Below are 115,343 nucleotides of genomic sequence, written 5' to 3'. Positions count from 1 at the left end.
GATTTTATTTCTCTAAAACTGTTAACATTCTGTCTACGACTTTGCCGATAGCCCTTTATAACTCCAACGATTGTAATAATACCACCTATTACAAACAGCGGCATATAGAATGTATTAAGGATTAAGAGAAGCATTCCCTTTGGAGACATACCACGACAGTATTGTGTAAATACCTCAGCTTCTTTATCTGTAAAACTTTGCCCAACAAAAAAAGAATTGGGCAAAAAAGAAAAAATATAATTCACAATTTGATGTATTAAGTTTACTCCAAATGTAAAAATCGCATTTACCAAAACAACTATTTTTACGTCAGCAAATAAACTTAATACTAGCCAAACTCCTAACAATACAATGCTGACAACAATTACCGAAACAAGTAAAGCGCCAAAACCATCTAGGTATTTTCCAGTCATATCAACAACATACTGATTCAGATTAGCAATGTTCTCATAAAACGAACGGTTTTCAAAGGCAAGCATACCGAATATTAAAACTGCTAATCCAGAAAGTTGTAGCCCAAACCATAGGTAGCCGCGTATTGAAGTACGAAATTTACTGATGCTTTTTGCTAGGTCACATTTTATTTCAAATGAAACTAATAAGGCTAAAATGGAGTAAATTATTACATATCCTATACTTACACCATTTGTAAAAGGGAATATTCCAATAAGCAGCAAAGGAATGAAGACAGAAATTACGATGTACCGCATATTAGTTTTCCACCATTTTAACACTTTCTTTATCGTCTCCACAATAATCACTCCATTCTTATATTCAAAAATAAATAATCTACAAAAGGATGATAATTGAAATGTTTTCCGACTTTTATACAAAGTTTGTTACCATCGGGGTAACGACGGGAGTATTTTTACTTTTTAGTGTAATTATTCTAGGTATCATTGTGGTAGTGGTTCTTGTTAGGACGGAGAATACCTCATCTACGAACACTCTACCACATACCGAAAGGAATGTAAATATTATGCTGAAAGACGTTATAAAGGAAGAACGGGAAGAACAAGACTTATCGCTGTCAGAACTTGCGCGGCGCTGTGGCCACGCTGTTTCCACCCTACACGCGATTGAAAATGGTGATAACACTAACCCCAGTTATCGGACGATTGCAGACATTTGCGCTGCCCTCGGTTTGTCGTTGGACGAGCTGGAACAGCGCATACAGAAAAATAAGTCCGACAAATTGTCGCAGTAAAACAGCGGTTGACATTCCCAAAATAAGGATATACAATAAATTTGACAAACCGAACATTATTAGCCACAATCTAACCATAGAAAAGGAGTCGAGAGTTATGAAAAAAGCAAGAAAAGCCATATCTGTACTGATGGCAGCAGTATTGACAGCAGGTGTGTCCGCCCCGGCAGCGTTCGCGGCTGCCCCGCACGTCCAGAGCGATACAACGATGGATTTCACCGTTGACAGAGGCAACACCTACGCTTTTAAGTTTACCGTGATTGGCAGCCACTCGAACCCGCAAATTGCAGCTGGCAACGGTGCGGTACTGCGCACGGAAAACACGGTTAAAAAGGTGGAAAACGGCAACGACACCTATTATTTTAAAGTCCGCGCTATTGGCAGTTGTGGGCAGGAGTCTGCTGTTTACACCACCCTGCCTGGGCAGAGCGCTGTGCGGCACTGTAAAATTAAAGTTGGCGTGCAGCACCATAAAGATGATTACAAAGATGGTGCGCCTATCTATTATTATGGCGGCGAAGTACAAGATAAATATGGTTGGTATAACGAGGATGGGCAGCTCGCTGCAAACCGCAAAAAGCAGTATCTCATTGATTACATGAGCTATATGGGCTACACACACAATGCCAGTTTGGACAGCGCCAACGTTTGGACAACTCCAACTGCTAAACAGTATAGTGGTAACGCTTTTGACTCCGCTGCAAACGTTGAAAAAGCTTTGGATGCTACTGCAAAAGACCTTGTGGAAGAACTTAAAAAACATAAAGCTACGGAATACGGTATCAATGCAGTTCCTGACAACACAAACTTAGACTACAACACGGAGCAGATTATTCCCACCTTTAAGTCAAACCTGACCTATGACACCAACCCTGACCCAGTGTTTACAAGCAAGTATTATCAGGGCTTCTATAATTTACACGCTACCACGGATGGCGGGAACATGGGCTGCAGCTCTTATGTTATTGGTAGGACAAAAGAAATCACCAGCAAAACACTTGACAATTTCATTTGTAGCTTGATTCCAGCAGCTTTAACCACAGAAGAAGTCGATAAAATTAAAGCTGCTGGCTATACGATTGGCACGGAACCCAAAAAAGATTCTATTGCCATTGAACCAGGCATTGGCTCATATCTCGGTCACTTTGAGTATGTGGAAAATGTGAATGGCGATGACGTAACGCTTTCCGGTGCAAACACAAATGACGATTACAAATATTATGGCCGCGTAATCCGCACCAAAAAGGAATTGGCGAACTGGAACACCGTGTATATCTACCTGAAATAAGCTTACAAGTTTAGTACATCTTCTTTTTAAGCTGCCGCCATTGGCTTTTGCCGTTGGCGGCAGTTCTTTATGCCCGCCTGCAGGTGCGTAAACCGAGGTGGGCTTTAATTCTGTGACAAAAATTCACAGCCTTTACGCAAGGCGTTCCCTTTTGGGAGCGCCTTTTCTTATGACGAAAATACATCAAGCGAAAGCAGGAAAAAAATGTGCATACATCCTTTCATCAGACCGCCGCCGGACGGCTTTCTTGCTGTCATGGCCATGACAACAGATAAGACGTCTATTAATAAAATTGGAGGAACAAGCGAAATGCGAAAAATATTCCGGCGCTGCCTGGCGGCTGCAATGTCTGTTATTGTTGCTGCCAGCAGTGCCTTGAGCGTAAACGCTGCTGGCGGGGTGCAGCAGGAGGGTTCCATTGGCAGCCTGCGCAAGTCTGGCAATTTGTCCATGACCTGTGAGGAAACCGGTTTAAAGTTTACTTCCGGCACCTACGCAGGCGAACCTATCTGGTTCATGCGGGCATCCGGTGACTACGTGTTTTGTATGAACAAGGGTGCAAGGATGCACACGGGCGCTTCATATAAAGTAGACAATAGTTACTGGAACACGGTGGATGCCAATACGAGAGAACTGATTGGCCGAGCCTTTGCCATCAGCTATGACCCCACCTATGGCGGTGGCCCAGATATTTATCCATGTTATTTTTATACCCGCCAGCTGCTTTTGTGGGAAATGATGGCGAAGCCAAGTAAATGGAATACCAGCGCGGGTAAACTTAAAGGCAACGCGACCAGTATGATTAATGAAATCACGGCTCCTGCCAGTCTGCTATCGCAAATTAAAACATGCTACAACAAGGTAAGTGCCCAACTGGCGTATTACTACAAGGAAACCGGCTTTACAAGTACGTCTTCCAACGGCGGCAATACCGCAAGTAAGAACGTCATGACAAAAAACAATTCCAATAAAACACTGGAATTAACGATGGTCGGTTACAAATCCGAAATTGATGATATGTTTGTTTCTGACCTACAGAATCAGGCAAACGCCAAAGGCTTGCCTTTGACATTTGTTAAAAAAGACGACACGCACATTTATGTTTCGATGCCGCAGACAGATAATCAATCCATTACGCAGAAAGTTAGCAATGCAGTTTTTGAAGTGAAGCGTCGCAGTGACTCCAGCATCAGCACATATGGAAAAGGCGCGCTTACTATGTACAAAGGTACTGCAAACGGCTACCAGGTTCTGCTGGGACAGGCACCCGCAACACCGAAAAAACTGTATTTTAAACTCAAAGCAGACCCAACAACTCCGACCCCCGGCCCCGTAACCGTAAAAAAGGTAGATGCCATCACCGGCAAAGCCCTGTCCGGCGCAACATTTGGCTTGTACGATGCAGACCACAATCTGATCACCGATACCAGCATTACCGACAGCAACACCGCTATTTCCGGTGATGATGGTATTGCGGGCTTCACCGTCAAAAAAGATGGCACCTACTATGTGCATGAGATCACACCGCCGTCCGAATACAACGCCGACAGCGGCTATTATGCGCTTGTGGTTAAGGACGGCAAAGCCTCATCCACACAAATCGTCGTTAGGAATACACAGAATGTACAAACTCCCATCGGCGGTCACAAGTACGGCGAGTTTGACGATGAGGCAGGTCTTGGCGGCTGCCAAATCCATGTCAACGTTACTTATCAGGTAATTGACACGGAAGCATTGGCTGCAATGACCGCGGGCGGGCAGACCGTTACCGACCCGCCGATGAAGGACGTAACGGATGATATGTACACCACCAGCCAGTCTGATGGTTCCTACTCCGTGACCGTGCCGGGCAAAGACCCGGTTATCAACTATGTGGACGAGGTACCGAATACCACTACCACTCAGGGCGGGTACACCTGGGCGGGAAGCCGCACCAGCAACTACGTTTACAGCAATGACGGCGGCTGCACAGTCAGCGGCACAGACCTCTATAACTATCAGCAAAAGTCCGTGATTACGGTACATAAACGCGACAAAGGCACCGGCAGTGTGCTGGTTGCGGGTGGAACATGGGAACCCGCCACCGGCAACAAGCCGCAGGGCGACTCCACGTTTGCAGGTGCAAAATATCAAATCATCCGCGTGGATGGTCATGACGACAGTGGCCGCCCTATCGGTGAGATCTTACAAACGCTCACCACGGACAATTCAGGCAGTGCCAGCAGTTCTCCTTTACGGCAAGGTGTGAGATATGCCATCATTGAAACCAATGCCCCGAAGGGCTACTTGCTCTATGATAACGATGATTACGCAAAGTATCACGGCAGCTGGTACCAAGAGTTTGTTTGCCTGTTCAACGGCAATCACGCCGACCTGACTTCCTCGCAGATCACGCTGCTGGATAACCCCAGTTCCATGACCGGCACAACCGTCACTGATGGCGTTGTTACAAATTGCGATAAAGTGAAATCTGGTTATTTGCACGGCTACAAGTTTCTCGAAAAAGACCCCAACGGCAATGTGGACGGCGACGATAACCAGGGCAAGACTCCTGCACCCGGTATTGTGTTTGACATTTATATGCTCTCCGCAACGCCGCAAATGAACCCAACCGGCGCGCTGCACAACGATACCTCGGTGCTTTATAATTTCGGTATCAGCAAAAAGGACGGCCACAAAATGACCTCCGCTGAAATTGCTGCAAATCCTTATAATGTAAAAGGTTTGATGGACACACAGACCACCGACAAAACCGGGGAATGGACAAGCCGCCTGCTGCCCTACGGTCAGTACATTGTAGTGGAACGCGACCCCATTACCGGTTATGATAAGGCCGCACCGGTGTTCCAGTGGGTGGATACACAGGTAAACTGGAATGCTACTATCAAGGACTGGACAGTCGTGCGGGGCGGCGACGGCCTTGGCAACGACAACGGCCTTGGCATTGAGCACAACCCGCCGCTGTCTGGCTCCGTTGGCGGCAAAACCCGCATGGATCTGTATACCGACAAAGTGCTGCGCGATGTTGTAAACAACGCCGCATATGACGCAGACAGCTACAATGATTTTCTTACGCTGAGTGATTACGACCTGTGCCGCACGCAGTACGCGGCGCTTGCAAATGCAGATTATTATTTCGGGCCGGATGGCAGCCAGTATGACAACACTGGCACGCTCAACACGGCAGCAGTGCTCTCTAAAACCGGTGCACGCAAGGCAACGGCAGCGGAAGCTGCCAGCTTCGCGGCAACCATCATTAGCAACAAAATTGTGATGATGGCCGGTGCGGACATCCCGGTCATTGCTAATAAAGATATGACCGATCAGGATTTGTGGAGCTATTGGAACGAAATTGACAACTCTGACCCGTTTTCCACACATCTGTCCGAGTACGAAGCCGCGCATCCCACCGCCGAAGTCAAGACGGTGGATAACCTGACCGCACCTTTGTATATTGAAAATCAGGTTACCGCGCGGCACGTCCGCATCCAGAAAACGGATTCCATTTCCGGCAAAATCGTTCCGTATAGCAATTTCTACTTTAAAGTTTGGGACTGCACAAGAAAGTGCTGGGTTACAGATAATCAAACCGTTTCCGCCGCACTTAACAAAGCGACCGTTTGGAAAACAGATGAAAAAGGCAACGTCACCGGCAACGACAAGGGCGGCGCTGCAAACCTCGCTGATCTGCTGGAATGGGGAAGCGCAGGTTATGATGTATACGAGGTGCACGTCGGTGAGGGCTATTACCTGACTGACAAGCCGGTGCATTTTACACTGGACGGCGCAGTTGACCCGCTCGATCAGACGCTAGTTGTCAACTTCGCGGATGCTCCGATTCTCGGCAACGCAACCCTCGTCAAGACCGGCGACGGCGCAACTGCCGTGACCGGCAGTGACGGAAGCAAGCAGTTTACCTACACCAATGTGCCACTGCCCGGCGCTGTCTATGGTGTGTATGCCGCTGAGGACATTACTGCCCGCGACATTGACAGTACCGTTCGCAGTAACCGAAATACCACACTCAACCGGACATACAGTGTAGACGATAAATACGGTATGCACCGTGAAATCAGTTTCACCTTTGCCGATACCCTTAAAAAAGACGCGCTTGTGGAAACGGCCATGACTGACAGCAAAGGCCAGATTACCACCAGCAATCTTTACGAGGGCAAGTATTACTTTAAAGAACTGTACAGCCCGGTTGGCTACACGCTTTCAGATGATAGGGTTGCGTTTGAAATCAAGGACACGCACAACGCTGCCTTTGATTTGAACGACACCAAACTCAATCCGCAGGAACCGCACTACATCGGTTCCAATACGCAGAACAACAGCAGTGACAAAACGATTACTAAAGAAAATCTCGACTACACAGCCGAGGAAAAGCGGCTGGCCGATATCAAGACAGGCATTGCAACATCTGACCCACTTGCTCCGCTAGAGCATGTTGACTGCGCAGCCAACGACACCCGGCAGCAGGCGCACATTAACCTGCTCAAACGGTTTGTGGAGCTGCCTATTGCAAAAAATCTTGACTATACCGGCGCGACTGTTGCAATTAAGGCCGCGCAGAACATTCCTGCTGTCAAGGACAAAGACGGCAAAGAAGTTCTGCCCGCTGCGAAGCTTGGTGACACCATTCAAACCATTGTTCTTAAAAAAGGGGATAACGCGCAGAAGGTTGCAACCAAGCTGCTGGCAGTCGGCGGCAAGTATACCGCGACTATGACCGTTACACCGGAGCCGGATAAAATCGACCTACGTATGACGACTCCGTATACCTTTATAGTGGAACTGCCGAAACAGGACGATAAGGACAAAACCGGCACCGGTTCCGCTTCCAAAGAAACGGAAAAGCCGGTTGTACTATCGCAGACACTTGATCTCACGACCAATTTCCTTTACAAATGGAATACGGCAAATGAGCAGAAACACCTGAAAACCACGCCGGATAAGGCACTGAAAGATTGCGTGTTCGGTCTGTATGCAGCGGAAGATCTCACTTCTGCAAAGGACGGCAGCGTGATTGCAAAAAAAGACACGCTGCTTTCCAAATTCAGCTTCGACGAAAACGGCAAGGCAACAAACATCACATACGATAAAAACGGGAAACCCACAGGATTGTCCATTGATATTCCGGTCGGTGATTTTTATGTCAAGGAGTTGAAAACAGCAGACGGTTATACGCTCAACAGTGAAAAGTACGATTTGCTGTTCTACCCGTGCGGCGTTGGAACGGATGTGAATGGTGCACCCGACCAAAAACACAGTCAGACAATTGAAGTCACAACAACCAAAACGCCGCTGCTCAACCGGCCATATGATGTACCAGAACCGACGCCGCCGTACTATCCACCGACTGGCCCGTCTACTGGTGATTTTACGCTTACCAAGATTGATAAGCTGACCGGCAGCTTCCTGCCGGGCGCTGAAATTTCTCTCAAAGACAGCACTGGCACGATGCATACCGCCAAAACTGACGCAACCGGCAAGCTGAAATTTACCAGTTTGCCGACCGGCGCTGCAAGTTGGTGGGAGTCCAAAGCACCGGACGGCTACACGCTGGACAGCACGATACATACCATCTTTATTGCGGCGTGGCAGACAATTGCTGCAGAACTGGCTGATAAGCCGAGTACCGGCTCGTTTGATTTTACCAAAACCGATATTGCAGATGACAAGCCGCTGCCGGACTGCGTGATTGAAATCAAAAATGCAAAAACCGGAAAAGTCGTTTTCACCGGCAAGACGGACAACACCGGCAAACTGGTGATTAAGGACATCCCGGTAGGTGATTACACATATCAGGAGGTTTCCGCACCGCCGAAGTACAAGCTGGATACAAAAGCTTATCCGTTCAGCATCAAAACGGATGGACAGGTTGTGAAAGCCGCGATGAAAGACCAGATTCTGACCGGCACCTTTACTTTTACAAAGACCGATTTTGTAACGGCAAAGGCGCTGCCGAACACTGAAATTTCCATTAAGGACGCTTCTACCGGCAAAGTCGTTTTCTCCGGCAAGACCGATAAGGATGGCAAGCTGGTTATCACGCTGCCGGTCGGTAAGTATACCTATCAAGAGGTCAAGGCCCCGGCAAACTACACCATTGACAAAAAAGCTTATCCGTTTGAAATCAAAGCGGATGGCGAAATCGTCAAGGCCGTTATGAAAGACCAACTGCAAACCGGCACGCTGGAAATCGTAAAGACGATGGACGGTGTTACTGACGGTCAGCTTGACGGCATTCAGTTCCGTGTGACCGGAACCGCTGCCAATGGTCAAAAGTACGACAAAACCTTTGCCACTGACAGTCACGGCATGATTGAAATCAAGGGTCTGCCGGTCGGTACATACACCATTCACGAACTGGCTGGTGCGAAAAATAAGGGCTATGTGCTGGCAGCTGATAAGACCGTATCTGTAAAAGCCAATCTGGTTGCAAGCGTCAAAATCAATAACCAAAAAGTCAAGACTGCTGTTACGCAACAGAAACCATCTGTACCTGCTGCACCAAAGACAGGACAGGACTCCACTCTCCCCTACCTTGTGAGCTTCGTACTTCTCGGCGCAGCCGATGCCATGATACTGATTACACGCAAGCGTTCTAAATCAAATACGAAATAATTTCCGCAGTGCATTTATGTACCTGCGGATTTTTTATTGATGGGGGTGGTTCCAATGGACTGATTCAGTCCGACGTGAATATTGGTGCGACAATTTGTCGCAGAAAGGGGATAAAAGATGTTAAGCATTTGTACACTAAATGGCCGCATGGTAGACGAACCACGGCTCAACGAAAAGGGAAAAACCACTTCTGTTCAGTTTGCACTGGCCGTTGACAGGCCGTGGATTGGCGGCAAAAAATCCGGCTGTGATTTTTTCAAATGCGTTGCCTTCGGACGCACTGCACAGTTCATCTGCAGCAATTTTGTTAAAGGCCAGCTCGTAGCAATCAGCGGACGGCTGCAAAACAGCAGTTACGAAACCGCTGCAGGAGAGAAACGCTACAAGACAGAAATACTTGTCAACAACGCTGACTTTGCCGGTGGAAAGCCTGCCACACAATACGCAGACACTGATGATTCTGGTTTGCCGCCATACGACGAAAGGATGTGATTTTCGTGGAAGCAGATGAAAGAAAAGCACAAAAAGATGAACTGATGAAAAAGCTGGAAAGTGGAATTCAGGTAACTTTCACGAGTGAGCATTTTCAAAAATATTTGAGAATGGCCTCTTTGTTCCACGGCTATTCTTTCAGAAATACGCTGCTCATACTGATGCAAAAACCTGACGCTTCGCAGGTGGCCGGATTTGGCGTCTGGAAAAAACTAAACCGCCATGTGCTGCGCGGCGAGAAAGGAATTGAAATTTTCGCGCCGGTCACGGTGAAAGCAAAAGTAGAAACAACTCAGCATAATGAAGATGGCACAATCAAGGTTGATGGTCAGGGCAACCCTGTGACTACAATCGAAACCAAGCCGCTGCTCCGCTTCAAAGTAACGCACGTCTTTGATGTTTCACAAACGAATGGAGAACCGCTTCCAGAAATCTGCCCGCTGCTGCAGGGCAGCGTTGACAACTATGCTGATGTATTTCAGGCATTGAAAGAGGTCTCCCCTTTCCCGGTTGTCTTTGAGCATCTGCATGACGGTTCGCATGGTTACTGTGATTTTTCCAACGAAAAAATTGCATTGGACTATGGAATGTCAGATGCACAAACCATCAAAACGCTGATTCATGAAATTGGTCATGCAACACTGCAGCACGCTGTCAGCGGCAAGCCCCGAAAGCAGGCCGAAGTAGAAGCGGAAGCGACTGCCTTCATCGTTGCTGACCACCTGGGCCTGGACACTTCCGAGTACAGCTTCGATTATATTGCAGCATGGGCGACTGGTATGGACTTTGAAAAGCTCTCCGAAGTTCTTGCCAACATTCAAGCAAATGCACACCAGCTGATCAGCGAGGTAGACAGTACCGTTGAAGAGATTCAGAAAAGTCGTGAGCAGGAAAAAAGCGCACAGCCGCTTTCCCTCGACCAGCAACTACACACCGCACAGCAGAAAGCACAGGCAGTCAACGCAGAACGATTTCCAAAAATTCAGGAGGTAAAAGAAAATGAAAAAAATGTTCTGCAAGGATGAGAAAAGAATTGATTCCTCTAAATTTTCAAGCCCTCAAGAATATTGGGTTAGTGTGTACGGTAAGGATTTTTTCAAGCACTTAAGTCCACAGGGCTTTTTCTTCGGTGTATCCGGTAAGGGCATTGAAATTCACAAAAACTCAAGGATGTCTTCAAAATTCACAGTTGAGTGATTCAAATTATCACAACCTATCGTCAAACATTGTAACATGAATTCAGGAGGTAATGCAAAATGAAAAAAGTGTTTTACACGGATGAGGAACAGGCCATTTTGGCAGAGCTTTCCTCCTATCCGGCAGCACAGCAAATGCAAATTCTCGAAGATTCCGTTGTGGCGGCCGAGAACGAAAGTGACCGCAGCGCCCTGAAAGTCCTTCTCCTTAAAGTGAAAGCGCCGCAGGCGAAGTGAATCGCATTCCATGACTGGCAAGCACTGCATTTGGATATCCAAATGCCACTTTTCGCAAGAACCGGTTTCCACCGGTTTTGTGAAATTTCTTTAGGGGCGCTGCCCCTAATACCCTTTGCTACCGCAAAAAAATCAATTACAAGCAAACTTCAAATTATAAAATGGAGGTAACCATAATGGAAAGGAGAACTCGCAATCGAGAAATTATAGTCCGCTTCTCAGACGGAGAACTTCAACTTTTGAAGTTGAAGATGGACATGGTCGGCATCAAAAATCGTGAAGCGTACATTCGCAAAATGGCGCTTGATGGGTTCATCATCAAAAAAGATTACGCGCTGCTTAAACAGATTTTGCATGAGCTGCACAAACTCGGCACCAACGTTAACCAGCTGGCACGCGCTGCCAATACTTTTGGTGATGTACGTGCCAAGGATATTGCAGAAGTGCGGAAAGGAGTGGATGAAATATTGCTACAACTTTCATCGAAGGAATAGGCATCCGCCCAGGGCGCACTGCTCAAATAACAATTCGGGATTCTATCAATTACATTACGAATCCTGAAAAAACAGAAGGAGGGAAATATGTTACGTATCAAAATTGTGAAAGTCAGACCGCCGTAGCAGAAATGGCACTGCTGCAAAAACAGTATGAGGATGTAAAAGGTCGGGCGACTGTGGACAACCGTTCAAAGTATATTCTCATGACAATGCGGCAGTCATTTAAACCTCATGAAGTAGATGCACAAACCGCACATACGCTGGCCTGTCAGCTTGCTGAAGAGTTTCTGGAACAGTACGGAAACAAAAATAATAATGGAAGTCCGGTCAAGTATCAATACGTTGTAGCGACCCATGTGAATTCACACTGTATCCACAATCACATCACTTTTAATATTATCGGTGATGATCTCACCCGCTTCCGTCAAAACAAGTTTACACCGAAGCGGCTGGCAGAAGTCAGTGACAAGCTTTGCGAAGAATATGGACTTTCGATTGTTACGCCAAATCGAAACCGTGACCGGCGGCATAAGTACACTTGGATAAACCCCACATCCTATCGCACTTACATTAAAAACGATATTGACCGCTGCATTGAAAAAGCAAAAGACTATAACGAATTCCTCGCTCTCATGGGCGAGGATTATTTTTGCAAAGCTTCTGGAAAGTATCTGGCTTTTCGACATCGGACAAATGGTCAGAAACGCAACATTCGTACCTACACACTTGGGGACGCTTACAGAGAATCCGCAATACGCCAGCGCATTGCGACCGGCGTTTACATTTCTGTGCCGGAAGAAGAACAGTCCCTCTCCTACTCACAGAAGCTGCACCAAATTGAATCCATGTTTCGCACGAAAGGAGTGCTGCGGGAAAACAATATTCAAAATTACGAAGACTTCACTGCTATCATTACAAGAATCGCCGGACAGTCTGCTGAGCTGCAAACCACCATGCGTGAACTTGAAAACCGCATTGACGATTTGCAGGCAGTGACTGACAGCTTTGACGCCATTCAAAAGTACCAACCTATTATGGATGGTTTAGATGCTGTTCTGCTGAAAGATCGATACCGTCTGCAAAATCATGAGGGTATCAATGCTTATCAATCTGCTGCCGCTGTATTAAGTGAAAGGGGGCTTAGTCCAAAGGATACTGCGGCAAAAGAACAGTATCAAAATCTGTACAGCAGTGCTTCTGCAAAATTAGAAAAGCTATGGCGGCAATATGACGGCCTGCAGGCTGACCTAGAAAAAATCAGTGAAGCAAAACGAACAATGGAGCGTGTGTACGCAGAAGCTCCAACCAAAAAAGGAGATGCTTATCATGATTGGGGAAAAAGAAGTCGATAAAATAGAATCTTATTCAGTCCATGCAACCGAACACCTTACTGCAGCCACACTACGCGGCATCATTCATGCTATTCAAAAGCATTATCATAAAAATAAAGCAGAAAAAGAATATGCACCTGGGGAAAAGTCAATGAATGAATTGACTAAATCTTCTTCAAAAGAACAGTCAGGCATCGAGTGCACAGCCGTTACAAAACAAGAATTGCACGGTTTTGATCAATATGCTAAAAAATATGGTCTGCGCTTCTCTCTGGTGCGGGAAAAGAATGATCCGTCTCACTATATTTTTTCGTATATGCAAAAAGATATGAGTAAACTAGGCCATGCTATGGAAGATTTTCTGAAGGACGGTCAGGAACATGGTGACCTCGCGCAGAAAATACAAGAAGCACAAAAGGAAGCGTTCAAGGTTAATCAGTCACGTGCTCAAGAAAATGTTAAATCCAAAAGCCATAAACGTGAAAAGAGTGAGCCTACTTTATGAAAAAGCCAAAACGTATTATGGCCCTCATAATTCCAAGTTGTATCACATTGGTATGCAGCTATCTCTTTTTTCAATATCTGCGCAATTTTGATCCGTCAATATTATCTTATTCCGATAAGACTGCCATACTGCTTACTATTGGTACGACTGCATTTCTTACTCTGTCATTTTATGCGAAGTATCGAAAATACGCCGGAATTGAACACGGTTCTTCACATTGGAGTAAACGGTCAGATTTGAAACCATTCCGAGACAAAAAGTTTCAAAATACAATTATTTTGTCTCAGACCGAACAAATTTCTATAGATCAAAAAAAGACCAGACTCGCGGATCATGTGCTTGTTTTAGGTGACACTGGTGCAGGCAAGTCCCGCTTCTATGCTAAGCCTAATATTATGCAAATGAACGGAAGCTATGTGATTACCGACCCAAGCGGAGAACACTTATACAGTGAAGGCGCAATGCTGGCCGCCGCTGGATATAAGATCAAAGTTTTTGATGTCATCAGTCCCAGCAACAGTCTGCATTTCAATCCATTTCATTATTATAAAACACCTGTTGATGTTCAGAAGTTCATCGAAATGCTGATTCTCAACACCTCCGGCGATAAATCGAACCCACAATCAATGGAAGACTTTTGGGTGAAATCAGAACGGCTTTGGCTGTCAGCCCATATTAACTACATACTTGAAACGTGCCCGCCGGAGGAACAAAATATTGAATCAGTTATGAAGTTGCTTCACGCTTCTGAGGTTAAGGATGAAGACGAAGACTTTGTTTCTGCAGTTGACATCCTTTTCCATAAACTCGAAGAACAGAATCCGCAAAGCTTTGCTTGCAAGCAATACAAGGGCTTTAAACTGGCAGCTGGAAAAACAGCAAAATCCATTCTCATCAGTGTCGATATTCGCTTACAGCATTTCGATATACAGGAGTATTCAGATTTATTTTCTGAAGATGAACTTGGATTGGAGAAAATCGGTCAGGAAAAGACCGCCTTGTTCTTGGTTATGGATGAAACTGACCGTACATTCAATTACATGATTGCAATTTTATTCAGTGTGCTTTTCAACACGCAGGCCAAAGTAGCTAAAACATTACCTGGCCGCGAACTTCCTTTACATCTACACTGCATTATCGATGAAATTGCAAATATCGGCAAGTTCCCGAATTTGGAAAACTTACTGGCCACCATGAGAAAGTATAATGTTGGTCTGGAACTTCTGTATCAAGATCTTGGACAAATCAAGCATATCTACAAAGAAGACTACGACACAATTTTGTCGAACTGTCCAATTAAGTTATTTCTCGGTGGAACCGGTGAAACGACAACAAAATATGTTTCAGAACAAATGCTTGGCGATACTACGATTACTACAAAAAGTACCGGCGACAGTGGTGCAGGGATGTCTGGAAAAGGCAATCACAGTATTAACGAGCAAAGTGCTGGCCGTAAATTGCTGGATGCAACTGAAATATCAAAATTGTCTATGGATGAATGCATTGTAAGTATCAAGGGGCTTTCTCCTTTCCATTCCCGAAAATATGATATTAAGTCACATCCAAACTACTCCCAATTGGCTGACGGGCAAAAACAAGGTTATCTATTTTACCGCTCTCCGCCAAGTAAAGAAGTAACCATACAAACAAAATATATAACTGAAATTAAATTGGAGGAAAATTAAATGGATTCTGTAGTTATTATGAAAATTTTGCAAATCTTCTTGACCGTATTCGGTGCAATTATTGCAATTTGGGGCATTTATGACATGTACGGTGATGGTCAGCAGAACAGCACCGGCATCAAAAAAATTCTTGGTGGTGCATCTGGTGCTGCGATTGCTTTCTTTTTAATGCAGTGGGCAATTCAGCAAGTTCAGACTGCACAGTCTATGGCCGGTATTAAATAAGGAGGACTCTGATGTTTGAAAATGCTATTCGCGACAACTTGACAGATTTCTATTCTGTCATCAATGGTCAACTTTCAACTTCCGGAGACAACATCGCACAAACCCCTGCATCTTATTTTGGTGCAGATCGCTGGCATACGTTATTACAAGCGTGTACTGTCGCTATTGTTCCTTTGGCTTTTACAATTCTTGCATTTTGCCTGGCGATTGACTTACTTCAGGTATACGAAAAAAACGGAAGCAATCTTGATGCTGAACTGATTACAATTACCAGCATTAAGTATATCCTCCCGTTTTTAATTATCTCCAATACTTATTCGTTGTTGGAAGCCTTCACAACAATAATTAACAGCTACCTCAAACAATTGATTGCAGCGTTACATTATACGCCCGCACAAACAAATTCCATTGTCGATTCCATAATGGCTTCTGTTAATCAAGCTGATTTTGGCCGTCAATTTGGATTGTGGGTACAAACAGGTACAATCTCCTTGATTTCACACATCATTGGAATCTTTATTTTTGTAATCGTCATTGGGCGACTGTTTGAAATGGCGTTGTTATGGGTGATTTCACCTGTTCCAATGGCCTTCTTGGTAAATACACAGGAACGGCAGCTGGCCTTCAACTTTTTCAAACAGTTTTTCGCTCTCCTTCTGCAAGGCTTTCTCATGATCATATGCCTATACCTGTATAGCATTGTGGCAACCAGAGCCGTAGCAAATTATGCAAGTGCGGGCAATGCGAGTCTCGCAGATTTCGGCACACAAATGGGTAGTTTCTGGGGATTGATAGGCTTATCTGTAGTACTGGTCGCTGCACTAAAATCTACTGACAAACTTTCCAAACGAATTCTGAACACATTTTAAGGAGGGTTTCAATTGATTGTACAAATTCCGGATGACATAAGTGCATATGAGCCAAAGCTCTTCGGCAACTTCACTGTGAGGCAAGTTGTATGTGCTGTAATTTCATTTATCGTTGTTGCGGCTGTCTTTATCCCATTGTTTTTGCTAACCGGTGACGTAACTTCTGCCGGATTTGCAGCATGTATGATTGGTGTTCCAATCATTTTTTTCAGTGTAATTAAAAAGGATGGACTGCATTTTGAACACATCCTGCTACTAAAATTGCAAGATGCCAAATATGCTAAACACCGTCCGTTCCGTATGAGAAACTACTATGAGGATTTTGCTATTCTCAACAACGAAATAAAGGAGATTGAAGAAACTTATGACCTTGACAGCAAATAAAGTCCATAAAAAGAAGCCCTCTCCTCCCCCAGAGCATATCATTAACAAGCGAATCAGCAATGTGCATTTTCCGTGGAAAAAGCGTTCTACGGCACAGAGCAGCATTCCGTATGATGTTTTGTATGAAGATGGAATCGCATATTTGGGAAACCACCAATACAGCATCACATACAATTTTGATGATATTAACTACACGAATACCGATGATCAGACACGGACTGCTGCCTTTGAGGATTACTGCTACCTCATAAATTCCTTTGATGATACAATTGGTATTCAAATGCATATTGTCAATATGCAGCTTGCCCGGACTGCCGTAAATGTTCTTGTATCGTGTCCACAAACTTCCAGCGAGCACTTGGAAACTGTTGTCAACGACTTGAACAATACAGCTAACCAGCGTCTTACTGGCTCTGATTCTTATATCAAAAAGAAATATATTACGTTGACAATTCTCGAAAATAGTTATGAGGCAGCCCAACAGCGGTTTAATAGAATTGATTCTGACATTTTATCACAGCTTCGCTCGATGGGATGTGCCACACACAAGCTTAACAAATATGGACGGTTGGTTCTGTTACGCGAATACTATCGTCCAGATGATCTCTCACCTATAAGTAGAGAAGAAACACTACGGAACGGCATATATGACAAAGATCTAATCGCACCCTTTGGCATTGATAAAGTTCCGGGAGACCGCTACATTAAACTCGGTGATGATTACGTTCAGTGCCTCTTCTTCTCAGCATTTCCGCATGACCTATCTGACGAATTGATTCACGATCTGACCGATAAAGTCGACCGCGATATGTTTATTACAATCAACATACAACCAACCGACCCGGATATTGCTATTAAAGATGTTGAAAAGAAATTAAAACGGCTCGATACCGAAAAATACAATATCATTGCACGCCAGTGCAAAGCGGGTATTCCAATACCTGAAATTCCTCGTGAGTTGGAAGGGGAAATTAAAAACACAACGCGCTTTTTGGAAGATCTTCGCACACGCAATGAAAAAATGTTTATGGCAAATGTTTTAATCATGGTTCGCGGTAAAACCAAAGATGAAGTTGACCTCATTGCCGAAGAAGTTATGTCTCCTGCCAAAAAACATGGCTGTACAATTCACCCATTTACATTTGACCATGAAAATGCCCTAAATTCTGTAGTTCCACTCGGCCGGAATGATACTTTTGTAAAACGAAGTTTTAAAACAACTTCCATCGCTGTATTTACTCCATTTAACGTAACAGAAATTGTACAACCTACTGGCTTTTGTTATGGCAAGAATGCTTTGTCTCACAACATTTTGATGCTGGACAGAAAAACACTAATGAATCCGCACGGGTTTTACTTTGGAGCCTCCGGTTCCGGCAAAAGCATGGGTGCAAAGCTTGAAATCATTGAGTGTTTTCTCCGCACACACGATGATATGATTATCATTGATCCAGACGGTGAATTTACAAAGGTTGTTGAACTGCTAGGTGGTCAGGTAATCAAAGTTTCAAATGGTTCGCAAACCAATTTTAATCCTTTCGACATTAATGAGTATTACGGTGGTGAAGAAGAACCCGATCCAATTCCATTCAAATCAGATTTTATTATCTCATTGCTGGAAATCACTTTAAACTACCGTTATGGTATTGATGCCATAACCCGTTCCGTAATTGACCATTGCGTAAGAGAAATATACGCGAAATATATAAAACACCCATACAAAGCAAATATTCCAACTTTTCAGGACTTCTATGAAGTGCTTGGAAATCAGGACAAACCGGAAGCAAAAGCTCTCAAAGGTGCTTTGGAAATCTATGTAGAAGGCTCGCTTAATATTTTTGCCAAAAAAACAAACATAGATATCAACAACCGGTTAGTTTGCTTCAACACTCGTGATTTGGGTAAACAGCTCAAATTAATGGGTATGTCAATTATCCAGGACTGGTGTTGGAACCATATTTCTGAAAATCAGGCCAAATTAAAAACTACATGGTTGTGGAATGATGAAATTCATCACTCATTGCGCAATGCCAATACAGGTTCGTGGCTGATTGACAGCTGGAAGCGTGGCCGTAAGTATGGCTTAATTGCAACTGGTATGACCCAGGAAGTACGGGATGTCCTGAAAAATGAAGATTCAAAATCCCTTCTTTCCAATTCTGAATTCATTATGCTTTACAGGCAGAAACCTGATATGATTGAAGATTTGGCTCAGGTCATGGATCTCTCCGGACGCCAGGTGAAAAAGCTGCAGCACAGTGACAGCGGTTGTGGGCTGTTTAAAGCCGGAAACAGTATTGTTGAATTTGATAATCGTTACCCGGATGACACGGAATTGTTTAAGGTCGTTATGTCTGATGTAAACAAACGCCGTCGTGAAGGAACGTGATTTTATGCTTGACAAAGAGGTTGTTCAGTTCACGAAAAATGGAATGATTCAACATGACCTGGCAACTGGAGAGAAAAAGCAGCTTACTCTGAGTGACTATGGAAAACAGCTGCGCTATGAAAACCACGAAAGCACATATAAGCATCAATCAACCGCTTTCACTCCTTCTTCACATCAAAAACGATTTTATCTTCGTGCCTCTACTCGGGGTGAGAAGCATTATGGTGACAGCAAGGATACCATAATGAACGAAGATCAGACAATCCCATTTAGAAAGGCTGCCATACGTCCCTATTTATACAAACGTGCGAAAAATGCTCAAGAAAAAGCAGTACAATCACGTTCATCCGAAAACATACCATCATTTACGGATACACTGCCTCCTGAGCATATAAACAGTACACAACAGTACACGATTGAACAGGAACAGACCGGTGGCTATGATGTTGACCAACATTTACAGGTAAAGGATACGTCAATATACTTTGCCGATGCAGCGTCTACACAAAAAATCCGTTCTGCGAAAGCAAGTGTTGCCGCACACATACTGAATAAAGCTACGCGATCTGCCGAAGCAGCTGCAAAAGCTGCCTCTGCCAATTATGATGAAAGCAGTAATCCTGCACTGCATGCAGGTGCTGCCGGATTGTCCGCTGCACAACAGGCAGCATCCGTCATCACGCCTGTAAAACTTTCAAAAAGTCAAAAAGAAAGACTTGGTGCAGCGGCTCTGGTGCGAAGGAAAAAAGCATCCAATAGTAGTGTGGCACTTTCAGAAGAAACCGAGCAGCAGGCTGCTTCCAGTGGAAAGACAGCATTGAAAGCGTTTGGCCGTGAAATAATTGCATCTTCATCAAAAAAAAGCGTACTTTCTATAATTTGTGTGATTATGCTGCCGCTTTTAGTATTGCTGATGATTTCATCTGCATTTGGCGCCTTATCAGGCAGCAATGCTTCTTCCGTTCCTCTCCCCGCCGCCGTACAAAATTACCGCCCTATCGTTTCTGTCTATGCAGCTCAGTTTGGCATGACAGATTACGTTGACCTGATTCTCGCCGTGATGGCGCAGGAAAGTGGTGGTGAAGGGCTTGACCCGATGCAGGCTGCTGAAAATACAGCCTACAATAAAAAGTACCCGGCTGTACAAAACGGCATTCAAGACCCGCAGTATTCCATCTGGTGCGGTGTACAGGAATTAAAAGAAGCACTGCGTTTGGCTAGCTGTACTTCTCCTTACGATATGGAACATATCAAGTTGGCACTGCAGGCATACAATTACGGCACCGGCTTTATTATAGGTGCCACATCTCCCTCCTGGCCAGGCACACACGTCTGGACACAAGCACTGGCTGATGACTTTCATAACAGAGGTGGGGGCGGCGATCCGCAGTACATTGAACACGTCCTGCGCTACTATTCCGGTATTGGAGGAGGTCTCGGCTATGCCGATGTATCATTCCAGAATGTGAAAAAGGTTGGTGAAAGCCTGCTCGGCACGCCTTATGTGCTTGGCGGCAATTCGCCGGGTGTAGCAATGGACTGCTCCAGCTTTGTGTGTTACGTTTACACAAAGGCCGGGAAAAATATGCCGCGTACAACTGCACAAGGCATCTATGACCAATACTGCACACCTGTTTCCCCCAGCGAAGCCAAAGCTGGTGACCTGATTTTCTTCAAAAACACTTACGACTGTGGCGAAACCATTACCCACGTTGGAATTTACTGCGGCAATGGTGTAATGCTGGAAGAAGGCGGCTCTCATGTACAATATGCAAACTGCAGCTCCAGCTACTGGCAGTCCCATTTCTATGCTTATGGACGTGTAAAATAACAGCAGAAAGGATTTCATATGACAAATAAAAAGAAACGCATCGTTTTAATATGTTTTCGGTAAAATGAAAGTATCGCAAAAGGTCTCGAAAAAGTTAGCACCCCAAATGGCATAAAAAGTGAGCCATTGTCAGCACCTGAAATAACAGCTACCCTTAGAATTGTCAAGAGACTAAGGAGGTAGCAGAAAGGTGTTAAGAATGGCTCAAGTAAATAATATCAAGGATCTGTACGAAAATGAAGACCTGAGTTTGCGAGAAATTTCCCGTCAAACAGGTCACAGCTTCAAGACCGTCCAAAAGTACGCCTACCAGCTCGACTGGAGCGAGGACAATCTGCCGGATACCGAGCCAACGAGCTATCCGGTGTTGGGAGATTTCATTCCCGTAATTGATGAATGGCTGGAAGCCGACCATAAGATCCCGCGCAAGCAGAGGCACACCGTTTGGAGGATTTTCTGCCGTTTGCGGGATGAGCACGGTTTCGGTGGCAGCTATTCCAGCGTAAAAAAGTACGTCCGCAAAAAGCGGTTTGTGATGAATTCCAAGAACAGTGGTTATTTGCCTCTGGAGCATACGCTGGGCAGTGGGCAAGTAGATTTCGGAAAGCATCTCTACTACGATGGTGCAGGGCAGGAGCAGGACGGCTATGCACTAACCATTTCCTTCCCGAATTCCAACAAAGGGTACACCCAAACTTTCCCCTCTCAGAACCAGGAATGCCTGCTTACCGGTATGAAACGTATCTTTGAGCATATTGGCGGCGTTCCGCCGGTGCTGCGCTTTGACAATATGTCCACCGCCGTTGTGCAGGTACTCAAGGGTACAGACCGAATTCTCACAGACGGCTTTACCCGCTTCATGATGCATTACCGTTTCCGTGCAGAATTCTGCAATCCAGCATCCGGCAACGAAAAAGGCAACGTGGAAAACAAGGTGGGTTACAGCCGCAGAAATGCCTTTGTGCCGGTTCCGACCATTACGTCCTTTGACGATTTTAATGAGTCCCTGTGGGATTGGTGCGAGAAAGATGCACAGCGCCCGCACTACAAGAAGAAGCTTCTGATTGAAGAGCTTTGGAAAGAGGATGAGGCAAGCCTGCTGCGGCTTCCGGAATACCCGTTCTCGGTGTTTCGCTATGCTTCGCTGACGGTAAACAAAAACGGCTTTGTAACCATTGAGACAAACAAGTACGGCCTTTCTCCCATGCTTTCCGGTGAAACGGTACAGGCAAAGATTTTCTTTGACCATGTGGAGTTTTTCCATGACCACCACCCGGTTGGACACTACCGCAGGAGCTACAAAGCCAATGATGAGGTGTTTGACTGGACGCAGTATGTGTCTGTGCTCTGCAAAAAGCCTGGTGCGATTGAACACACTCGCTTCTTCCGGCAGATGCCCCAGCAGTGGCAGGCTTTCCTGGAACAGACCAGCGGCAGGGAACGCAAGAACGCTCTCCAACTGCTCAGCGAAATTGTCTCCGACGGCAATGCTACTCTGTGCAACGATGCGCTGGAGCTTGCCGGGGAAAATGGCCGCACGGATGCGGACAGCCTCCGGCAGTGCTATTACATGATTGCAAAGAAGGAATACCGTCCTGATCCACTCAAGCTGCTCGGTTCCCCGGCACTGCATTACAATCCCAATCTTTCCGCCTACGACGGGCTGATGGGAGGTGACGCAAATGTATGAGGAAATTGAGCTGATGATGCGACAGGTGAAGTTGGGCGGCATGGCCAAGGAATGGCGCTCCGTCCAGTTTGAAAGTACAGAGCAATATGTGACCGACCTGCTGAAGCTGGAGATGAAAGAGCGTGAAGCCAACAGGATTAACCGCATGGTGAAAACCGCCGGTTTCCGTGTTCTGAAAACGCTGGATGACTTTGTGTGGACTCCCGCCATTGAGCTGCCCAGCGGCTTGACTGCCGAGTACATGGAGGAACTGCAATTTCTTACGCCCAAGGAGAATCTCATTTTTATGGGCACTGTTGGTACCGGCAAAACACATCTTGCCACAGCCATTGCCTTGAAAGCTTGCCAGGAAGGGCGGCGTGTCCGCTTTTATACGGCGGCGTCCCTTGCCAATATCCTGCTGGAGAAAAACAACAAAGGTACGCTGAACAACTATCTCAGCACACTGAAAAAAGTGGAGCTCATTGTGATTGACGAAATTGGTTTCGTGCCGCTGCACAAGGATGCCGCCGAGCTACTGTTTCAGGTAATCTCCGACTGCTACGAGCGAAAGAGCCTCATTATTACATCCAATCTGGAGTTCTCGCAGTGGAACACTGTCTTTGGCGACAACCGCCTGACGGCAGCGCTGGTTGACCGGCTGATCCACCATTCCCACATTGTAATCTTCTCCGGCGAGAGCTACCGGCTGACCCAGTCCATGCAACGCCAGCGTACCCACTGAAAAAGCGCTCCAAAAAGTGAGCATTGGGCCCCGACCTGTTTGGCCCCGTGGGTCTCCAAAATGTGAGCGTTGGGTCTCGCCCTGTTTTGCCCCGAAAAAGGCCTCGATGCTACATGCACGAACAACAAATTAGGTGCTCCAAGGTGCTAACCTTTTTGGGGACCTTTTGCTAACATTTTTACTTGACGAACACATTTTAATATGCGCTGTTGCTGGCATAATCTGCGCAACAGTTCTTATATCCAGTATGATGAACAAAAAATCTGAACCGGCAGTACCAGTCGTATCCTCCAATATAGCATCTGCTTCTTCCCCGTCGAGCAGTGCTGATATGGGAGGATTTTTTAATGCGCAATCCAATACTGTCAGCAGTGCTGCCGACACCGACTATACTTCAACGCTATCAGCAGACGCGCAAAAAGTGCTACACCTCCGCTATGACCTATCCGACACATCCGTATCACCTGACGTTTTAAAGCAGTACCTGCGGGATTATATGACGGACGATGCATTGAAGCAAATGTTCAGCAATACCAGTTCTGAGCAGTCAAAAGCATCTGCTGCCCCAGTCAGCAGCGCTGCACCAATCAGTTCTGCACCTGCACAGCAAAGACCGGCAAGTTCAGCGCCTGCCAAAGCAGCCGCTTCCTCTGCTCCGAGCACATCAAGCAAACCTGCTGCCAGTTCCGCGCCGGATGTAACCTACCGGCCAATTCAAGGTGCAGTCACTCCTCGCCTAGCGTCTTTTCAGCCGGTGACAAAGACCTATTCCTATGCCACTGTAAGCCGCCTGTACACCAAGGCGCTACAGGGTACACAGGAAAACGTACTGATTTACTACACCCTATCCGTTGCCGGTGATAATATGCCGTCCAACACTTCTAATCGTGTTATGAGTTTGAACATGAAATACAGCAAGAGCGCTGGGCATTGGATAGTCACAAAAATGGAACTGGATGCAAAAGTGGACTTTTCCCTTGCTCCATTTCAGAAATAAGGTGCTTCTATGAAAAAGGAAAGACCGCCCCCAGCGGGAAGTCGGACAAATTGTCGTACCTACTTTAAGGAAGGAGTATGTTTCATGAACAGCAATATTGATCGCCTTGAACAATCCATTCAGGCAAAAATCAAGAAACGGGATGCTTTGACAGAACAAATCAAATCCGATGAAGCACGTCTTAAAAAAATGAAAAATGCTGAAATTGTCAACCAGGTCAATGCGCTTGCCGATGGTGGCGTTGATATGCCCAAAGTGATGGAGGCAATCCGCGAGAAAGACTTGGATGCACTACTCACACTGATTACCGAGAAAGGAGCTGCAAATGATTAGCCTTTTTGACCTTATTACAAAATCCGGCTATGAGATTCAGACTATTGGAAACGGTACATTCCCCTGCACACTTATGAAAAACGGCGACCCTACCGCAATTCTGATGCCGGATTTTTCTCTCCGCATGGTCAGCGGACTGGAACAAATAAAGCCGGAATTGGACAGCATGGTACAGTTTTCATTGGACAATCAGGGCATGGAAAGCCTTGGCGACGGTTTTAAGCTCTCACAGTACAAAAGTGTTTATCTGACAACTACATACGATTTTGAAAATCACAGGCCGCTTTTCAATGTGTATCGGCAAAACGGTGAATCAATGGATCTGTTGTTTTCCTCAGCTGAACAGGAACAAGCGACAGCAGCATATGCACAACAGTCTGGACTTGTACAAGGCGATGTGTTGAAAGAACACCAACAGTCAAAGGAAAGCCGAATTCAAGACTTTCTGCGCCAGCTGCAAACGCACGGCTTTCATGTACAGCGTTCACAAGAAAAAGAACACCGATACGAAATTACCGATAAGAATGGAAAAAGTGTTGGCTTTATCGGATCTGACAACCGTGCGGTCATTACATCCGACGATGCACATGTCCGGCAGCGCCTGTCTGGACTGTATCAGAAAGCAGCTGCACCGGAGGTTGCCGCAGAACCGCAGCGCCTTTCCCGTTGGCGACAGTTGCTGCAGAATATCGGTTACTCTGTACGCACGTTTTTCAGCCGTACCGGCGAACAGATAGACATCCAGGATGCACAGCACCACGCTGTTGCATCCATTGGAGAAAATCAGGATATTCACTTTACCGAGCAGGCTACCACCGGTGACCGTCAACATCTTTCACAGGTGCAAGAACAATTCCGTTCTGCATTTCAGACTGAAGTGCAGCGTTCCGCAGAAACACAGCAGGTGGAGCAGCCAACAGTGCAGCAGGCAGTCCAACAGTCTGAACAAACAGTTGAAAGAGTGCAGGAAAACCAGCAGGACATCACTTCTGCGCGCAAGGTTGAAGAAGCACAGGAAACTCGGCAGGTACAACAGACAACAGTTGAAGAACCTGTGGCTGAAATTTCTGCCGCAGATGCAGTTGTTTTGACTGCTGCCGAAGCACAGACTTTGGCTGCAATGCTGTACGAAAACCGTGATGTGCTTGAAAATCTGGATACCGGACTGGTCGAAAAGCTGAGTCAGAAAGAACCTTTGCAGCCGCAAAAATCTGAGCTGCCAGAAAACCAGCAGCTTACACCGCAACAGCCTATGCATGCTGCAGCACAGCCACAGGCACGGCAATTAACTGCGCAGGAACAGCAAATACAAGCAGATTTCCAAAAAGCGTATACCCTGCTGCAAACAATGGCCGGTTTTGAATCGCCTCAATCGGCCAGTCTGACACAAACCATGGTTGAGAACTACGGCACTGCGTCCCCGCAGAAATTCCAACAGAAGCTGCTGCACGGTGACTATGCAAAGCAACCTTCGCTTGACCAGCAGTTGCACTCTGCAAAACGGGAAGCGCAGCAGGTAAACAGCAGCCGCAATCAGCCACAGCAAGTACAATCACAGGAAAGGGGCGTTTAACGATGGATCAAATTGCTGTTTATCTTGAAAAGTTAGGATACGAAGTAGAAGACCAGGGCAAAATCAAGCGTTTTCTGCTTGTACTCAAAGATGGTTTACCGATTGGTTTTATTTTGCAGGATTTCACAGTCAAAATGATTTCCGGTGAGGATACGCAAAAGTATGATATGCTCCAGCGAATCGTTTCCTTTGTCCGTACAAATCAACATTTGCAGACTGCTGGTCAGGGAAACGCAGAATACATTGTCATTACCTATCGCGGTAATCAGCTTACTACATTCTTTGACCTAAAAACTGGTCAGGAACGCTACGCAGTGTATGTCATAAACGATTCAGGCGAAGTATCCAGTACCATACCGACTTTTGATACATACGACGCTGCCATCCGTGAATTCATTTCACAGACCGGCATGATTGACTTAAAAGCCGCTGCTGCAAAAGAACCCCTTCATATCCGTTGGCGGCGGCAGCTGGTCAAACATCTTATGAAAGGGATGTAAAGCGCTTCTTTTATGCCCAGGTGCGACAATTTGTCGTACCTGAATTTACTGAAAGGTGGTATCAAGTAGAAATTTGCAAAGATTTTTACAAAAAATCATTCCATTCATTTTAGTGGGAAGCATTTTCTCATTATCTCTCCCCTGTTTCGCTGCATCAGCCGTCACAGCTCCATACGAACCACAAGCAAGCGGTATCGACCCCGGCTTTGTGCAGGAACAGTACAATTATGATGCTTCGGCACAGTCTGCGCCAGCGCTCCGTAAAAGTGCTGGTATGCTGCCGGAAAAATACAGCCTTGCAGACAGCAAACTGGACAGTCCCCTGAAAGATCAGGGCAATGTTCCATCCTGCTGGGCATTTGCGTCCACTGCCGGATTGGAAACAAATATCCTGCGACAGACAGGCGGCAAGCAGCGGCAAACTTATTCTGTCCGACACCTCGCCTGGTTCGGGATGAACCTGGATGCACGCGGAAATGGCTGTTATCTGCCGGGTTCATCTGGCCTGCAGGCAGGAACGCTCAATAAAGGTATCAATGCCTTTTCCAGTTGGAACGGTGCCTGCATTGACGCAAAGTTTCCGCTAACAGACAGTAATTTTATCGCCGAACGGGAGCGGCAGGATTCCGACATTCATTTACAGAATGCAGACATCCTGCCCGCACCGCTGCAGTCGGACGGTACGCTGAATCAAGACGCAGTGCAGGCAATCAAAGAAAAAATCATGCAGACCAGTGCGGTCGGTGTGGAACTATGCAGTGCATTTCAAGGAAACCGCCAGTATCTCAATGTAAAACGGCCTGTTACACACGCTGTTACCATTGTCGGCTGGGATGACAATTACAACAAAAATGCATTTCCGACGCAGGCACCCGGTGATGGTGCTTGGCTCATTCACAACAGTTGGGGAACATCCTTTGGCGGCGGCGGATATGGCTATGTGTCATATTATGACGCATCCCTTATCTGCTACGCAAGTTATGCCGCGGATCTTCCGAATCAGCAGGGACAGTACAAGTACGATAATCTTTATCAGTACGACGCGCTCGGTCTGGATGATGTATCAGATTACAAACCACTAAGTTCTCCAACCACCGTCGCCAATGTTTTTACAGCCCACAGTGCAGAGTCACTGCGGGCTGTTTCTGTAACGTCTGCTCGACCGAACTCCACCGTTACGGTTGATGTTCTGCTGCTGGATAATGGCAGTGACTTGGGAAATGGCAAACTTGTTTTTACCCAGCAGGTGAAACTGCCGTTTGGCGGCTTTCATACGGTTGATTTAGACAAACCAATTCTGCTTTCTGCCGGGCAGCGGTTCGCAGTCCGCGAAACAATTCGGGAGCCGAATGGTGAGTATTATCTTCCCGTTGAGATTACAGGGCTGTACCAAAATGGACAGCAGCAGGAACTTTCGTCCCACTTCGTTTATAAAGAACACGTTCCGGCCGGTGTCAGCTTTGCACAAATCAATGGCCGGTGGTTTGACCTCAGTGAAGTAAAGGCTGGTGACTATCCATTTGAAACAACGCAGCCAGGCGCGGCCACCATTAAGGCTTACACTGTTTCGGATGTGCGCCCTGCTTGCTCCGTAAACAGCAGTATAGCGTTTTACAAAGGACAAATTAAGCAGTTTACTGTTACCAGTGCCGCCGCACCATCTGTACACACTACAAATGAAGCGGGGGGGAAAGTTGCACCCCTTGTACCGTGGAACTCAAAAACGAAGCAATCCACTTGGCAAATTAGCGGGTTAGGTGCTTCTGGCACAGTCGGCACCTATGCAAATATCAGCGGCACCACACATCATTTATTTGACGCTGTACTGGATAATTCCCCTGTCGAATCCGATACCACCGCTGACCTGCGAAAACATGTTGGGGAGTCCTATGTTACGCGGCTGTACGCGCCGCGTGGGGCGAGAATCAACTTCTACGGTGGCACAGGCGGCATAATCGGCACAAAGCTAGTTTCCGTGTCACCAATAGGTGGCGGAGCTTTTTACTATTTCAAAACAACTGCAATAAAAACCGGCAGCGTTGGCATTTACGCAACTGTAAATGACAGCGCTTTTTTACTGTACAAGGAGCTGATTAACCCATGAAGAAAGGCAAGCGCCGCACGGTCTTAATTGCGCTTGGGCTGGTGGTTGCCCTGTGCGCCGGGTATCTGCTCAACGTATTTGTTGCACAGCCCGCACAGGTGCAGGCTGATGTACAGGAACTGAAAAGTATCAAGACGGAACCAGTTCCGGTCAGCAGTTCCGCATCTGCAGCAATCAAAAAGGAAGACCAAGCATCATCATTCCAACGTATTCAGTCGGTGAACGCAGATATTAAAGGCTGGCTGACCGTACCCGGCACCAACATTGATTACCCGGTGCTGCAGAGCAGCAAGTCCGACCCGGATTATTACCTGCACCGCAGTTACAAAAAGCAGTACGCGGAAGCGGGCAGCATTTATCTGCAGTATGACTGCAGCCCCGAAACGTCACGGAACACCGTGGTGTATGGGCATCACATGCTGTATGACGCTATGTTCACAGAACTCACCAAATACAACTACTTTAGCTTTTGGAAAGCACATCAAACTTTTTCCTACGAAAATGCTTCCGGCAAACGCAGCTATGAGATCTTCGCGGTGCTGCACGTTTCACCGGAAAGCTTTTCTTTTAACCGGACACAGTTTGCAGACGATGCGGACTTTGCCCGGTTTTTATCTGCCCTGCAGGGCAAGGCAATCTACAACACGGGGGTGACCGTCACAGAAGAAGACAAAATCATGATGCTCGTTACCTGCTCTTATGAGCAGAGGAACGGACGAACAATCGTTATTGGCAAACAACAAACTTGAACGGAGGTTAAAAACATGAAAAAGAAAATCTGGCAGCGTGTTGCGGCGGTATCTATGTCGGCACTGATTGCTGTCAGCAGTATTCCACTGTCCGGCAGCACTGCATATGCTGCGGACAATATAAATAATCTCACACTTTCTGACGTTGGCACCAATATTGTCATTAACAGTGATGGAAACTATTATATTACCGGCACAACAAACAGGCACACTATAACGGTGAATGACGGCGTAACAGCAACAATTACACTGGATGGTGTGGGCATATCTAGCAGTGCTTCTGCACCAATAGACATCGGAAAATCTGCCAACGTTACCATAAAGCTTTTGGAAAAAAATCAGCTAACAGTTGAAAGAGAATCTGGTAACTATAATCGGCTGGCCGCTCTACAAATTTCTCCAAATGCTGATGTAACGATTACCAGTTATGCCGGTGATAATTCAACAGAAGGTGAATTGATTGCTGATGCGTCGGTAAGTTTCGCTCCAGCCATTGGAAGTAATGCATCGTCCGATTATGGCAATATCACAATTAATGGAGGAACGATTACAGCAATTGGTAATGAGGGACCCGGTATTGGAGGAAGTTATTATATAAACACATACTATACAAGCCACACATTGAATCGTGGAAAAATTTATATTAACGGAGGCAGCGTTACGGCAAAGAGTCAAGAATCAGCCGCAATTGGTGGAACTGTTTTTGATTACAATGACCCCGGAAAACTGAATGAAATGGGCATCGGCTGCGGATTGATACAGATAAATGGAGGTACAATCCATGCCACAGGGGCTACCGGAATTGGCGCACCCTATCAAGCTGGTGGAATATACACATCAGCCAGTGACATCATTAACATTTCCGGCGGCAACATAATCGCATCTGGTAGGAATATCGGAATTGGCGGAAATTATGGCGGTTACATTAACATTTCTGGCGGTAATATCAACGCAGCAACAAGTAATAATAATGATGGAGGACGACATTATTGTGCAATAGGTCAAGTCTTACGTTGTGACAGTGATTCTTTATCTGCTACAAATAAAACTGCACCAATTTCGATTAACATAACAGGTGGAAGTATTGTTGCGGCGGCCAGTAATTACGCATATGGCATTGGTTCAGCGACAGGTTCCAGTAAACTTACGTTACAAAATTGTGCTTTGTTCTCTGGGCCATTAGCAGATACGGAGTACAATAAAATTGGTTCTAAAACTTCTGGGCTTATTTTTGATAACTGCACATTTGATTCTGACGGAAACATCACCGGAGGCACTGGGCAGACTTTCGGTTCGCCAATCATCGGGACGAATTTTACAATCCCAACTGCCTGTACGCTCTCAAATCCGGCGACTGGTAAAGTTGTCACACTCTCGTCAGGCGTTACGATGACAAATAACGGAACTCTCAAAAATAACGGCACAATTTACAACTATGGCACCATCCTCAACAACGGCAGAATCAACAATCTGCGTAATGATGATGGTACGGTCGGCAGAATTATCAACAAGGACAACGGCAAAGTGCAATCTATACTAACTCTTCATCGCAATGACGGGACAAGCACTATTTTGACCGGAACTTATACGGCAACAAGTGGACAAAAATACGATTCTGCTCTCCCAATGGATCTCACTCGCTCCGGTTGGGTTCTGGTCGGATGGAATACGGCGGCAGATGGCAGTGGGAATGCGGCAACTGCTGATTCTGTGTTTGATGGAAACAATACCGAACTATACGCCCAGTGGGAGCAGGTTGGTAAAATCAATGCAAAGGTAACCGACAGTGACAACGGCCAGCCAGTTTCCGGTGCGGTCATTGCCACAACAAATGAATCCAGTACAGAAATTGGACAGGCAACAACCGGTGCAGACGGTACCGCGCTTTTGACGTTGAAACCCGGTATTTACACCGCCACGGTTAAAACACCGGCGACTGGTTATGCTGCATCGGCCTCGGTAACCGGTCTTTCCGTTGAAATTGGCAAGACCATCAGTGCAAACTTTACCGCACGTCCCTTCAAGGGTAGTGCAGCAATTACACATCTGGACACCAAACGAAACAAGTTGGTTGCCATTGCACCAATCTCCATTACTGATAAAAACGGCAAGGTTGTGTACACCGGCAGCTCTACCAGCACTTCTTTGACTGTGCCGAGTCTGCGTATTCCAGATGCACCTTTTACGGTCAAAGAAACCTCAGCACTTGCCGCCTACCGTTCTGATGCAGCAGCGTATACCGCAAATCTAACGGCTGATGGCCAGACCTCAAGCGTGGAAATGCACAGTGTTCCCATGATGGGCGATATTACATATACCGCTACTGACAAGGACGGCAAGCCCATTGTCGGTGCAACTGTTAATTTAGTTGATAAGGACGGAAATGTCGTTGCCACAGGCACCACAGATTCCAACGGCAAAGTCACTTTTAAGGATGTCTTCGCCGGCGACTACACCGTGCAGCTTCCTGGATATGAAAACGGTAATGTGGCCGTAACTGTAAAAGACCAGCAGAATACCGCCCCGGCTCCGGTGAAAGCAGCTATGTTGATTGGAGCACTGGAAATCACCCATGTTGATGCGCAGTCCAACAAAGCACTGCCGGTTGCAAAGGTACAGCTCAAAGATAAATCCGGTAAAGTAGTTTTCAGCGGCGCACCTGCAGATAACGGCACGTCCCTGACAATTCCAAACCTGACCGGCCCAGCCAGCCCTTACACACTGACCGAAGAAACACCGATTGCAAACTATCACGCAAATACAACACAGTATCCGGTTTCTATTACCACGCAGGGACAGGCAGTGAAAGTTGTCATGAAGTCCAGCCAGTATGCGGGTGATGTTACCTTGCACATCACTGACCCGACAACCGGCAAACCTGCCGCCAACGTCAAGGTGAATCTGATTGACAAGGACGGCAACGTTGCTGCCACCGGTAAGACGGATAAAGACGGCAATGTGACGTTTACCAATATCCCAATCGGCACATACACCTATGCAGTCGATGATCCGCGCTTCAAGCTGGACAGCGACAAGACCAAGCCTGTTACGATTACAGATGGCAGCAAGCAGACTGCTTCCATTCCTGTCATTTCGCTCGGTAATGTTACGCTGCACATTACCGACCCGGCTACCGGCAAGCCTGCTTCCGGTGTCACGGTCAATCTGATTGACAAGGATGGCAACATTGCCGCCACAGGAAAGACGGATAAAGACGGCAATGTGATTTTCAGCGGCATCCCTGCGGGCGATTATACCTACAAAGTAGATGACCCGCGCTTTGTTAGCGTTACCGGCAAAGTCACGATCGGCACTGGCAACACTGCCGGAACAATCGACATTGAGGTAAAACATCCCGCATCCAGCCCCACTGTGAGTACAGGTAGCGCCAACATTACCGCCACAGACAACAGCGGCAAGCCGCTTGCAAATGTGCCGGTTATCATCAAAGACAGCACCGGCAAGACCGTCGGTACTGGCACAACGGACAGTAATGGTAAAGTGACTGTGCCTAATCTGCCGGACGGCACTTACACCGTATCATCCAGCGATTCCAGTGTTACGCTGGAGGGCAGCATTACCATCACAAACGGTCAGACATCCAGCGTTGCACTGAAAGGCGCGCGTCGTGTGCCGACCGGCAACGCAAAGCTGCTGGTTGTGGATACCCATCAGCAGCCGCTGAAAAATTTCGCTTTGCTTGTGTTGCGTGTTGATTCTTCCGCCCCAAGCAGCTCTGCGATTTCGTTACGTAAATCCGGTACGATAGCTAATAGCGCCTCTTCTGGAAATAACCAGGTTGTTGCAGAAGTCACCACAGATGCAAACGGCTATGTAACTCTGCCGCAGTTGGATGCTGGCCAATATATCCTGATTGCGAAAGATTCAACGGAATATAAGGTAGACTCTCCCCTTGCAATCGTGCCAAGTACAACTGTTTCTGCAACGGTCACCGCTACACCAATTAGCACCAGCAGTTCTAAAAAGCCGAATGCCTCCGCTTCTACTTCAAACAGTAGTGGTACGGAAGCACCTGCTGCCAGCGATAATAATCAGCCAACAGAGACACCCGCGGAAAGTTCTGTACCAGTAAGTAACATGTATGCAGCACCAAAAACCGGCCAGAGCGGTATCATTCCCGTGATTGCACTTGTTCTGATGGCAGTCTGCGGCACTGCCGGTGTTCTGTTCAGGCGCAAAAAGAACAAATAAGGGTTTCCTACTTTTTTATAGGAGATGGTTCCAATGGACTAATCCAGTCCGTTTTTCAGCATGAATAAGCTTTAGGTGCGACAATTTGTCGCACTACATCGAAAGGAGGCCACGGCTATGGCTGTCAGCCGAAAGACTGGAAAATTGTATTACACAGACGAAGAAAGGGAAACTGCACTGCGAAACAACAGTGCGCTGGAATATGCGCTTGCACATAACTATAACCTGGTTCGGCTTGGGAACTCCTATCACCTGAAAGAGCACGACAGTATGGTGTTTAAGCCTGATGGTACCTGGTTCTGGAATTCACAGGGGAAAAAAGGCCGTGCAATTGACTTTTTAATGGCATATGAAGGCTATTCCTACACAGACGCAATTTTGGAGCTTGCCGGTGCGCAGGAGGTGCCCGCACCAAAGCGTCAGGAAATTGCACAGTCAATGAAAGACCTAGAAAAGCCGAAGCCTTTTATTTTGCCGGAAAAAGCAGCAAACTACCGCCGAATGTTCGCCTATTTAGTGAAATCGCGGGGAATCGACCATGAGCTGGTCAGTCATCTGGAAAAAGAAAATAAAATCTATCAAGGCATTACATACGCTCATTTTGACATTGCAGGTTATGACGGACACGGACAAGCCTGGTACACCGTTAAGGAACGCTTTGCAGACAAGTTCAAAGATGTACCGCTACAGAAAATAACGCTGTACAACCGCAATCTGGAGGGTGCACACATTGTTTCTGCTATCCCAGCCCACATTGTGCATGATTTTGTACGTTCCAAGCAGACACTTGCTTATCAGAATGTAGTTATGGTTGGGTACACCCCGCAAAAGCAGCCTTATTATGCTTCCCTGCGCGCCATGGCCGGCAAGTATAAAGTGGACGTAACCGGTTCACACAAAGAATACGGCTTTACGATAAACGAAAACGCAGACAGTAATACTGTCTGCGTTTTTGAAAGTCCGATTGAAGCCATGAGTTATTGGTCAATGTGCAAGGAACTGCACAGTCCGCACGTCAGCTGCCCGATGATTTCCCTCGGTGGGGTCAGTACATCATATGCGCTCAAGCAATTTCTGCAAGACCACCCACAAATACAAAGCATCATCACAGGATTGAATATGGACACTGCTGAAAATGGCCACAATGTTGCAGCCGGACAGCTTGCAACCGACCGTATTCGTCAGGAATTTGGAAGCAAGTATCACATATCCGTCCACAAGCCCAACCTAAATGACTGGAACGATGTTCTGGTCAACTATCGAAATAATCTTGCTGCCATTACACAGCAGCTACAGCCCGCCCGCTCTGCACCGGTGATTCATCACACACAGCAGCGTGGCGGGCCGTCTTTATAATACGAAAGGAATTGCAACATGGAAAGCACAGAAATTGGAGGAATCATTCACGTAAAAGTGGTTGGTGTCGCTCGATGCCTGGACAGCGAAAGTCGCTTGGTAATACCATCCGAATTTCGTCAACAGTTCAATCTTAGAAAAAATGCACTGATTGAAATTATCGGCACCAGTGAAGGGCTGCTGCTTCGACCTATGCAACCAAAGGAGTAAAACGCATGATTTTTTATTACCAGGCAAGAGCAGCACCGGGGGCTAAAATCATTTACGCAAACATTTATCAAAGAAGGTTCGGTCTAAAACGACAATATCATCTGAATGTCGTCTAAGCTTAAAGAGATTCTGACCCTTTACCCCTACAGATATAGTAGTTTTTCCCATTGTATTTAATATATCCAATACAGGAATATAATCGCTGTCACCGCTAACTATTACTGCCGTATCAAAAGAATTATGAAACGCCTTTGTAATCAGATGAGCACTCAAGTTAATATCCGTACCTTTTTCTACCACATAATAACTGCGTGGGTCATCAATATTCATAGTGTCATATGTATAACCATGCGTGGGACGAGCGGAATGTTCTCCTTCTATCACTGTAAAATATTTCTGGTTTTTCAATCCATTGATCCAGTCATAGCACTTCTTCCTTTTTTCATCCTGCATTAAAAAATCATCCGGCTTTGGTGCAAACAAAAAAGTTTTTACCAGTTCGCTGTGATTGGGAAGTTCATTTATTAATTCCGAAGGAACTAAGTTGTAATCTAAACGAGGGGCACGTTCTGTAAAATCTTTATTATAATAGTCAGTAATTGCAATGTTAAAATTTTCAAAGTCAATAAAAACCATTGCTTTTTGCATAAATAAAATTCCTCCCGAAAAATCTAAAGGCTTATTGGCTCGAAAGCCAATAAGCCTTTTCTTTGTCTAATGTGTAGCACTTATTGCTACATTACTATTATATACTCTTGTCGGTAAAAGTAAACCCCTAAATTGCAAAAAGTTTCGGTATATGGTATTTTTTTCGTCATATTAACTTAATATTCACTTTAATATCAAACATTATTGCTAAACATGAATAAATATATGCTTTTGCACCTTCCCGAGACACTGAATCATTTCTTATCATCTGCTATTAAAGAATAAGGCATGGATTACATCCACGCCTTATTCTTTTAGCGGAAATACCGCCCATACTGAACCCTTAAACAAATTCAGTATAGGCGGTATTTCTCTATTTGTCAATCATTTCAAATTATTATGGAGGATTTATTATGCAGAAATATTACATAGCTTCTACCGCCGCATACCAGGTAACAATCAACAGCATGGCCTACAAGGTACTGTCCTATCTGCAGACCTGTGCTGACTACAAAACACGCACCTGCTTTCCAAAGCGCAAAACGATTGCGGCCAAATGCGGAATCAGTGTTCGCAGCGTTGTCCGTGCCGTCAATGATCTATGCGCTGCTGGCTTGCTGAAGCGCAAGTTTCAATTTGCGTTCTTTGTTGGTGACAACGCTATCCGGCAAAAAGAAAACTTATATACCGTCATTGACAACCCTCAAATTAGCTTGCAGGAGGCAAATTGCGTCGAAACGAGCAATTTAAAGGGCAAGCCAAAAAACCGCTCAAAGGGCCACATAGAGCACAATATTCTATATCGGGCGCAGTCTGCCAATTTTGCTTCGCTCACTAGCAGCGAACTGAAAGTATACAACTACATAACTCTCCGTGCAGGAAAAGGCTGCAGCTGCTTTCTGGCCAAAAAAGAAATCGCTGCTGGCTGTGAAATCAGCGCAGTTACAGTTTATCGCTGCATAAAAAAGCTGGTCAGCAAGGGATTGCTAGGCGTACAGGCGCGAACGCGCAATTCCATCACCGGTGATAACGGCACTGCATCCAATCTCTACACCGTGCTTCCCTTTGCCCGTCGGCCGAAGCTTGCTGCGGCAAAGCTGCTGTTTGCATTTCTGCTGAATCGCGCCCTGTGCTTCTCCCCCATTTCACCTGATTCTGTCACCGGGGAGGGTTTCACGGTTGTCACCCCAAGAACACTTTCCCTAAAGAACAAAACTTTAAAGAAAGAACCTAAATGGAAAACAAAGTTTATTGAGAGTGGCCGCAGCTGGCTATCGAAAATTTTGAAGGCTACTGAAAAAGCATGAATTGCAATGACATTTACACTTCATTTTTCTTACATTGCTGTTTTTCTTAGTGTGGGCAGCGTATCAGTCAGCAAGCTAACTGCTTGCTCTTGATTCCGTATCCACTGACTGACACCATCGTGTGTCAACACAAGCGGCATGCGATTGTGTACCGGCTGCATATCAAAATTTGCAGCAACTGTTACAATCACGAATCGATATTCGCTATCGAAGTGGGCGTACAACCCTGCCATATAGAGTGCTGATGTTGCAGAAACATTGAACAGATACTTCTGTTTTTTGCTGTCATGCGACCACTCGTAAAAACCAGTGGATGGAATGACACACCGACCTGCAACAAACGGTGTACGAAACATTTTCTTTTCCTGCAGTGATTCCCCTCTGGCATTGATAATAACGCCTTTGCTTTGAAAAGATGGAAATCCCCAAGTGATAAGCTCCGGCTGTACCTTGTTGTTTTCAAGGACAAGCGCCGGAGCCTTATTTGTCGGGAAAATTTCTCCGGTTCGGATTGGCCCACCCTGTTTCTTTTGCAGGATATTAAGAATCTGCCGAATTTCCTCAGAATCTGTGTTGTCAAACAGTGTATATCTTCCACACATTTTTATCACCCGATCATAGTATATCTTGTTTTGCCTCGACAAACCAGCGGTTTTCTTCCAGCCATAAGTATTTTTCATGACCTTGTATCCGGCAGGTATAGCGAATACCTGCGCCGCCTGCTTTTAGGCTTGCTGCCGGGCGTACATCTAGTATCCTGTCGATTTCAAACAGCTGCCCTGGACCCCAATGCACCGCCAACGGCTCAATTTTGCCTGCCGCGGTATATTTAACGACCATTTCAACGTAACGTTTACAGGACATTGTCTTATCTCCTCTCAGAAGTATCCTACTGGATGAATCGTGTTATCATGGATTGGGTCAAGACCCGAAAGCCGCTGGTCTTTGAGTAATATGGCGGGCTGTACCACATGAGTACCGAACCGCCGTTTAAGCCAATCTGTTGCCCTGTCCAAATCCTCTTTTCGTTCCCGCTGGGTTTCATCCGAAAAGAGATCTGTCTGCGTGGAAACAGAGTCCCCCGTCAAGTCGGAAATGTTGATACCTAAGCTGCGCACCGGCTGCTGCCAGTGATAATTTTGGCGGAACAGTTCTAGTCCGGCTTGCGCGATCTCTTTTGTGATACTGGTGTAGTTCTGCAGCTTATGTTGCCGTGTAAAACTGCAAAGTCCATTATCCCGCACACTGATTCCAACGACCCGGCCTTTCAACCCCTGCTGCCGCAGACGGCGTGCCACACTATCTGCCAGCACATACAGAATAATCTTTGCATCTTCATCACAAGTCAGATCGCGTGGTGTTGTAGTTGAGTTGCCAATACTTTTGATTGCTACCGTATCATCATACTTTGCAACCGGGGAAATATCGTGTCCATTTGCAAAACAATAAAGAACGCTACCCCATTTACCGAACCAACTTTTAAGCAAATATTCCGGCGTACTTGCAATATCTCCTATTGTGTGTACACCATATGCTGTCAGCTTGCGCTGCATTGCATGACCTACATACAGTAAATCACCTGCATCCAGCGGCCAGGCAATCTCTTTAAAATTATCCCGACCAATCCTTGTGATTGCGTCGGGTTTTTTGTAGTCACTGCCGAGTTTTGCAAAAATTTTGTTGTAACTGACACCGATACTGACGGTAATTCCAAGTTCAGCTTTGATACGGCCACTGATTTCCTGTGCAATCGCCATACCAGCGCCTTTGCGGCTGCTACCTGTGACATCCAGCCAACATTCATCCAGCCCGAAAGGTTCTACCTGGTCCGTGTAGTCTAGATAAATTTTTCGTGCCATCTGCGAAAAGCGCAGGTAACGTGGATAGTTCGGCGGCAAAATCACTAAGTCAGGGCATTTTTGTTTGGCCTGCCACAGTGCTTCTCCTGTCTTGACCCCATATTTTTTGGCAATATAGTTTTTGGTAAGGATAATACCGTGCCGGTGCTCCACATCGCCGCCAACCGCTACCGGCTTATTGCGCAGTTCGGGGTGATAGAGACATTCCACCGAAGCATAAAAGCAGTTACAGTCACTGTGCAGGATTACTCGTTCCATATCATCACCGCCGAATAAATGTGCTTATATTTGAACGTATGATTATATTATAGAACAATCGTTTGAAAATAACAATGGTAAATTTAGATAATATAAAAAATCAGTGCGACAACTGGGCAACATTAAACGATAATTTTTGAAATTAAAGAGGCAGTAACTTCGCTCTTTGCTGAGCAAGGTTGCTGCCTCTTTTGTTTGCAGGTGCGACAAATTGTCGCACCTTACTTTTCCGGTTCATCATGCTCTCTATGAATCTTCACCATACGTTCAGAACGTTCAGAATTCAAATATTCAGCTTGATTTTTTGCGGTCAGCAAGCGGGCTGTAAGCGACTGTGCCTCTTGCTGAATAGATTTTTCTAGCTTCAATTGTTGTTCAAGCCCCTTGTATATTGACATTATATCAGGAAATACAATGCGTTGATTACCAAGCAAAACCATTCTGAGCACATCATGTGAATTTTTAATAATTGCGGATGTAAACTTGTAATCCATTCTAACCGGGATGTGGTTTTTATTAAAATATATTTCGCTAATATATTTTGGCGTTATAGGACACATATTCTGGATAAGAAATGCTGCTGGTTTACCAAGCAATTCTCCAAGAACTATGGTTTTACAATGACCATATCGTTGAACCTTCTTATCATAAATTCCCTTATACTTATCATATCTAGATGATGCAGGCACAAGCCAATATATATCCGCATTGATAGAATCAGAAAAACAAAAGAAACAGGGTCGATTATGTAATTTCCCGGCTGTTGCTTCTTTATTTCGCATTAGATTTTGATCTGGAAAGTCTTTATAATATTGATTGTTGATAAAACAAAACTCGCCAGCAAGCATTTTTCTCACCTCATAAAAAACGGGACTCTGCTTTTAAGCAGAATCCCGCCACAATTTTAGTCCCGACCATTTTATTACGCCGCATATCGGGTAGCGGTAAACATCTTGATCCCGACCATTTTATTACGCCGCGCATCGGGTAGCGGTAAACATTTTAAGGGTTACCCCTCTTACATTATTATTATACGCTTGTCACAAAAATATGTCAACAACTTGAAATGTGAATCAAATCTGTAAGTCCGACAAATTGTCGCACCTATGCACTTACACTATGCGTTTTATGATATAAAAGTGCAAAGAACGTAACAATTCCAAATAGTGTCCACATCCATATTTTATCACCATTGAAAAGTAAACAACCAAATGCAAATCCTACATAACCCCATATCAAACTGTATATGACAGACAATATCCAGTTTCCTACTCTAGTCATAAAAATAAGTGCCAGAACTATACCTACACCAATACCAATCAGGAAACAAAATGCCGGATGAATTCGGAAAATCACATTAGTCATAATTGCAAAGAATGCACTTGATAGTAGGAAATCAAGTACAGGTAACGTGTGAATTATATCTCTCCTGTGATATGTAATTTGTTCCGGTTCGTAAGTCTCATAAGTATATGAATCATTATAGTTCATATACTCGCTGTCATTTGTATCTTCACTGTCAGGGTAATCTTTCATAAGAAAGGCATATGCTATTTTCCCAATACGTAGAGCTTCTTCGTCCCCCTTATGGTGGAGCATATACATTATATGAGCCAATTTAATATCATTCACCGTTGCATCAGGAGAAATGCCCAATACCTCATACGGATCTATTGTAAAATCATCTGAGGACGAATCTTCGGCAGTAGGATTGGCTGCCCCTGATTTAACTGCATCATACGCCTGATTAATTTCCTTCATCTTTTCAGATGCAAGGTCAGCTAAAGGATTACCCACATAATTATCTGGATGGTATTTCTTTGCAAGATTTCGATAAGCTATTCTTATATCTTCCGGTGTTGCATCGGGTGAAACGCCCAATATTTGATAACAATCCATTTTCATCACCAAAATTTGTATTTATAGGATAGCTTTATTATACCAAAGTGATTTGAAAATGCAAGTGCAAGTCCGACAAATTGTCGCACTTACACCTCTATGCCGGAGTCGGCCTGCACCAGCTGCTTGATGTAATCCTGTAAAGAGTTATAACCGTGCACCACCGCATAGGCGCGCACAACATCTCTGGAGCCTTTCTTAAAGCGTACCTTCACATCATCATGATTAGTATTATATTTGTCGACAGCTCGTCGCTGCGCTTCACTTGTTTTCATAATATCCCCCATTTCTCATTTTAAGCATAACACAATCTGTGAAATAAGGGTACTGATATATTGCACAATTTTTAGCTTACAGATTTAGTGATTTTACAGCTTGTGATATAAAGGTACTCATTGTATAATGGATATAGGAATCAGGAAAGCAAAAGAAAATGAGCAAGAAAAAACCGCCTTTTCAGGCGGTTGGAAAATTCCTACTTGATTTCTAAGCCATAATATGGTATTATGGCGAAGTAAGTAGAAATTGAATATGCAAACCACAGGCTGTTGAACGTCCACAAAACGTCCAGCAACCATGCGCCATAAAGGTTTAACACGAACCGTTATGACTTGTGAAATGCAGTTACTCGCTAGTATTATAGCGTTAACTTCATACATTTGTCAAGCGACTTTCATTCTAACCTTTTGCGCAGGAGAATGGAAGCCGTTTCTTTTTTTGCTTCACAACAACTTGTTCCGGACGCGCCAAGTAAAAAAGCGCCACAATGTGCATTGTCTTTATCTTCTCGGTAACTCGCCAGCTTCCGTAGCGTGACGGACTGTTCAATGCAGCGGCTACTTTGAAAATATTGTAATGCACTTGTGAGATCTTTGAAAACCCAAAAGTCTTGTGTATCTTAATCCCTGTCCGGCGCGCAAACGTCAACGTGTACCGAGAGGACACGACAGTGAAAGCGCAAAGCCTGTGGGTGGCCATGACCTGTAATTGAGAAGCGAGCCACAACTCCCACCAACTGACATCGGCTGTCAGTGGCAATAATCCCGGAAGGAACAATGATACTTGCACATTGAACGCATCACCGCATTGTGTGCGCCCTGAAAGGACTGTCCGGTGTGTTTACACCCCGGCAATGGACAAGCATTCGCCATGCTCGTATGCAAGACTTAAAAGTTTATGATAATTTTTTTGCAGTGTTCACAGCGCTGCTAGAGGTTATCATAAACGGATGTGCTTAGTATTTCAAAATGCTAAACATATCCGTTTATGATAACAAGGCCAGTTGCAACCACAACTCGCCTCATTATCACAATTTTTGGTGGACGTTATAGGACTCGAACCTATGACCTTCCGCACGTCAAGCGGATGCTCTAGCCAGCTGAGCTAAACGTCCAAATATTATTTCTTCTCAACAGCGCTTGTTTATTATACTGCAGTTTCGCAGAAAAAGCAAGCTTTTTTTCAAAAAATGCGTTTACGGCGCTTTTTTCTGAGCAGAACGGCCATCCCTTGCCACCAGCAGGAATGCCCCACCCGTCACAGCCACCACTGCCAGCAGGCCTGCAATCATCAACCAAATCTGCGCCAACCATGCACCTGCAAAGAGCAGCAACAGGCAGCCGGTCTCCGCAAACAGACATTTGCCCAAAAAGCGACCCGTCCGCCATTGGTCAGCCTTCTTTTTTTTGTCGGCAGGCACACTGCTGAACAGCGCTGCAACTCTGCCGGCGCGTCCGCGCACTAATTGCACCGCCAGCAGCAGCAGCACTGCCATCGCCGCTATTGGAACCACATACACTGCAATCTGCATTTTCCATCATCCATTCCGCTTCTTTTTCAGGTGCTCAACAATATAAGCAACCAAAGCAACGGTCAGCACAACCGCCACGACAAGCATTGCAATCCTAAAGACAAAGGAAAGTACATTGCAAAGCAGAACAATTACAACAATAAAAAGCGCAAACGCGCCGACCTTTTTCCAAAACGGTGTATCCATTTGCTTGTCCTTCTCTCACATTTTCTTAGAGTCATTTTAGGATGAATTCTCTGTGTTGTCAAGTAGTTGACATTTTGCGATAAACAATTTATAATATACAATTATATTTTATAAATTTTCACCAGAAACGAGGTGCCCACCATGCCTGTCATTACCATTGCCCGCCAGTATGGAAGCGGCGGCCGCCGAATTGGCCGCGCCCTTGCTGAAAAACTGGAGTTGCCTTACTATGACAAAGAACTGGTTGCACTTGCTGCTAAAAAAAGCGGCATGAGCGAAGAAGTATTTCAGAAAGCTGATGAACGCCACACCAGCAGTCTGCTGTACTCCCTGGTGATGGGCAACTACTCTTACGCCATGCCCGGCACCGCCGCGAACCTGCCCCTGAATGACCAGCTGTTTCTACTGCAGACACAGATTATCCAGGAAGCCGCCAGAAAAGGGCCGTGCATCATCGTCGGTCGCTGCGCGGACTATATTCTGCGCGACTTTCCGCACGTGTTCAAAGTGTACCTCTATGCAGACCGGAAGCTGCGCGTGCAGCGTACCATTGAGGAATACGGTGTTGACACACAAAAGGCAGGCGACATTGTTGCCAAAGTCGACAAGCGCCGCGCCGCTTACTGCAACTTTTACACTGGCGCCAAGTGGGGCAGCCCGGAAAACTACGACCTGTGTCTCAACACCGGCAGCATTGGTCTGGACAACGCCGCACAGTTGATTCTGCGCGCATCACAGATGAAACTGGGCTGAGGACCGCAGCCCCGCGCGGATGGCTTCCCGCTGTGCCTGCGGCACGCGGTTGGACTCGGTGATTTTCTGCAGCGCTTTTCGGTAGGTAAACGCATCCAGACGACTGCTGTGCAGGTACGCAGTCGTTATTTCCGGGCAGTGCACATAGTAAACTGACACCGCCCACGCCGCCGCCATCTGTGCATAGTATGCCCGGCTGGTCATCCGATCAATCCGCTGCAGCGCCGCCTGTGCGTGGTCTGTATCCGCAAAGTGAGCCAGCAGCATCACCAGCCCGAAGCGTGCAAAGTATTCACGTTCGTCTGCCAGATACGGCTGCAAAAACCGCCAAACTGGCTCTGGCGCCCTGCGCGCCACCCGCAGCCCAGCGCAGAAGCTGTCGCACACTGACCAGTTATTGATTTTCGGCACAAAATTTTGTACATATGCAAGGGTTTCCTGCGGCTCCGCTTTTGCGCAGCCAATGACCATCCCCTGCAGCATCGTTTCCTCAAAGTAATCGTCCGGGCACCCCCGCAGAAACGTTCGCCAGTCTTCGCGGGCCAGTTCCCGGGCGATTTTTCGCAGATGCGGCAGGCGCACGCCGAGCAGCCTCTGTGCCGCCTCCGGCGGAAGCAGTCTGCCGGAAAATGCACAGTAAGACGGCTCTGCAAGCGTGTGTAGGATTTGCTCCAACTCAAAAATTTCCATACAGGATTCCTTTCCGGTCACCCTGCTCCAGCTGCAGCAGGTAGGCTTTGGTTTTTAGCCCGCCGCCGTAGCCGGTCAGCGAACCGTTTTTGCCGATGACACGGTGGCACGGCACCACAAGCAAAATCGGGTTGCGGTGATTCGCCATGCCGACTGCCCGGCAAGCTTTTGGGTTTCCCACTGCCTGCGCAATCTGCCCGTAGCTGCGTGTTTCCCCATAGGGAATCTGCAGCAGGGTACGCCACACCCGCTTTTGAAACGGCGTTCCCTTCGGAGCAAGCGGCAGGGAAAACACTTTCCGCTTGCCTGCAAAGTACGCTTGCAGCTGCTGCACCGCCATTTGCAGCAACTGTGTTTCCTGCTGTATCCCTATGGCGGGCGGTGTTTCGCTTTTTCTGATTTCCGTAATTGCCTGTCCGTTTTCCATCACCCAAAGCGTGCCGACCGGCGAGTGGTACGGCAAAAAAGACCGCATGACTGCGCCCCCTTCCCTTTTCTCTCCCACAAGCATACCATACTTCCGAAATTCCGAAAAGAGCCGCCGCAGGAAAATACACCTGCGGCAGCTCTCATTCTAAAAATCTCCGATATTTTATGCTTTTTCCACACGGTCGCGGATACCCTTAAAGACCTGAATCAGCAGGGTCGGCGCAAACGCAAGCAGTAGAATCTGCATGGCGTGTTCGCCGGTCAGCGGCGCCACCAGGAACAGTCCCTCCATTGCCGGAACGAACAGCACCAGTGCCAGCAGTGCCACTCCGGCAAAGAACGCCAGCAGCGAGTAAGGGTTTGAGGTGAATTTCAAACGGAAAATGGACGCGCGGCCGCGACAGTTAAAGCCGTGGAACAAGCGCGCAAGCGTCAGCGTCGCAAATGCCATGGTGCTGGCAAGTGCCGCGCCGCCCGCGGAGTAGCCGCTGTAAAACGCGAGCATCACAAAGACAGCAATCAGCAAACCCTGCCCGAAGATTTTGCGCAGCAGGCTGCCGTTTAAAATGGACTCCTTCGGGTTGCGCGGTTTCTGGTCCAGCAGGCCGCGCCGCGCCGGTTCCATGCCAATGGCAATGGCGGGCAGGCTGTCGGTCAGCAGGTTAATAAAGAGCAGGTGCACCGGCGCAAACGGCACCGGCAGCATCATCAGGGACGTAAACAGCACACACAGAATGGCGGACATATTGCCCGAAAGCAAAAACTGGATGGAATTTTTGATGTTTGCAAACACACTTCTGCCGTTTACAACTGCTTTGACAATGGTCGCGAAATTGTCGTCCGAAAGAATCATCGAGGCGGCATCCTTGCTGACCTCAGTGCCGGTAATGCCCATGGCCACGCCGATGTCCGCCTGCTTGAGCGCAGGCGCGTCATTTACACCGTCTCCGGTCATGGACACGATACATCCGCGCCGCTGCCACGCCGTGACTATGCGGATTTTATGTTCAGGAGAAACGCGGGCGTACACCGCAATATTCGGCAGCTTTTTGTCCAGTTCCTCGTCAGTCATAGCGTCCAGCTCCGTGCCGTTGACCGCCAGGTCGCCATCCTCGAAAATGCCGATTTGCTTCGCAATCGCGGCCGCCGTCACCTTGTGGTCGCCGGTAATCATCACAGTGCGGATTCCCGCGCGCTTGGCGTCGGCAACCGCCTGCACAGACTCCTCGCGCGGCGGGTCAATCATGGAAATTAACCCGATAAAGATAAAGGCATTTTCATCTTCAAATGTCAGGTCGCGCACTTCCGGCAGTTCGCGGCAGGCAAACGCCAGCACGCGCAGACCCTGCTCGGAAAGCTCCTGATTCACGCGCGCAATCTCGGCACGCTCGCTGTCTGTCATCGGCACAATGCCGTCACTGGTAAACAGATGGGTAGAACGCTGCAGCAGCACGTCAATCGCGCCCTTGGTCAGCAGGGTCGGTTTGCCGTCAATTTCGTGCAGCGTACTCATCAGCTTGCGGTTCGAGTCAAACGTTAACTCGCGCAGGCGGGGATGCTGCTTCCGGTAAGTGGTTTCCTCCACACCGAACAGGCTGCCCAAATGCACCAGTGCCACTTCGGTCGGGTCGCCAATGGCCGTGCCCGCTTCCTCATCTTCTGTTGCGTCACTCGCCAGCAGGGCAGTCTTCAGCAGCAATCGCTGCGGGTCGTTTGCCAGTTCCAAATCTTTGCCGTCCAGCATGGCATGGTCAGCATAAATTTTCTGTACGCACATCCGGTTCTGCGTGAGCGTACCGGTTTTGTCAGAGCAGATGACCGACACGGAGCCGAGTGTTTCCACCGCTTTTAAATCTTTAATAATGGCGTGCTGCTTCGCCATCTTCTGGGTGCCGACCGCCTGCACGATGGTTACAATGGAAGAAAGCGCCTCCGGAATGGCGGCAACCGCCAGCGCTACAGCGAACATCAGCGAATCCAAAATGGGCATATGCGTGCGGAATACAGAAAGCAGGAACACCACAGCGCTGATTGCCATAATGACTATCGAAAGCTTCTTACTGAAATCATCCAAACTTTTCTGCAGGGGGGTACGCCGCTGCTCAGTTTGGTTCATCAACGCGGCAATTTTACCGAGTTCCGTCTGCATACCGGTGCCGGTCACCACCACGGAAGCGCGTCCGTACGTAACCAGCGAGCCGGAAAAAACCATGTTTTTGCGGTCACCGAGCGCCACCTTCTCCTGCAAAAGCGTTTCTTCCGACTTTTCCACATCCACGCTTTCGCCGGTCAGCGAGCTTTCATTCACTTTCAGCGAAAAATTCTCTGCCACGCGGCCGTCCGCCACGACCAAATCGCCCGCCTCCAACAGCACGATGTCGCCGGGCACCACCTGCTCGGAGGGCACCTCCATGCGGGTGCCGCCCCGCAGGACTTTGGCAGTGGGGGTGGACATCGCCTTTAAGCTGGCAAGGGACTTTTCCGCCTTCACATACTGCACCGTACCCAAAATCGCATTGAGAATCAACACCGCAAAAATGACGATGGTGCTTTCCACCTGACCGGAAATCATAGAGATGATTGCCGCCACCGCCAGGATGGCGACCAGCAAGTCTTTAAACTGCTCCAAAAACACCACAAAGGTGCTTTTGCGCTTGCCCTCGTCCAGCTTGTTGGGGCCAAACTGCGCGAGGCGTTCCGCCGCCTGTGCAGCGGTCAGCCCCTGTGCGCCGGTCTTTTCTTTCTGCAGGGCTTCTGCTGCGGAAAGGTTGTAAAAATTGTCTGCCATTTGATACGCTCCTTTTTTTAGCGCGTGCGGCAGGCAATAAAAAAGACTTATCGCCAACCGTTCACGCAAAGATGAACAGTCATCGAAAAGTCTTGTTACCGAATTCGGCACACACTGCCAGGCTGTAAGGCCGAGGTGTTGGCAGTGCATTTTCAAACTACTCCCTTTAAGAAGACAAGAGCTATTATACGGGAAAACACAAAACTTGTCAAGCGCTGCCCCCTGGTACATTTCTGTATAAAGAAAAGCCTCACAGACTCCGCAGCGGCATCGGCTGCCCTGCTGTTCTCCTTTTGGCTGTGAAAGCCGTACCACTATTCTGCGCGCATCCTGCTGTGATTATCCGACACACATGGAAAACCCATCAGCTCACCGCAGCGCACAGAAGTCCTCAAAAATCTGCCGATAGTGCGCAGAAAAAACGCTCCCGCGCCGCCAGACAAACGAAAAATCGTGTGCCAGCGAAAAATCCCGCAGCGGGACGCGCCGCAGCAAGCCGTTTTGCAGTTCCTCCTGTACCGCGGTTTCATACAGAAAAGTCACACCGCAGCCCGCACAGGCCATCTGCTTCAGCATCAGAATACTGTTCACCTCCGCCCAATGCGGAAAATCCTCCAGCATCAGGTTGCGGCTGTGCAGATAGGTTTCCAAAATACTACGTGTGCCGGAGCCTTTTTCCCGCACCAGCAGTCGCTCTTCCAGCAAATCCTCCACGGTTTCCACCGACCGGTGGAAAACATAGTCCTGCGCGCAGACGGCGACAAACGTTTCTCGCGCATAGGGAATCGCTTCATACTCCTTTTTCGGAAAAAAACCTTCGACTACGGCAAAGTCAATTTTCCCCTGCTCAATTTGTGTCAGCAGGTCGGTCGTATCCGCAATTACCAGTCTCAAATTCAGCTGTGGGTTCGCCTGCAGATACCGCAGCAGCGGCGGCAGAATTGCATAAGGTCCCGCCGTAAGCGTAGCGCCAAATATCATCTGCCGCGCCCCGCCGTCAATCTGCCGCAGTTGCTGTGCAAGCAGCAGCGAATCGTGCCGCATGGTAACCGCAGCGGACTGCAGCGCGCGGCCGGCCGGTGTCAGGGTCAGCTTCTTTCCGTGATTTTCAAACAGCTTAACCTGATATAGCTCTTCCAGCTGCTGAATCTGGTGGGATACCGCCGGCTGCGTAAGATGCAGCCGCTGTGCCGCGTGTGTAAAGTTCATAGTTTGGCAGACTGTAAAAAATGTTTCCATCCGATAATCCAGCATAGCATCGCCTCCTGCTTTCTATTATAAAACAAATTGATGATAAAATAAATATTTATAATTTTATTTTATCGAAGAAGCGTGTTATGATACTTGCTGTAGAAAGGAAGGAAACATACAATGAACTTTTTGAAACAAAACGGAAAGGGTCTGCTGCTCTGCTTTGCCATCGCCGTACCCGCCATGCTGCTGGGCACGCTTTTCCCGGTGATTGGCGGTCCGGTGTTTGCCATTCTCATTGGCATGGTGCTGGCACTACTGCTGAAAAAGCGGACATCCCTTGACCCTGGCATCAACTTTACCTCCAAGAAAATTCTCCAGACTGCAGTTGTTCTGCTGGGGTTCGGTATGAATCTGGCAGATGTGCTGGCAGAGGGAAAGCAGTCCCTCCCCATTATTGCGGCAACCATCTCCACCTCTCTGCTGACATCGTATCTGCTTTATAAAATTCTGAAAATTCCAGAAAACAGCGCTGTTCTCGTTGGCGTCGGTTCCTCCATTTGCGGCGGTTCTGCCATTGCGGCAACCGCACCGGTCATTGATGCAAACGATGAAGAAATTGCGCAGTCAATTTCTGTAATCTTTCTTTTTAACGTCATTGCCGCCATAATTTTTCCGGCACTCGGCGGCGCGCTCGGCCTTTCTAATACCGGATTCGGTCTGTTTGCCGGTACTGCCGTCAACGACACCTCTTCTGTCACGGCAGCGGCAACCGCTTGGGACGGAATCCACGGCAGCAACACGCTGAACAGCGCGGCAATCGTTAAAATGACACGGACACTGGCCATTATTCCCATCACGCTGGTGCTTTCCCTGATTCGTACGCGCCGTTGTGAAGAAGCATCCGGCGCAAGCAAAGTGCAGCTGCGAAAAATTTTCCCTTGGTTTGTCCTGTTCTTTGTTCTTGCTTCGGTCGCAACCACGGTTTTCTCCTTTCCGGCTGCGGTGACAGGCCCGCTGACATGGCTGAGCAAATTTTTCATTGTGATGGCAATGGCCGCCATCGGTTTAAACACACACATTGTGAAATTGATTAAAACAGGTGCCAAGCCGATTTTCCTCGGCTTCTGCTGTTGGGTTGCCATCAGTTGCGTCAGCCTGCTGATGCAGCGTTTTCTGGGTATTTGGTAAAACAGCTTCTCTATGAAAGCATAAAAAACCTGCTGCGGGAATCCATACTTCCCGCAGCAGGTTTTTTCATTTACTGCATTTCCACTTTGATGACCACCGGGTATGCGCTTTTCATAAATGGCGCCTGCAGGTGCAGCCCCGCGGTATCGCGCGTCCACTTTGGCTTTTCCGTGCAGCCCAGCACCGACAGCTTCTGAATCAGACCGTGGAACTCCGGAATATTTTGGTTTTCAGGCAGTCTCAGGGAGCGCACGGTCACACAGCCGTCTTCCGGCCAGCGCAGAACTGTGCAGTACAGGCTGCCGCCGTGTACCGTGAAGCGGATATCCGCCGGCGTGTATGCAGGCTCCTGACTGTCTGTAAACTGCCCCTGCGCCTCTTTGGTCGGCCCCTCGCCGCACTTGCGCCACGGGCGGCTGCCATAAATCGCCTCGCCGTTCACCTGCAGCCAACCGCCGACTTCCCGCAGGATTTTCTGGTCGGTGTCCGGAATGGTGCCGTCGGACTTCGGCCCGACATTCAGCAGCAAGTTGCCGTTTTTGCTGACGATATCCACCAGCTCCAGCAGAATCTGACGCGGTGTTTTATAATCCAGGGAATCCGTATAGCACCAGGAATTGTTTGCAATGGCGGTATCAGACTGCCAGAAGAACGGCTGCGCCTGTGCAAATTTGCCGCGCTCCACCTCCACCACACCGCTGCCAAACATCATGGAATCATGTTTGTAGCAAATGGCGGTCGGTTTGCCCCACTGTGCGCCACGGTTGTAGTAATACGCCGCCAGCCGCCGCAGGTAGGGCTTAAAGGCTTCATGCTGAATCCACCAGTCAAAGTACAGCACGGCAGGGCGATAGCGGTCAATCAGCTCACAGGTGCGCAGCAGCCAATCGGTCAGGTACGCTTCCGTAGGGTATGGCTTGCTCTGCAGGTCTTCAGGATTCGGTTCCGGCATGGCGGGCCAGTAAAAATCCCCGCGGTGCAGCGGCTCATGAATGTCACTCGGAAATTCTTTGCCGTGACTCATAAAGAACCAATGCTCCGCGCGGTGCGACGACGTGCAAAACGTCAGCCCCTGCGCCTCCAGCGCAAGCTTCAGCTCACCGAGGATGTCGCGGTGCGGCCCCATTTCCCACGCATTCCAGTGTGAAAGTGCACTGCGATACATCTGAAAACCATCATGATGCTCTGCCACTGGAAACACATACTTGGCGCCGGCCTGCCGAAACAGCGCCGCCCACTGCGCCGCGTCAAACTTTTCCGCACGAAACTGCGGAATAAAGTCTTTGTAGCCGAACTGTTCCTGCGCGCCGTAGGTTTCCCGGTGGTGCTCGTACTCCGGCTTCCCCTGGATGTACATATTGCGCGAGTACCACTCATTATTGAATGCCGGCACACTGTAAATGCCCCAGTGCAGGAAAATGCCGAATTTTGCTTCACGAAACCAGCGCGGCGGCTCAAACGCGGCCAGCGAATCCCAGTTGTCATGAAACGGCCCCTGCCCGACCACCCGGTCAATCTCAGCCAAATATGCCTGCTCGTCAAAGGGAATTGTGCTCTCTGTTCCCATTTTACTCACCTTTCTTTCCAGTCAAATTCGACAGTGTCCAAAAATGCTTTCGCCAAAATCATGTGACCCTGCAGGTTGGGGTGCACACGGTCCGCGCTGATGTAAAAATAGGAAAGCGACTGCAGATATCGGTCGATTCGTTTCTGCACGTCGATGTACGGCAGCCCAAACTTTTCCGCAATCCTGCGCGCAATGGCGGCGTACTCATCCACCCGCCGGCGCATGGGATCGCTGCGGTTCAGCTCCATAAAAAACGGACTAAAAATGAAAATATTCTTTACCTGTGGCTTGGTCTGTTCCAGCAATTCGCAGTATGTCTGCTCGTACTCCGCCGGACTGACCGTTTCCAGCTGCTGCAGCTCCCCGTCAAACTGGCGCCAGACGTCGTTAATGCCAATCATCACGGAAAGATAATCCGGATGCAGGGCGGTCACATCCTGCTTCCAGCGTGCTTTCAGGTGGCGGATGGTATCGCCGTTGACGCCTTTATTAACCACCATGATTTTCTGCTCCGGCGCCAAGCCGGTCAGCACAGCATTGACCAAACGGACGTAGCCATCGCCGTAGGAGTCCCACGCAGCCGGCGCCGCCTGATAATTTCTGCCGCAGTCTGTCACGGAATCTCCAATCATGACCAGCCTGCTTCCTTTTTCCAGTAACATTTTAAAGTCCTCCTAATTCATTACACCCAGAAAAAGAGGGCGCTGACTTGAGCCAGTGCCCTCCTGTTTTCAGCGCTTATTTGCTGCTGGCGCTGCTTCCGTTTGTCTTCATGATCGTTTCGCGGGCAGTCTGCTGATCCTTTGCATCCTTCATATCCACCGCCAAAACCTGGTCGTAACCCAAGCCCTTCACTGTGGTCTGCATATCCTTCAGAAGACTGTTAAATTCATTTTCATCCTTTGCGAAAATCATTTTCCAGGAATCTGCAACAATAACCTGCTTGCACTGATTGCGCAGCGTTGCGATGTCGGAACTGACCTCCGGCGCAGCGTAACCGCTGCCGGGCGCTACCATCAGCATATCATGTTTTTTGAGATAGTCAATCGTTGTTTTTGTGCCCATCTTTTTCTGCCAATCGGTGTCCAGTGCCGTTGTGTTTTCGCTCAGCACGCTGTCCCACATGGTGTAAGAATAGGTAGACTTGGTTTCGGGGTCGATGTCGACCGGCGTAACGGTGTTAAAGTTCAGCTGCGAAACGCCGTCTTTCCAGCTGCCGCCGCCATACGACGCCGGAAGTGTTGCGTCGCCGCCAAGCTGCGCTTTCTTGCCGAACTCCGTCAAAGCCGGCTTTCCGTCCTTCATTTCCCAGGTCAAGCCCTTCGGGCCGGCGCCCATGGTATCCTCAATGCCTTCCGGCGAGTAGAGCCAGTCGATAAAGTCTGCCAGACGCTGCGGATCCTCCGCCTTGCTGCCGATGGAAATGCAGTTGGAGGGATTGCCGTTCGGCACACAGCCGTAGGAGAAAATTTTCATGTCGTCAATCGGTGCCAGCATGAAGCCTTTGCCAGCCTGCTTATGTTCGGTTGTGTTGTAAGCGGCCTGCCCCAGCCACGGCCACGGCGAGTACAGAACCTGACCGTCCTTGTACTTACTGTTAAGCGTATCGTAGTTCTGTGAAGTGGACTCTGGGTCTACCAAACCCATCTGGTTCGCCTTAAAGAACAGCTTGAGCACCTTGTTGTAAATCGAATTGCTGTCGACGATGCTCTGGTAATCGCTGCCGTCTGCTTTGGCAAGCACAAAGCCCATCTCATCGTAGCCATACAGGCAGGTAGGCTGCTTGGCATTGTTCATCATGTTGTCGTCCCAGTCTTTAAAGAGGGAGACAGCGTAGGTCTTTTTGCCGGAGTCGCTCTTCGGCACAGCATCCTGCATCTTTTTCCAGACTGTGAGCAGGTCATCCATGCTCTTCATTTCCGGATAACCGGCTTTTTTGTAAGCATCCCAGCGGACATACGGGCCGAAGGTCGGGTCCAAGCCTTCACTAGGGGTGTCTGCAGTCTGGCTGGAAATCTGGCTGGGGATTGCCCACATTCCTGTTTTTGACGCCAGCTTGTTGGTTTCTGTGATGGCGCTGCTGTAATTAGAAATGTTCTTTTCATTCTTCATCAAGTCGGTCATGTCTGCCAGAAGACCCGCCTTAACCATCGTCGAAAGCCGTCCGTTGTTGGCACCGGTCAGGATTAAGTCGCCCAAGTCGCCTGCGGCGGAGCGTGTCTGAAACAGGGTGTCGCCGCCGCCTGCCACGTTCGGCGCGATGATGTTCAGCTCCATGTTAAACTTATCCTTTACAATTTTTGCAAACCAGCCGGACTGCTTGCCCTGATAGTTTGCCTGGCTGTCAAAGACATCCACGGTAATAAACTTTTTGTACTTGGAACTGCCCGTGCCGGTATCGGAAGCGGCGGTGCTCCCCGCAGCGCTGCCGGCAGAAACGGACGACGAGCCGCTCCCCCCGCTGCAGGCTGTGCTGCTGACCAACATTGCTGCACAGAGCAGTGCAGCGGCTACTCTTTTTGTCACTCTCATTGTTGCAATCCTCCCATTTGTATGCATTGATACCTATTATAAAACAGGCTTCTTTTTGCCTGCTTCAGACAACTGTTTTGCGGGCACGCACCCGCTGACTCTTACCCTTTGACCGAACCAATCATAATGCCTTTGACAAAATACCGCTGGAACATCGGGTAAATAAACAGAATCGGCAGCACCACAATGACCGACACTGTCATACGGATAGAAGTCGGCGTCTGCTGGGTGGCGAGCGCCGCCATATCCATGCCGGCGGTGCCGTTGTTTTTCACCAGCATCGCCAGTGAATTCGCCTGATTGATGTACTGGTACAGCAGGTACTGCAGCGAGTACAGCTTGGTGTCCGTCACATAAATCAAAGTATCCTGAAAGGAGTTCCACTGACCGACTGCCGCAAAAATCGCCACCGTTGCCAAAATCGGCGTACAGGTTGGCAGAATAACTTTCCAGAATACCGTCAAAATGCCCGCGCCGTCGATTTCGGCGGCCTCCTGCAGGGCGCTTGGAATGGACTCCACATAGGTTTTCACCAGGATGATGTTAAATGGCTGCACAATTGCCGGCAGAATGTAAACCCAAAAGGTATTGGTCAGGTGCAGATTTTTCATGGTGATAAACATCGGAATCAGGCCGGCGTTAAAGTACATGGTGATAACCAAAAACCGGTACCAGAATTTGCGCCCCCACATCCGCCGCTGGGTGAACATAAAACCCAGAAACGCGGACGCCATCACGGTGCAGACCGTGCCGATAACGGTACGGGCGATGGTCACGGTTGCCGCCAACGGCAGCCCCTCCAGCTGCAGCACCTGCACATAGTTTTGAAAATGAATTTGCTGCGGCAGAAAGTTGATTGCGCCGTTTGCGCTCAAGCCGTTCGCGCTGATGGTGTTGATAATCAAATAGTAAAACGGATATGCGCAGATCAGCGCCATGACGGCAAAGAACAGGTAGTTGCACAGATTAAAAATCACCGCGCCCTTCGTTAGGGGCTGCTTCTTTTTTTTAATAGATACCACAGGTTTTTCCTCCTTTTTCCGAGTCAGATAATTGACTCGCCGCGTGTCTTTTTCGAGGTGTAGTTTACAAGCACCAGCAGCACCACACTGACAACACTCTTCATCATGCTGATTGCCGTTGCCAGCGACAGGCTGTTGCCGGTCATACCGATGTTGTAAACATAAAGATCCAAAACCTGGATGTGCGTTTTATTGAATGCGTTCTGGAAAACGAAGTACTGATCCATGCCGTTGTTGAGGAAATTCGCAACGGAGAGCATCAGCAGGACAAAGAAAGTTGGCATCAGTGCCGGAATGGTGATGTGCCGCATCAGCTGCGCCCGGTTTGCGCCGTCCACCCGCGCGGCTTCATACAGCGACAGGTCAATGCTGCTGATAGAGGCTAAGTACAGAATGGCGTTCCAGCCCAAGCTCTTCCATGTGTTCCAGAACAGCATCCACAGCCAGGTGTGCGCGTCACTGTCCAAAAACTTAACCGGGTCGTGGAGAATCCCCATATTCTGCAGGACAGTGTTGACCATGCCGGTGTTTGAAAACAGGCTGAATGCAACGGAAAACACCAGCACCCAGCTGATGAAGTTTGGCAGTGTTGTCAGCGTCTGCACCACATTGCGAAACGGCTTGTTCTTAATCTCATTAAGAAACACCGCAAACAGCAGCGGCAGAATGGAAGTGGCAATTCCCAGCAGACTCATGGCAAAGGTGTTTTCCATGACCTGAAGCAGCTGTTTGACCTGCGTGGAATTGGCAAACAGCATGGTGAACCACTTGGTTCCCACAAAGTCGCACTCTGAAAGCGGCAACGGCGGTTTGTAGTCATAAAAGGCATAAACCCAGCCGTACAGTGGAAAATACGAAAACAGAAATACCAGAACCAAAAAAGGCAGCACATAGAAGAACATTCTCTTACTTTGGCGGCCGCTCTTTTTCTTCTTTGTTGCTCCACTCTTTACGGGAACAGCCCCTTTGACCATTATGACCCCTCCTGAACCACATTTCCTTAATCTTTTGTACATATTTATCATAGCATTGCTTTCTCTGCGCGCATACTGCCAAGATTCCATCTTTATACCGTACAGTTTTTGATGTTTCTGTGAAAATGCATGGCAATGTGGAATTTTTGCTGTAGAAGAGGTGCAAGTTAGACAGGAATCCTCCTCCGCAGAAAAAAGGACGGCGCCGCCGCAGGGATTTCTGTCCCCGCGGCGGCGCCGCCTTTAAAGTCCGCTAGCTTGCAGCGGTCGGTTTTTTATTGAATCGGAATCTGCTTTGGCAGCTGCTTTGCTTCCTCTTTCTTCGGCAGATCCATAGTCAAAATGCCATTTTCAAAGCTTGCACTAATTTTCGCCGTGTCAATACCGGAGACATCAAACGACCGGCTCATACCGCTCATGCGGCGCTCGCGGCGAATGTAATTGCCCGCCTTGTCTTTCTGCTCATTTTCGTCCTTGTGCTGTGCAGCCAGCGTCAGGCAATCATTTTCCACATTGATGGCAATTTCTTCTTTTTGGAAACCCGGCAGCTCCGCCTCCAAAACATACTTGCTGCCCTCGTCGCGAATATCCGTGCGGCAGGGGGAGAAGTTATTTTCGACGGAATTGAAGAAATCATCATCGAAATGGTTGAAAAAGTCAAACAGGCCAGCGTTGCGATGCTCAAAAGGAATCAAGTCAAACATGATGAAAACCTCCATTTTTTCTGCCTGCCCGTTTAGGGCGGTGTAAGAATTTTTTTGATGTTGTCTTTGGGATCTTTCCCTTTGACAATTCTTATCATACCCACCGACTGTTAACAAACAGCAGAAATTACATGAACATTTCGTAAACATTAGCACTCTTCTAGCATGAGTGCTAATGTACCTGTTAGAATTTTGCCTGCTCCGCCCTTTCTATCATTTTTCCGCTTACCTGTTTTAAAGAGTCAAATCTGCGCGCTCTGCTGTCCGGCAGTCGGCAAAGTACGCTTCCTCCAGCGGAATCCAGTGCGTTTCAAAAAGCGCGGCGGCTTGTGCGCCGTTTCGCCTGCAAATGCGCTCCAATTGCTCCTGTGGATTCACGGTGGAAAAGACAGCGGTGTCCCAGTAACGTCCAAACTTGGGGTGCATACTGTACGAGCCCTCCACAATACGCCATCTGCCGACCGGCACCTCCCGCTGCCCGGCAAAGTCCATGCTGCCGCAGTCAAACTTTCGGTAAGAAAACGCATTCGCATCGCGCAGGTACGGCAAGATTTCCTGTATAAAACGTTCGTAGTGCACATTCCCGCCGGGTACCGACAAACGTGCAGTTGTACGCAGGCTTTGTGGCAAAAAGAAATCATCCATGTGCGCCACGCCGGCCTGCAGCACCACTGCAAGCTGCGCCGCCATCGTGCTTTTTCCGGAGGCCGTGCGGCCGTCCATCGCCAAAACCGAAACCGGCTTTTCCGGCAAAGCCGCCAGCCGCTGCAGCAGTGGAAACAGCCGGACCGCCCATGCGGGCGCCAGCCGGTAAGCCGGTGCTTCTGCCTGCCGATACGGTTCGCTGTGGTGAACTGGCCCGCGCCCCGTGCCGTCAAACTGCCGCAGCTGTGCTTCCCAGGCCGCTTCGGTCACCGGCAATTTGCCCGCCTGTGCAAGTTCCCGCACCTGCCCGCAGTACAGTAAGAACCGTGCCCGCGCACCCCCATCCGCCTCCTCTGTCAAGCCGCACAGGCGAAACAGCCACGCCGGCGGCAGTTTGCACCGCTTCCAGGCGGAAAGGTTCACACGGCACAGTGCCGGTGAAATCGGCTCCGACAGCGCCTGTGCATCCGCCGGCGTCGCCGCAAATTCTTCGTAAAACCACTTTTCGCCCTGCGGCAGTTGCTGCCGCAGATGCGCTGCACCGAACGCCGCCTGGTAACACAGTTTTAAGACATCCTGCGCCTGCAGGGACGGATGCTTTTCCGCCTGCCGCAGCAGGCACTGTGCAAACTCCATGTTCGCTTTCCTCCATTCTGCCGCACGCTTTGCACTGCTCAGGCTTTACCGATGTTCTGCCGCTTTGCGTAGCGCGGCGGAATCAATGCGGACTTTTCCAGTGCCGTGTACAGCACCGGCAGCAGAATCAGCTGCAGAATCATGCCCGGCAGACTGACCACAAAGTAGGCGGCTGCCCACGCGGACAGGGAGTAGCTGCCCGCCGCGAAAAACAGTGCCTTCGCCGCACCGGCAAGCAGGCGGCCGCCCACCATCGCCCCCAGCAGGCTGATGTATAAATCCGCTGTCCGTTTTCCGGTGTGCACCCACTGCATCAGCAAACCGGATAAAACGCCATAAGCGGCCAGCTCTACCAGCATTGCCGGCAAATATGCTGCCGGCGGCATCTGCGTCAGCAGGCTGGAGAGCAGCGGCCCCGCAACCCCGCACAACAAGCCAAACGGCCAGCCGCAGACCAACCCGCACAGCAGCACCGGCAGGTGCATGGGGCTGTAAATGGTACCGCCGTCCGGCACAGCGTGAAACGCCAGTGGCAGAACGACGCACAGCGCAATGCAAAGCGCCGTCAAAATTGATTTTTTAACCGATGACAGTTGTTTCATAAAAACCCTCTCTTTATTTGATAAAATACCCTGCAAAAATCTGCACTGCAAGGACAGACAAACAGAAACCCAGCGCCGCGCCGTCCATCGCCCGCAGCTGGGAAAGGGTACGGTGTGTCCGACCGGCGGCGCCGCGGTAAGCACGCGCCTCCATGGCGGTTGAAAGTGCGTCAGCCCGCCGAAATGCCGACAGAAACACCGGCACAACCAGCGGCAAAACGCCGGTGGCTTTGCCCCAAACACCACGCCCGGAAAACCGTGCGCCGCGCGCAAGCTGTGCCCGGCGGATTTTTTCCGTTTCCGTAAGCAAATCCGGCAGAAAGCGAAACGAAATGCCCAGAATCATGGCTATTTCCTCCACTGGCACACGCAGCAGTTTCAGCGGTTTCAAAAAGCTTTCCAGTGCCTCGGTAACCTGTACCGGCGGTGTTGTATAAAGCAGCACCGCACTGAGCGCCAGCAGGAACGCCATATTGGCAGCAGCCCGTATGCCCTGCAGGATTCCCGCCACGCTCAATCGAAAAATCCACCAGGACCAGAAAGCTTCTCCGCTTTTGGAAAACAGTGCGTTCATGCTGAAAATCACCAGAAAAAACGGCCACATCCCCCGGAAGGATACCACAAGGCTTTTTGCCGGCAGCCGCGCCGCCAGAACTGCCGCCGCAGTTACAGCCGCCGCCCAAATATACCCGAATCCGTCTGCCGCTAGCAGAACCACCGCCAAAAGCAGCAGAAAGCCGAGCAATTTTGCGCGTGCGTCCATTCGGTGCACAAACGAATCGCTGGGTACATACTGCCCCAGCAGAAGATTTTCCACCAAGTGCCCTCCTCCCTGTCAAAAGACTGTTTCGGCGCTGTCTGCCAATAAAAAATGCCGCGAAAGGCAGGCCCTCCTTCTGGAGAGCCGTTCCTTCGTGGCAATGGATTATGCTCTTTCCCATCAGCTAACCGCCAAAAGCCGCTTCTGCGGCACGCCGCACCTTCCCGGTACGGCGCAAGCGGTCAGCCTGCTTCAATCAGCGCAACTGCGTCCTGCACATACTCGCTCAGCGGTCGTCCCCGGTCACCGGCAACGTAATTATTGCACCGGCTGACCGGAATCAGCACACGCTTTGCGGGACTGCGCCCCACGGCGGCCGCCATGGCGGCGGTCACTTCGCCCAGCATAGAGTCCGCAACCACGATGCTGAGCGGCCCAACAATGACATCTGCCGTGCGGCTGTTGACAAAAACCGCATTTTCGCCGGTGGCGGCATTGTCCGCGCCTGCTTTCAGCATGGCGGCGGTTGCCGCGCTGTTGGTGCCGACCGCCGTCACCTGCGCCTGCGGCAGTCTGCCCTTGAGCGCCGCCACTAGTTCGCGGCCGATACCGCCGCCCTGCCCGTCAATAACCAGAACCTGCACGCCTTCTTCGCCCGCTTTCCGTTTGTTTCTGCCGTTTTATTTTACCATAAAGAACTGCGCGGCGCTACTAAAAATGATTGGATTTCCGCCGCAAACACAGAAAAAATGCGTACCGCACACGGTTTTCAGCCGCTGCGGCACACATTTTCGTGGGGTTATTCAAACAGAGCAAACGCTCCTGTTGTAAGCGAGGTCAGAACAAATCACCGCTGTCCTCATCCGGTTTTGCATTCCAGACCTCCTGCGGCAAGGGCTTTTTGAGCACCGCCAGCAGCAGGCAGCCAACCACTGTGCCGATTGCCAACGCCACAAAGTAACCAAACGGATTGCTGATGGTCGGCAGAACGAAAATTCCACCGTGCGGTGCACGCAGCTGGCACCCAAACAGCATGGAAAGCGCGCCGCTGACTGCAGAGCCGGCCGCCATGGAGGGCAGCACGTGCAGCGGGTCAGACGCCGCGTAAGGAATCGCGCCCTCGGTGATGAAGGAAAGACCCAGTACATAGTTGACAATGCCGGACTGGCGCTCTTTCGGCGTAAAGCGGTTTTTAAACAGCGAGGTGCACAAGGCAATCGCCAGCGGCGGCACCATGCCGCCAATCATGCAGGAAGCCATGATACGGAAGCCCATGCCATCCGCACCGGGGGAGGCAAGCTGCGCTGTAGCAAACAGATAGGATGCCTTGTTGATTGGGCCGCCCATATCAATCGCCATCATGCCGCTGACCACCATACCCAGAAGCGCCGCCGCGCTGCCGTGCAGGCTGGTGAGTGCCGCAGTGATTCCCTGGTTAATGAGAATCATCAGCGGATTCACCACTGCCATGACAATGCCAATCATAAAGATGCCCAGCAGCGGATACAGCAGCACCGGTTTAATACCGTCCAAAGATTTCGGCAGGCCGCTGAACAGTTTTTTCATGAACTTGACCAGATACCCCGCAATGAAGCCCGCAAGCAGCGCGCCCAGAAAACCCGCGCTGATTTTTCCGCCCGCCGGGTCTGCAAACGTACTACCGTTCATGGCGATAATGCCACCCACCATGCCGATGGCAAGACCGGGACGGTCCGCAATCGCCATAGCGATAAAACCGGCTAAAATCGGCAGCATCATGTTAAATGCAAAGCCACCGATGGTCTTTAAAAACTTTGCCGCTGCGGTGGTGGTACCGAAATTGGGGCCGCCGGTAATGCCGTTGGCTGAATCAATCAGGAACGCCAGCGCAATCAGAATGCCGCCGCCTGTTACGAACGGAAGCATATGGGAAACGCCATTCATCAGCTGCTTGTAAATCTTATGTCCGGTGCTTTCTTCCCCAACAGAGGCAGCCGCCTTGGCACCAGTGTGATGATAAACCGGTGCTTTGCCGTCCAGAACGGTTTGAATCAGCGACTCGCCCTTATTGATACCCGCGCTGACGCTAGCAAGCAGCACCGGCTTGCCGTCAAAGCGGCTCATTTCCACATCTTTGTCTGCCGCGACAATAATGCCTTTGCACGCGGCGATTTCTTCGGGTGTCAGCGCGTGCTGCACACCGTCTGCGCCGTCAGTTTCCGCCTTCAGCGAAACGCCCATTTTTTTCGCTTTCTGTATCAGGTTTTCTGCCGCCATAAAGGTATGTGCAATGCCGGTCGGGCACGCAGTGACCGCCAGAACCTGATAGGCAGTTTTCTCTGCCGCAGAGGGCTGCGCTGCCACAGCCGCTTTTTCCGCTGCCTGCTCCGGGAACTTTTCCGCCTCTTTCTGTGCAATCAGTTTGCGAAACGCTTCCTTGTCCTTTGCCTGCATTAGCTGTTCCTTAAAGCCAGGCACCATCAGCAGCACCGCCAGGCGCTGCAGAGCCTGCAGGTGCAGGTCGCTGCCCGAAGCCGGTGCGGCAATCATGAACAGCAGGTCGGAGGGTTTGTGGTCTGCCGCACCATACTCCACGCCAGCCGGTACGGTCATGGCGGCAATGCCCGCCTTTTTCACCGCGGCGACCTTCGCGTGCGGAATGGCGATTCCACCGCCCACCGCTGTGGAACTTTTCTGTTCCCGCTCCAGAATGCCCGCTTTAAAAGCGGCTTTGTCTGAAATGCAACCTTCCTGATCCAGCAGCTGAATCAGCTTGTCGATTGCTTCCTCTTTGGAAGAAGCGGCTTCCTGCAGCGCGATGCCCTCGCTCTGCAGCAACTCATCAATTTTCAACCGGAACACTCCCTTTCATTTCCCTTTTCAATACGATCTATTTTCCACTCCGCATCACTGCGGAAGCTGGATTCGATGTGTATGTGCAAAGTCGCGCAGTTTCTTGCGCACTTCCTGCGGCGAGTCGCAGCGAAGCGCCGCTTCTGCCAAGGCATGGCATTCCTGCGCGGTTACGCAGCTGAGCACGTACTTCACCTGTGGAATGGAACCCGCCGCCATGCTCAATTCCTGCAGACCCATCCCGGCAAGCAGCGGCACCGCCAGCGGGTCGCCTGCCATATTTCCGCACATCCCGACCGGAATGCGCCGGGTCTGCGCCGCCTGCAGCGTCAGATGAATCAGCTGCAGCACGGCAGGATGAAAATAATCATACAGGGATGCGACTTTTTCATTGCCGCGATCCACCGCAAGGGTGTACTGCACCAAATCGTTGGTACCGATGCTGAAAAAGTCCACTTCCTTCGCCAAAGCAGGCGCTGTCAGCGCTGCCGATGGAATCTCAATCATCACGCCAACCGAAATCTGTTGGTCATATGCTTCGCCGCGGTCGTGCAGCTGCGCCTTCGCTTCCTGCAGCATAGCCTTGGCGGCGAGCAACTCTCCTACGCCGGAAATCATGGGGAACATGACCTGTACCTTTCCAAATGCGCTGGCGCGCAGTATCGCGCGCAGCTGCGTCAAAAACAGTTCCTTCTGTTCCAAGCAGAGCCGAATGGCGCGGTACCCCAAAAATGGATTCTGTTCCTTGGGAATGGAAAGGTACGGCACCGCCTTGTCACCGCCGATATCCAGCGTGCGAATCACCACGCTGCCCGGAGACACTTTGGAAAACGCCTCCGCCGCACGGCGGTAAATGGTAAACTGTTCCTCTTCCGTCGGCGCAGTGCCGCGGGAAAGGAACAGCTGCTCTGTACGCAGCAGACCGGAAGCTTCCGCCCCCTGTTGCAGGGCAAACGCCGCATCTGTGTCCGAACCGATATTGGCGGCGGCAATCATGCGCCGACCATTTGCCAACGCCGCCGGTTTTCCGGCGTAAGTGGTCAGCAGCTCGCGGCGCTGCGCTTCTTCCTGCATCTTTTTGCGGTACTCTGCAATCATTTTTTCGTCCGGCCGCAGAATACATTTTCCCGCCGCGCCATCTACAATCACCCAATCGCCGTCATGCGCCTGCTGCAGCAGCCCCGAAATTCCAACAACCGCCGGAATCCCCATGGATCGCGCAAAAATCGAAGTGTGTGAGGTTGCACCGCCCTGCTCCATTGCAAACGCCAGCACATACCGGCGGTCAAGCTGCACGGTGTCTGAAGCGGAAAGATCCTGCGCCAGCAAAATGCTTTCTTCCTGAATCTCAGAAAGTGCGGTGCAGTCCTCGCCGGATAAAATCCGCAGCAGGCGACTGCCGGCATCCTGCACATCCGCGGCGCGCTCCTGCATATACGGGTCCGGCATTTTGCGGAACAGTTCGGCAAATTGTTCTGTCACCGCACGAACCGCCGCCTCGGCAGAAAGATTCTGCTTCTGGATTCTGCGCTGCATCTCCGGTACGAATGCCGGATCTGTCAGCATGGACTTCTGCCCTTTCAAGATGCCAATCTGCTCTTCTTGCAAAACGGACTGTGATTTTTGGAGCAGCTGTTCCACCACCTGCCCTGCCTTTTCGGCGGCGACCCGCAGCCGCGCCTGCTCGGTGTCAGCCTGCTCCGGCGCAATGGTTTCGGCGGCAGCCTGCCGCACTGCCGGTTGATGATACACCCGTGCCTTCGCCATGCGCACGCCGTCTGATACGCCGATTCCCGTGCAAACTACAGTTTCCATTCTGACAGACCCCCTTTCCGGTTCCGCCTTATTCCTCGCCGAACCGCGTATCAAACAGCTTTTGCACTGCCTGCATGGCAGCAGCCTCATCGCTGCCATCTGTTATCACCGTCACCGACTGCCCATAGGCAAGCCCCAGACCCATTAAGCCCAAAATGCTTTTGGCATCCACGGCTGTTGTGGCCGGTTCTTCTGCTTTGTGCAGCGTAACCGCTGCCTGAAACTGTCCCGCAGTTTCCGTCAGGAGCTGCGCCGGACGAAGATGAAATCCCTGTTTGCAGGGGATGGTCCAAGTTTTCTGTAACATATTTCTGCACACTTTCCGCCCCAAATCGGGCAATCTGTTTGGAAACCCCCACGGTTTCCTATTTGTTAAATATTCTCCATTGGTTCTACGGTCACAAGCTGCAGGGAAGAAAAGACCTCAGCACGTTCGCACAGCTGGGTGCCGGGACGGGCCGCCGTGCGCGTTCCTGCCGCCGTGGTCAACCGCGCAATCTGCTCCAGTGACTCTCCCTGCAGCAGCGCATACGCCAGTGCCCCCACCATGGAGTCTCCGGCACCCGTTGCGCTTTTTACGGGAATGTCCCACGAAAGCACCCGGAACGCCTGCCTCGCGTCGGCAACCACCGCACCATCCGCACCCATGGAAACAATCACCAGAGATATGCCGGTCTGCAGCAGCCTGCGTGCCGCCGCCAGCACATCGCCCGGCGTCGGCAGCTGCTTTCCCCACAGCGCCTCCAGCTCGTGGATGTTGGGCTTGACGGCATACGGCACGCTTTTCAGCCCCTCGCGCAAAGCTTCGCCGTCTGCATCCAAAATGGTTTTGACACCTGCTTCCTTCGCAAGGTCAATCAGTTTGGCATAAATGTCTGCCGGAACTTCCGGCGGCAGGCTGCCGCTGAATACAGCAACCTTTGCCTGCCGGCACTGCTGCGCGAATTTCTCCCGGAACGCCGCGAGCGACGTCTGCGGCACCGGACATCCACGCGCGTTCAGCTCTGTTGTTTTACGGACTTTTTCGTCAAAAACCTTCCAGTTGGTGCGGGTCTCGCCGTCGATTTCCAGAAAGTCCTGTGCAATTTGCGCGCGCTCTAAAAAGTGAAGCAACTGCCGCCCGGTATCTCCGGCAACAAAGCCTGTGGCAAGCACATCCGCGCCAAAGTGCCGCAGCACCCGTGCCACATTGATGCCCTTTCCGCCGGGGTCGGTTTCCGCCCGCACCACACGATTCAGCGCCGCCACCTGCAGCGCGTTCACCGTAACGGTACAGTCTAAAGAGGGATTGAGCGTTACGGTCAGCACCCGCTGTCCCATATTAACAGCCTCCTTCTGTCTGTGGCTCCGTCTGCCGCGGAGCTTCTGCAAAATACAAATGCACCTGGCGGTCACGCAGCTCCCTGCACCGCTCCTGCGGCACCAGCGAGCTGGTGACACAGCCGTCTACCTCTGCCAGAGAACCGAACTTTGCAAAGGAAACGCGCCCGATCTTTGAGTGATCCGCCAGCACATACACCTGCTCTGCCACCTGCATCATTTTTCGTTTGGTTGCCGCTTCCAGCAAATTCGGCGTTGTCAGCCCCATTTCCCCATCGATGCCGTTGGTGGCCATGAATGCTTTGTCCACACGAATCTGCAAAAGGTTCTGTTCCGTCATCGGGCCAACCAGTGCCATTGTGTTGGAACGCAGCGTTCCACCTAAGGAAATCAGCGTCAGTCCCGGCTGATTAGACAGCTGCTGCATCAGGTAAATGGAATTGGTCACAACCGTCAGGCTCTGAAAGGCAGAAAGGTATCCTGCCAGATACAGGGTTGTGGTACCCGAATCAATCAGCACGGAGTCGCCGTTCTGAATAAAGGAAGCCGCCTTGGCGGCAATCTGCCGCTTTTCTTCCTGAAAGCGGTCAATTTTCTCATTATAAGTCTGCTCCATCTCCACCGAATCCATGCAGATGGCACCGCCGTGAGTGCGCTTCAGCAGCTGCCGCTTTTCCAGTTCGGTCAGATCCCGCCGGATGGTGGATTCCGAAACGTGAAATAGGCTGCACAGATGATGCACGGAAGCGCGGTTGTTCTGCTGTACATATTGGTAGATTTTTTGCAGCCGTTCTTCCTCATACATAGTCTGCACCCCGTTTTGTGATTGTTTATGATTTTCATGATTGTTTAAGAACGGTTATATACTAGCATTTTCTTATAGAAATGTCAATAGAAGCGGAAAATTTTTTTACGAATCAAATACATTTGTTTTATTCGGCGGATTTTATACAGGAAAGCTAAAATAAAACGGTTATTTTTATGCATAGTGAAATTTCGTGTCCGATTTCGCCCAATTTCTCCGCTTTTATTTCACGCCCAAACAATCAAATTTCATCGCAATCAGTCTATCTGACATACTGTGCTAGCTAAAACAGCTGCTTCTTTTCTTATTTTTTAACTTATAAAAACCAGTTTGGCAGCGGTTCCGTCCAAAATAAGCATAAAAGAGAACTTGTAAGCCCAAAAGCGCGCTTACAAGTTCTCTTTTCATTCCCTATTTTTTTACGCAAGATTTCCAACATTCAGGTCTTGCTTTTCCCGACTTTCTGTTTAGGCAGCGGTTGATAAACGCCCGGTTTCACGCAAACCGGTTCTTTGTCGACGCCAATCCACACCGGAATGGCGGAAGGATTGTAAACCACTGTCTGCTCAACGTTCCACTGCAGGCGGCGAAGCGCCGTTATATACGCTTCAATTTCTGCATTCGTGGCATACCATACCGTATGATCGCCGCCGGCTGCCTTACAAAACTGTTCTATTAACGTCCAGTTTTCCTCGCGGGCAAACTCAAAACTGTGCCCCCACACGTAAAGCAGCGGCATCCAATCCCACGGATTTGTATGCTGAAACGCTTGTAGCCGCTCCATCAGCCGGTCCGTATGATGGCAAGTGGGATTCCACAGCAGAAAGTTCTGCGGCAGCGAAAACCTACCGGTGGATTGAACTGTTCGTGCATAACGAATCCCCAATTTCGGCAAAACTGCCGTCCAGCCTTCCATACAATCGCCATACGGATAGGACATCCCGCTGAGCGGAATGCCGCAAAGCGTTTCCAGCGCCCGCTTATCCTCCAGCAGTTCCTGTAAAACACCGCCGTCCGGCAGCATACTCATCGGGTTATGCAGACGGGTATGCCCTGCTACCTCATGCCCGCCGTACAGCTGCGAAACTTCTGCAGAAGTAACATAGCCGCTGTGATCCAGCAGTCCGGAAATCAAGTGAAAAGTGCCCCGTATCCCATAGCGATTGAAAATTTCAATCAAGCGTCGGTCATAAACCTGCCCATCATCATAGCTCATGGTCAGCGCTTTTTGCTTGGCATACGGATAAAACTGAAATGTGATACGGTTCATGTTTTGTATGCTCCCTTATCGGAAATTGTGTTCTGCAGTACGGGAGCATCTGCCGTAACAACCGGCTGACGTACATCTGCGCGTTCCACTGCGGTTGTGCAGTTTTCAAAGCGGACGGCTTCAGCGTGACGAATCCAATACCCGCACGCCGGCAGTTTCCCAAACATATTGACTTCCGGATACCGGCCATCATACTCCGGCGGTTCGGCGGGCATTTCCTGTACACCGCCGCGAGCAGTCAACTGCACATTTTTAAACAGCAAATTCCGAATTGGAAAGATTCCCTTCTCTGTCTGCATGCCGGACAGATAGCAGCCATCACTCTGCGCCAAGTCATGCGCACAGATTTTGCAGAACTGCAGGTTTTCAATGCTTCCAATACGCCTTTTCCCCTCCGGCGGAATACTGCCGCGGTCACCCAACACAACGAAAAACGGGGAACCGGTCCACCCAATGTCCAAGTTTTTAAAACAGAGGGACTGAATTTTCGCTCCATCCACAGACTCCACGCAGATTCCACCCAACCGTGTGTGTTTGATGACAGAATCGCACACGGTGCAGTTGGTAAATGCGCCATAGCTGCCGGTGCCAAATTTGACGGCATTGGCCATGGTGCTCTGCAGCATCATGAAGCGCACAAGAATCTGGTTACAGCCGCGCTCACTTCCGCTTTTCAAGCAGACCGTATCGTCGTCTGACAAAAAGCTGCAGTGCTCCACTAACACCTCATGGCAATCGCACAAATCCAGGCCGTCCCGGTTCGGAAACCAAAAGGAGCGCAGATGGACATTGCGCACATACAGCCGTGTGCAATCAACCGCCGGAATCGTCCACATACCGGCGTTTTCCACGTACACATCCCGAATCCTGACGTTTGTACACCCAACCAGCAAAATGGCACTGGGGCGGCTGCTTTCCGAACCGTAATCGCCGGAAAAATCACCCCCGCCGTCAATCGTACCGCCGCCTTGTATGACGAACCCGGTCAAATTCTCTGCGTAAACCAGCGCCATCTGCGGGCCTTGATGTGCCATGTTCCAATTTGGATTGTGCTTGGAAACATATGCGCTGCTCTCCAGTGTACCTTGCAAAACTGCATCTGTTTCCAGATACAGTTCACTCCCCTGGCGGAACTCCAGCATACCCGAAAGGTAGGTACCCGCCCGCAAATACAGGACACCGCCGCCTTCCCTTGCACAACAGTCAATGAGTGTCTGCAGCTTTTGCGTCACATCGACAGAACCATCGGCTTCCACGCCAAGTGCTTTTGCATCATAAATTCTTCGCCCGGCGGCTGCCTGCTGTACCGACTGCACCGGATTTTCATACACACACAAATGCTGCTCCGTAAAGCCGTCTGCACGTGCAGAAACCGTACAGGCTGCAAAGGCTTTTGCAGTTTCTCGAAAAGCTGCATGGGACAAGCACTTTTCCCCGTCCAAAAAAACAGAATAGGTCTGCCGCACCGTATCTACCGATAATGCAATTCGAAACCAAGTGTCTTCCTGAAACGAACCAATCAGTTCCCGATGGGCGCCGTTCCACGCAAAGAATGCTTTTCCCTCCATCTGCACGGAAACGGCAGCTTCGCCGGTATCTGAAACCAGCGTCAGTACATTTCTGGCCTGTGACGCAGTATGTGCCTGAAAAAATACGGATGCAAAAATCCGCCCGCAGACAGAGGAAAAGCGGTATTGCTGCTCCCCTCCGCTTGGAATTTGAATTTTTTCCTGTACAAACAGGGCGTAGGTGATGTCAGAAAGCCGATTCAATTTTGTTTCGTCTGCTCCCATTTTTTCTTGCTCCTTTTTCAGTCTGGATTTTCTGAGCTGTCATCCATCTCCCGGTATTCAAAATAATCGAAGTCAGCGGGTTTTCCGCATCCGGACAAATCCTGACAGCACAGCCCGACAAATGCACCTGTAAAGCACCCTTTTTGGCAGTACTCATCCGAGAGTGTGCTGGCATCCAGCCGCGGGCCAATTTGTTTCCAATTCGCCTCATCTGTCGCATAGAAAAACTGCAGCGCAGTCCTAGACACCCGAGCACGCAGCCGGCAGCCGAGGATATTGGGAAGCGGTATGCCGGCACCGACAGGTTCTGTGCACTTCGCGTTTTGTGCCGCCATAATCTTGACTACTTTCCCAAGCTGTTCGTCCCATGTCACACATAAATAGTAGTAATTCATGGTGTCATATAGGCAAATCAGCCCGGCCATTTGTGTATAATCATCCGGTGAAAATTCCACATAAGTTTCCGCTTGATAGGAAAATGCCTGCTGACGCCGTGCTACCAAAGACTGCCGGTGCCAGGAAAACAGGGATTCTCCTCCTTTTAAACGCAGAAAGCCCGGCCGCTCCGAAAGGGAAAGCTGGTCTTCTCCCAAGGGCACACGCAGACTCTGAAAATGCGGGTTCAACACCGGAGCGTCAAAATCGTCACGTACAGGAACCGCTGCCGGCGGCGCCGCCGGCAGCGCAGGCGCCGGTACCCGCATTTGCGGCGTTATTCCGCCGCTCGTCAGCCGCAGCCAGCCCTCTGCATTCCACTCCACTTTCTGCAAGCAGGTTTCGCGCCCAAGCGGGCAGCGGCCGTTTGCCGGAATCGGGCGTGCCGCCAGATGCGCCAAATACCACTCTCCCGTCTGTGTTTGCACCAAACTGCCATGGCCCGCTTTCTGCAGTGGAAGCGTTGCATCGTACCGGGAAGTGAGCATATCCCCGCTTGGGTCCTCTTCATAAGGCCCCAGCAAACACTTTGCCCGCGCCAAACGCACGCCATGTTCCAATCCCGTTCCGCCGACGGCAAGCATGAGATAATAGTAACCGTCTTTCTGATACAGGTGGGGACCCTCCGCAATCTCGCCGGGGGCGGTTCTGTAAATCTCATAAATGGGGCCGACCAGCCCCGGCTTCGTTGTCGAATATTCCTGCAGGACAATCCCATGAAAGGTGTTTTTTCCTGCGCGGAAGTCACTTTTCATATTGACCAACCACTTGCGCCCATCCGCATCATGAAATAAAGAGGGATCAAATCCACTGCTGTTAAGAAAAACAGGGTCGGACCAGCTGCCTTCTATGCTTTTGGATGTAACAAGGTAATTGTGCGTATCGCGGAAACTGGAAGAATGCACCTTGACATCCGTGTAAATCAAATAGTAAGTTCCCTGCGCATAGCTGAGACACGGCGCCCAAACACCGCCCGAAATCGGCACGCCCTCCAGATTCAGCTGAGAAATGCGATTCAGCGGTGCAGCCGTCAGTTCCCAGTGCACTAAGTCACGGGAGCGGTGAATCCGCACGCCGGGAAACCACTCAAACGTGGAAGTCGCCAGATAATACCAATCTCCGACCCGCAAGATGGATGGATCCGGATGAAAACCCGACAGCACCGGATTGCAAATCTCCTGCATGATATCATTTCCTTTCTTTACAAATCCGTTCTGCTTTGCTTATGTTCTCAATCTTTCAGTCCACTGGTACTGATTCCCTCTACAATATACCGCTGGAAAATGAAGAAGACCAGAATGGGCGGAATCAGAGACAAGGCGGACATGGAGAACATAGCGCCCCAGTCGGTCTGTGTCGGGTCAGAAAACTGCCGCAGTGCAACACTGACCGTAAACAGCTCCGGCTTTCCAAGGTAAATCAACGGCCCCATAAAGTCATCCCAGCTCCAGTAGAACTGGAAAATTGCCGCGGTAATCAGGGCTGGTTTCACCAGTGGCAGGATGATACGCGCATAAATGGTAAACTGGTTGCAGCCGTCAATCATTGCCGCTTCGTCCAGTTCATACGGGATGCTGCGGATAAACTGCATGATTAAAAAAATGAAGAACGCCGAGCCGCACCAAGTCGGCAGAATCAGCGGCAGAAATGTATTGGTCCAGTTCAGTTTATGATAAATAATATACTGTGGAATCATTACAATCTGTCCCGGAAGCATCATGGTAATCATGACCGTTACAAACCAGAACCTTTTAAAGTGAAACTGCACGCGGGAAAACCCGTATGCAATCAACGGGCAGGAAAACAGTACGCCCAGTACAGAGAGCAGCACGACGATGAATGAATTTCCATAAAACGTGGAAAAGCTGATTCCGCCAATGCCCTGCCAGCCTCTGCTGTAGTTTTCCAAATGCAGCGGAAACGGAAACAGATTGCTGGAGTCCACAAACACTTTCTGACTCTCTTTAAAGGAGCTTGCCACAAGCCATAAAATTGGGTAAAGCGCTGTCACGCTGAACAGAATACAAAAAAAGTGAAAGAAAAAGCTATATGCTTTTTTTCTCATACCACACCATCCTCCTTGCAATTATAATCAAACTGGTCTTTTTCTTTGCTCATTTTTTGGACTCGTAAAAAACCCACGCAGAGGAGGATTTGAAAACCAAAGAAGTAAATACCGCGACAATCATGAGCAGCACGACCGACAAAGCAGAGGCATAACCCATGTTGAACTGCTCAAAGCCCTGCCTGTAAACGTACAGCTGGTAGAACAGCGTGGTATCCAGCGGGCCACCATTGGTAATGACCAGTGCCTGCGTAAAGGTCATAAAGCTGCTGATGAGCTGCATGACCAAGTTAAAGAAAATCACCGGAGACAGCAGCGGCAGTGTGATTTTATAAAACCGCTGAAACGCATTGGCGCCGTCTACCAAAGCTGCCTCATAATAAGAGCCGGGAATATTTTTAAGTCCTGCCAGAAAAATGAGCATTGGCGAGCCGAACTGCCAGATGGCCATTAAAATCAGGGAGCCCAGTGCGGTGTTGGGGTCTCCCACCCAAGAAATATTGGGGTTTACACCAGTCAGTGCAAAAACCAGCGCATTGAATGCACCGTCACGGGCAAGCAGCTTGCTCCAAGTAATGGAAACCGCGATACTGCCGCCAATGATAGAAGGCACATACAGCAGGGTACGGTAAACGCTAATCATGCGGTGCTTAGTATTCAGCAGCATGGCAACCAACAGCGCAACCAACAGACGAATCGGGGTGCAGACAAACGCATAAATAAAGGTAACCTTTAAAGAAGTCCAGAACTTTGGATCCGATGTGAACACAGAAACATAGTTTTGAATCCCGATAAATTTCGGTGCAGACAAAAGGTCGTACTGTGTCAGGGAAAAGTAGAACAGGCAGATAAAGGGAATGAGCGTCAAACCGAGAAAGCCAATTATCCAGGGCAGAATAAACAGGATGCCTGCAGACTTTCCGGCAGTGCGATGCTTCAGCTTTTTTTGCATATAGGATTCCTCTTTCAAAAGCATAAGGTGTTTGTTTTAAAAAATGGTTCCTGACGCCGGAGCGCCGGGAACCGAAAATTCAAATCTCAAGTTTCACTGTTCATATCCTGTTTTGCAAGATCCTGCAGCTGTGAAAAACCCGCTTCCGGTGTCGTTTTATTATAAATAATTTGCTCCTGCAAATCGTTCAAGAGTTTTGCGATATTATCGGAGTTTGCCGGTGCAGGAACGCTTTCTCCGGTTGCGGATTTTGAAATTTTGTTTAGATAATCCGCAACCGCCTTCTGATTATCCGAAAAGTTTGCTTTCAAGGCATTTAACACTTTCGTAGAAGCTGGCATACCGCGCTCTGCATCCAGGATTTTGTTCGCTTCCACATCGTTAATAAAGAAGTTCATAAACTTTGCTGCCTCTTCTTTATTTTTAGACTTGCTGGACATTACCATATGCTGACTTGCTAAAATAGCGGTTGCTTTATCTTGATTCGGGCCTGGCATCGGAATGAGCTGCAGCGGGAAGCTGGCGGCTTTGGCAATGGTATCATAGTTATTGGTATAAATCAGCGCGGCGGCAGATTTCTGTTTAACAATCTCAAAGTTCGCGGGATTGCTAACTTCGGAGGTGGTAACGTCAATTGGCGGAACCAACCCTTTGGACACCCATGATTTGTGTAAATCCATGTAATCGCTGTATGTTTTCTTGTCAAAACCGATTATTTTTTTGGTATCGTATGCGCTTTGTCCATACTGCCCGCACCAGTAACCAAACACGTTGTCTGCCCACAGAACGTCGTCCGCACCGTAAGCACCGGTAACTGCTTTAATCTTTGTCAAATCTTTTTCCATATCGGCCCAAGTGGCATATCCATTGGTCGGAACCGTTAGACCCGCCTTTTTATACATGGCCGGATTGACCACCATAGCCAAAGTGTTGGTGCCGAGAACCACACCATAAAGTTTTCCATCAATTTTCCCGGTTTTCACAGCACTGGCACTCATGTCATCCAGATTGATTACCTTGCTGGACACGTAGCTGTCCAACGGCTCAACCAACTGCTTTTGAATGAATTCTGAACCCGTTGCCGCACCAACCGTAAATTGAAACAGATCAGGCATATTGCCGGCTGCCGCCATCATCGACAATTTCTGAAAATAATTGTCGAAACTTTGATAAGTCGGGGTGATGGTCACATTGGGATGTTTGGATTCATAAAGCTTAATTACTTTCAGCGTCGCGTCGTTTCGTGTTTGGGAACCCCACCACATAAACGACAAATTCACTTTCTGCTCTGCCGCCGCACCACCGCTGCTGCTGGAAGCAGTCTGTCCGCTGCTTTGGCAGCCGGTCAGTGTTGCAGAAACCAACAAAGTTGCTGCTAACACGGAAGCCATAAACCTTTTCATACGCTCTTAACTCCTTTTCCAAATGAAATTAAAATTCGCTGCCGCACGTTCGGCAGACAAATTTCTGAATGCGAGTTTAGTATATCGAATTTTCTGCTGCCTGCGGTATAGAAAAAGCCGACTCCCTACCCCGTAAAAAACCTACTTTATTAAGAACGGTGCGCCTGCTTTTGATAGGCCTGCGGCGAAACCCCGGTAAAGGATTTAAAAACTTTGCTGAAATACTGCGCATCTTCCGGAAATCCTGTCATACGGGCCACTTCATGGACTTTCAAATTTTTTGTATTTTCAAACAGCTTTTTTGCCATTTCCATACGTGTAGTCGTAAGAAACGCGGAAAACTTCTGACTTTTACTGCGGTAAAACAGGCGTCCCAGATACTCCTCGTTCATATACAGCCGGTTGTGCGCAATCCACTTTAAACTCAGCTCCGGATTACTGATGTTCTCATAAACCAGTTTGACCACTGACTCGACAATGGGATTCTTTTTCTCAAGTCGCCTGCCGTTAAACAATTCCGCAATCTGATTGCAGACCTCTCTTACGGCATTTAAGGCTTCCGCTTCAGAATGTACCGCCTGGAATTGTCGCAGCAAGGCTTCCCTGCGGTGTGTGTCTGCTGCCAGCATGGCAACAGCGCGGTACAGCCCCCCGCAACAGTTGAGTTTGGCACCTGAAGACAGCTTCCCCTGCTGCAGCGAGTTTCTAAAAAGCTCCAGCTGATAGTTGACTTCCTCCAGTTTTCCTGCCTGCACAGCCTGATACACTGCATCAATATGCGAAAGCAGTTCGGAGTCCTCCCTGTATGTGTGAATGGACTCCGGCAACAAAACCGCACCAGCCGGAAAGTCGTAGCGCAGTTTCAGAAGCGCAGCGGCCTCTTGATACATTTGGTGAATCTCTGAAAAACTTTCTGCACGACTGACTGCCGCCGAAAAGGTCATTTGAAAATAGTGCTCATAAGAACCCTGTACTTTTTGAATACAGCTGCGGATTTCAAGCGCGGGCATGGTTTGAAACACCAGCACCACCTTTTCCTCCATCACTGTACTGAGCACCACCGTATCCCATCCCAGCATTTCTTCCGCAATGTTGCGTAAAGCATACTTTTTAATAAAATCACACGTTTGCTCCGGCAGCAAAACCACCACGCGAAACAGCCCGTCTGAAACACCAAACAAGGTCTGAAAGTCCCGGCTCTCCTGCTGTTTATAAATCCCCGTCAACGCCTGGCTGCGCAGAAACTGCTCTTTGACATAAGGCAGCACCCGTTCCAATTTACCCGTCAAACCGTTAACTGTCCGCTTTTCCTGCCGCTTTTGTTCCAATTCAGCCTGCACACTGTGCAGTGCCGTACGCAGACTTTCTTCATGAACCGGTTTGAGCAGGTAATGCTTAATGCCGTAAAGCATTGCTTTACTGGTAAAATCATAATCGCCATATCCAGACAGCACAATAAAGGCGGTTTCGGGCAATTCCTTGCGTACCTTTTCAATCAGATCAATACCTGACACAACCGGCATTTTCATATCGGTCAAAACAATGTCCGGTTTGCTTTTCAGAATCCAATCGTATGCCTCCACACCGTTTTTCGCCGCGCCCAAAAAAGAGATACCGTTCTCTTCCCAATTCAGCAGGTGGGAAATCCCCTCGCGCTCCAGCGCTTCATCATCTACAAACAGAAGTGTATACAGTTTTTACGCCCCTTTCTTTGGCAGCGTCATGCAGACGGTTGTTTGTCCGTTTCCGCTTTGAACGTGCAGGCCATACGCCGCTCCAAACAGCAGCTGCAAACGTTCCTGAATATTTTTTAAGCCAATCCCCGTTCCATGCGGAACATATTGAAAAGCATTCAGCGCTTTTAACTGCTGCTGTGGAATATCCGGCCCGTTGTCCCGCACGCACAGTTGACAGTTCTCTCCCGCATCCTGCACCCAGACGGAAATTTTGCAAACGCCAAGCATATTTTCAGCGCCGTACAAAATTGCGTTTTCCACAACTGGCTGCAAAATCATTTTCGGAACAACTAAGTCCAAATATTGCGGTGCGATATGAACGGAAAAACAAATGCGGTCTGTGTATCGCATCTTCTGAATATGCAGGTAATTTTTCAGCAGGTCAACTTCTTCCTCCAAAAAAATAACCGTTTGCTCGTTCACCGAAGCACGCAGAAGGTTGCTCAGGGATAAAACCATGTTGGAAACCTCATCACCCCGCCCGACCTTCGCAAGCCAGCTGATAGAGCTGAGCGTATTATACAGAAAGTGCGGATTGATCTGTGACTGCAGCGCTTTATACTTTGTTTCCTGTATGGCCAGCTGCTTTTCATAGTTTTGCTTAATCAGCTGATTGATACGCTCCACCATCAGCAGGAAATCCTTTTGCAAGATTCCCACTTCGTCCCCACGGCGGTAGTCATACAGATCTGCCTTCACCTTGTCAAAGCACCCTGTTTCTACCTGCTTCATACTGTTTGTCAAATCCTCAAGCGGCTTGGTAATATTTCTTGCAATTCGGAAGCTGAAAAAGCAGGAAACTGCCAGCAGCAAAAGTGCAGCCGCAATCAGAAAATCCCGAATCAGAATGTTCTGCTGAAAAGTTGTGTCATATGGCAGGACGCTCACATAAACCCAGCCCAGATAATCAGATTTCACGGTCACGACAAAGTACTTTTCGCCGTTTATGGTTTGGATGCGGTAACCGTTTTGGGCAGCGGGCTTCGCCACGCTTTTTCCATTTTGGCTGCGGAAAATCATTCGGTTGTCCGCATAAAGGAGCAGCTGCGTGTCCGTATCTTGAATTTTCTTTTCATTGGACTCCACAATTCCTTTGAGGTCATAGCTGAGCAGCAATGTCCCCATAGACTTTAGCGACAAATTTTGATATTGAATAATTTCCCGGGCACTGAAAAACTGCTCGTTCTGTATGTTCGGCTCGCTGAACACATAACCGCCCTGCGCTGCTTTTGCACGCTTCAGCAGAGCACGCACCTGCTCTGCACTGTCAGATTCCAGCAGATTGTCGCCCTGCGCAATCACTTTTCCGGCATTGTCAATATAATTGATAGCTGAAAGATTCTTCTGTGTCATGGACTGAATGGAAAGCTTCGCTTGCAGTTTTCCAGCCTGCACCAGTTGCTCATACGCGCCGGTGCCTTTTTGCATTTCTCCTAATTCCTCCTGAATGTCCGGATCCAGCATGATACTCAGAGAAAAGCTTTCCACCTGTTTCAAATCCGTTTCCACCCCGCTTGAAAACTGCGCAATGACTTGCATCGTCTTCTGGTACAGCTGCTGATCATAAAGCCTGAGAAAGTGCCCTACCCCAAGCCAGGTGAAACCGGTGAAAAGAAGAATCAGCGCCAGATTGAGCAATAAAATCTTGTAAAAAATCCGCAGATTTCGATACTGCATACGCAAATGCTGCAGCTGCCTGCGCAAAGAAAGGGAAGACCACCTTTGATTGCCGCGTTTCCATTGCCTTTTCACAAAGCACCCCCCAGATACATAAAAAGCAGCTGCAAAGCGGAAAAAGGAAAACCATACTCCCGCTCGTCAGCCACCCCTACGGTTCCGGTTTTGCCCAACCGGAATCCTCTTGTCAACCAGCGTTGCAAAAGCAGCACTGTAATTGGTTTCGCCGCTAAAGCGTAACGCCGTCTTTAAAAATTGCAAAATCATGCACTGCAAAAGACTCTGCCTTTGCCTTTTCAGTCCCGGAAGCAACCGCCAAAACCAACCCAAACAATTCTTCCGTCAAGTCGGCGGCAGACACGCCAGCCAACACACGCCCGGCATCAAAGTCAATCCATCTGCGCTTTTTTTCTGCCAAGGCGGAATTGCTGGAAATCTTAATCGTCGGCACCGGACAGCCAAAGGGCGTTCCTCTGCCGGTTGTAAACAAAATCAGCTGTGCGCCGGAAGCCGCTAATGCAGTTGCCGCAACCAAATCATTCCCGGGCGCCTGCAGAAGCTGAAAACCGCTTTTAGAAACCTGCTGCCCGTTAAGCAGAACATCACAAATCGGCGCCGTGCCGCCCTTTTGCACACATCCCAGCGCCTTATCTTCCAGTGTCGTAATCCCTCCCGCTTTATTGCCAGGTGACGGATTTCCGTCTACTGTCTGGTGGTGTTCTACAAAATACTGCTTAAAATCCTGAATTAGAGAAACTGTTTTTTCAAATACTTCCTGGTTCTCACAGCGGTTCATCAGCAGCGGTTCAGCGCCGAACATTTCCGGCACTTCGGTTAAAATCGTCGTTCCGCCCTGCGCAATCAAACGATCGCTGAATGCCCCAACCAGCGGATTCGCCGTAATGCCGGAAAAGCCATCCGAACCACCGCATTTCAATCCCACTACCAGACGTTTAACAGAGCAAAGCTGCCGCCGAAAGGTAGAAGCATATTGGCAAAGTTCCTCCATCTGCCGCATTCCCTCGGCAACTTCATCTTCGCACGCTTGACAGACCAAAAAACGCACTCGGTCTTTATCATAGGAACCTAAGGCTTGTTTCATTCCATCCATGGTGTTGTTTTCACACCCCAGCCCGACTACTAAAACCGCGCCTGCATTGGGATGCCGAATCAGCCCTGCCAGTGTCTTTTGTGTCACTGCAAGGTCATCTCCCAGTTGTGAGCAGCCATATGGATGCGGAAACGCATAAATGCCATCTATCGCAGGTGTTAAAAACCGCTGCGCCCGCCGGCTGATCTCCTGCACGACCGCATTCACGCAGCCAACCGTAGGAATAATCCAAACTTCATTGCGGATACCAACAGAACCGTCTGTTCTGCGATATCCGGCAAATTCGCGCGGTGTCTCCTGCGGCAGCGGTGAAAAGTCCGGCAGATACTTGTAACGGTCACTGGCGCCCAGCCCTGTTTGCAGATTATGCGTATGCACCCAGCTTCCTGCCTGAATCTCACAAACGGCAGTACCAATCGGAAACCCATATTTGCGAACCACTTCTCCCGCGGCAAGATGCCGCAGTGCCATTTTGTGGCCAGCGGGGATGGTTTCTTTGGTCATCAGCGTGCAGTCACCCACCTGCACCGTCTGCCCTGCGGCAACCGAACAAAGCGCGACTGCAACGGAGTCTGACGGATGAATTTGTATAAATTGCTTCATACTTCCTCCCGTTTTGCTTTTTGCAGCACTTCAGAAACCGCCTGACGTATGCCTGTTTGACGAATCGCAGTCAAATCTTCTGTCACCTGCTGTGCCAAACCCGGATACCGTGTCAAATCTTCGCCCCAAAAAGCAGTCTGCGCCAGACAATCGTTCACAAACGCTGAAACCGCCTTCTGCTTGCTGGAAGCTGCAAAAAACGCCAACACCTTCCTGTCATCATGGACTTCATAAGGCTCTCCCCCACGGCTGCCCAGCAGAACACCGTCCTGCAGACAATCAGACGTATAGAAGGCCAGCAGTGCCGCCAAAGAGAAAGTCAAGCACACCGGCAGCGCGCCGGTCTGGTTTAGCCGGTCCCGCAAAGAGGGCAGCACCCGCACCCTCCACTTGGAAACGGAGTTTAGGGAAATCGCCAACAGGGAATGTGCAACAAACGGATTGTCAAACCGTTCAAAAACCGCCTGTGCAAACTGTTTCGCTTCGCTTTCCGGCAGCGGCACCGTGGGAACGATCTCCCGCAGGACTGCTGTTTCCATAAATTCGCGCATCAATGAATCCTGCATACAGTCCCGAACGAATTCTTTGCCCATCAGGTAGCCTGCCAGCACACTGGATGTGTGTGCACCATTTAAAATGCGCACCTTGCGCTCCCGGTACGGTTCCAGTTTTTTGACGAAATTCACCGGACAGCCCGCTTGTGCCAGCGGCAGTTTTTGCGCTGTTTCCTGTTCACAGTCGGTTTCAATCACCCACAATGCAAAAGGCTCGCCCGTGTCCAGTAAAACATCGCGGTATCCCAGTTCCTGCTGGATTTGCTCTGCCTCTGCTTTTGGATATCCGGACACAATACGGTCCACGAGTGTATTGCAAAAGGAATTGCTTTGCAGCACCCACTGTCGAAATGCTGTGCCTAACTGCCAAAGGTCGGCAAGACGCAGCACGCACGTCCGCAGTTGCTCTCCGTTTTTTTCAATCAGTTCGACCGGCAAAATCAGCAGCCCTTTCTCCGGCGCACCGTGAAAATACTGAAAGCGCGCGAACAGAAACTGTGTCAGCTTTCCCGGATATGTTTTTGCGGGCCGTGCCATAAACTGCTCGTTTTCGTCATAAATAATGCCGGCTTCAGTCGTGTTGGACACCACAATCTGCAGTGTATCTAAGCAGGCAATCCGAAAAAATGCATCCGTATCCGCATAAGGATCCACGACGTTCTCAATACAGGTAATCACCCGTTTTTGCACCACCGGCTTCCCGTGAATCCTGCCCCGCAAGAGCAGCGTGTAAAAATTGTCCTGCTCCCGAAATTTCTGTAAATCACCGCGGTCGGTCGGCTTGACAATGGCTACGCTTCCATCAAACGTACCCCTTTCATTCGCCGTTTCCAGCATATCCTCTACAAATCCCCGCAGAAAATTGCCCTCTCCAAACTGCACAACGCGCACTGGGCGCGGCTTCCGTGTAAACCGATTCTGGATTAACTGCAAGCAAGTTTCCCCCCCTTAATATGTAAGCACTTACGGATTTAAATTGTAGCATCATTTATAAAAAAGTCAATATTCAAAAAAATATTTTTATGATTTCGCATTTTATTCAATAAATAAACATTTTTTAGAATCACTTGCAACATGGAAGCAAAAAGTTTATAATTTCAATTTGTAAGTACTTACGTAATGAGGTGTGTCTATCTTTTATGAATATCTACGACATCGCCGCGTGCAGCGGCGTTTCCATCGCCACCGTTTCACGTGTGCTGAACAACAGCCCCAGCGTCAGCCCAAAAACACGGGAAAAGGTGCTGCGCGTCATGCAGCAGGAATCCTATACGCCAAACGCCTTTGCCCGCGGGCTGGGGCTAAACTCCATGCATATGATTGGTCTGCTCTGCACAGATGTTTCGGATACTTACTATGCCAAAGCGGTTTCTTTGGTAGAAAAGCGTCTGCGTAAAGACAGTTACGATGCCCTGCTCTGCTGCACCGGAAACGATCCGACCGATCAAAAGAAATTTTTGCAGCTGCTGCTTTCCAAACACGTTGACGCAGTCATCCTGATTGGCTCCGCGTTTAAGGAAGACGCGCAGAATGCGTATCTGGCACAGGCCGCAAAAGAAGTACCGGTTGTCATTATCAATGGCTTGGTCGAGTTGCCCGGCGTTTACTGTGTACTCTGTGACGAACGAAACGCTGTCCGGCAAAATGTACATTCCCTGCTTCATCAAGGAATTACACGGATTCTTTATTTGTATGATGTCCTAACTTACAGTGGCTGTCAGAAACGAGTCGGCTATCAGGACGGTTTGGCAGAGGCCGGTTTGCCCGAAATGCCGGAATTGACCGTGCAGGTTCCAAAGTCCATCCCGGAGGTTCGCGATGCAGTCGCTGCTCTCTTAAAAGACGGCCCTTCTTTCTCGGCGATACTGGCATCGGAAGACCTGATTGCCATTGGTGCACTCAAAGCACTGCAGAATGCCGGTTTGCAAATGCCGGTCATTGGTTTTAACAACTCCATCCTTGCGCAATGCGCTTCTCCGGGGCTGACTTCCGTGGACAATATGCTAGAAATTCTCTGCCCCACTGCGGTTGGTTTACTGGAAAAGCTGCTTTCCGGAGAACCTGTCCCGCAAAAAACAGTCATTTCTTCCCGTCTGGTCGAGCGGGAAACCTTTCACGCTAATTGATGATTTTACAGGAGGCTTTATTTATGAAACCCTTTCTTTCCGAAGACTTTTTGCTCAGCAACGACACGGCTAAAACACTTTACCATCAGTACGCGGAAAAAATGCCGATTCTCGATTACCACTGCCACATCAATCCGCAGGAAATCGCAGAGAACCGGCAGTTTGACAACATCACGCAGGTTTGGCTGGGTGGTGACCACTACAAGTGGCGCTTGATGCGCGCCAACGGCATTCCAGAAGAAGAAATTACCGGAACCGCCTGCTCAGACCGTGAAAAGTTCCAGCATTTTGCAGAGGTGCTCCCCAAAGCAATTGGGAACCCGCTGTACCATTGGACGCATTTGGAGTTAAAGCGCTACTTTAGCTATACGGGAACGCTCTCTCCGGAAACCGCCGAAGAAGTCTGGAATCTCTGCAACCGCAAGCTGCAGACAAGCGCCCTTCGGGTGCGTGGGATCCTGCAGCAATCCCATGTGAAGCTTGTGTGCACCACTGACGACCCCATTGACTCCCTCGTCTGGCATCAAAAAATCCGTGAGGATGATACCTGCGGCGTAAAAGTCCTGCCTGCATGGCGTCCGGATAAAATTCTGAAAATCAACCAAGCCGAGTTTGCCCCTTATCTGCAGCAACTCGCCGCAGTCAGCGAAACTTCCATCGCAACCATGCCTGAACTGTTTCGGGCGCTGCAAAAACGCCTGGACTTCTTTAACCAAATGGGCTGCCGCACTGCCGACCACGGAATTGACACCGTTCCGTATGCGCCTGCAGAGGAAAGTGAGCTGAACCGCATCCTACTCAAAGCTGCCCGCGGAAACACACCGGACAAGGCAGAAACCGAAAAATACCTGTATGCCATGCTGCTCTTTTTGGGGCGGGAATATGCCAAACGCGGTTGGGTCATGCAAATCCACTACGGTGCTTTGCGCAATGCAAATTCCGCGATGTTCCAAAAGCTTGGCGCCGATACCGGATATGACAGCATCGCCGTACAGGACTGCTCTGCGCAGCTGGCCGGCTTTCTGGATGTGCTGGAACGCACAAAGGAACTGCCCAAAACAATCCTATATGCCTTGAACCCCGGTGATAACGCAATGTTGGACAGTCTTGCTGGTTCCTTTCAAGGCAGCGGCATTCAGAACAAAATTCAGCATGGAGCAGCCTGGTGGTTTAACGACACAAAGTCCGGTATGGAAGCGCAGCTAAAAAGCTTTGCCAATTTCTCTGTACTGGGAAACTTCATCGGAATGCTCACCGACTCCCGCAGTTTCCTTTCCTACACGCGGCATGAGTATTTTCGCCGTATCCTCTGCAACCTGCTCGGAACCTGGGTGGAAAACGGAGAATATCCTGCTGACATACAAACCCTCGGAAAGCTGGCTGAAAATATCGCGTTTTACAACGCTGACCGGTACTTTGGCTTCGGTTTAGCAGAACAAGGAGAATTGTCACATGAAAATTGACCGTAAGCGTTTGGTCAGCCGCCACAATCCGGTACTGACCGAACCGGATTACACCTCCCCACTGACGGTTGGGAACGGGGAATTTGCATTTACCGCAGATGTGACCGGCCTGCAGTCGTTTCCCGCGCTCTACGAAGCCGCTCATACTCCGCTGTGCACCATGTCACAATGGGGATGGCACACCACCCCCTCCGGACATCAGCCGGAATATACGCAGGCCGATTTACAGGAAACCGCATACAGCTTTAACGGCCGCACCGTTTTCTATGCTTCGGAAAAGCAGCCGGGAAACGAAGCCGTTTACGACTGGCTGCGCCAAAATCCGCACCGCCTGCATTTAGGTCAAATCGGCTTGCTGGCAAACGGGCACGTTCTGCAAGAAAGCTGGCTATCGCAAATTCATCAGGAGCTTCATTTGTACGACGGCATATTGGAAAGCCGCTTTTGTCTGCAGGACTGCCCTCTCTGCGTTACGACTGCCTGTGCACCGGAAAGTGACACCCTCCTGGTTTCCATTGCGGCAGACTCCGCTTTTCCGCAGTTCCTCTCCATCGCTTTTGATTTTCCTTACGGCAGTCCGGAAATCTCCGGCGCCGATTGGTCCTCACCAAAGCTGCACACCACCTGTGTTTTGCAGCAAAGCAAGCAAGCTTTGCTGGTTTGTCATAAATTGGACGGAACTACAGTTTGGATTTCCATTGCCTCACAGGATGCTTTCTCCGTTACACAGCCGGCACCACACCGGCTCTTGCTGACTCCGGCTGATGGCAGCCGAATCTTTCACTTTACCGTCCACTTCTCGCAGACACAGGAAACTTGCACAATGCCGAACGTCTCTTTTTCCGAGCAGCTTTCCCAATGCGCCGACTGGTGGCATCAGTTCTGGGAAACCGGCGGTGCGCTTTCCCTTTCCGGCAGCAGTGATGTGCGCGCACCGGAACTGGAGCGCCGTCTGATTCTCTCTCAGTATTTATTGGCTGTCAACAGTCGCGGCAGTACACCGCCGCAGGAAACCGGTCTGTACTGCAACAGCTGGTATGGTAAATTCCATTTGGAAATGACCCTGTGGCACTGGAGTGCTTTTCCCCTATGGAACCGTGGAACCCTGCTGAAGGACGGGCTTCTTTGGTACCGAAAGCATTTACCGCAAGCAAAAGCAAACGCGGCTAAAAACGGCTATCCGGGAGCACGATGGCCTAAAATGGTTTCGCAGGACGGCATCGACAGTCCGTCTTCGATTGCGACATTGTTAATTTGGCAGCAACCACATATCCTATATATCCTTCATTTGCTGTATCGCAGCCATCCAAGTGTCACACTTCTGCGCGACTATTGGGAGGTTGTTCGGGAAACCGCAGACTTTATGGCCGGATTTGCTGCGTATAATCCGCATACACAAACCTATGAGCTGCTGCCGCCACTGATTCCCGCACAGGAGGTTTATGCACCGAAAACCGTCCGTAACCCGGCGTTCGAAACCGCCTACTGGGCATTTGGGTTACAAATTGCAATGCAGTGGGCACAGCAACTCGGCGCACCTGTCCCCCCCATCTGGCAAACAGTGGCCGCACAGATGGCGCCCGTTCCGCAGCAAAACGGACTGTATCTGGCACACGCACAGTGCCCCGAAACCTTTTCTGCTTTTCACCGCGATCACCCATCTATGCTTGCTGCTTTCGGCTTACTGCCCGGCACAAAAATACAGCCGGATGTTATGCGCAAGACCTTAGACACTGTGATTTCCTGCTGGGATTACGAAACCCTGTGGGGGTGGGATTTCGCCATGATGGCCATGACCGCTGTGCGCCTGCAGCAGCCCGAAAAGGCCTTGGAACTTTTGCTTTGTGACACCCCGAAAAACCAATATCAAAAAAACGGGCAAAATTTTCAATTGCTGCGCACCGACCTGCCCGCTTATCTGCCCGGCAACGGCGGTCTTTTAATGGCGGCCGCCATGATGGCTGCCGGATATGACGGTTGCACAGAGCCGTTACCGGGATTTCCGAAAAATAAACGTTGGCACGTCACTTACGAAAACCTGAACCCTCTACCTTAAATATCCGGCAAACCTGTGTGGATTCATACTTTTTAAAACAGGTAAAGCGCACGCTATCGTATTTTCGACGGCGTGCGCTTTTCTATGCTTCTAACAGGTAGACCTCTGTGCAAAAACTTCTGCAATAGAAATATGCAATCCACTGCAGAGCCTAAAAATCCGCGCTGCAAAACCCTAAAAATGGCTTTGCAGCGCGGATTTTCGGTATATTCTTCTGGCTGGGCTGGCGGGATTCGGACCCACGCATGATGGAGTCAAAGTCCTATTCAGTCAGTTTTCAACGCTTTCAACCAATCCAAAAAAGCTAGTATTCATGCGGGTTTCAGCGAGTATTCGAGATTGCTCTCTTTCAGTAAGGACTTGGCACTCTCGGTCAAATAAACAACAAATAAACAACAAAAAAATTCCCAGCAAGCAGCCACTCAGGCCATTTGCTAAGGGGGGATATTTTATTCTTTCTTCACTTCATCAAGTATCCGTTCCAGCAGCAGATACATTTCCTGCTGGTCGCGCGCCATTATAATTTATGATATGACGCAAAAATGCCCCGACCTACCGTAATGGTAAGCCGGGGCATTGCTGTGTCTGTATGTAATTTATGCGGTCGCTTTTGCAGTACCCACAACGGCCTCTTTTGCGCCAGTCTTCGGCAGCGCCTTGACCGCGGCTTCAATTGCCGAGTCGCCAAGACTTGCCACATCACCTTCATAGGCAACGCCGTCCAAACCGAGAGCCGTTTTAAGCACCTTTTCAGCTTCGGCCTTGCGCTGATCTGCCGTAATGCTGCCGTTCAGGTAAAGCTGTTCGGCGCTGTTGACACCAACTTTAGCCGCATCCACAATCTTTTGCAGCGCGGATGTCACCGGGCTGGGCACGATTGCAGCCGCAGCGTCTGTCACGGTATCGGCAACGTCCAGCACTCGTTGCGCGGTATCCACGCCGCTTTGGACGTTGACGCCCTTAGACCGCAGCAGCGTCACCATCCAACCGCAGGCGGTAATTGCAAAGCCCACACCAAACACGATAATCACCATAGTCAAATCCATAATATGTACCTCCAATTATTTAAATAGCAGCGACAGGATTGCCGCTGCAACGCCTGTCCCTATTGCTCCAATGATTCCGGCAATGAGTTTATCCCACCATTGCACCGGACGAGCCGATATACTTTTTACATCCGTTTTGATTTCCCGCACGTCCGATTCCAGCCCATCCACTTTTGTATTCACGGTTGCCATCGCAGCAGTCAATCCGCGAATATCCTTAACTTCCGCTTCCAATTCATCAATCCTGTGGTGGGCGGATTTCGAGCTTTCCCATGCCTGCACAGCAATATCATCATGATCCACAATTACACCACCTTGAACTCGAATCGTTTCACCGGACTTCCCTCTTCTTTAATTTCCGTATAGATTCCAGTGACACCCGACCGAACTGCCACAATCGGGCACAGCCACTTGCCTGCACCGTTGGCGTACACCCCGGCAATTGTGACAATTCCGCCGGTGCCGGCCGTGACAACCGGCTTCATGGCACAGGTTAGGCCGACCGTGTAGCACTCCCCCACCTTGCGGGACAGATTAACAGTCGTATCGCTGCCGCAAGCTGTTGCCACCCGCACAACCATCGTGGACGGCTTGTGCCCATTGATGTAAATCCCGGTTTCTGCGCCCACCTTGCCGGTGGCAGTCAGTTTGTAATAATACGCGCTGCCGTTGCGACTCTGGTATGTAATGTCCACCACGCCGCCGGTGCCGGCTGTTACGCTGGGCAGCCCGGCAGGGCAGGTGATTTTCGCGGTATAGGACTGTCCGTGCATAATAGATACAGCAGTCGTCGTATCGCTCGTAAACGCCGCATTGGACGGCGCAAGTGCCGGCAGCATCTTCACCGCAGACGTGCCACTTTCCTGTAGTGCGTAATTTTTGTAGGACACGTTCAGGTCACACCCTTTCCCCGGGATATTTGCTCCTGGCCAGCTGCCATTGAGTTCGCCAAACTCCGACTGCCAGATGTCGCAAGATTTGTCTGGGGCAGAAACGCCGGGCCTTGCGTACCAAAAAGCATAAGCTTTCAACTGCGCCGGATCGATACGATTCTCATACCAGTCTTTATTAACATAATATCCAGCCTTGTACCCGGCCTTTTGAAGCCCGTCACACACAGTCTTGATGATTGCCGTATTGGTTGCCTTGGATGGAATGCCGCCATTGCGCGCCTTGTATCCGTCTGCATCTTCCATATCGACAAACGCCGGATACTGTGGATGGTGGCCGCGCAGCAACCGAAGCATATGCTGCAACTCACCTTGTGCACCAGACACGGTCCGCGCATAGCTGTATAAATAAGCGCCCCAGGGAATCCCAAGGCGCTCACACTCACTGACGTTACGGGCAAATTGCACATCGTCCTGCTTCGTGCTGTCGCCGCCGTACCCCATCTGGAGGATGGCAAACTGCAGCCCGGCAGCTTTGGCCTTCTGCCAATCCACACGGCCGTTGCAATGGCTTACATCAATTCCTTTCAGGCTCATGTTTTCCTCCTTACTTCGACAGCGAAATGCTGTACAAGAGGCCATTGGTCCGTATGGTCGCCGTAATACTCATAACAGATTTGTACACACCGCCCGCAAAAATCTGGTTTTTGCAATCTGCGTCGCTGAAAATGTTGACGTCGGCCAAACCTGCTTCTGTAATCCGCTTGGAATACTCCTCGACTTTATTTTCTGTACTGTCCGTGTCAATCTGCATCAGCAGCTGTTCCACACGTTCCTCTGTCATGGTCTGGATACTGTCGGACACCTGCGTTGCCTCAATTACTGCACCGTCTGCAAATTTCACATACTTCATTTCTGCCATAATTATTCATTCTCCTTTGCAAGTTGATTGAGCATATCCAGTTCCTTTTTATCGATAATCCGTAGTGCCCATTCGGTCGGGACATTGTTGCGGAATACCCTGCTTTCTCCGTGCTTCTGGTATTTTTTGTTCCAGAAATACACATTGGCAAGGATTCTCGCCTTGTGCATCTCGCAAATGTACGTTGCCCGGTGGTTCATGGTACCGAATTCCTGATAATTGTAGGCACTGCACCAGGCGCAGCCCTGCGCAATCGGACAATTAAAGCACTCATCTGTGCTCTGACTGCGGCGGGTCACGCACTTCATGCAGTGGACGCAGCCGCACTGGTCAGGCGTCGCCATGATACCGTCATGCACATTGCCAATCACTACCGGCGGCACATCCTCCCCCAAACTGGATTCCATGTACCGTAGGCATGGAAAAATATCTCCTTTGTAGTCCACTGCAATCATGTACCCTGTGCCACCACACCAGTTTTCGTTGTCGTCCGATTTCATTTTGTGCCCGATAAACTCCTCGAAAATAGACAGATAAATTTCATCTTCCAGGCTATTTTCAAGCAAATAATCTGCAAGTTCTTTCAGCTGTTGGTACAGGATTTTGGCATGCTCCTGCGTCCAGCCTTTTTCGTATACACAATTTAAAAAAATCTGGTTGTAATCAAGCGCAATCAGATTTTTTACCGCGTCGCAGGTATAGCGGATGTTGCCCGGAGCCAGCGTCATTTTGCTGCCCATATCGCCGTGAAGCTTGGTGCGGAAATGCTGCACCGCCTTGATAGCCTTGTCATAGCTGCCGGAGCCGTCCGGAAACACGCGGCAGGAATCATGCAGCTGCTTGTTGCCGTCAATGCTCACCGAAAAAGACAAGTGATATGCGCCGTTGAGCGTCCAGACGGGGTTTGTAATTTTTCGAATTATTTTTGTTTGTACGGAAACAATTTGGTTGCTGTGTACTGCAGTATCCTTCGGCGTGCTCCGGAACGCTGTCTTTGAAAAACTATGCCACATGGGAACCGCGGTGAGCGCGGCAGAAAATCTGCTCTGCGAAGAAAATGCGGAACAGACAAAATCGGGCGCCGCCTGCACTTTCTGTGTACTGCGGCTGACATTCTGAATCGGATTGCTGAAAGCAGGAATTTTCTGGCAGTTGTATACGCGCAGCTTACTCGCCCGCAGCGCTAAAAGAAGCAGATTCCGTGATTGACACCCCACCTTTGCCGAAACGCCGGGATGATATGAGAGCAGGCTGGAAACCTGCATTTGTGCCAAAAGAAAATGCTCCCGCACTTCTTGATTTAGTACCCAGGAGCCGTCCAGACGCCGCATTCCGTTTAAGTACACAGGGTTCAAATGCCAGATGTTTACCTTGCTTTTGATACGCAGACGAACTGGCCGAAAGCAGACGGCAAAAAAGCTGCTGCCGGGGAACGGAATCACCGTGACAAAGTCCACACCTGCGGGCAGCAGTTGATTCAGCACTCGCTTCATTTCTTCTGTTGGCAGTGGGCAGTTCTCCAGAACTTCCTCGTTGCGCACACGCAGCACGGCTTTATGCGGATAACTGTTATCGTATACATAGAAGTCACTTGCCCCGCAGTTTAAAACATTTCGGACGCCGCCGGTAACACTTTCCCAAGTGCCGATGCCGCGGTTTCGCGCCATCTTCTGCTGAATCAGCACCCGGTACAAAGTATCGTCAGCGCTGCCGCGTGGCTGCCCGACTTCCGCGCCGTACAAATCCAAGGTTTTTCCGATTGCCTGCTGCAGATTCTGCGCCTGTAACACCGCCTGTATATCCGCCCGCAGAGCGTCTACAGCCTCCGCGTGCAGCGCAAGCAGTTTGTAATTATTTCCCCCAAAATCCTTGCGATAAGCATCCGGCAGGGCACGCACCAGTTTATCCGTCGGCATAGGCTTTCACCTCCACCGTGACATTGTCTTCCGGTAGCACTGCTGCCTGTGTCGGCGTGCAGAGCAGGTTGGTCGTCTGATAGGTGTTGCCATCCGCTGACAGCTGCAGTAGCGCCACATCCCGAACGCCAGGGATACCGGTTATCGGGCTGTACAGCCGTGTCAGAATTACGTCGTCACCATTGCCAAGCTCACCAACAGCAGTTGAGAGCGCTGCTTTCAGCTGTGCCTCACCATCTGCCGGGAAATTATCGTCTGTCAGTACGGACACTTTTGCATAAATCACTAGATTGGACACATGGGTAAAGCAAATGGACTGTGGATATCCGCTGTCGTCCTTAATAGACACCTCGGTGGCGCCATATGCCCGAATACCTACCGGCTTTGCTCGAAAAATCGCCGCGGCAATTGCATCGTCCAAAGAATCCGGTGCAAAGACGATACTCTCAAAGCAGCCCGGCGGCCGGCCGGAAGCGTCCGCTGCTTCACTTGCGTTCTCAATCACGGTGCAACTGCGAACGCCTGTCACCCGCAGCACCGCCGCACGAATGGCGTCAGCCGTGGTACTGCCGGAGCCAAGCAGCGCCGCGTGGTAGCGTGCCCGCAGTTCAGGGTCGGTTTCCTCCTCCTGCCCCGCCAAAATCAGCGCGACGTGCTGCACACTCTCCACATCAGCATCTGGATTCACAATCTCAGTGATTGCTCCAACCGGCACGTTGCCGGCTTTTCCAGTCTCCGAGGCATACACAGTCACAGATGCTTTCCCCGAATCATCCAGAGAAGCGCTGTCCTCTGTGTGAAACTCCACGCCGTTGCCGGAAACTAAGAAGCCGGCGGGAATTGTGTAACCCGGCGTGCCGGTAAACTCCACCTGCTGTTCTGCTGCTGTCGCGGGGTTGCGAAAGATTCCCGCCGTGGCCGCCACGCGGTTCAGGCTGTTCGCACGTGCGGTATTCGGAAAAATGCTGTTGTACACATTTTCCAGTTCCTCATACGCTTCTGCAAGGTCCTGCACGCCCAGCCGGATAAACTTGCCAAGCGGCGTTTTTTCATCGGTTTCGATATTGTCCCCGAACAGAACCTTTGCCCTGGAAATCTGCTGCGTCAACAAATCCGCATAAAGCGGCCGCTGAAACCCTTTTTCTGTGAGTGCCGCCATGGCATCACCCCTTTCTGAAAATGGACAGAAAAAATTCCCGACTGTTTCAGGCGGGAACACATAGACTATACCGTACGGAATTGCGAATTTCTTCTTGACATACGCAAAAGCGTACGTTATAATAAATTTACAAAGGAGGGGACGATATGGAAAACATCAACGTCACCAATGCGCGGAAAGATTTATATCAGCTCATCAACCGCACACAGGAAACACACGAGCCGGTGAAAATCACCGGCAAAACCGCCAATGCCGTCCTGCTTTCCGAAGAGGACTGGAATTCCATCGTGGAAACCCTGTATCTTTCCGATATTCCCGGCATGACAGACAGCATCCTTGCTGGAAAGAACGAACCGCTGGACGTGGGCACCAACGCGGAGGACCTGAACTGGGATGTATAAAGTCATATTAGCCAAACAGGCAGTCAAGGACTTCGAAAAGCTGAAAGCCGCACATCTGCTGCCAAAAGCAAAAGCGCTGGTAGAAATTCTGGCACAAAACCCATACCAAAATCCGCCGCCGTATGAAAAACTGGTAGGCAACCTAAAGGGCATTTACTCCCGCAGAATCAACATTCAGCACCGGTTGATTTACAACATTCTGGAAGAACAAAAAACCGTTCATATTCTGCGGATGTGGACGCATTACGAATAGCCGTCCCCTCCCTGCCGGAGGGGATTTTTTAATATCGTGTATCACCTGTAACCGTCCCGCTGCTGCAAGTCGCCGAAAAGCGAATGCGCAATTTGCGGTCTGCCGTCAATTCGTGTTCAAAGGAATCCAGTAAGAAACTTTCGTCCACCTGCCGCAAGCCCTCCAGCAGTTCACCGCGAATTGCTTCGTAATCTACCTGCTTTCCGCGCAAAGCGTGGAAGTCAATGCCCTCATCCGGATTCAACGCCCACTCGCCTTTGTTGGTACCCAAGACGGATTGGCAAGTCTGCCGGAGCAGTTCATTTCCGCCCGTCATCTGAATCCTGCCGTGTTCAATTTTTACATCACCGGTTTCGTCCAGCGCAAAGCCTTTCATACCAGCACCCCCACAACCAGTGAATCCTTCTGCTGATGATGCCCGAGCGCCGGTACCTCTGAACGTCCGCGCCGGGCAGCGGTAATATCCCGCTCACAGGTCACGCACAGTACCAGGTCACCGGCGCCGAGCGGTGCCATGGTAATATGTTTTTCTGCCGTCAGATTTCCGGTAATGCTGCCTTCGCTGCACCGCGCTTTGCAGTACGGCGGATTCATGTATCGTAGTTTGTACCGTGCGTTCCAAAGTACGGGAATGTTTTGCAGCAGTGGTTGCTTGACAGCTGCGCTGCCCATCGGTTTTGAGAGCGTCAGCGGCTGCACAGACGCCGTTCCGGCGGTCTCATTAAAACTTACCACCCGACCTAAAAAAGCCGTGTGCAGGCGTAGAAGCGCCTGTTCCAGTTGTGTGTTTCCAATGCTCAATTCCTGCATTAAATCACCGTCATTTCTGTGAGAAAATCTGTACCGTTAAAACTGTGCTGCCCCTCCAATACATGGAACGTACCGGTCACGTCCTTGCTTTTGAGATTCACCCGCGCGCCGGTCATACAGCGGTGCTCCAGCAGACTGGTAATCTTGTACCCCTTTCGGGTTTCTTTGATTTCCTGATTGTCTGCCGTCTCGCTGATTTCGTCCTCAAAATATTCCGGGCTGCCAATCAAACCGTGGTCTGTATCCATGTTAAACTGCAGGCCGGTATTGGCCGTACGCACGTCAATGGCATAAATGCTGCCGCGCTGAATGTAGGTGGACACACCGCAGATTTTTGCATACTGGTCGATACTGGACATCAACCCGCCATAATTGGCCTCCTTCTCAAATGGTATCAATCGTTCCGTTAATCTCTGTCACGCTCTGCTTCGTGTAATATCGCAGCAGGAACGTCACGTCAAAACCTTTTCGGTATTCGTACCAGCGTTTTAAAAGTGCCGCCGTTATCCGTGGATACCTGAATCTCGGTGCCGTTACTTTGCAGCTGCGGCGTTACGCCGTCCTTGCCGGCCTCGCCAGTGTCGCCTTTCGGGCCCTGCGGGCCGATCTGCTCATTGCTGACGCCCTGCTCCAGTTTATTCAGCCGGTCAGCAGTGATGATATCGCCATTCTTCCAATCCGTAGGTGTGTAAGCCATGATAAAAGTCCTCCTTTAATTAAACAGTAATCGTTGCACATACCAGCCCGTTCGGGTTCGGAAGAACCGGAATGAATAAGCCAGATGCTTTTGTCCATGTTGCGACCGGGTCTGCCGTTTTCCAGCGGGACAGAGTAATAAACTGCTTTGCAGACTTTTCGCTGTACGGACCACTAACTTCCTCCTCCGGCGTGACACCCCAAAGGCCGGTGCCAACGGTACCGTTGTTTTCGGGTGCAAAAAGTGTCAGCGCATTTTCCGCAAAGAAACGCTTGCTGGTACGTTTGCCGCTTCGGTATCAAAACCGTGCACCATCGCAAGCGTCGGCAGGTTCGGCTCATCCGCCAAGCGGAAATATTCCGCCTGCAGGTGTTCCGTTTTCACATCCGGAAACAGCGTGTCACCGGTGTAACTGCGGGCAACGCTGAAACTCTGCGAAAAATCCAGCAAATCCTTGTCTGTGATTGCTTCCATCAAATTCATAATTATTTCCCTCCAGTCGAACTGCTCCCGCTTGTAGTACCTCCTGAAGCAGTCATATCATCAAAATATAACCCCTGCGCCTGCAAAGCAGTAACAGCCGCCGCGCTGGGCACGGTCGGGAGCATATTCCCCAGCAGGTGGCCGGAGGTAATCATGGAACCAATGCGGTCCCCGTCTGTCACGTCCTCATCCTGCAGCAAAACGCCTTTGGCCGTCGCATCATTGGCGGGTAAAATCGTACCGCCCGCCACATACTTCCGGCTGCCGTCCTGTACACCGAGTGCCGCCGGTACCTGGCACGTTTTTGTAATCAGCCCAACTTCACCGCCAAGGAAGTTCGGGGCCATTGTGGTGGATTCAGAACTGAAATATCCACCGGTTGCTGTGTCTGCCATATTACTTGCCTCCTAAATGTAATTTCTGCGCATACCGCTGCGCCGCGCGAACGCCGAGTCCGGAAGCACCGGCAGTGCTACTGCTTCCCTCGCCGGGTGTACGGCCGTTTGCCTTAAAGAGTTTGTCAGTTAGCTCCTTATCGTGCTGTTTGAGCCATACGCTGACCGCCTTAATGCGCGTGTCAATGCCGCCCTGGTCCTGCGGTGCACCGCCAGTAATCAAATCCACCAGTTTCAGCGAATTTTCACTGCCATCGTCCAACCCTGCTTTTTTGAGTGCCTGCACAGTGTAGAAGCGGTTTTCTGACTCCCGAAGCTTGCTTTCCCGCTCAGTCAGTTCCTCGTCTTTCCGCTTCCGGTCATCTTCCCGCAGTTCCTCGTCAGACAGGTGCGCCCGGCGCAGCTTGTCTAATTCCTCCCGGAGTGTTTTGTTTTCCTCCGCGGACTGCCGCGCCAGTTTTTCCGCCGCGGTAAGGCGGGTACTGATAGCAGCGGAGTCGTCCTGCCCTTTACTGTCCGCAGGTTTATCCGTTTCTTTTGCCGCGGGCGGTGCCTGCTCCAAAGTGGCTGCGGGCTCTATTCCTGCCGCCTGTGCGGCCGCTGTTTCTTCTGCCATTAAAAACTACCTCCTTGTTAAAAATTTGCATGGCAAAGGAGCCTTTTAGCGTCTTGCTCAGGACGTTTTGGGTATAAAAATACCGCCGGGCTGCTGCCGGGCGGCTTACGGAATTATATCAGCGACACCCTTTGCAAGGTTTGCTGCTTTTTTCATCAAACTGTTTTCCTGCAGATATTCAAGACCTTTCAATGTAATTCGCGGGTTGGACACTGAAACGAGCACCTCATTATCCAAAGACCTCGAAACATGAACCCCTTTCACATAGCCCTCATCTGAAAGCATCTCCATCAGGTTGCACCACCGTGCTTCGCTGATTTTTAAACTTTCAGCTGAAATTGTGGAGGAATCGAATTCTTCTACATCCATGGCTTTTTCTAAGATGCGCAGGATTTTATAGAGAATACGAAAATTGTCCATTAGCATTCCTTTCTTACATCAGGGCTGCGTATTTTGCGTTTTCTTCCTTCCCAATTCTAAGGAATTCTTCAAAGGCTTTTTTAATCTCCGGCGGAGCCGACTCTATAATTCCCGGCTTATTCTTCGCGTAATATGGTCTGCACATCTCCGCCAAAATTTTTTCTCTATCTGTATATAGACGCATATTATCACTCCTTCAAAAGTTGCTTCACGCGGTATTCCGTATAGGGCTCCGCAAAATTGTCTCGCGAATACTCATTTGATGCGTACATACTAATCTCATCAATATTATAGCCTGATTCTTTCAGCTTTTCAAGCGCCTTGCGTGCTTTTTCATTGACGTATTCTATGTACTTTTGGTAATCGACTATTTCACCGTGTACTTTCCTATAAGCCTCGGCATCCTGCCAATGAATCAGTTCATGCAAGATGGTGCTGCATGGATTTTCAGGGCAAGCCATGCTTTTCTGAAGTTTCAACAGTGCCTCTGCGTCGCAGGTTTCTTCGGTCATATACAGTACATTTTTAACGGGACTATATGCCGCAACCGCCGTAGTCTGCATTTCCGCATTGGAAATCACATAAATGGGTGGCAATTTCGTTTGATTGGAAACACGCAGCGCTTTTGCCGCTTTCTCCGCATACCGGTCAAGCGTGTGCAGTTGCTTTGGCTTTAACTGAACTTCTTTAGAAAGGAATACTTCGTTGCGCGCAGAGGTGACTTGTTGTAAAGAAATCGTCCTTGCGCCGCGCCGCACATCCACTAAATTTTCTGTATCAACCGTAACGGGCCTGTACAATTGAACGCCGCTTTCCATGTTGTCCGACCGCTCACCCTCCGCATTCTCCAACTTTTTGAGGTTGTACTCCAAGAAGCACCGGCAGTTAATATCCTGCCCGGCGACGCCGCTCTGCCCCGGGGCTTTTGTGGTAACGCCGCCGCCCAAGTCAAAGGATTGGTCAACCGGAACCGTCACACCCTCCATCTTCTGATGGTTGTACGGCCCGCGAATGACGGTCACCCAATGCTTGCCGCGCCTGTAGCGGTGCTGCGGGCGCACACGTTCATCCAGCATCGTGCGCCAGGTCTTGGCCATGCCGTACCCGACCTGCTGTGCTGACTCGTGAACCTCCTCGGCAGCATCATGGAACCCGGCTTCCCGCACCCGGTGCGTTTCTGTGCGGACAATGCGCACTGCCTTTTGGTAGTCGCCATCCACTTCCCCCGCAACCCGCCGTGCCATGGTTGTGTAAGTGTCACCCTGTGTCAGCCCGATACCGATTTGCTGCTTGATGCCGTAAATTACATCCTGCCGGTGCTTCTGTAAGCGCGTGGTAAGTGTCAAACCGGAAATCGGGTTGTTTACCGCCTGCTTCACAACTTCCGGTGTAACACCGCGCAGACCTTGCAAAGCGGTATGTAACTGCTGACTGTCGGCAGACTGCTTCACCGCGTCTTGCATACCCTGCCAACACAGCGAGTAGGTATCTTCCACGACTTTCTGAATACTCTGCGCAGCCGGTTCGGTATGCTGCACCACTAACCTCTCCACATCCTCAAGGAAGCGGGCGAACTCGCCTTTCTGCTGCAAGATTGCATAATCCAGCTTGTCATCCTCCGCCAGCTTTTCATAGCGTTCCCCAAGGAAAGCACGCAGGTCTTTCAGCAGTGCGCGATAAGTACTCCGAATCTCCTGTTCGGAACCTTTCTCACGGTGTTCTGCGATCCGGCGTACCTGTGTCAGCAGGCGCTGTAGCTCGTCCGTTGTCGGCTGTGCCATCCTCTGTCACCTGCCCATCCTCTGCATCCAGCGGCAGAATGTCGTCTTTTTCCGCGTCAATTTCCTGCATGACCTCATCCACATCGTCAATCTCCGGGAATGCAAGACTGTACGCCACACGCTTCGGCAGACCGGCGGCAATCATCTGCTGCGCTGCCTGTGCTTCGCTCAGCAGATCCAGCGGGAAGTTCCGGCTGAATTTCAAGTCAACCTCCAACGGGTCCAGCGTAAGGTGCCGCTTTGCCCATGCCGTGGAGAGACAGCGGAACAGATACGTTGCCGCGCTCTGCATCTTTGCCTGAAACATCCCGCACTTGGTTTCCAAGCCGGTCAACCGAAATTTCAACGCAATGCCGGAGGCCGTGCCGAACGCCTCATCATTGAGGTTCGGCGTCTTGGAAAAACGGTAGATGTTGTCCTCCACACGGTCTAAGTGCTCCTTTGCCAGCGTATTGTCGCCATCTTTGGTCAGAAAGTAAACCTTGCCGCCATCCTTCGACCGCGTGATGATGGTGCCAGAATTCTGCGCGCGCTCAATGTCTTTGTCGTCTGCCTGCACGTTGTCCCAAACCATATAGGCGCTTGCAAAGCTCTCCACGTCATTACTCTGGTCGGAAAGGGAACGGTCGTAGTCGTCAATCAGCGGTAGAACCTTTTCGGCATCGCCCAGCATCTCCAGATTGTTCGGGACTCCTTGCAGCGGGCAGCGCTCAAACAGATTTGCCGCCTGCTTTGCTGGGAGTTCTGTTTCTTCCAGCGCGCCAAGCTGCCCCTCAAACACCTGCAGCGGGCCGGCACTGTAAAACTCTGCGTGCAGCTTTGTGCTGCCGTTCAAATCCGTGACCGGATAATACCAGACGGCGTAATCCGGCTGCGTCATGTCGCCGGTACGGGACAGAATCGCCGCTTGGAATGGCTTGACACACCGTACCCGTTCCTGCCCATCTGTGTCGTAGTACAGCAACCGACCGGCATAGCCACAGACCGTGGCAAACTTCGTCAGTTCCATATCCACATCGGGAAAATTGTTGAGCGCCACAAAGTCCGAAAGCGCCTTTGCGATTTCCTCAACCGCTTCTTCGCCGCCGGTGTCCTCTGTGCTGTCCTTGCTGCGGTTGTAGCTGTATGCAATGGGTTTTCCAGCAAAATATCCAATTTTAAAGTCGCAGATTTCCCCGAAAAAGTCGTTGCTGATACGGTTGTTGATGGCTGTTTCATCCTCTGCAAAGCGGGGCTGCCGGTTAAAAATCGGCACATGACCGTCCAGAACCTCGTATCTTCTGTACAAAGCAATCATGCGTTCCCGACAGTCTTTGTGCCGCTCAATAATCCGGCTCACCAGTTCCGGTGATGCCCCCCGCTCATCCAAGGCACGAATCTCTGCGCCAAAGTCCGGGTACAGTTCCAACTCTTTGCGCACCGGAATGTTCTTATGGTTCAAATTTTCTCACCTCACAATCTGCGACCGGTGCTGACACCGGCATCATCCAAAATGCCCTCCACTGCATAGCGAAGGGCATCCATTACATCATCATTCACTTTGACCGGCTCATCCGCGTTCTTCTTCCACACATACCCGTAAATTTCCTTGTCGAAACGCTCCGCTGCGTCCTTAACCACCAACAACCTGTGCTGCTTAAATAGACTGGCAACGTCTGCAATGCCGGAAATCACGCTTTTGCGTGCCTTAACAGCAAACAGCCCTGCGTCCCACATCTGTTCAATCAAATCCGGCCGGGCAGAATCACAATAGAACGTAATCTTGCCAAGCCGCTCCTGAATCCGCCCACCGATTTCAATCCACTGGGCAATGTGCCGGTGCTGCGTCGCCTTATCTTTGACCAGATAGCAGCAGCCGGTGTCGTCCATGCCTAATAGCACCATGGAACCGTAATGCTCCCAGCCGAAATCCACGCCGACCGCCCATTTCTGAATGCGGCTTTCCGGCACTTGTTCCGCCATGATGTAATGCACGCGGGCGTCAAAATCTGCGTACACCATACCGTCCGCGCTCACCCATGCACCGTTGATGTCCCGGTCATAGAACATACCGGACGGCGTGGAAGTCTTGATACTCTGGCGGTAGCGCTCGGAGAGGAATGTGTTATCATCCAACCGCCACGGGTATTCCACAATCGTTTTGCCATCCGCTTGATCGATATAGTCAGTCTTGAGCCAGTGGGACGGTGCCGCCGGGTTCGTGTCCATCAGGATGCGCGCACCCTCGCCGGAACAGCGGCTTTTGATTTCGTCAAAGACTTCCTCATTGGCAACGCAGGCTTCGTTAATGTACGCACCCCACGCGGTCATGCCGCGGATACGGCCCATGTCGTTAATCTTGCTGTGCCCGAAACAGCACACCTGCACACCGAACAGTGTGAAGCGGTTGTATTTATCGAAATGGAACTCGATGCCGTATTTGCCGGTCAACTCGTTCAAGATGTTCCGGTGAATGCTGCCAATGTCCGCCGCCGCAAGCACATACTGCGGATTGGAAACCCCGGCGGCCGTGGCGTTGGCACGCACCCGTTGCAGCTCATACAAGAATAGGTCATTGTCCAAAACCGTCTTGCCGGAACGCTTCGCGCCGTGATTGATCAGCATAAAATAATCCTGCGTCATTGCTCGGCGCAGGACTTCCACTTGCTTTGGATGATATAAATTATTCAGGCTCATGCTTCACGCTGTCCTCCAGTGCGGTTAAGTAATCGGCTAGGCGATCCTCGGTAGACTGACCGACTCCGGGACCATCGAACAGCCCTAGGTGTTTCCCCAGCAGTTCTAAGGCTTTGACCTTGTCGGCAAGCTTGACCTCCACACCTGCCTGCGTTTCCTTGATGCCGGTGACCGCAGCTTTCTGCTGGTCGCTCAAGTTCTCAGTCGGCTTCAGGACAACGCCGCCGGAGGACGTAATCTCGGCGTAATCCGTACCGCGGGCAAAGCCGATTGCAGCCAGTTCCTGCAGCACCCGGTCCTGCGTAATCTCCGTGCGGCGCTGTTGATCTCCCATCCGTTTTTGAATATATACCGAAACGTTAGTTTTCGTTAGCAGCTGACGCCCGAAGTTCGGGTCCTTGTATCCCGCTCGCCGCGCTGCTGCGGTCGCGTTGAGGTCTTTCAGATATTCATCGGCAAATCGTTTCTGCTTTTCTGTAATTGCCACTACGGACCACCACCCTGCAGGCGATTGCCCGGCGGCCAGACCTGTACCATGGTATCAGCTCCTTTTGGGTATAAAAATAGCGCCTGCCACGATGAACTGCACCCTTTTAGTTAGACAGTATGATATACTGAAATAACTAAAGGGGTGTTTTTATATGCCAAAAGGAATACCAAACAAACGCTATACGCCGGAATTCAAGGTTATGGTAGTGGAAACGATGCGTAAGGAGAAGTTAAGCTACTGTGAAGCCGCTCGACAATTTGAAGTAAGTGATTCTAAGCGAATTGCCTCATGGGAGCGTATCTATCTCACAGAAGGTCCTGAAGGTCTGGCTATAGAACGACGGGGACGTGCCAGTGCCGCCAGCGGCACGCGAAAAGGCCGTCCGGCAAAGTTGCCGCTGAAGGTGGAAGAAGACCTGATTGCCGAGAATCAACGTTTACGAGCGGAGAATGATTACTTAAAAAACTTGCAAGCCTTGGTTTTGGAAGACGAGCGAAAAGCGCGCAAAAAACGCTGGTAATTCGAGGACTGAGGCAAAGTCATTCATTGGACATTCTGCTGGAAGTCGCCCAGCTTGCGCGTTCGACCTATTACTACCATGAAAAACGGTTGACAAAAGCAGACAAATACAGCAACGCTAAAGAGACTATTACCGCAATCTACCATGAAAACAAAGGCCGCTACGGTTACCGGCGTATCACAGCAGAACTGCGCAAACGCGGCTTTCCGCTGAACCACAAGACCGATGTGACGGAATTCAGTCTGTTCGGCCAGAAGCTTTATCTTTCGCCAATTCTTGATTTGTGCAGCAGAGATATTGTCAGCTATACCACCTCCGACAGACCTGTGCTCTCCATGGTGACGGAGATGCTGGACAAGGCTTTCGTAAGAATTCCGGACAAAACCAATCTCATTCTGCATTCTGACCAGGGCTGGCAATATCAGCACAAACAATACCAACGAATGCTCAAAGAAAAAGGAATTCGACAGAGCATGAGCCGCAAAGGCAATTGTTTGGATAACGCTGTGATAGAAAATTTCTTTGGCTTACTAAAAACAGAATTGCTGTATTTACAGGAATTCGAGTCCATGGAGCACTTCAAGGCCGAACTTATTGACTATCTCGATTACTACAACAACCGCCGTTCTAAGGCAAAGCTAAAGGGCTTGCCGCCTGCGATTCACAGACTACAAGCCCTTTCGGTTGCTTAATGAAATTATTTGTCTAACTTTTTGGGGTCATTTCAATACAGCACGTCGTATTTATAGCTGCCGTCCGCGTTTTTCAGGTAAGCGTCCGGGTTGGCGTTGAAGTCGGAAATCGACACGGTATCCACGGAAATGAGGTCCTTGCCGTAACCCTTGGAATCGTAAGCATTCGGCGTTTCCATCCACATTTTGAGCGACGCCGACTTCGGCAGGGTGTAGCTCTTTCCCTGCCACGTCGTAAAGGAAACGGTCGGCGCAACAACGGGATAGATGTTCAAAACCTTCGCGCTGTCTTTGGCGGGAACGCTCTGGAAGGTCGATTCATGCGCGGACTTGGAATAGAGCATGTAGCTGTACGGCTGGCTTTTGTCACTGTTCGTCCAGTTCAGCGCCACATAGTTCCCGGACGGGTTCGGCGTCGCGGTCAGCGTCAGAACCGACGCGGCGGAGGCCGTGACGCTGGGAGAAAAACCGGACAAAAGAAAACCTGCGGCAAGCAGAGGCACAAGAAAAAGCCGTCTGAATGATTGCTTCAAATAAAAATCCCCCTTTCTGCGTGGAAGATTGGCCGGGAAAATCTCGGTCAATTCCCGCCTGTGTCTTTATGCGAGCTGGAACTGGAAAACGAGCTGATGATTTGCCGTGTATGCTCCGTCGAACGCGAGGCCGTAGTCTGCCGTCAGGGACAGCGCGCCGGAAGTGTTCGGATTCAGCGTCCCAATCTGCAACGGAGAATCGTTCACCGCCCAATGGGTGGAAGTGCTGTATCCGCTGTTCCAGCCGGAATTGACCTTTGCGGAGATTCCGAGCGCGATGTACTTCTTGGAATCCGCGACTTTCGCGGACGGGTCAACGTCGGTGAAGGTAAGCGAGCCACCCGAAGCGGCTTTCAGGGATTTCACCGTAGCAATCACCGCGACTTTGGTGTTGTTGGTTACTTTGATGTCGGGCGCGGTGAAGGTTTCGGCGTCCGGGCTGATGGCGTAGGCCACGTTGATCGGGTGGGTGACAGAGATGGTCAGCGGCGAGATAGAGCCGTTGATCGTCACGTTCCCCGTGACGCTGCCCGTGCCGGTGTCAGTCTTGTCGGCGGCGAACGCCGGGACTGCCGCCGTCACGCCAAGCACGGCAAAGGTGATGATGCCCGCGAGGATCTTTCTGAATCTGTTTTTCATTCAAAAACCTCCTGATGTTTTTATTTCAACCGCAAATGCGGTTGATTACGAAACGGAAAGACGGATTTTGTAGTCGGCCATGCCGAGGTACGCCTTGGTATCCTTATTGTAATACCGGATGGTCGCCGTTACGCTGTAATTCCCGGATAAAACCTGCCGGGACAGAGTAAGCCCGTCGATATGCTGCCCCGGATAGATCGGCGGGGATTTTGCTATGGTTTCGCCGTCCAGCATGATTTCACATTGCATAATGACGGTGTTGGAGGACGGATTCTCCACTTCCCATGTGCCGGTACTGCCTTTCGCTCCACTGGAAAAGGATGCCTGCGCGCTCACCTTGTCGGTGACGGTGACCTCCTATCTTTGAAGTCGGGACAGGATTTCCTGCCGGGACGGGGTGCTGCTGCTTCCCGGTTCCGCGCTCCCGGCATCGTCCAGTGACGGAGCGGACGATGAGGGGACGGAACTGGACGGCGGCGGGTTCGGGGATGGGTGCTGATTTCCACAGCTCCGCAGCAAAAGCAGCAGGAGAATTAGCAACAGCAGAAGAAGCACAAGAATGTACGGCCATTTGCGCTTTTTCTTTTCATCCTCCTTTTTACCTTTGCTTTCGTTGACTTGTTCAGTTGTCATGCGATTTCCTCCTTCATTTAGAGTACCAAAAAAGCGCTCCTTTCGGAACGCCTGAAACGATGGTTATTACCTTTCCTGATCCCGTTGCCGCTTTTTCTGCCATCCGTCCAATAGCTGGATAATGACCTGTTCCATCTGCTGTGGGGTATATGATTTGGGAAAATATTTTTGGAGTTTATCCGCCTTAATGGTCAGATCGTTTTTCTCCGGCTTCTTTTCCTCCGACATGATTGCCAGCATACTGTCCTCATTCAAGTGGCCCTCCGCGCTGAACTTTTTCAGCCGCTGGGCCTGTGAAAGAGAAGGGGTGGCCTGTTCGCTTTCGATGGTGTCCAGCAAAAGCGTCTGTTCCTCTGGCTTGAGGTACGACAGCTCCACGGCGGGGGTCATGGCGATTTTCTTATCGTCTACCATCTGCTGAAGCTGCGGCGTCAGCTCGTTCAGCCGGATAAACCGCTGGATTTGTGTTGAACTATCGGGGGAATTATCAGCCAAAAGGTCACGAGAAGTCTTGCCCTGAAAATTCTGTCCAACTTGGACAGAATTTTCTTTGGACGGTCGCCCAGCCTGACGCCGTATGGCGTCCAGCTTCATTTTGTATGCCTTGGCACGTTCGCTCGGCAGGATGTTTTCACGCTGGATGTTGCTGTCAACCATGATAATGGTCGCGGCGTCATCGTCCAGATTACGGACGATCACCGGCATGGTGGGAAGCCCCGCCAGCTCGCAGGCGTGTTTGCGCCTGTGACTGGAAATAAGCTCATAGCTGCCGTCCGCGCGGGGTCGGACAATGGCGGGGACCAACACGCCGTATGTTTTGATGCTCTCCACGGTTTCCTTCATGGAATCCTCGTCCCGCACCTGAAACGGATGGTCGGGAAACGGGTGCAGCTCCGAAAGCGGCATATCCGTGACCTTCTCCCGCTTTTCATCCTCGCGGGTTTCCTCCGTGGAAAAAATATCATCGTAGCTGTTCAGACTTATGTTTTTGGCGCTGCTTTTCAATCTTTAACACCTCCTTCGTCAGCTCCCGGTATGCCTCGGCAACCTTGCCCTTCGGGTCGTGGGCGAAAATGCTCCTGCCCTCCGCGCTGATTTCGGCGGCGCGGACGGAATGAGGAATCTCCACGTCGAACACTTTCAGCTTTGAGCCGTAAGTATCCCGCAGCAGAGCGCTAATTTCCTTGGCGTAGTTGGTACGGCAGTCCACCATCGTCAGCAGGATACCGTCGATTTTGAGCTTGGGATTGATCTGCCGGCGTACCTTATTAACCGTTTGCAAAAGCTGTTCGAGGCCTTTGGCCGACAGGTACTGTGCCTGAACTGGAATGAGTACGCTGTCGGCCGCAGCCAGCGCGTTGACAGTGAGCATTCCCAGCGAGGGCATACAGTCCAGCAGCACATAGTCGTACTGACGCTTCACGCCGTCCAGATATTGCTTCAGGATTTTCTCACGGCTCATGGCGTTGACAAGCGAAACCTCCATGCCGGAAAGCTCAATATTGGCGGGCATTAGGTCAATACCTTCGTCATGATGCAAAAGGCCCTCGCTGGGGTCGATGGGTTCTTCGTTCAGCACCTTGCTCATGATCGTCGCCAGCGTCACGGGCAGTTGGTCGGGCTGGGGATTACCCAGGCTGATGGACAGGGAGCCTTGCGGATCGCTGTCCACCAAAAGCACCTTTTTTCCTTCCTGCGCCAGCCCGATGCCAAGATTGGCACAGGTCGTTGTCTTGCCGACGCCGCCTTTTTGGTTGGCAACGGCAATTACATTGGTCATGTGATTTTTCACCTCCCGCTGAAATAGAAAAAGGACGTTCCATAAGCAGGAACGTCCTAAAATGATATGCAATTCGTCATTCAGCCGGGTTTTTCAGGTTTGAGAGAGAGTTTGGCCGAGAGCCACTTCGCCGCAAACCCGCATGAATACTGAGCTTTTGCCTTTTCGTTTTCACCTTCCCAAATAACGCATGTTCAACGAGTTCCATTGCTGGGAAACCAGCAAGAAAATCCGCATTGTAAATCGAGCTAAGGCTGAACGTGGAGAACGACTTTCTACCAGAGCACCCTACGGCTACATCAAAGGCCCAAATAATCCGAAACAGATTATCCCTGATGAAATAACTGCACCCATTGTCAAACAGATTTTTGGATAGTGTGCAGGCGGACTTGGCCCCGCTCTGATTGCAAAGAAACTTCGAGAACAGCAGGTACAAACACCCACGGTTTACGAGTATTATCGGTCAGGAACCACGGCGTAGAAGATATCTTCATTGCCTGCACGGACAACCTGTCCGGTTTTTCCGCAGCAATTGAGGCAGTCTTTCCGAAAACAGAGGTTCAGAACTGCGTGATCCATCAAATCCGCAATTCCACGAAATATGTTTTCTCCAAAGATCGGAAAGCCCTGATGGCCGACCTGAAGGCGGTTTATGCCGCTGTAGACGAGCCGTCCGCTCTGGAAGCCCTGAACATTTTTTCTGAGCATTAGGACGAGAAACATCCCAAGATTTCTGCCTCGTGGCAGGAAAACCGGCCAAATCTGAGCACCTATTTTAAGTATCCTCAGGAGGTGCGCAGGCTGATTTACACGACGAACTCTATTGAGGGCTTCAACCGTCAGCTCCGCAAGGTGACAAAGGCGAAATCGGTTTTCCCGACGGACGACAGCCTGTTCAAAATGCTGTATCTGGCGATGGTGGACATTACAAAAAAGTGGACCGTCCGCCGGCAGGACCGGAGCATGATCCATGCACAATTGACGGTGTTTTTCGCCGATCGCATGCCCGATTAACAGCATTTACGCAGGACGTCAAGGGTAAATAAACGGCTTTGCCACCCTTGATTTCCCGTGCATCTGCTGTTACATTGCAGACATGGCAGCATCGGACAAAGCCGCTGCCGCCACATCTTATTTTCGCTCCATTTTGCACCCGCGTTTGTGGTTTACACATAATTTGGGATACTCCCGTCTGATGCCGTAACACTGGAAAAGGCACAGGATACGAAATATCTTGTGCCAATCCTAAAGAAGTAGAAACTTCCCTATGCCACCCCGTCATACCTATATTTCGTCCTTTTTACACTGTCTGTACACAAAAACAGCGGCAGAGCGCTCGTTCCCTCTTTGCCGCTGTGCCTTTACTCTTTTGCGTGCATCCAAACCAGCATTTCGCCGGGTTTCCGGTTGCCCCAACAAGCATAGGGAACCGCTTTCAGCTGAACCGGCCGGTAAATTAGCGGACGGTCACTGTACAGGGTGTCCGCGTCCCAATCCTCCTCCACGAGTTGCTCACCCGCAAAGGAAACTGTGTTGACGCCGCCGCAGATGTCCGGAGCGAACGCCGTTTCAAGGGCTGCCTCACGGCTTACGAAAACAGACGCAAGGTTTTTTCCGTTGTCGGTTTCCTCCAGGCAAAACACCTCCGGTCCCCTGACCAGCGCAACCCTGCCGATATCCGCGCGCACCCGTGGATTGGCGCTGACTAGTTTTGCCTCCATGCCAAATGAAACCTCGACCGTATCGACGCCCCAAGTGCGTTCCAGCACCGCAAAGCCCTTTTCGATACAAAGCAGCTGCTCCTGCCCGTTGACAGATATCCGGAAGTTTGTTGCATAGCCGGGCACACGAATCCGCAGTGCAAACGCGACCGCCTGCTGTGCGCTGACATGCAGTGTCAGGTTACCGCTGACCGGAAAGTCGCAGGCAAGATCCAGCGAAACCGGCACTTCTGCAACGGTTACCTCCGTATGGTTTGCCATGAACAGATTCAAGTAAACACTGCTGTCGGAAACCGAATACAGATACTGTCCCAGAGAGGTCAGCGTCCGCGCCACATTGGTGGGACAGCAGGCAACATCAAACCACTTCTGCCGAACAGGATTTACGTGCTTGTGCGCGGAATGCGGCAGGCAGTTTTCCGGCCAAACTTCCAGCGGATTCACGTAAAAATACCGGTCGCCTTCCTGTGAAATGCCCGCGCGGACGGTATTGTACAGTGCACGCTCCACAACGTCCAGATACTTTGCCTCTCCCGTAACGCGGCTCATGCGCAGGCCAAACAGCGCAAGGCCGATGGAAGCACAGGTTTCACTGTAATTGGTGTCGTTCGGCAGGTCATAGTCCACTGTGAAACCCTCGTAATCCGCACAGGAGCCGATGCTGCCCGTAATGTACATCTGCCGGTTCACCATGTCGTTCCACAGGGTTTTACAGCTTTCCAGCAGGCCGTCATCCTGATAGGCCGCTGCAAGGTCTGCCATGGCGCAGTACAGATAAACCGCACGCACCGCGTGCCCCTCCGCTTTCGTTTGTTCCCGCACTGGTTTGTCAGACTGGGAATACGCCGGAAAGAAGAATGTTTTTTCGTTGTAGACCTCATGAAAATCTCTTTCTGCCATTTCTGTCAAGAAAGAATTTGGCTTTGCGCCGCGCACCTCCACAAAATAACGTGCCATTTCCAGATAGCGCCTTTCCTTTGTTACCCCATAGAGTTTCACCAGCGCCAGTTCAATTTCTTCATGTCCGGGGCAACCATGGCACTGATTTTTTGCTGGGCCGAACGTTTCGCAAATCAAGTCCGCAAAGCGGCACATAATCTTCAGAAAAGCGTCCTTGCCGGTCGCCTGGTAATAGGCCACCGCTGCTTCTATCAAATGCCCCGCCGTGTACAGTTCGTGACCCATGGTCAGGTTGCGCCAGCGGCGTCCGTTTTCCTTTAATGTAAAGTAAGTGTTGATGTAACCGTCCTCGCACTGGGCGCGACCGATCAGGTTAATCACCTCATCTGCAATGGTTTCCAGCTTCGGGTCCGGCACGGACTGCAGGCTGTACGCCACTGCTTCCAGCCATTTGCCGACATCCGAGTCCTGAAACACGGCGCCTTTTCGTTCGCCGGCGATTTCTCCCGCCGCAATTTTAAAATTCTGCAGACAGTAGCTCGGCGCCGCATCTTTGACACGGTCGTTCAAGACCTCCCACTGGTAGGGGATGATGCGCTCTGGCACCAACCGGATGTATCGGTTCCAGTAGCCGTCATCAATGTGAATGCTGCTGAGCGGCAGTGCATATAAAGCGTTCCACTTCATTCTGTATTCCTTTCTGCGGTGCAAATCACTTAATCGTTTTATGATTTTGTGTCACCGCTTGCACATAGAATTTCTTGGTTTTTATGATTATACCATACTTAAATCCTTTAGAAAAGCCCCGTTTTCTCTATTTTATTGGCAGATTCAAAAAGTGAATTTGAAAATCACACACAGCAGCTCACCTCCCTTGCTTTAAACTAAACGTTTATTTTCTTTAAGTATTGCAGAAGCCATTTTCTTTTCTGGATAAATGTGATATGATACTGATTAACGGAAAGGCTGATAGATTTTGTTTTTTCTTTTTCTATTAAACGTATAACACATTTCCCTAAAAAGTGAGGATGCATATGACAACGATCAAGAAAATTGCAGAATGTACGCATGTTTCCGCCGCAACGGTTTCCAATGTGCTCAACGGAAAAGGCGGCGCAAGCGAGGCAAAAGCTCGCGAAATTTTGGAAACAGCACAGCGGATGCACTACACACCGAATCTGCTGGCAAAGCGGCTGAAAAATCAGCAAAGCAACACCATTGGTATTATCACAGAAGACCTGACTGTGTTCAACACACCCGAAATCGTCGACGGTGTGGATGCCGCCTGTGAAGCCATGGGCATGGAAATCATTTTGGGGAATATGCGCCTTTACAAACGCTACCACAATGATTTCACCGACACGCAGAAGCACCAGCAGCTTTTAGACAAAATGGTGGAACATATGCTTTCTCATCAGGTAGAGGGGATTGTCTACGTCGGTTATCACTGCCGAAAGCTAGTGTATCTGCCCACCAGAATTACGGTTCCCATCATTTACGCCTACTGCTACCCCAAAGGGCAAAAATATCCCGCTGTAATCTATGATGATGAAAACGCAGCTTACAACCTTACAACGCTGATGATTCAAAAGGGTCACCAAAAGATTGGCGCTATCTGCGGCCCACTGGACAGCTTTCACACATTGGAACGCTTAAAGGGATATCAACGCGCACTGTTTGAAAACGGCATTCTTTTTAACCCCGGATTGGTACAATATGGGGACTGGACCCGCAGTTCCGGCGTTGCCGCGGCAGAAGTGCTGATTCAGACAGGTGTAACCGCCGTTTTCGCATTCAATGATGAAATGGCCTGTGGTGTTTATGAATACTGTGCCCGGCATACGCTGAAAATCGGTACGGATATTTCCGTTGCCGGCTTTGATAACCGCGACGTCAGCGCAGACTGTACCCCTTCCCTCACCACGGTCAATCTTCCTTTGGAAGAAATCGGCCAAACCTGCACACGCCTTCTGACCGAGGCAATCGGCGAAAAGCCAGTCGATACCGAGATTACCCGTTTGCCATGTACGCTGCTGGAACGCGAATCTATTGGGCCGTGCCCAAATCCTGCTAAGTGATTCTTTGTGATGAAGAACACCCCATTGGCTTCAGTAAATGTTACTGTATAAGCAAATGGGGTGTTTTATGCATACATAACGACCGTTCGAAAAGGCTCCTAACCTTTCACCGCACCAGTTGAAATTCCTTCAACAAAATACCGGTTCCCGATGAAGAAAAACACCAAGCACGGTAAACTGACCAATACCGTCAGCGCCATCACCTGCTCATAATTGGGCGTTTTGATTCCCTGGACCATCAGCAACCCAAGCGGAAGTGTGTATTGCTCCTCACTTTGCAGGTAGATGGTCGAGTAAAAAATTTCGTTCCAACAGTTAATAAAGCTGAACAGCCCCACCACAATCAATGCCGGCTTTACCAGTGGAACCATAATGCTGAGAAACGTACGCACATGACCCGCACCGTCAATACTAGCTGCTTCGTCCAGTTCTTTTGGAATTGTTGTAAAGAACTGACGCAGCAGATAGACAAAATATGCGTTGCCGCCGGCACAGAGAAAGGCTGGCACAATCAATGCCCATCTGTTGGCGATTCCCAAAGCACTATACAACCGCACCTGCGGCAGCAAAGTAACAACACTCGGCAGCATCATAGAAGAGATAACCAACGCAAACCACATCCTGCGCAGCGGAAAACGCAACCTAGCAAAGGCATAACCAGACAGTGCGCAGGTAACTACTGTCCCTGCCACATACGGAACCGCGATTGAAACCGAATTCCAAAGCTGCTGCAGAAAATTGATACGCAGGACACCCTTTGAAAAATTTTCAAACTGCATTTCTTTCGGCCAAAAAACCGGCGGCCGCGCAAAAAGCTCTGCTTTCGTAACAAAGGAACTCCTGATCAGCCAAAACAAGGGGAAGGCAATCGCCACGCCAATCCCTACTGCCAAAACAATGAACAGTGCATTCCACGCCTTTTTTCTCTTTTTAGCACTTACACCACTGCAGGCAATTCCTTTTTCCTGTTGTCTCATTTTCTGCCGGCCTCCTTCCTTGCACGTTTCCTTGCCCTTGCTGTACCGGCGGAATCATCCTTATGAAAAACACCTTCTGCGGAAAACAGTACAAGCGTAATCGCGAGAATGACCAGAAATACCATCCAGGCTTCAGCAGCAGCCTGCCCACGCATATTATTTTGCACAAATGCATGGTCATAAATCATTACGTTAATAAAATACGTCAAATGGTCCGGCGAACCGTTGCGAGAAAAGACAACGCTTTGTGTATAAATTTGGATAGAAGTCATCATGCACATGATCATCTGAAAAAACAGAATTGGCTTAATGGTAGGAAACGTAACTTTTACGAATTTGTGCCAGGCATTTCCTCCGTCAATTTCGATGGATTCCAACTGATCTTTGGGGACATCCTGCAACGCAGCAATGAGAACCACGGTGGTCCCGCCACAGGTCCATAAGCTCATAAGAAATAGAGTAGTAAAAATTTCCGGAGAGTTAATAAAGTCCACAGGATGTACTTTCATGAGTTTTAGAAGGAACCAATTAACAAGACCTCCCTGCGCCTGATTTTGCAAAAGCATTTTCCAAACAATACCGGTTGCAACCATCGGGATGACAGAGGGTAGAAAATACAGACCACGCAGCAGATTGCGCCCACGGAACTTTCGATTCAGCAGCAGTGCGCAAGCAAGACAGAACAGAATCACGAGAACCACATTGACAACCGCATAAAACAACGTTACCGACAATGACTTGCGGAAATCTACCCCGACAATTGGATCTGTAAGGATATTCTTATAATTCTGCAGGCCGACCCATTGATAAGTCGTAGCACCCTGTGCAGTTATAATATCGTTAAAACTATAGTAAAGGCTGGCCAGCATGGGGTAAAGGGTAAGCAGCAAAAAACCGAGAATCGCCGGTGCAGCAAACAGATAACCAATGACAGCCTCTTTTGTATGACGGCTGAACCGTTTTTCTGTTTTCAATGATCGATGTTCCTTCAATGTCTATGTCTCCTTCCTTGCAGGCTGTGCTGTTCTCAAAAGTCAGCCTACCGTACCGCTCTCAAACTCTTTCTTAATCTTCGGCATGCACTCGCTGAACACCTGCTTCGCAGTTTCCTTTCCGGTCAATGCTTTATCAATGTATTTCTCAAAAGTGGCATTCATTTTATTGTAAGCCGGTACATAGTAGGCGGGCCACTGGGCAACTGCACCTTTGGTGTTAACATAGCTGAGAATCGCTTCTTTGGCACCTGTCGGGTACTCGTTACCCCATTTGCTGAGCAAGGAAGAGTCTGTGTACCAATCAGACTGGTTCGGCAACCATGCACCGCTCTTAACCAGTTCCAAATTTTGCTCCGGGTCTACCATGTAAGCATAAAACTTTTTGGAAGCGGCAAGGACATCTTTGTCATCTGTTTTGTAAATAACCAGTGGTCCGCCGCAATTCACGGTCACCGCACTCTTCATCTTCGGTAAAACACCTACGCCAATGTCATCGTTATCCTTCACATTTGCAATATCCCACGAACCATTGATCATCATTGCATACCCTGCGGCAATGCCATCTGCAACTGCGCCCGCACCGCCGGTGTAGCTATATGTAGCAGAGGAAGCAACATGATCCTTGTTAATCAAATCTGCAAATTTTTGAACTCCCTCGATAGACTCCGTTTTATCCATCAGGAATTGTGTACCATCTGCAGAAACAACACCGCCGCCGTTTGCATACATTCCCCAGAACAAATGAAATTCACGCAGGCAGTTAAACCCTAATCCATAGTTTTCTACAAGGCTTGGATCAAATCCGGCATCTGCCGCTGTCTTTCCATTGGAATCTTTCGTCAGCTTTTTGCAGTTCGTGACAAAAGTGTCCCAATCCCAGGCTTTTGAAACATCTGTCGGCGGCGTTGCAATCCCCGCATCCTTCAGCTTTGATTTGCTGTAATAAAGCAGATTGATCTGATTGGAAAGGCCAACTGCGATAATCTTTTTTGTTTTCGGATCCCGAACTGTAACTGCCGGAAGTTTTTCCTTGACGGTTCCATCCTCAAAAATGTCTGAAATATCCGCCAAAAGGCCCATTTCATTATATTTTTGAATATCGCCTTCACCCATATAGCTGACATTAGGCAGCATTCCTTTTTCCTTGGCAGACTGAATATACTGATCAAAAGTGCCATCTGCAGGTAAAGCTTGCTCTTTAATCGTCACGCCCGGATTCGCCTTTTCATATGCACGGCAGGACGCTTTCACCATTTTCGTCTGTGCATCATCGGCCCAATACAAGAAGTTAACGGTAACTTTCTTGCCCGAAGCCGCCTGCGAACCAGCTGAATCGGCTGCCACACTTCCTCCCGCTGACGTTCCGCCAGCTGATGACGTCCCCGTGCCGCCGCAGCCAGCCAATGCGCCAGTCAGAAGTACGGTACTCAACATTCCTGCGAGAATCCTTTTGCCTTTCATACTTTATTCCTCCCAAAATAGTTGTCAAATGACCTGATTGCTTAAGCAGACTATGTAAACTCCTTTGCAAGATTAGCTTAACGTTAAAGTCATTTGCGTAATAAAAATTGAGCATTGGTTCCTCATTTGCTCTGCATACAGTTATAACATAACCAATTAGAAAAGAAAATCACTAAATTCAGCGAAAATTTCGCTATTATCTTCTGTTTATAAAGAATTACTCATATTTTCATCGATTTTCTCATTGTTTTAGATTTTTCTAATGTAAAATCGCAAGTCAATCTTATATTTATGTGTATTTGAACGATTTTTCTCTTCTTTTGCGGGGTGATCTTCCAATATTTTTAGGAAATATCCGTCTTTTGAAAAATAGTTTATTAACCAATAGATTGATTGAATTCAAATTATAAGAGATATAAGACATAAAATATTTTAAATATTTTAAAAATTACTGCGTAAATTGCCCATTTCGTGCTTGACATTCAAACCACCATCGTATATACTTTCGCATTGTATGGGTGTGTGCTTTTTATTAAACGTTTTATCAATCTGCATACACATCAGCTGCTTTATTCTATTGCATCATGTGGGAAAAGGGGTGATTTCCTGTGTAATTTCTAATTTTTTTAATCCACTTTCATTAATCGATTAGGGAGGTATTGAAAAGTCTATGAAAAAAGTTTTTCACTCTGCAATCTCAAAAGCAGGCACATGCGTACTTGCCGCCACCTTGGTTTTAGGGGGCTGCCCCATCGGTGCACATGCCTATGATACCAACTTCCAAGTGGAAAGCACCGCTGCCAAAAGCGCTGCTGCTACACCCGATCCCACTTGGAATGCCACGAACGTAACCGCTCCAGAAAGTGTTGGCTTTACAAACGCCAACGCTGCCAAGACACTAAAAACGATTCAAAATAAGGATTTTGCTGAATTTGAAAAAGATCCATCAAAACTTCCATGGATGGACAAACTGTTGGTAAACAAAGGTATTATTCCTGACGATGATACCAATGCAGTCAACACACTTTTCAGTCGCGGCAGCGCCTTGTATATGCGGACACAAGAAGCCGAAAAACTCGGATTTGTTGGGCAGCCTTATTATGCAGACACTTTGAATCAAAGTGCTCTGATAAACGTGGATTTTGGTTCTGCCTCCATCACAGAAGATTCCGAAAGACGTCTGAATTATCCCAGTCATGAAAGCCAGACATTTACAGGGTCCAATCTGACGGTCGTTCAAAAAAAATTTATAACTGAGGGTAATACTGCTGTTGCACTGTATGCTATCACTAACACCAGCAATTCTCCTGTGACTTTTACTATGACCGTTTCTTCCCCATTTGCGAAAGAAAGCCGCGGTGACGAATTGATCGGTACAAAAGTTGCCGCACCAATGATGGTAAACACGACACAAAGCGGTTCTGTCAGTGCCATGTCCTATGTAGATGTTCACCTGGCCGGCAGAGGTCTTTCACCAGACAATGATAAATTGACGAAAGAAATTACTGTACCAGCAGGAAAAGCCGTGCAGCAAAATGTAGTTATGGGATGGATTGCAAAAGAACTTCCACAGTCCAAGGTAGATTACACCGCTTACAAAGCATACAGCAATGCAGATGCTTTCAAAAATCAGGTGGAAACTTATAATTCTTGGTTGGCAGATAATATCCCATACATCGATATTGCAGACAAAAATGTAAAGAAGGTAATTTACTATCGCTGGTGGTGCAACCGCTTCAACATTTTAGATGCGGAAGTTCCCGGTAACGATTGGCAGT

At 49.5% G+C, this 115,343-nt stretch carries 107 protein-coding genes, 1 tRNA gene and 1 pseudogene (3 of these 109 cut by a window edge); 41 read left to right on the top strand and 68 right to left on the bottom strand.

The genetic code is table 11. The features are described from left to right. Positions 1-2, top strand: a 2-nt sliver of a protein-coding gene (locus PXC00_RS03215; protein ID WP_212507974.1) for a hypothetical protein. The gene continues 238 nt to the left of window position 1, outside the view; a 2-nt sliver of its 240-nt coding sequence is all that appears in the window; the start codon falls outside the window, past its left edge; the stop codon is cut by the window's left edge — 2 of its three bases fall inside, at positions 1-2. Here the strand turns inward: PXC00_RS03215 and PXC00_RS03210 are convergent. Beyond that, on the bottom strand, positions 1-752 hold the 5' portion of the coding sequence (locus PXC00_RS03210) for a hypothetical protein (RefSeq protein WP_316935079.1). 13 nt of this gene lie to the left of the window's left edge; the window shows 752 of its 765 coding nt (coding positions 1-752); it begins with the start codon at positions 750-752; the stop codon falls past the left edge of the window. The genes PXC00_RS03215 and PXC00_RS03210 overlap by 15 nt on opposite strands. Positions 753-979: 227 nt before the next feature. Here PXC00_RS03210 and PXC00_RS03205 point away from each other — a divergent pair, with 227 nt between their 5' ends. The 27 genes from PXC00_RS03205 to PXC00_RS03075 all read left to right on the top strand — a co-directional run bounded on the left by PXC00_RS03205 (position 980) and on the right by PXC00_RS03075 (position 35,214). Continuing rightward, positions 980-1,207, top strand: coding sequence for a helix-turn-helix domain-containing protein (locus PXC00_RS03205; protein ID WP_275846120.1), 228 nt, complete (start codon positions 980-982; stop codon positions 1,205-1,207). A 97-nt stretch (positions 1,208-1,304) separates the two neighbouring features. Further along, complete coding sequence (locus PXC00_RS03200; protein WP_275846121.1) at positions 1,305-2,495, top strand: hypothetical protein; 1,191 nt, start codon at positions 1,305-1,307, stop codon at positions 2,493-2,495. 309 nt (positions 2,496-2,804) lie between these two features. Further along, positions 2,805-9,125, top strand: coding sequence for a SpaA isopeptide-forming pilin-related protein (locus tag PXC00_RS03195; RefSeq protein ID WP_316935078.1), 6,321 nt, complete (start codon positions 2,805-2,807; stop codon positions 9,123-9,125). 117 nt (positions 9,126-9,242) lie between these two features. Next, entirely contained in the window at positions 9,243-9,617 is a 375-nt protein-coding gene (locus PXC00_RS03190; RefSeq protein WP_275846123.1) for a single-stranded DNA-binding protein, read from the top strand. 5 nt (positions 9,618-9,622) lie between these two features. Continuing rightward, a complete protein-coding gene (locus PXC00_RS03185) occupies positions 9,623-10,642 on the top strand; it encodes an ArdC family protein (protein ID WP_212507968.1) in 1,020 nt (339 codons plus the stop codon). Next, positions 10,617-10,814, top strand: a complete 198-nt coding sequence (locus tag PXC00_RS03180) for a hypothetical protein (protein WP_212507967.1) — start codon at positions 10,617-10,619, stop codon at positions 10,812-10,814. The genes PXC00_RS03185 and PXC00_RS03180 overlap by 26 nt, the downstream gene beginning before the upstream one ends. Before the next feature lie 59 nt (positions 10,815-10,873). Beyond that, the gene (locus tag PXC00_RS03175) at positions 10,874-11,050 is read left to right on the top strand and encodes a hypothetical protein (RefSeq protein WP_212507966.1); all 177 of its coding nucleotides are present in this window, start codon (positions 10,874-10,876) and stop codon (positions 11,048-11,050) included. A 176-nt stretch (positions 11,051-11,226) separates the two neighbouring features. Beyond that, on the top strand, positions 11,227-11,544 hold the full coding sequence (locus tag PXC00_RS03170; RefSeq protein ID WP_275846124.1) for a plasmid mobilization protein: 318 nt from the start codon (positions 11,227-11,229) through the stop codon (positions 11,542-11,544). Continuing rightward, positions 11,517-12,899, top strand: coding sequence for a relaxase/mobilization nuclease domain-containing protein (locus PXC00_RS03165; protein ID WP_316935201.1), 1,383 nt, complete (start codon positions 11,517-11,519; stop codon positions 12,897-12,899). The genes PXC00_RS03170 and PXC00_RS03165 overlap by 28 nt, the downstream gene beginning before the upstream one ends. After that, the gene (locus tag PXC00_RS03160) at positions 12,874-13,383 is read left to right on the top strand and encodes a DUF3801 domain-containing protein (RefSeq protein ID WP_275846125.1); all 510 of its coding nucleotides are present in this window, start codon (positions 12,874-12,876) and stop codon (positions 13,381-13,383) included. The genes PXC00_RS03165 and PXC00_RS03160 overlap by 26 nt, the downstream gene beginning before the upstream one ends. Next, positions 13,380-15,068, top strand: coding sequence for a VirD4-like conjugal transfer protein, CD1115 family (locus tag PXC00_RS03155; RefSeq protein WP_212507963.1), 1,689 nt, complete (start codon positions 13,380-13,382; stop codon positions 15,066-15,068). Before PXC00_RS03160 ends, PXC00_RS03155 begins: the two co-directional genes overlap by 4 nt. Further along, a complete protein-coding gene (locus PXC00_RS03150) occupies positions 15,069-15,293 on the top strand; it encodes a hypothetical protein (RefSeq protein WP_212507962.1) in 225 nt (74 codons plus the stop codon). 11 nt (positions 15,294-15,304) lie between these two features. Beyond that, the gene (locus PXC00_RS03145; protein WP_275846126.1) at positions 15,305-16,162 is read left to right on the top strand and encodes a VirB6/TrbL-like conjugal transfer protein, CD1112 family; all 858 of its coding nucleotides are present in this window, start codon (positions 15,305-15,307) and stop codon (positions 16,160-16,162) included. Positions 16,163-16,174: 12 nt separating this feature from the next. Continuing rightward, positions 16,175-16,546, top strand: coding sequence for a PrgI family protein (locus PXC00_RS03140; protein WP_212507960.1), 372 nt, complete (start codon positions 16,175-16,177; stop codon positions 16,544-16,546). Beyond that, a complete protein-coding gene (locus tag PXC00_RS03135; protein WP_275846127.1) occupies positions 16,527-18,935 on the top strand; it encodes a VirB4-like conjugal transfer ATPase, CD1110 family in 2,409 nt (802 codons plus the stop codon). Before PXC00_RS03140 ends, PXC00_RS03135 begins: the two co-directional genes overlap by 20 nt. Positions 18,936-18,939: 4 nt before the next feature. Then, positions 18,940-20,766, top strand: a complete 1,827-nt coding sequence (locus PXC00_RS03130) for a bifunctional lytic transglycosylase/C40 family peptidase (RefSeq protein WP_275846128.1) — start codon at positions 18,940-18,942, stop codon at positions 20,764-20,766. Between the two features lie 199 nt (positions 20,767-20,965). Next, the gene (istA, locus tag PXC00_RS03125) at positions 20,966-22,456 is read left to right on the top strand and encodes an IS21 family transposase (RefSeq protein ID WP_268058201.1); all 1,491 of its coding nucleotides are present in this window, start codon (positions 20,966-20,968) and stop codon (positions 22,454-22,456) included. After that, a complete protein-coding gene (istB, locus tag PXC00_RS03120) occupies positions 22,449-23,180 on the top strand; it encodes an IS21-like element helper ATPase IstB (RefSeq protein WP_268058202.1) in 732 nt (243 codons plus the stop codon). The genes istA and istB overlap by 8 nt, the downstream gene beginning before the upstream one ends. A 247-nt stretch (positions 23,181-23,427) precedes the next feature. Continuing rightward, entirely contained in the window at positions 23,428-24,177 is a 750-nt protein-coding gene (locus tag PXC00_RS03115) for a hypothetical protein (protein ID WP_316935077.1), read from the top strand. A gap of 84 nt (positions 24,178-24,261) precedes the next feature. Further along, complete coding sequence (locus tag PXC00_RS03110; RefSeq protein ID WP_212507956.1) at positions 24,262-24,510, top strand: hypothetical protein; 249 nt, start codon at positions 24,262-24,264, stop codon at positions 24,508-24,510. After that, positions 24,503-26,083, top strand: a complete 1,581-nt coding sequence (locus PXC00_RS03105; protein WP_275846028.1) for a hypothetical protein — start codon at positions 24,503-24,505, stop codon at positions 26,081-26,083. The genes PXC00_RS03110 and PXC00_RS03105 overlap by 8 nt, the downstream gene beginning before the upstream one ends. 2 nt (positions 26,084-26,085) lie before the next feature. After that, complete coding sequence (locus tag PXC00_RS03100; protein ID WP_275846027.1) at positions 26,086-26,583, top strand: hypothetical protein; 498 nt, start codon at positions 26,086-26,088, stop codon at positions 26,581-26,583. A gap of 274 nt (positions 26,584-26,857) precedes the next feature. Beyond that, complete coding sequence (locus PXC00_RS03095) at positions 26,858-28,687, top strand: lectin like domain-containing protein (RefSeq protein WP_316935076.1); 1,830 nt, start codon at positions 26,858-26,860, stop codon at positions 28,685-28,687. Further along, the gene (gene srtB, locus PXC00_RS03090; RefSeq protein WP_275846025.1) at positions 28,684-29,436 is read left to right on the top strand and encodes a class B sortase; all 753 of its coding nucleotides are present in this window, start codon (positions 28,684-28,686) and stop codon (positions 29,434-29,436) included. The genes PXC00_RS03095 and srtB overlap by 4 nt, the downstream gene beginning before the upstream one ends. A 15-nt stretch (positions 29,437-29,451) precedes the next feature. Next, on the top strand, positions 29,452-33,648 hold the full coding sequence (locus PXC00_RS03085; protein ID WP_275846024.1) for a SpaA isopeptide-forming pilin-related protein: 4,197 nt from the start codon (positions 29,452-29,454) through the stop codon (positions 33,646-33,648). 117 nt (positions 33,649-33,765) lie between these two features. Further along, positions 33,766-35,004, top strand: a complete 1,239-nt coding sequence (locus PXC00_RS03080) for a toprim domain-containing protein (RefSeq protein WP_275846023.1) — start codon at positions 33,766-33,768, stop codon at positions 35,002-35,004. Positions 35,005-35,022: 18 nt separating this feature from the next. Continuing rightward, on the top strand, positions 35,023-35,214 hold the full coding sequence (locus PXC00_RS03075; protein WP_275846022.1) for an AbrB/MazE/SpoVT family DNA-binding domain-containing protein: 192 nt from the start codon (positions 35,023-35,025) through the stop codon (positions 35,212-35,214). A 48-nt stretch (positions 35,215-35,262) separates the two neighbouring features. Here PXC00_RS03075 and PXC00_RS03070 read toward each other — a convergent pair whose 3' ends face one another. After that, positions 35,263-35,862, bottom strand: coding sequence for an NYN domain-containing protein (locus PXC00_RS03070; protein WP_275846021.1), 600 nt, complete (start codon positions 35,860-35,862; stop codon positions 35,263-35,265). A gap of 413 nt (positions 35,863-36,275) precedes the next feature. Here PXC00_RS03070 and PXC00_RS03065 point away from each other — a divergent pair, with 413 nt between their 5' ends. Then, positions 36,276-37,169, top strand: coding sequence for a helix-turn-helix domain-containing protein (locus PXC00_RS03065; RefSeq protein ID WP_275846020.1), 894 nt, complete (start codon positions 36,276-36,278; stop codon positions 37,167-37,169). Positions 37,170-37,198: 29 nt separating this feature from the next. On the opposite strand, the gene PXC00_RS03060 is transcribed toward PXC00_RS03065, so the two are convergent. The 9 genes from PXC00_RS03060 to PXC00_RS03020 all read right to left on the bottom strand — a co-directional run bounded on the left by PXC00_RS03060 (position 37,199) and on the right by PXC00_RS03020 (position 43,181). Further along, positions 37,199-37,849, bottom strand: coding sequence for an SOS response-associated peptidase (locus PXC00_RS03060; RefSeq protein WP_275846019.1), 651 nt, complete (start codon positions 37,847-37,849; stop codon positions 37,199-37,201). Next, positions 37,785-38,033: a hypothetical protein gene (locus PXC00_RS03055; protein WP_275846018.1), complete on the bottom strand. Its 249-nt coding sequence runs from the start codon at positions 38,031-38,033 to the stop codon at positions 37,785-37,787. Before PXC00_RS03055 ends, PXC00_RS03060 begins: the two co-directional genes overlap by 65 nt. Positions 38,034-38,047: 14 nt before the next feature. Further along, positions 38,048-39,286: a DNA polymerase IV gene (gene dinB, locus PXC00_RS03050; RefSeq protein ID WP_275846017.1), complete on the bottom strand. Its 1,239-nt coding sequence runs from the start codon at positions 39,284-39,286 to the stop codon at positions 38,048-38,050. 221 nt (positions 39,287-39,507) lie between these two features. Continuing rightward, positions 39,508-40,134 (bottom strand): type III toxin-antitoxin system CptIN family toxin, encoded by a 627-nt coding sequence (cptIN, locus tag PXC00_RS03045; RefSeq protein ID WP_275846016.1) that lies wholly within the window; start codon positions 40,132-40,134, stop codon positions 39,508-39,510. A gap of 256 nt (positions 40,135-40,390) precedes the next feature. Beyond that, on the bottom strand, positions 40,391-41,185 hold the full coding sequence (locus tag PXC00_RS03040; protein ID WP_275846015.1) for a DnaJ domain-containing protein: 795 nt from the start codon (positions 41,183-41,185) through the stop codon (positions 40,391-40,393). Between the two features lie 89 nt (positions 41,186-41,274). Beyond that, a complete protein-coding gene (locus PXC00_RS03035; protein ID WP_275846014.1) occupies positions 41,275-41,460 on the bottom strand; it encodes a hypothetical protein in 186 nt (61 codons plus the stop codon). 1,041 nt (positions 41,461-42,501) lie between these two features. Further along, positions 42,502-42,578: transfer RNA gene (locus PXC00_RS03030), tRNA-Val, on the bottom strand. Positions 42,579-42,659: 81 nt separating this feature from the next. Continuing rightward, positions 42,660-42,995, bottom strand: coding sequence for a hypothetical protein (locus PXC00_RS03025; RefSeq protein ID WP_275846013.1), 336 nt, complete (start codon positions 42,993-42,995; stop codon positions 42,660-42,662). Between the two features lie 6 nt (positions 42,996-43,001). After that, entirely contained in the window at positions 43,002-43,181 is a 180-nt protein-coding gene (locus tag PXC00_RS03020) for a hypothetical protein (RefSeq protein WP_275846012.1), read from the bottom strand. Positions 43,182-43,322: 141 nt separating this feature from the next. Here PXC00_RS03020 and PXC00_RS03015 point away from each other — a divergent pair, with 141 nt between their 5' ends. Then, a complete protein-coding gene (locus tag PXC00_RS03015) occupies positions 43,323-43,934 on the top strand; it encodes a cytidylate kinase-like family protein (RefSeq protein WP_275846011.1) in 612 nt (203 codons plus the stop codon). Here the strand turns inward: PXC00_RS03015 and PXC00_RS03010 are convergent. The 4 genes from PXC00_RS03010 to PXC00_RS02995 form a co-directional block, all read right to left on the bottom strand. Next, positions 43,914-44,624 (bottom strand): DNA alkylation repair protein, encoded by a 711-nt coding sequence (locus PXC00_RS03010; RefSeq protein WP_275846010.1) that lies wholly within the window; start codon positions 44,622-44,624, stop codon positions 43,914-43,916. The two genes, PXC00_RS03015 and PXC00_RS03010, sit on opposite strands and share 21 nt — an antisense overlap. Then, positions 44,611-45,099 (bottom strand): methylated-DNA--[protein]-cysteine S-methyltransferase, encoded by a 489-nt coding sequence (locus tag PXC00_RS03005; RefSeq protein WP_275846009.1) that lies wholly within the window; start codon positions 45,097-45,099, stop codon positions 44,611-44,613. Before PXC00_RS03005 ends, PXC00_RS03010 begins: the two co-directional genes overlap by 14 nt. A gap of 117 nt (positions 45,100-45,216) precedes the next feature. Next, complete coding sequence (locus PXC00_RS03000; RefSeq protein ID WP_275846008.1) at positions 45,217-47,841, bottom strand: cation-translocating P-type ATPase; 2,625 nt, start codon at positions 47,839-47,841, stop codon at positions 45,217-45,219. 369 nt (positions 47,842-48,210) lie between these two features. Next, positions 48,211-49,095: a LysR family transcriptional regulator gene (locus tag PXC00_RS02995; RefSeq protein ID WP_275846007.1), complete on the bottom strand. Its 885-nt coding sequence runs from the start codon at positions 49,093-49,095 to the stop codon at positions 48,211-48,213. A 117-nt stretch (positions 49,096-49,212) separates the two neighbouring features. On the opposite strand from PXC00_RS02995, the gene PXC00_RS02990 reads away from it, so the two are divergent. Further along, positions 49,213-50,223 (top strand): YeiH family protein, encoded by a 1,011-nt coding sequence (locus tag PXC00_RS02990; RefSeq protein ID WP_275846006.1) that lies wholly within the window; start codon positions 49,213-49,215, stop codon positions 50,221-50,223. A 70-nt stretch (positions 50,224-50,293) separates the two neighbouring features. Here the strand turns inward: PXC00_RS02990 and PXC00_RS02985 are convergent, their stop codons facing one another. The 25 genes from PXC00_RS02985 to PXC00_RS02865 all read right to left on the bottom strand — a co-directional run bounded on the left by PXC00_RS02985 (position 50,294) and on the right by PXC00_RS02865 (position 80,969). Further along, positions 50,294-51,790, bottom strand: a complete 1,497-nt coding sequence (locus PXC00_RS02985; protein WP_275846005.1) for an alpha-L-fucosidase — start codon at positions 51,788-51,790, stop codon at positions 50,294-50,296. A gap of 5 nt (positions 51,791-51,795) precedes the next feature. Further along, on the bottom strand, positions 51,796-52,452 hold the full coding sequence (locus PXC00_RS02980) for an SGNH/GDSL hydrolase family protein (protein ID WP_275846004.1): 657 nt from the start codon (positions 52,450-52,452) through the stop codon (positions 51,796-51,798). A gap of 76 nt (positions 52,453-52,528) precedes the next feature. Beyond that, the gene (locus PXC00_RS02975) at positions 52,529-54,322 is read right to left on the bottom strand and encodes a type 2 periplasmic-binding domain-containing protein (RefSeq protein ID WP_275846003.1); all 1,794 of its coding nucleotides are present in this window, start codon (positions 54,320-54,322) and stop codon (positions 52,529-52,531) included. Positions 54,323-54,423: 101 nt separating this feature from the next. Next, the gene (locus PXC00_RS02970) at positions 54,424-55,344 is read right to left on the bottom strand and encodes a carbohydrate ABC transporter permease (protein WP_275846002.1); all 921 of its coding nucleotides are present in this window, start codon (positions 55,342-55,344) and stop codon (positions 54,424-54,426) included. A 23-nt stretch (positions 55,345-55,367) separates the two neighbouring features. Next, complete coding sequence (locus tag PXC00_RS02965) at positions 55,368-56,318, bottom strand: ABC transporter permease subunit (protein WP_407654298.1); 951 nt, start codon at positions 56,316-56,318, stop codon at positions 55,368-55,370. Between the two features lie 275 nt (positions 56,319-56,593). Further along, positions 56,594-57,022: an Hsp20/alpha crystallin family protein gene (locus tag PXC00_RS02960; protein ID WP_275846001.1), complete on the bottom strand. Its 429-nt coding sequence runs from the start codon at positions 57,020-57,022 to the stop codon at positions 56,594-56,596. A 234-nt stretch (positions 57,023-57,256) separates the two neighbouring features. Next, entirely contained in the window at positions 57,257-58,303 is a 1,047-nt protein-coding gene (locus PXC00_RS02955; protein WP_275846000.1) for a nucleoside/nucleotide kinase family protein, read from the bottom strand. A gap of 38 nt (positions 58,304-58,341) precedes the next feature. After that, a complete protein-coding gene (locus tag PXC00_RS02950; protein WP_275845999.1) occupies positions 58,342-58,905 on the bottom strand; it encodes an ECF transporter S component in 564 nt (187 codons plus the stop codon). Between the two features lie 13 nt (positions 58,906-58,918). Then, positions 58,919-59,722, bottom strand: a complete 804-nt coding sequence (locus PXC00_RS02945) for an energy-coupling factor transporter transmembrane component T family protein (protein ID WP_275845998.1) — start codon at positions 59,720-59,722, stop codon at positions 58,919-58,921. Positions 59,723-59,907: 185 nt separating this feature from the next. Next, complete coding sequence (locus tag PXC00_RS02940; protein ID WP_275845997.1) at positions 59,908-60,309, bottom strand: DUF3842 family protein; 402 nt, start codon at positions 60,307-60,309, stop codon at positions 59,908-59,910. Positions 60,310-60,502: 193 nt separating this feature from the next. Further along, complete coding sequence (locus PXC00_RS02935) at positions 60,503-62,497, bottom strand: PTS fructose transporter subunit IIABC (protein WP_275845996.1); 1,995 nt, start codon at positions 62,495-62,497, stop codon at positions 60,503-60,505. Between the two features lie 54 nt (positions 62,498-62,551). Further along, positions 62,552-64,312, bottom strand: a complete 1,761-nt coding sequence (ptsP, locus tag PXC00_RS02930; RefSeq protein ID WP_275845995.1) for a phosphoenolpyruvate--protein phosphotransferase — start codon at positions 64,310-64,312, stop codon at positions 62,552-62,554. Positions 64,313-64,340: 28 nt separating this feature from the next. Further along, positions 64,341-64,619, bottom strand: a complete 279-nt coding sequence (locus PXC00_RS02925; RefSeq protein WP_275845994.1) for an HPr family phosphocarrier protein — start codon at positions 64,617-64,619, stop codon at positions 64,341-64,343. A gap of 65 nt (positions 64,620-64,684) precedes the next feature. Continuing rightward, positions 64,685-65,632 (bottom strand): 1-phosphofructokinase, encoded by a 948-nt coding sequence (gene pfkB, locus PXC00_RS02920; RefSeq protein WP_275845993.1) that lies wholly within the window; start codon positions 65,630-65,632, stop codon positions 64,685-64,687. A gap of 1 nt (position 65,633) precedes the next feature. Further along, entirely contained in the window at positions 65,634-66,437 is an 804-nt protein-coding gene (locus PXC00_RS02915) for a DeoR/GlpR family DNA-binding transcription regulator (protein WP_316935075.1), read from the bottom strand. Between the two features lie 439 nt (positions 66,438-66,876). Then, the gene (locus tag PXC00_RS02910; protein ID WP_275845991.1) at positions 66,877-67,707 is read right to left on the bottom strand and encodes a polysaccharide deacetylase family protein; all 831 of its coding nucleotides are present in this window, start codon (positions 67,705-67,707) and stop codon (positions 66,877-66,879) included. Next, positions 67,704-69,500 (bottom strand): glycoside hydrolase family 28 protein, encoded by a 1,797-nt coding sequence (locus tag PXC00_RS02905; protein ID WP_275845990.1) that lies wholly within the window; start codon positions 69,498-69,500, stop codon positions 67,704-67,706. Before PXC00_RS02905 ends, PXC00_RS02910 begins: the two co-directional genes overlap by 4 nt. Positions 69,501-69,517: 17 nt before the next feature. Then, the gene (locus tag PXC00_RS02900; RefSeq protein WP_275845989.1) at positions 69,518-71,119 is read right to left on the bottom strand and encodes a glycoside hydrolase family 43 protein; all 1,602 of its coding nucleotides are present in this window, start codon (positions 71,117-71,119) and stop codon (positions 69,518-69,520) included. Positions 71,120-71,166: 47 nt separating this feature from the next. Next, the gene (locus PXC00_RS02895; protein ID WP_275845988.1) at positions 71,167-72,000 is read right to left on the bottom strand and encodes a carbohydrate ABC transporter permease; all 834 of its coding nucleotides are present in this window, start codon (positions 71,998-72,000) and stop codon (positions 71,167-71,169) included. A gap of 49 nt (positions 72,001-72,049) precedes the next feature. Further along, positions 72,050-72,952: a carbohydrate ABC transporter permease gene (locus PXC00_RS02890; protein WP_275845987.1), complete on the bottom strand. Its 903-nt coding sequence runs from the start codon at positions 72,950-72,952 to the stop codon at positions 72,050-72,052. A gap of 86 nt (positions 72,953-73,038) precedes the next feature. Next, entirely contained in the window at positions 73,039-74,355 is a 1,317-nt protein-coding gene (locus tag PXC00_RS02885; RefSeq protein ID WP_275845986.1) for an ABC transporter substrate-binding protein, read from the bottom strand. 149 nt (positions 74,356-74,504) lie between these two features. Beyond that, positions 74,505-76,037, bottom strand: a complete 1,533-nt coding sequence (locus tag PXC00_RS02880) for a response regulator (protein ID WP_275846029.1) — start codon at positions 76,035-76,037, stop codon at positions 74,505-74,507. A gap of 15 nt (positions 76,038-76,052) precedes the next feature. Then, positions 76,053-77,768, bottom strand: coding sequence for a cache domain-containing sensor histidine kinase (locus PXC00_RS02875; protein ID WP_275845985.1), 1,716 nt, complete (start codon positions 77,766-77,768; stop codon positions 76,053-76,055). A gap of 229 nt (positions 77,769-77,997) precedes the next feature. Continuing rightward, positions 77,998-79,482: a UxaA family hydrolase gene (locus tag PXC00_RS02870; RefSeq protein ID WP_275845984.1), complete on the bottom strand. Its 1,485-nt coding sequence runs from the start codon at positions 79,480-79,482 to the stop codon at positions 77,998-78,000. After that, a complete protein-coding gene (locus tag PXC00_RS02865) occupies positions 79,479-80,969 on the bottom strand; it encodes a tagaturonate reductase (RefSeq protein WP_275845983.1) in 1,491 nt (496 codons plus the stop codon). The genes PXC00_RS02870 and PXC00_RS02865 overlap by 4 nt, the downstream gene beginning before the upstream one ends. Positions 80,970-81,175: 206 nt before the next feature. On the opposite strand from PXC00_RS02865, the gene PXC00_RS02860 reads away from it, so the two are divergent. Genes PXC00_RS02860 through PXC00_RS02850 form a run of 3 tightly spaced genes read left to right on the top strand, consistent with a single transcriptional unit; the run spans position 81,176 to position 85,681 of the window. Continuing rightward, the gene (locus tag PXC00_RS02860; RefSeq protein WP_275845982.1) at positions 81,176-82,162 is read left to right on the top strand and encodes a LacI family DNA-binding transcriptional regulator; all 987 of its coding nucleotides are present in this window, start codon (positions 81,176-81,178) and stop codon (positions 82,160-82,162) included. Positions 82,163-82,185: 23 nt separating this feature from the next. After that, entirely contained in the window at positions 82,186-83,625 is a 1,440-nt protein-coding gene (gene uxaC, locus PXC00_RS02855) for a glucuronate isomerase (RefSeq protein ID WP_275845981.1), read from the top strand. Next, a complete protein-coding gene (locus PXC00_RS02850) occupies positions 83,615-85,681 on the top strand; it encodes a glycoside hydrolase family 65 (protein ID WP_275845980.1) in 2,067 nt (688 codons plus the stop codon). The genes uxaC and PXC00_RS02850 overlap by 11 nt, the downstream gene beginning before the upstream one ends. Before the next feature lie 596 nt (positions 85,682-86,277). On the opposite strand, the gene PXC00_RS02845 is transcribed toward PXC00_RS02850, so the two are convergent. From PXC00_RS02845 to PXC00_RS02820, 6 genes are read right to left on the bottom strand one after another with little or no spacing between them, the layout of a single operon-like run. Then, entirely contained in the window at positions 86,278-86,727 is a 450-nt protein-coding gene (locus PXC00_RS02845) for a hypothetical protein (protein ID WP_316935074.1), read from the bottom strand. Between the two features lie 15 nt (positions 86,728-86,742). After that, positions 86,743-87,030 (bottom strand): hypothetical protein, encoded by a 288-nt coding sequence (locus tag PXC00_RS02840; RefSeq protein ID WP_275847164.1) that lies wholly within the window; start codon positions 87,028-87,030, stop codon positions 86,743-86,745. 2 nt (positions 87,031-87,032) lie between these two features. Next, on the bottom strand, positions 87,033-88,214 hold the full coding sequence (locus PXC00_RS02835; protein ID WP_316935073.1) for a glycoside hydrolase family 25 protein: 1,182 nt from the start codon (positions 88,212-88,214) through the stop codon (positions 87,033-87,035). Positions 88,215-88,224: 10 nt separating this feature from the next. Then, complete coding sequence (locus PXC00_RS02830; RefSeq protein WP_275847115.1) at positions 88,225-88,539, bottom strand: hypothetical protein; 315 nt, start codon at positions 88,537-88,539, stop codon at positions 88,225-88,227. A 2-nt stretch (positions 88,540-88,541) separates the two neighbouring features. After that, complete coding sequence (locus PXC00_RS02825; RefSeq protein ID WP_316935072.1) at positions 88,542-90,455, bottom strand: hypothetical protein; 1,914 nt, start codon at positions 90,453-90,455, stop codon at positions 88,542-88,544. Beyond that, positions 90,442-91,614, bottom strand: coding sequence for a baseplate J/gp47 family protein (locus PXC00_RS02820; protein WP_316935071.1), 1,173 nt, complete (start codon positions 91,612-91,614; stop codon positions 90,442-90,444). The genes PXC00_RS02825 and PXC00_RS02820 overlap by 14 nt, the downstream gene beginning before the upstream one ends. A gap of 146 nt (positions 91,615-91,760) precedes the next feature. Here PXC00_RS02820 and PXC00_RS02815 point away from each other — a divergent pair, with 146 nt between their 5' ends. Both PXC00_RS02815 and PXC00_RS02810 read left to right on the top strand, forming a co-directional pair. Beyond that, positions 91,761-92,015, top strand: a complete 255-nt coding sequence (locus tag PXC00_RS02815; RefSeq protein WP_275847094.1) for a type II toxin-antitoxin system Phd/YefM family antitoxin — start codon at positions 91,761-91,763, stop codon at positions 92,013-92,015. After that, positions 92,008-92,268, top strand: a complete 261-nt coding sequence (locus tag PXC00_RS02810; protein ID WP_316935070.1) for a Txe/YoeB family addiction module toxin — start codon at positions 92,008-92,010, stop codon at positions 92,266-92,268. Before PXC00_RS02815 ends, PXC00_RS02810 begins: the two co-directional genes overlap by 8 nt. 28 nt (positions 92,269-92,296) lie before the next feature. Here the strand turns inward: PXC00_RS02810 and PXC00_RS02805 are convergent, their stop codons facing one another. From PXC00_RS02805 to PXC00_RS02750, 12 genes are all read right to left on the bottom strand, one after another. Beyond that, positions 92,297-92,644 (bottom strand): hypothetical protein, encoded by a 348-nt coding sequence (locus tag PXC00_RS02805; protein ID WP_316935069.1) that lies wholly within the window; start codon positions 92,642-92,644, stop codon positions 92,297-92,299. Continuing rightward, positions 92,641-93,078: a hypothetical protein gene (locus PXC00_RS02800; protein WP_316935068.1), complete on the bottom strand. Its 438-nt coding sequence runs from the start codon at positions 93,076-93,078 to the stop codon at positions 92,641-92,643. The genes PXC00_RS02805 and PXC00_RS02800 overlap by 4 nt, the downstream gene beginning before the upstream one ends. Then, positions 93,078-93,476: a hypothetical protein gene (locus PXC00_RS02795; protein WP_316935067.1), complete on the bottom strand. Its 399-nt coding sequence runs from the start codon at positions 93,474-93,476 to the stop codon at positions 93,078-93,080. Before PXC00_RS02795 ends, PXC00_RS02800 begins: the two co-directional genes overlap by 1 nt. 59 nt (positions 93,477-93,535) lie before the next feature. Further along, positions 93,536-93,775: a hypothetical protein gene (locus PXC00_RS02790; RefSeq protein WP_316935066.1), complete on the bottom strand. Its 240-nt coding sequence runs from the start codon at positions 93,773-93,775 to the stop codon at positions 93,536-93,538. Positions 93,776-94,021: 246 nt separating this feature from the next. After that, entirely contained in the window at positions 94,022-94,258 is a 237-nt protein-coding gene (locus PXC00_RS02785; RefSeq protein ID WP_316935065.1) for a hypothetical protein, read from the bottom strand. Between the two features lie 2 nt (positions 94,259-94,260). Then, entirely contained in the window at positions 94,261-94,653 is a 393-nt protein-coding gene (locus PXC00_RS02780; RefSeq protein WP_275846950.1) for a hypothetical protein, read from the bottom strand. A 1-nt stretch (position 94,654) separates the two neighbouring features. Next, complete coding sequence (locus PXC00_RS02775) at positions 94,655-95,269, bottom strand: hypothetical protein (protein WP_316935064.1); 615 nt, start codon at positions 95,267-95,269, stop codon at positions 94,655-94,657. A 105-nt stretch (positions 95,270-95,374) separates the two neighbouring features. Further along, positions 95,375-95,689, bottom strand: a complete 315-nt coding sequence (locus PXC00_RS02770; protein ID WP_275847160.1) for a YjcQ family protein — start codon at positions 95,687-95,689, stop codon at positions 95,375-95,377. 188 nt (positions 95,690-95,877) lie between these two features. Next, positions 95,878-97,470, bottom strand: a complete 1,593-nt coding sequence (locus tag PXC00_RS02765; RefSeq protein ID WP_316935063.1) for a phage minor head protein — start codon at positions 97,468-97,470, stop codon at positions 95,878-95,880. Further along, positions 97,400-98,911, bottom strand: coding sequence for a phage portal protein (locus PXC00_RS02760; RefSeq protein WP_316935062.1), 1,512 nt, complete (start codon positions 98,909-98,911; stop codon positions 97,400-97,402). The genes PXC00_RS02765 and PXC00_RS02760 overlap by 71 nt, the downstream gene beginning before the upstream one ends. 11 nt (positions 98,912-98,922) lie before the next feature. Beyond that, entirely contained in the window at positions 98,923-100,146 is a 1,224-nt protein-coding gene (locus tag PXC00_RS02755; RefSeq protein ID WP_316935061.1) for a PBSX family phage terminase large subunit, read from the bottom strand. After that, a complete protein-coding gene (locus PXC00_RS02750) occupies positions 100,133-100,633 on the bottom strand; it encodes a terminase small subunit (RefSeq protein WP_316935060.1) in 501 nt (166 codons plus the stop codon). Before PXC00_RS02750 ends, PXC00_RS02755 begins: the two co-directional genes overlap by 14 nt. Before the next feature lie 154 nt (positions 100,634-100,787). Here PXC00_RS02750 and PXC00_RS02745 point away from each other — a divergent pair, with 154 nt between their 5' ends. Both PXC00_RS02745 and PXC00_RS02740 read left to right on the top strand, forming a co-directional pair. Further along, positions 100,788-101,156: a helix-turn-helix domain-containing protein gene (locus tag PXC00_RS02745; RefSeq protein WP_316935059.1), complete on the top strand. Its 369-nt coding sequence runs from the start codon at positions 100,788-100,790 to the stop codon at positions 101,154-101,156. Between the two features lie 26 nt (positions 101,157-101,182). Further along, positions 101,183-101,848, top strand: a complete 666-nt coding sequence (locus tag PXC00_RS02740; RefSeq protein ID WP_316935058.1) for an IS3 family transposase — start codon at positions 101,183-101,185, stop codon at positions 101,846-101,848. Between the two features lie 32 nt (positions 101,849-101,880). Here PXC00_RS02740 and PXC00_RS02735 read toward each other — a convergent pair whose 3' ends face one another. The 6 genes from PXC00_RS02735 to PXC00_RS02710 all read right to left on the bottom strand — a co-directional run bounded on the left by PXC00_RS02735 (position 101,881) and on the right by PXC00_RS02710 (position 105,433). Next, entirely contained in the window at positions 101,881-102,381 is a 501-nt protein-coding gene (locus tag PXC00_RS02735) for a hypothetical protein (protein ID WP_275845679.1), read from the bottom strand. 66 nt (positions 102,382-102,447) lie between these two features. Beyond that, positions 102,448-103,020 (bottom strand): hypothetical protein, encoded by a 573-nt coding sequence (locus PXC00_RS02730; RefSeq protein WP_275845680.1) that lies wholly within the window; start codon positions 103,018-103,020, stop codon positions 102,448-102,450. A 45-nt stretch (positions 103,021-103,065) separates the two neighbouring features. After that, entirely contained in the window at positions 103,066-103,356 is a 291-nt protein-coding gene (locus PXC00_RS02725) for a hypothetical protein (RefSeq protein WP_275845681.1), read from the bottom strand. A 21-nt stretch (positions 103,357-103,377) separates the two neighbouring features. After that, entirely contained in the window at positions 103,378-103,653 is a 276-nt protein-coding gene (locus tag PXC00_RS02720; protein WP_316935057.1) for a hypothetical protein, read from the bottom strand. Between the two features lie 66 nt (positions 103,654-103,719). Beyond that, positions 103,720-104,658, bottom strand: coding sequence for a ParB/RepB/Spo0J family partition protein (locus tag PXC00_RS02715; protein ID WP_275845682.1), 939 nt, complete (start codon positions 104,656-104,658; stop codon positions 103,720-103,722). Then, a complete protein-coding gene (locus PXC00_RS02710) occupies positions 104,615-105,433 on the bottom strand; it encodes a ParA family protein (RefSeq protein WP_275845683.1) in 819 nt (272 codons plus the stop codon). Before PXC00_RS02710 ends, PXC00_RS02715 begins: the two co-directional genes overlap by 44 nt. A 462-nt stretch (positions 105,434-105,895) precedes the next feature. Here PXC00_RS02710 and PXC00_RS02705 point away from each other — a divergent pair. Continuing rightward, a pseudogene (locus PXC00_RS02705) lies at positions 105,896-106,447 on the top strand (IS256 family transposase); the annotation flags it as partial. A 347-nt stretch (positions 106,448-106,794) separates the two neighbouring features. Here PXC00_RS02705 and PXC00_RS02700 read toward each other — a convergent pair. Further along, entirely contained in the window at positions 106,795-108,741 is a 1,947-nt protein-coding gene (locus tag PXC00_RS02700; RefSeq protein WP_275845684.1) for a glycoside hydrolase family 127 protein, read from the bottom strand. A 347-nt stretch (positions 108,742-109,088) separates the two neighbouring features. Between PXC00_RS02700 and PXC00_RS02695 the strand changes: the two genes are divergently transcribed. Further along, positions 109,089-110,132, top strand: a complete 1,044-nt coding sequence (locus PXC00_RS02695) for a LacI family DNA-binding transcriptional regulator (RefSeq protein WP_275845685.1) — start codon at positions 109,089-109,091, stop codon at positions 110,130-110,132. A gap of 98 nt (positions 110,133-110,230) precedes the next feature. Here the strand turns inward: PXC00_RS02695 and PXC00_RS02690 are convergent, their stop codons facing one another. The 3 genes from PXC00_RS02690 to PXC00_RS02680 are packed head-to-tail and all read right to left on the bottom strand — an operon-like array spanning position 110,231 to position 113,565. Then, the gene (locus tag PXC00_RS02690) at positions 110,231-111,109 is read right to left on the bottom strand and encodes a carbohydrate ABC transporter permease (protein ID WP_275845686.1); all 879 of its coding nucleotides are present in this window, start codon (positions 111,107-111,109) and stop codon (positions 110,231-110,233) included. After that, complete coding sequence (locus tag PXC00_RS02685; RefSeq protein WP_275845687.1) at positions 111,106-112,101, bottom strand: carbohydrate ABC transporter permease; 996 nt, start codon at positions 112,099-112,101, stop codon at positions 111,106-111,108. Before PXC00_RS02685 ends, PXC00_RS02690 begins: the two co-directional genes overlap by 4 nt. A 42-nt stretch (positions 112,102-112,143) precedes the next feature. Continuing rightward, a complete protein-coding gene (locus PXC00_RS02680; RefSeq protein ID WP_275845688.1) occupies positions 112,144-113,565 on the bottom strand; it encodes an extracellular solute-binding protein in 1,422 nt (473 codons plus the stop codon). Positions 113,566-114,235: 670 nt separating this feature from the next. On the opposite strand from PXC00_RS02680, the gene PXC00_RS02675 reads away from it, so the two are divergent. Continuing rightward, a protein-coding gene (locus PXC00_RS02675) for an Ig-like domain-containing protein (protein ID WP_275845689.1) crosses the window boundary here: on the top strand, positions 114,236-115,343 show its beginning. The gene runs 4,391 nt beyond the window's last position; the window shows 1,108 of its 5,499 coding nt (coding positions 1-1,108); it begins with the start codon at positions 114,236-114,238; the stop codon falls past the right edge of the window.

This window comes from Caproicibacterium argilliputei (assembly GCF_029211325.2).
GTDB classification, from domain to species: domain Bacteria; phylum Bacillota; class Clostridia; order Oscillospirales; family Acutalibacteraceae; genus Caproicibacterium; species Caproicibacterium argilliputei.
This window is presented reverse-complemented; position numbering and strand designations above follow the sequence as displayed.

What these genes read in the sequence shown, in the direction of transcription:
- PXC00_RS03190 (WP_275846123.1), top strand. Translation starts at nt 9,243, where the DNA reads ATGTTAAGCATTTGTACACTAAATGGCCGCATGGTAGACGAACCACGG.
- PXC00_RS02835 (WP_316935073.1), bottom strand. Translation starts at nt 88,214, where the DNA reads ATGAGCCTGAAAGGAATTGATGTAAGCCATTGCAACGGCCGTGTGGAT.
- PXC00_RS02805 (WP_316935069.1), bottom strand. Translation starts at nt 92,644, where the DNA reads ATGAAAGGCTTTGCGCTGGACGAAACCGGTGATGTAAAAATTGAACAC.
- PXC00_RS02710 (WP_275845683.1), bottom strand. Translation starts at nt 105,433, where the DNA reads ATGACCAATGTAATTGCCGTTGCCAACCAAAAAGGCGGCGTCGGCAAG.
- PXC00_RS03095 (WP_316935076.1), top strand. Translation starts at nt 26,858, where the DNA reads ATGCTGCCGGAAAAATACAGCCTTGCAGACAGCAAACTGGACAGTCCC.
- PXC00_RS02885 (WP_275845986.1), bottom strand. Translation starts at nt 74,355, where the DNA reads ATGAAAAGGTTTATGGCTTCCGTGTTAGCAGCAACTTTGTTGGTTTCT.
- PXC00_RS03055 (WP_275846018.1), bottom strand. Translation starts at nt 38,033, where the DNA reads ATGTCCTGTAAACGTTACGTTGAAATGGTCGTTAAATATACCGCGGCA.
- PXC00_RS03170 (WP_275846124.1), top strand. Translation starts at nt 11,227, where the DNA reads ATGGAAAGGAGAACTCGCAATCGAGAAATTATAGTCCGCTTCTCAGAC.
- PXC00_RS02980 (WP_275846004.1), bottom strand. Translation starts at nt 52,452, where the DNA reads ATGTTACTGGAAAAAGGAAGCAGGCTGGTCATGATTGGAGATTCCGTG.
- PXC00_RS03085 (WP_275846024.1), top strand. Translation starts at nt 29,452, where the DNA reads ATGAAAAAGAAAATCTGGCAGCGTGTTGCGGCGGTATCTATGTCGGCA.
- PXC00_RS03020 (WP_275846012.1), bottom strand. Translation starts at nt 43,181, where the DNA reads ATGGATACACCGTTTTGGAAAAAGGTCGGCGCGTTTGCGCTTTTTATT.
- PXC00_RS02780 (WP_275846950.1), bottom strand. Translation starts at nt 94,653, where the DNA reads ATGGCAGACACAGCAACCGGTGGATATTTCAGTTCTGAATCCACCACA.
- PXC00_RS02810 (WP_316935070.1), top strand. Translation starts at nt 92,008, where the DNA reads ATGTATAAAGTCATATTAGCCAAACAGGCAGTCAAGGACTTCGAAAAG.
- uxaC (WP_275845981.1), top strand. Translation starts at nt 82,186, where the DNA reads ATGAAACCCTTTCTTTCCGAAGACTTTTTGCTCAGCAACGACACGGCT.
- PXC00_RS02770 (WP_275847160.1), bottom strand. Translation starts at nt 95,689, where the DNA reads ATGGACAATTTTCGTATTCTCTATAAAATCCTGCGCATCTTAGAAAAA.
- PXC00_RS02895 (WP_275845988.1), bottom strand. Translation starts at nt 72,000, where the DNA reads ATGAGAAAAAAAGCATATAGCTTTTTCTTTCACTTTTTTTGTATTCTG.
- PXC00_RS02925 (WP_275845994.1), bottom strand. Translation starts at nt 64,619, where the DNA reads ATGTTACAGAAAACTTGGACCATCCCCTGCAAACAGGGATTTCATCTT.
- PXC00_RS02830 (WP_275847115.1), bottom strand. Translation starts at nt 88,539, where the DNA reads ATGGCAGAAATGAAGTATGTGAAATTTGCAGACGGTGCAGTAATTGAG.
- PXC00_RS02950 (WP_275845999.1), bottom strand. Translation starts at nt 58,905, where the DNA reads ATGAAACAACTGTCATCGGTTAAAAAATCAATTTTGACGGCGCTTTGC.
- PXC00_RS03200 (WP_275846121.1), top strand. Translation starts at nt 1,305, where the DNA reads ATGAAAAAAGCAAGAAAAGCCATATCTGTACTGATGGCAGCAGTATTG.
- PXC00_RS02720 (WP_316935057.1), bottom strand. Translation starts at nt 103,653, where the DNA reads ATGACAACTGAACAAGTCAACGAAAGCAAAGGTAAAAAGGAGGATGAA.
- PXC00_RS03010 (WP_275846010.1), bottom strand. Translation starts at nt 44,624, where the DNA reads ATGGAAATTTTTGAGTTGGAGCAAATCCTACACACGCTTGCAGAGCCG.
- PXC00_RS03180 (WP_212507967.1), top strand. Translation starts at nt 10,617, where the DNA reads ATGAAAAAAATGTTCTGCAAGGATGAGAAAAGAATTGATTCCTCTAAA.
- PXC00_RS03175 (WP_212507966.1), top strand. Translation starts at nt 10,874, where the DNA reads ATGAAAAAAGTGTTTTACACGGATGAGGAACAGGCCATTTTGGCAGAG.
- PXC00_RS02845 (WP_316935074.1), bottom strand. Translation starts at nt 86,727, where the DNA reads ATGGATTTGACTATGGTGATTATCGTGTTTGGTGTGGGCTTTGCAATT.
- PXC00_RS03000 (WP_275846008.1), bottom strand. Translation starts at nt 47,841, where the DNA reads ATGGCAGACAATTTTTACAACCTTTCCGCAGCAGAAGCCCTGCAGAAA.
- PXC00_RS02680 (WP_275845688.1), bottom strand. Translation starts at nt 113,565, where the DNA reads ATGAAAGGCAAAAGGATTCTCGCAGGAATGTTGAGTACCGTACTTCTG.
- PXC00_RS02690 (WP_275845686.1), bottom strand. Translation starts at nt 111,109, where the DNA reads ATGAGACAACAGGAAAAAGGAATTGCCTGCAGTGGTGTAAGTGCTAAA.
- PXC00_RS02915 (WP_316935075.1), bottom strand. Translation starts at nt 66,437, where the DNA reads ATGTATGAGGAAGAACGGCTGCAAAAAATCTACCAATATGTACAGCAG.
- pfkB (WP_275845993.1), bottom strand. Translation starts at nt 65,632, where the DNA reads ATGGGACAGCGGGTGCTGACCGTAACGCTCAATCCCTCTTTAGACTGT.
- PXC00_RS02870 (WP_275845984.1), bottom strand. Translation starts at nt 79,482, where the DNA reads ATGAAGCAATTTATACAAATTCATCCGTCAGACTCCGTTGCAGTCGCG.
- PXC00_RS03080 (WP_275846023.1), top strand. Translation starts at nt 33,766, where the DNA reads ATGGCTGTCAGCCGAAAGACTGGAAAATTGTATTACACAGACGAAGAA.
- dinB (WP_275846017.1), bottom strand. Translation starts at nt 39,286, where the DNA reads ATGGAACGAGTAATCCTGCACAGTGACTGTAACTGCTTTTATGCTTCG.
- PXC00_RS02790 (WP_316935066.1), bottom strand. Translation starts at nt 93,775, where the DNA reads ATGGCTTACACACCTACGGATTGGAAGAATGGCGATATCATCACTGCT.
- PXC00_RS02800 (WP_316935068.1), bottom strand. Translation starts at nt 93,078, where the DNA reads ATGCAGGAATTGAGCATTGGAAACACACAACTGGAACAGGCGCTTCTA.
- PXC00_RS02745 (WP_316935059.1), top strand. Translation starts at nt 100,788, where the DNA reads ATGCCAAAAGGAATACCAAACAAACGCTATACGCCGGAATTCAAGGTT.
- PXC00_RS03130 (WP_275846128.1), top strand. Translation starts at nt 18,940, where the DNA reads ATGCTTGACAAAGAGGTTGTTCAGTTCACGAAAAATGGAATGATTCAA.
- PXC00_RS03005 (WP_275846009.1), bottom strand. Translation starts at nt 45,099, where the DNA reads ATGCGGTCTTTTTTGCCGTACCACTCGCCGGTCGGCACGCTTTGGGTG.
- PXC00_RS02755 (WP_316935061.1), bottom strand. Translation starts at nt 100,146, where the DNA reads ATGAGCCTGAATAATTTATATCATCCAAAGCAAGTGGAAGTCCTGCGC.
- PXC00_RS03105 (WP_275846028.1), top strand. Translation starts at nt 24,503, where the DNA reads ATGATTAGCCTTTTTGACCTTATTACAAAATCCGGCTATGAGATTCAG.
- PXC00_RS03205 (WP_275846120.1), top strand. Translation starts at nt 980, where the DNA reads ATGCTGAAAGACGTTATAAAGGAAGAACGGGAAGAACAAGACTTATCG.
- PXC00_RS03115 (WP_316935077.1), top strand. Translation starts at nt 23,428, where the DNA reads ATGATGAACAAAAAATCTGAACCGGCAGTACCAGTCGTATCCTCCAAT.
- PXC00_RS02985 (WP_275846005.1), bottom strand. Translation starts at nt 51,790, where the DNA reads ATGGGAACAGAGAGCACAATTCCCTTTGACGAGCAGGCATATTTGGCT.
- PXC00_RS02875 (WP_275845985.1), bottom strand. Translation starts at nt 77,768, where the DNA reads ATGCAGTATCGAAATCTGCGGATTTTTTACAAGATTTTATTGCTCAAT.
- PXC00_RS02975 (WP_275846003.1), bottom strand. Translation starts at nt 54,322, where the DNA reads ATGAGAGTGACAAAAAGAGTAGCCGCTGCACTGCTCTGTGCAGCAATG.
- PXC00_RS03025 (WP_275846013.1), bottom strand. Translation starts at nt 42,995, where the DNA reads ATGCAGATTGCAGTGTATGTGGTTCCAATAGCGGCGATGGCAGTGCTG.
- PXC00_RS02905 (WP_275845990.1), bottom strand. Translation starts at nt 69,500, where the DNA reads ATGGGAGCAGACGAAACAAAATTGAATCGGCTTTCTGACATCACCTAC.
- PXC00_RS02815 (WP_275847094.1), top strand. Translation starts at nt 91,761, where the DNA reads ATGGAAAACATCAACGTCACCAATGCGCGGAAAGATTTATATCAGCTC.
- PXC00_RS03145 (WP_275846126.1), top strand. Translation starts at nt 15,305, where the DNA reads ATGTTTGAAAATGCTATTCGCGACAACTTGACAGATTTCTATTCTGTC.
- PXC00_RS03015 (WP_275846011.1), top strand. Translation starts at nt 43,323, where the DNA reads ATGCCTGTCATTACCATTGCCCGCCAGTATGGAAGCGGCGGCCGCCGA.
- PXC00_RS03075 (WP_275846022.1), top strand. Translation starts at nt 35,023, where the DNA reads ATGGAAAGCACAGAAATTGGAGGAATCATTCACGTAAAAGTGGTTGGT.
- istA (WP_268058201.1), top strand. Translation starts at nt 20,966, where the DNA reads ATGGCTCAAGTAAATAATATCAAGGATCTGTACGAAAATGAAGACCTG.
- PXC00_RS02695 (WP_275845685.1), top strand. Translation starts at nt 109,089, where the DNA reads ATGACAACGATCAAGAAAATTGCAGAATGTACGCATGTTTCCGCCGCA.
- PXC00_RS02910 (WP_275845991.1), bottom strand. Translation starts at nt 67,707, where the DNA reads ATGAACCGTATCACATTTCAGTTTTATCCGTATGCCAAGCAAAAAGCG.
- PXC00_RS02765 (WP_316935063.1), bottom strand. Translation starts at nt 97,470, where the DNA reads ATGGCACAGCCGACAACGGACGAGCTACAGCGCCTGCTGACACAGGTA.
- PXC00_RS03035 (WP_275846014.1), bottom strand. Translation starts at nt 41,460, where the DNA reads ATGAAAACAAGTGAAGCGCAGCGACGAGCTGTCGACAAATATAATACT.
- PXC00_RS02900 (WP_275845989.1), bottom strand. Translation starts at nt 71,119, where the DNA reads ATGCAGGAGATTTGCAATCCGGTGCTGTCGGGTTTTCATCCGGATCCA.
- PXC00_RS02890 (WP_275845987.1), bottom strand. Translation starts at nt 72,952, where the DNA reads ATGCAAAAAAAGCTGAAGCATCGCACTGCCGGAAAGTCTGCAGGCATC.
- PXC00_RS03195 (WP_316935078.1), top strand. Translation starts at nt 2,805, where the DNA reads ATGCGAAAAATATTCCGGCGCTGCCTGGCGGCTGCAATGTCTGTTATT.
- ptsP (WP_275845995.1), bottom strand. Translation starts at nt 64,312, where the DNA reads ATGGAAACTGTAGTTTGCACGGGAATCGGCGTATCAGACGGCGTGCGC.
- PXC00_RS03100 (WP_275846027.1), top strand. Translation starts at nt 26,086, where the DNA reads ATGGATCAAATTGCTGTTTATCTTGAAAAGTTAGGATACGAAGTAGAA.
- PXC00_RS03155 (WP_212507963.1), top strand. Translation starts at nt 13,380, where the DNA reads ATGAAAAAGCCAAAACGTATTATGGCCCTCATAATTCCAAGTTGTATC.
- PXC00_RS02990 (WP_275846006.1), top strand. Translation starts at nt 49,213, where the DNA reads ATGAACTTTTTGAAACAAAACGGAAAGGGTCTGCTGCTCTGCTTTGCC.
- istB (WP_268058202.1), top strand. Translation starts at nt 22,449, where the DNA reads ATGTATGAGGAAATTGAGCTGATGATGCGACAGGTGAAGTTGGGCGGC.
- PXC00_RS03110 (WP_212507956.1), top strand. Translation starts at nt 24,262, where the DNA reads ATGAACAGCAATATTGATCGCCTTGAACAATCCATTCAGGCAAAAATC.
- PXC00_RS02850 (WP_275845980.1), top strand. Translation starts at nt 83,615, where the DNA reads ATGAAAATTGACCGTAAGCGTTTGGTCAGCCGCCACAATCCGGTACTG.
- PXC00_RS02785 (WP_316935065.1), bottom strand. Translation starts at nt 94,258, where the DNA reads ATGAATTTGATGGAAGCAATCACAGACAAGGATTTGCTGGATTTTTCG.
- srtB (WP_275846025.1), top strand. Translation starts at nt 28,684, where the DNA reads ATGAAGAAAGGCAAGCGCCGCACGGTCTTAATTGCGCTTGGGCTGGTG.
- PXC00_RS02955 (WP_275846000.1), bottom strand. Translation starts at nt 58,303, where the DNA reads ATGGAGTTTGCACAGTGCCTGCTGCGGCAGGCGGAAAAGCATCCGTCC.
- PXC00_RS02995 (WP_275846007.1), bottom strand. Translation starts at nt 49,095, where the DNA reads ATGCTGGATTATCGGATGGAAACATTTTTTACAGTCTGCCAAACTATG.
- PXC00_RS02820 (WP_316935071.1), bottom strand. Translation starts at nt 91,614, where the DNA reads ATGGCGGCACTCACAGAAAAAGGGTTTCAGCGGCCGCTTTATGCGGAT.
- PXC00_RS03150 (WP_212507962.1), top strand. Translation starts at nt 15,069, where the DNA reads ATGGATTCTGTAGTTATTATGAAAATTTTGCAAATCTTCTTGACCGTA.
- PXC00_RS03135 (WP_275846127.1), top strand. Translation starts at nt 16,527, where the DNA reads ATGACCTTGACAGCAAATAAAGTCCATAAAAAGAAGCCCTCTCCTCCC.
- PXC00_RS02775 (WP_316935064.1), bottom strand. Translation starts at nt 95,269, where the DNA reads ATGGCAGAAGAAACAGCGGCCGCACAGGCGGCAGGAATAGAGCCCGCA.
- PXC00_RS03070 (WP_275846021.1), bottom strand. Translation starts at nt 35,862, where the DNA reads ATGCAAAAAGCAATGGTTTTTATTGACTTTGAAAATTTTAACATTGCA.
- PXC00_RS03060 (WP_275846019.1), bottom strand. Translation starts at nt 37,849, where the DNA reads ATGAAAAATACTTATGGCTGGAAGAAAACCGCTGGTTTGTCGAGGCAA.
- PXC00_RS02960 (WP_275846001.1), bottom strand. Translation starts at nt 57,022, where the DNA reads ATGTTTGACTTGATTCCTTTTGAGCATCGCAACGCTGGCCTGTTTGAC.
- PXC00_RS02965 (WP_407654298.1), bottom strand. Translation starts at nt 56,318, where the DNA reads ATGGTCAAAGGGGCTGTTCCCGTAAAGAGTGGAGCAACAAAGAAGAAA.
- PXC00_RS03065 (WP_275846020.1), top strand. Translation starts at nt 36,276, where the DNA reads ATGCAGAAATATTACATAGCTTCTACCGCCGCATACCAGGTAACAATC.
- PXC00_RS02730 (WP_275845680.1), bottom strand. Translation starts at nt 103,020, where the DNA reads ATGAAAAACAGATTCAGAAAGATCCTCGCGGGCATCATCACCTTTGCC.
- PXC00_RS03040 (WP_275846015.1), bottom strand. Translation starts at nt 41,185, where the DNA reads ATGGATTGTTATCAAATATTGGGCGTTTCACCCGATGCAACACCGGAA.
- PXC00_RS02860 (WP_275845982.1), top strand. Translation starts at nt 81,176, where the DNA reads ATGAATATCTACGACATCGCCGCGTGCAGCGGCGTTTCCATCGCCACC.
- PXC00_RS03160 (WP_275846125.1), top strand. Translation starts at nt 12,874, where the DNA reads ATGATTGGGGAAAAAGAAGTCGATAAAATAGAATCTTATTCAGTCCAT.
- PXC00_RS02825 (WP_316935072.1), bottom strand. Translation starts at nt 90,455, where the DNA reads ATGCCGACGGATAAACTGGTGCGTGCCCTGCCGGATGCTTATCGCAAG.
- cptIN (WP_275846016.1), bottom strand. Translation starts at nt 40,134, where the DNA reads ATGCTTGCTGGCGAGTTTTGTTTTATCAACAATCAATATTATAAAGAC.
- PXC00_RS02700 (WP_275845684.1), bottom strand. Translation starts at nt 108,741, where the DNA reads ATGAAGTGGAACGCTTTATATGCACTGCCGCTCAGCAGCATTCACATT.